The organism is Winogradskyella undariae, assembly GCF_013285155.1.
Classification (GTDB): domain Bacteria; phylum Bacteroidota; class Bacteroidia; order Flavobacteriales; family Flavobacteriaceae; genus Winogradskyella; species Winogradskyella undariae.
The window spans coordinates 115344-230686 of record NZ_JABTEL010000006.1 but is presented as its reverse complement, the minus strand read 5'-3'; the positions used below and the strand labels follow the sequence as shown (position 1 = coordinate 230686).

General features: G+C 32.3%; 104 protein-coding genes (2 of these 104 cut by a window edge). 29 read left to right on the top strand and 75 right to left on the bottom strand.

All coding sequences use genetic code 11. The features are described 5' to 3' along the window. The 4 genes from HSX10_RS10690 to lptB all read left to right on the top strand — a co-directional run. A protein-coding gene (locus HSX10_RS10690) for a KpsF/GutQ family sugar-phosphate isomerase (protein WP_173588208.1) crosses the window boundary here: on the top strand, positions 1 to 249 show its 3' end. 717 nt of this gene lie to the left of the window's left edge; 249 of the gene's 966 nt are visible here — the last part of the coding sequence; the start codon falls outside the window, past its left edge; its stop codon occupies positions 247 to 249. Then, a complete protein-coding gene (gene tatC / locus HSX10_RS10685) occupies positions 249 to 1079 on the top strand; it encodes a twin-arginine translocase subunit TatC (RefSeq protein WP_173588207.1) in 831 nt (276 codons plus the stop codon). Before HSX10_RS10690 ends, tatC begins: the two co-directional genes overlap by 1 nt. Positions 1080 to 1083: 4 nt before the next feature. Beyond that, positions 1084 to 1446: a carboxymuconolactone decarboxylase family protein gene (locus tag HSX10_RS10680; RefSeq protein WP_173588206.1), complete on the top strand. Its 363-nt coding sequence runs from the start codon at positions 1084 to 1086 to the stop codon at positions 1444 to 1446. A gap of 95 nt (positions 1447 to 1541) precedes the next feature. Then, positions 1542 to 2282, top strand: a complete 741-nt coding sequence (gene lptB, locus HSX10_RS10675; protein ID WP_173588205.1) for an LPS export ABC transporter ATP-binding protein — start codon at positions 1542 to 1544, stop codon at positions 2280 to 2282. Between the two features lie 342 nt (positions 2283 to 2624). Here lptB and HSX10_RS10670 read toward each other — a convergent pair whose 3' ends face one another. The 3 genes from HSX10_RS10670 to HSX10_RS10660 form a co-directional block, all read right to left on the bottom strand. Further along, positions 2625 to 3152, bottom strand: a complete 528-nt coding sequence (locus HSX10_RS10670; protein ID WP_173588204.1) for a transposase — start codon at positions 3150 to 3152, stop codon at positions 2625 to 2627. A 717-nt stretch (positions 3153 to 3869) separates the two neighbouring features. Next, positions 3870 to 4748, bottom strand: a complete 879-nt coding sequence (locus HSX10_RS10665; protein ID WP_173588203.1) for a DUF808 domain-containing protein — start codon at positions 4746 to 4748, stop codon at positions 3870 to 3872. A gap of 45 nt (positions 4749 to 4793) precedes the next feature. Beyond that, positions 4794 to 5552, bottom strand: coding sequence for a CDP-alcohol phosphatidyltransferase family protein (locus HSX10_RS10660; RefSeq protein ID WP_173588202.1), 759 nt, complete (start codon positions 5550 to 5552; stop codon positions 4794 to 4796). A gap of 265 nt (positions 5553 to 5817) precedes the next feature. Between HSX10_RS10660 and HSX10_RS10655 the strand changes: the two genes are divergently transcribed. Both HSX10_RS10655 and HSX10_RS10650 read left to right on the top strand, forming a co-directional pair. Continuing rightward, positions 5818 to 6885 (top strand): putative type IX sorting system protein PorV2, encoded by a 1068-nt coding sequence (locus HSX10_RS10655; RefSeq protein WP_173588201.1) that lies wholly within the window; start codon positions 5818 to 5820, stop codon positions 6883 to 6885. Further along, positions 6872 to 8074 carry a lipoprotein N-acyltransferase Lnb domain-containing protein gene (locus tag HSX10_RS10650; RefSeq protein WP_367651265.1) on the top strand — a complete coding sequence of 401 codons (1203 nt, stop codon included), beginning with the start codon at positions 6872 to 6874 and terminating at the stop codon, positions 8072 to 8074. Before HSX10_RS10655 ends, HSX10_RS10650 begins: the two co-directional genes overlap by 14 nt. A gap of 203 nt (positions 8075 to 8277) precedes the next feature. On the opposite strand, the gene HSX10_RS10645 is transcribed toward HSX10_RS10650, so the two are convergent. The 12 genes from HSX10_RS10645 to HSX10_RS10590 all read right to left on the bottom strand — a co-directional run bounded on the left by HSX10_RS10645 (position 8278) and on the right by HSX10_RS10590 (position 22551). After that, entirely contained in the window at positions 8278 to 9672 is a 1395-nt protein-coding gene (locus HSX10_RS10645; protein WP_173588200.1) for a sugar transferase, read from the bottom strand. Between the two features lie 133 nt (positions 9673 to 9805). Then, entirely contained in the window at positions 9806 to 10831 is a 1026-nt protein-coding gene (locus HSX10_RS10640) for a glycosyltransferase family 4 protein (protein ID WP_173588199.1), read from the bottom strand. Next, positions 10785 to 12179 (bottom strand): O-antigen ligase family protein, encoded by a 1395-nt coding sequence (locus tag HSX10_RS10635; RefSeq protein WP_173588198.1) that lies wholly within the window; start codon positions 12177 to 12179, stop codon positions 10785 to 10787. The genes HSX10_RS10640 and HSX10_RS10635 overlap by 47 nt, the downstream gene beginning before the upstream one ends. 15 nt (positions 12180 to 12194) lie before the next feature. After that, the gene (locus HSX10_RS10630) at positions 12195 to 13286 is read right to left on the bottom strand and encodes a glycosyltransferase (protein ID WP_254453228.1); all 1092 of its coding nucleotides are present in this window, start codon (positions 13284 to 13286) and stop codon (positions 12195 to 12197) included. A gap of 42 nt (positions 13287 to 13328) precedes the next feature. Continuing rightward, on the bottom strand, positions 13329 to 14459 hold the full coding sequence (locus tag HSX10_RS10625) for a glycosyltransferase family 4 protein (protein ID WP_173588197.1): 1131 nt from the start codon (positions 14457 to 14459) through the stop codon (positions 13329 to 13331). After that, positions 14456 to 15451 (bottom strand): glycosyltransferase family 2 protein, encoded by a 996-nt coding sequence (locus HSX10_RS10620; protein WP_173588196.1) that lies wholly within the window; start codon positions 15449 to 15451, stop codon positions 14456 to 14458. The genes HSX10_RS10625 and HSX10_RS10620 overlap by 4 nt, the downstream gene beginning before the upstream one ends. Further along, on the bottom strand, positions 15451 to 16485 hold the full coding sequence (locus tag HSX10_RS10615; protein WP_173588195.1) for an exostosin domain-containing protein: 1035 nt from the start codon (positions 16483 to 16485) through the stop codon (positions 15451 to 15453). Before HSX10_RS10615 ends, HSX10_RS10620 begins: the two co-directional genes overlap by 1 nt. Positions 16486 to 16745: 260 nt before the next feature. Then, a complete protein-coding gene (locus HSX10_RS10610) occupies positions 16746 to 17492 on the bottom strand; it encodes a sulfotransferase (protein ID WP_173588194.1) in 747 nt (248 codons plus the stop codon). 149 nt (positions 17493 to 17641) lie between these two features. Continuing rightward, positions 17642 to 18793, bottom strand: coding sequence for a glycosyltransferase family 4 protein (locus HSX10_RS10605; protein ID WP_173588193.1), 1152 nt, complete (start codon positions 18791 to 18793; stop codon positions 17642 to 17644). Between the two features lie 5 nt (positions 18794 to 18798). Then, on the bottom strand, positions 18799 to 20196 hold the full coding sequence (locus HSX10_RS10600; protein ID WP_173588192.1) for a UDP-glycosyltransferase: 1398 nt from the start codon (positions 20194 to 20196) through the stop codon (positions 18799 to 18801). Continuing rightward, positions 20193 to 21314 carry a UDP-N-acetylglucosamine 2-epimerase gene (gene neuC / locus HSX10_RS10595; protein ID WP_173588191.1) on the bottom strand — a complete coding sequence of 374 codons (1122 nt, stop codon included), beginning with the start codon at positions 21312 to 21314 and terminating at the stop codon, positions 20193 to 20195. Before neuC ends, HSX10_RS10600 begins: the two co-directional genes overlap by 4 nt. Before the next feature lie 196 nt (positions 21315 to 21510). Next, positions 21511 to 22551: an N-acetylneuraminate synthase family protein gene (locus HSX10_RS10590; protein WP_173588190.1), complete on the bottom strand. Its 1041-nt coding sequence runs from the start codon at positions 22549 to 22551 to the stop codon at positions 21511 to 21513. Between the two features lie 131 nt (positions 22552 to 22682). Here HSX10_RS10590 and HSX10_RS10585 point away from each other — a divergent pair, with 131 nt between their 5' ends. Together HSX10_RS10585 and HSX10_RS10580 are read left to right on the top strand one after the other, a co-directional pair. Further along, positions 22683 to 24131, top strand: coding sequence for an MBOAT family O-acyltransferase (locus HSX10_RS10585; protein ID WP_173588189.1), 1449 nt, complete (start codon positions 22683 to 22685; stop codon positions 24129 to 24131). Between the two features lie 3 nt (positions 24132 to 24134). After that, positions 24135 to 25169 carry an alginate O-acetyltransferase AlgX-related protein gene (locus HSX10_RS10580; RefSeq protein WP_173588188.1) on the top strand — a complete coding sequence of 345 codons (1035 nt, stop codon included), beginning with the start codon at positions 24135 to 24137 and terminating at the stop codon, positions 25167 to 25169. A 42-nt stretch (positions 25170 to 25211) separates the two neighbouring features. Here HSX10_RS10580 and HSX10_RS10575 read toward each other — a convergent pair whose 3' ends face one another. The 9 genes from HSX10_RS10575 to HSX10_RS10535 form a co-directional block, all read right to left on the bottom strand. Then, positions 25212 to 25871 carry an acylneuraminate cytidylyltransferase family protein gene (locus HSX10_RS10575; RefSeq protein ID WP_173588187.1) on the bottom strand — a complete coding sequence of 220 codons (660 nt, stop codon included), beginning with the start codon at positions 25869 to 25871 and terminating at the stop codon, positions 25212 to 25214. Between the two features lies 1 nt (position 25872). Beyond that, positions 25873 to 26895, bottom strand: a complete 1023-nt coding sequence (locus HSX10_RS10570) for a glycosyltransferase family A protein (RefSeq protein WP_173588186.1) — start codon at positions 26893 to 26895, stop codon at positions 25873 to 25875. A gap of 3 nt (positions 26896 to 26898) precedes the next feature. Beyond that, on the bottom strand, positions 26899 to 27741 hold the full coding sequence (locus tag HSX10_RS10565; RefSeq protein WP_173588185.1) for a glycosyltransferase family 2 protein: 843 nt from the start codon (positions 27739 to 27741) through the stop codon (positions 26899 to 26901). Between the two features lie 10 nt (positions 27742 to 27751). Beyond that, complete coding sequence (locus HSX10_RS10560) at positions 27752 to 28702, bottom strand: glycosyltransferase family 2 protein (RefSeq protein ID WP_173588184.1); 951 nt, start codon at positions 28700 to 28702, stop codon at positions 27752 to 27754. A gap of 29 nt (positions 28703 to 28731) precedes the next feature. Next, a complete protein-coding gene (locus HSX10_RS10555; protein WP_173588183.1) occupies positions 28732 to 29814 on the bottom strand; it encodes a glycosyltransferase in 1083 nt (360 codons plus the stop codon). A gap of 1 nt (position 29815) precedes the next feature. Further along, entirely contained in the window at positions 29816 to 30535 is a 720-nt protein-coding gene (locus tag HSX10_RS10550) for a sulfotransferase family protein (protein ID WP_173588182.1), read from the bottom strand. A gap of 106 nt (positions 30536 to 30641) precedes the next feature. Next, a complete protein-coding gene (locus HSX10_RS10545; protein WP_173588181.1) occupies positions 30642 to 31307 on the bottom strand; it encodes an accessory Sec system protein Asp2 in 666 nt (221 codons plus the stop codon). Positions 31308 to 31352: 45 nt separating this feature from the next. Continuing rightward, on the bottom strand, positions 31353 to 32648 hold the full coding sequence (locus HSX10_RS10540) for an ABC transporter ATP-binding protein (protein WP_173588180.1): 1296 nt from the start codon (positions 32646 to 32648) through the stop codon (positions 31353 to 31355). Positions 32649 to 32777: 129 nt separating this feature from the next. Then, on the bottom strand, positions 32778 to 33641 hold the full coding sequence (locus HSX10_RS10535; RefSeq protein ID WP_173588179.1) for an ABC transporter permease: 864 nt from the start codon (positions 33639 to 33641) through the stop codon (positions 32778 to 32780). A gap of 690 nt (positions 33642 to 34331) precedes the next feature. Here HSX10_RS10535 and HSX10_RS10530 point away from each other — a divergent pair. Further along, the gene (locus tag HSX10_RS10530; RefSeq protein ID WP_173588178.1) at positions 34332 to 34700 is read left to right on the top strand and encodes an endonuclease domain-containing protein; all 369 of its coding nucleotides are present in this window, start codon (positions 34332 to 34334) and stop codon (positions 34698 to 34700) included. A 311-nt stretch (positions 34701 to 35011) separates the two neighbouring features. Here HSX10_RS10530 and HSX10_RS10525 read toward each other — a convergent pair whose 3' ends face one another. From HSX10_RS10525 to HSX10_RS10500, 6 genes are all read right to left on the bottom strand, one after another. Continuing rightward, positions 35012 to 35935 (bottom strand): NAD-dependent epimerase/dehydratase family protein, encoded by a 924-nt coding sequence (locus HSX10_RS10525; protein ID WP_173588177.1) that lies wholly within the window; start codon positions 35933 to 35935, stop codon positions 35012 to 35014. A 69-nt stretch (positions 35936 to 36004) separates the two neighbouring features. Further along, the gene (locus HSX10_RS10520) at positions 36005 to 36982 is read right to left on the bottom strand and encodes an SDR family oxidoreductase (RefSeq protein ID WP_173588176.1); all 978 of its coding nucleotides are present in this window, start codon (positions 36980 to 36982) and stop codon (positions 36005 to 36007) included. Continuing rightward, entirely contained in the window at positions 36982 to 38277 is a 1296-nt protein-coding gene (locus HSX10_RS10515) for a nucleotide sugar dehydrogenase (protein WP_173588175.1), read from the bottom strand. Before HSX10_RS10515 ends, HSX10_RS10520 begins: the two co-directional genes overlap by 1 nt. Further along, complete coding sequence (locus HSX10_RS10510) at positions 38274 to 38864, bottom strand: sugar transferase (protein WP_173588174.1); 591 nt, start codon at positions 38862 to 38864, stop codon at positions 38274 to 38276. The genes HSX10_RS10515 and HSX10_RS10510 overlap by 4 nt, the downstream gene beginning before the upstream one ends. Positions 38865 to 39377: 513 nt before the next feature. Beyond that, positions 39378 to 41858, bottom strand: coding sequence for a polysaccharide biosynthesis tyrosine autokinase (locus HSX10_RS10505; RefSeq protein ID WP_173588173.1), 2481 nt, complete (start codon positions 41856 to 41858; stop codon positions 39378 to 39380). 6 nt (positions 41859 to 41864) lie between these two features. After that, positions 41865 to 42665 carry a polysaccharide biosynthesis/export family protein gene (locus HSX10_RS10500; protein ID WP_173588172.1) on the bottom strand — a complete coding sequence of 267 codons (801 nt, stop codon included), beginning with the start codon at positions 42663 to 42665 and terminating at the stop codon, positions 41865 to 41867. Between the two features lie 102 nt (positions 42666 to 42767). On the opposite strand from HSX10_RS10500, the gene HSX10_RS10495 reads away from it, so the two are divergent. The 7 genes from HSX10_RS10495 (at position 42768) to HSX10_RS10465 (ending at position 52874) form a co-directional block, all read left to right on the top strand. Further along, positions 42768 to 44630 (top strand): ABC-F family ATP-binding cassette domain-containing protein, encoded by a 1863-nt coding sequence (locus HSX10_RS10495; RefSeq protein ID WP_173588171.1) that lies wholly within the window; start codon positions 42768 to 42770, stop codon positions 44628 to 44630. Between the two features lie 288 nt (positions 44631 to 44918). Next, positions 44919 to 45689 carry an O-methyltransferase gene (locus HSX10_RS10490; RefSeq protein ID WP_173588170.1) on the top strand — a complete coding sequence of 257 codons (771 nt, stop codon included), beginning with the start codon at positions 44919 to 44921 and terminating at the stop codon, positions 45687 to 45689. 168 nt (positions 45690 to 45857) lie between these two features. Further along, positions 45858 to 46547 (top strand): ABC transporter ATP-binding protein, encoded by a 690-nt coding sequence (locus HSX10_RS10485; protein WP_173588169.1) that lies wholly within the window; start codon positions 45858 to 45860, stop codon positions 46545 to 46547. 600 nt (positions 46548 to 47147) lie between these two features. After that, positions 47148 to 47723 (top strand): cob(I)yrinic acid a,c-diamide adenosyltransferase, encoded by a 576-nt coding sequence (locus tag HSX10_RS10480; RefSeq protein WP_173588168.1) that lies wholly within the window; start codon positions 47148 to 47150, stop codon positions 47721 to 47723. 384 nt (positions 47724 to 48107) lie between these two features. Next, entirely contained in the window at positions 48108 to 48329 is a 222-nt protein-coding gene (locus HSX10_RS10475; RefSeq protein ID WP_008272287.1) for a DUF2795 domain-containing protein, read from the top strand. A 180-nt stretch (positions 48330 to 48509) separates the two neighbouring features. Continuing rightward, positions 48510 to 51866, top strand: coding sequence for a preprotein translocase subunit SecA (gene secA / locus HSX10_RS10470; protein ID WP_173588167.1), 3357 nt, complete (start codon positions 48510 to 48512; stop codon positions 51864 to 51866). Positions 51867 to 52442: 576 nt separating this feature from the next. Further along, positions 52443 to 52874 (top strand): hypothetical protein, encoded by a 432-nt coding sequence (locus tag HSX10_RS10465; RefSeq protein WP_173588166.1) that lies wholly within the window; start codon positions 52443 to 52445, stop codon positions 52872 to 52874. 259 nt (positions 52875 to 53133) lie between these two features. Here the strand turns inward: HSX10_RS10465 and HSX10_RS10460 are convergent, their stop codons facing one another. After that, positions 53134 to 53427, bottom strand: coding sequence for a GIY-YIG nuclease family protein (locus HSX10_RS10460; protein ID WP_173588165.1), 294 nt, complete (start codon positions 53425 to 53427; stop codon positions 53134 to 53136). 335 nt (positions 53428 to 53762) lie between these two features. On the opposite strand from HSX10_RS10460, the gene HSX10_RS10455 reads away from it, so the two are divergent. Next, a complete protein-coding gene (locus HSX10_RS10455) occupies positions 53763 to 55670 on the top strand; it encodes a S9 family peptidase (RefSeq protein WP_173588164.1) in 1908 nt (635 codons plus the stop codon). A gap of 42 nt (positions 55671 to 55712) precedes the next feature. Continuing rightward, complete coding sequence (locus HSX10_RS10450; protein ID WP_173588163.1) at positions 55713 to 56120, top strand: hypothetical protein; 408 nt, start codon at positions 55713 to 55715, stop codon at positions 56118 to 56120. Positions 56121 to 56436: 316 nt separating this feature from the next. On the opposite strand, the gene HSX10_RS10445 is transcribed toward HSX10_RS10450, so the two are convergent. The 4 genes from HSX10_RS10445 to HSX10_RS10430 all read right to left on the bottom strand — a co-directional run bounded on the left by HSX10_RS10445 (position 56437) and on the right by HSX10_RS10430 (position 59082). Further along, a complete protein-coding gene (locus HSX10_RS10445; RefSeq protein WP_173588162.1) occupies positions 56437 to 56730 on the bottom strand; it encodes a GIY-YIG nuclease family protein in 294 nt (97 codons plus the stop codon). Between the two features lie 174 nt (positions 56731 to 56904). After that, positions 56905 to 57198, bottom strand: a complete 294-nt coding sequence (locus tag HSX10_RS10440) for a GIY-YIG nuclease family protein (protein ID WP_173588161.1) — start codon at positions 57196 to 57198, stop codon at positions 56905 to 56907. 379 nt (positions 57199 to 57577) lie between these two features. After that, positions 57578 to 58534 (bottom strand): lipid A deacylase LpxR family protein, encoded by a 957-nt coding sequence (locus tag HSX10_RS10435; protein WP_173588160.1) that lies wholly within the window; start codon positions 58532 to 58534, stop codon positions 57578 to 57580. A 32-nt stretch (positions 58535 to 58566) separates the two neighbouring features. Continuing rightward, positions 58567 to 59082 carry a peptidoglycan DD-metalloendopeptidase family protein gene (locus tag HSX10_RS10430; protein ID WP_367651264.1) on the bottom strand — a complete coding sequence of 172 codons (516 nt, stop codon included), beginning with the start codon at positions 59080 to 59082 and terminating at the stop codon, positions 58567 to 58569. Positions 59083 to 59428: 346 nt separating this feature from the next. Between HSX10_RS10430 and HSX10_RS10425 the strand changes: the two genes are divergently transcribed. The 4 genes from HSX10_RS10425 to HSX10_RS10410 all read left to right on the top strand — a co-directional run bounded on the left by HSX10_RS10425 (position 59429) and on the right by HSX10_RS10410 (position 63228). After that, the gene (locus HSX10_RS10425; protein WP_173588159.1) at positions 59429 to 59983 is read left to right on the top strand and encodes a DUF2911 domain-containing protein; all 555 of its coding nucleotides are present in this window, start codon (positions 59429 to 59431) and stop codon (positions 59981 to 59983) included. Between the two features lie 291 nt (positions 59984 to 60274). Next, entirely contained in the window at positions 60275 to 61000 is a 726-nt protein-coding gene (locus HSX10_RS10420; protein WP_173588158.1) for a glycosyltransferase, read from the top strand. Between the two features lies 1 nt (position 61001). Further along, positions 61002 to 61625, top strand: coding sequence for a lipid-A-disaccharide synthase N-terminal domain-containing protein (locus HSX10_RS10415; RefSeq protein ID WP_173588157.1), 624 nt, complete (start codon positions 61002 to 61004; stop codon positions 61623 to 61625). Continuing rightward, positions 61618 to 63228 (top strand): ArnT family glycosyltransferase, encoded by a 1611-nt coding sequence (locus tag HSX10_RS10410; protein ID WP_173588156.1) that lies wholly within the window; start codon positions 61618 to 61620, stop codon positions 63226 to 63228. Before HSX10_RS10415 ends, HSX10_RS10410 begins: the two co-directional genes overlap by 8 nt. Before the next feature lie 30 nt (positions 63229 to 63258). Here the strand turns inward: HSX10_RS10410 and HSX10_RS10405 are convergent, their stop codons facing one another. From HSX10_RS10405 to bshC, 19 genes are all read right to left on the bottom strand, one after another. Then, entirely contained in the window at positions 63259 to 63825 is a 567-nt protein-coding gene (locus tag HSX10_RS10405; protein WP_173588155.1) for a phosphatase PAP2 family protein, read from the bottom strand. Positions 63826 to 63827: 2 nt separating this feature from the next. Next, positions 63828 to 64055 carry a DUF8828 family protein gene (locus HSX10_RS10400; RefSeq protein WP_173588154.1) on the bottom strand — a complete coding sequence of 76 codons (228 nt, stop codon included), beginning with the start codon at positions 64053 to 64055 and terminating at the stop codon, positions 63828 to 63830. 125 nt (positions 64056 to 64180) lie between these two features. Beyond that, positions 64181 to 65560 (bottom strand): MATE family efflux transporter, encoded by a 1380-nt coding sequence (locus HSX10_RS10395; RefSeq protein WP_173588153.1) that lies wholly within the window; start codon positions 65558 to 65560, stop codon positions 64181 to 64183. 109 nt (positions 65561 to 65669) lie between these two features. After that, positions 65670 to 66179, bottom strand: coding sequence for a DUF3124 domain-containing protein (locus HSX10_RS10390; RefSeq protein ID WP_173588152.1), 510 nt, complete (start codon positions 66177 to 66179; stop codon positions 65670 to 65672). A 156-nt stretch (positions 66180 to 66335) separates the two neighbouring features. Then, positions 66336 to 66809, bottom strand: coding sequence for a hypothetical protein (locus tag HSX10_RS10385; RefSeq protein WP_173588151.1), 474 nt, complete (start codon positions 66807 to 66809; stop codon positions 66336 to 66338). Between the two features lie 112 nt (positions 66810 to 66921). Beyond that, positions 66922 to 67296, bottom strand: a complete 375-nt coding sequence (locus HSX10_RS10380; protein ID WP_173588150.1) for a hypothetical protein — start codon at positions 67294 to 67296, stop codon at positions 66922 to 66924. A 1-nt stretch (position 67297) separates the two neighbouring features. Then, positions 67298 to 68770: a potassium/proton antiporter gene (locus tag HSX10_RS10375; RefSeq protein ID WP_173588149.1), complete on the bottom strand. Its 1473-nt coding sequence runs from the start codon at positions 68768 to 68770 to the stop codon at positions 67298 to 67300. Between the two features lie 188 nt (positions 68771 to 68958). Continuing rightward, positions 68959 to 69900: an NAD(P)H-dependent flavin oxidoreductase gene (locus tag HSX10_RS10370; protein ID WP_173588148.1), complete on the bottom strand. Its 942-nt coding sequence runs from the start codon at positions 69898 to 69900 to the stop codon at positions 68959 to 68961. Between the two features lies 1 nt (position 69901). Beyond that, positions 69902 to 71515 carry a S8 family serine peptidase gene (locus tag HSX10_RS10365; RefSeq protein ID WP_173588147.1) on the bottom strand — a complete coding sequence of 538 codons (1614 nt, stop codon included), beginning with the start codon at positions 71513 to 71515 and terminating at the stop codon, positions 69902 to 69904. A 110-nt stretch (positions 71516 to 71625) separates the two neighbouring features. Next, positions 71626 to 72813 (bottom strand): tRNA 2-thiouridine(34) synthase MnmA, encoded by a 1188-nt coding sequence (gene mnmA / locus HSX10_RS10360; protein WP_173588146.1) that lies wholly within the window; start codon positions 72811 to 72813, stop codon positions 71626 to 71628. Positions 72814 to 73070: 257 nt separating this feature from the next. Beyond that, entirely contained in the window at positions 73071 to 73781 is a 711-nt protein-coding gene (locus tag HSX10_RS10355) for a toxin-antitoxin system YwqK family antitoxin (RefSeq protein ID WP_173588145.1), read from the bottom strand. Between the two features lie 191 nt (positions 73782 to 73972). Beyond that, the gene (gene yidC / locus HSX10_RS10350) at positions 73973 to 75883 is read right to left on the bottom strand and encodes a membrane protein insertase YidC (RefSeq protein ID WP_173588144.1); all 1911 of its coding nucleotides are present in this window, start codon (positions 75881 to 75883) and stop codon (positions 73973 to 73975) included. 132 nt (positions 75884 to 76015) lie between these two features. Beyond that, positions 76016 to 77632 carry a CTP synthase gene (gene pyrG, locus HSX10_RS10345; RefSeq protein WP_173588143.1) on the bottom strand — a complete coding sequence of 539 codons (1617 nt, stop codon included), beginning with the start codon at positions 77630 to 77632 and terminating at the stop codon, positions 76016 to 76018. A gap of 296 nt (positions 77633 to 77928) precedes the next feature. Continuing rightward, complete coding sequence (locus HSX10_RS10340; RefSeq protein ID WP_173588142.1) at positions 77929 to 78162, bottom strand: DUF3820 family protein; 234 nt, start codon at positions 78160 to 78162, stop codon at positions 77929 to 77931. A gap of 75 nt (positions 78163 to 78237) precedes the next feature. Then, on the bottom strand, positions 78238 to 78777 hold the full coding sequence (locus HSX10_RS10335) for a DUF922 domain-containing protein (RefSeq protein ID WP_217363259.1): 540 nt from the start codon (positions 78775 to 78777) through the stop codon (positions 78238 to 78240). Positions 78778 to 78847: 70 nt separating this feature from the next. Continuing rightward, on the bottom strand, positions 78848 to 80758 hold the full coding sequence (locus tag HSX10_RS10330; RefSeq protein WP_173588141.1) for an amino acid ABC transporter substrate-binding protein: 1911 nt from the start codon (positions 80756 to 80758) through the stop codon (positions 78848 to 78850). 98 nt (positions 80759 to 80856) lie between these two features. Next, positions 80857 to 82392, bottom strand: a complete 1536-nt coding sequence (gene guaA / locus HSX10_RS10325; protein WP_173588140.1) for a glutamine-hydrolyzing GMP synthase — start codon at positions 82390 to 82392, stop codon at positions 80857 to 80859. 268 nt (positions 82393 to 82660) lie between these two features. Further along, positions 82661 to 84031, bottom strand: a complete 1371-nt coding sequence (locus HSX10_RS10320; protein WP_173588139.1) for a pyridoxal phosphate-dependent decarboxylase family protein — start codon at positions 84029 to 84031, stop codon at positions 82661 to 82663. Positions 84032 to 84034: 3 nt separating this feature from the next. Next, complete coding sequence (gene bshC / locus HSX10_RS10315) at positions 84035 to 85633, bottom strand: bacillithiol biosynthesis cysteine-adding enzyme BshC (protein WP_173588138.1); 1599 nt, start codon at positions 85631 to 85633, stop codon at positions 84035 to 84037. 114 nt (positions 85634 to 85747) lie between these two features. Here bshC and HSX10_RS10310 point away from each other — a divergent pair, with 114 nt between their 5' ends. Both HSX10_RS10310 and HSX10_RS10305 read left to right on the top strand, forming a co-directional pair. Further along, the gene (locus HSX10_RS10310; RefSeq protein WP_173588137.1) at positions 85748 to 88228 is read left to right on the top strand and encodes a M14 metallopeptidase family protein; all 2481 of its coding nucleotides are present in this window, start codon (positions 85748 to 85750) and stop codon (positions 88226 to 88228) included. A gap of 148 nt (positions 88229 to 88376) precedes the next feature. Further along, the gene (locus HSX10_RS10305) at positions 88377 to 91217 is read left to right on the top strand and encodes a M16 family metallopeptidase (RefSeq protein WP_173588136.1); all 2841 of its coding nucleotides are present in this window, start codon (positions 88377 to 88379) and stop codon (positions 91215 to 91217) included. A gap of 285 nt (positions 91218 to 91502) precedes the next feature. Here the strand turns inward: HSX10_RS10305 and rimO are convergent, their stop codons facing one another. Next, the gene (gene rimO / locus HSX10_RS10300; protein WP_173588135.1) at positions 91503 to 92807 is read right to left on the bottom strand and encodes a 30S ribosomal protein S12 methylthiotransferase RimO; all 1305 of its coding nucleotides are present in this window, start codon (positions 92805 to 92807) and stop codon (positions 91503 to 91505) included. Between the two features lie 117 nt (positions 92808 to 92924). Here rimO and HSX10_RS10295 point away from each other — a divergent pair, with 117 nt between their 5' ends. Both HSX10_RS10295 and HSX10_RS10290 read left to right on the top strand, forming a co-directional pair. After that, positions 92925 to 94004, top strand: a complete 1080-nt coding sequence (locus tag HSX10_RS10295) for a serine hydrolase domain-containing protein (RefSeq protein ID WP_173588134.1) — start codon at positions 92925 to 92927, stop codon at positions 94002 to 94004. 88 nt (positions 94005 to 94092) lie between these two features. Further along, a complete protein-coding gene (locus tag HSX10_RS10290; protein WP_173588133.1) occupies positions 94093 to 96276 on the top strand; it encodes a T9SS type B sorting domain-containing protein in 2184 nt (727 codons plus the stop codon). 39 nt (positions 96277 to 96315) lie between these two features. On the opposite strand, the gene ftsY is transcribed toward HSX10_RS10290, so the two are convergent. From ftsY to HSX10_RS10250, 8 genes are all read right to left on the bottom strand, one after another. Next, complete coding sequence (gene ftsY / locus HSX10_RS10285; protein WP_173588132.1) at positions 96316 to 97290, bottom strand: signal recognition particle-docking protein FtsY; 975 nt, start codon at positions 97288 to 97290, stop codon at positions 96316 to 96318. A gap of 194 nt (positions 97291 to 97484) precedes the next feature. Further along, a complete protein-coding gene (locus HSX10_RS10280) occupies positions 97485 to 97637 on the bottom strand; it encodes a DUF4295 domain-containing protein (protein WP_173588131.1) in 153 nt (50 codons plus the stop codon). 6 nt (positions 97638 to 97643) lie between these two features. Beyond that, a complete protein-coding gene (rpmG, locus tag HSX10_RS10275) occupies positions 97644 to 97826 on the bottom strand; it encodes a 50S ribosomal protein L33 (protein WP_020896723.1) in 183 nt (60 codons plus the stop codon). 30 nt (positions 97827 to 97856) lie between these two features. After that, positions 97857 to 98093 carry a 50S ribosomal protein L28 gene (rpmB, locus tag HSX10_RS10270; RefSeq protein ID WP_173588130.1) on the bottom strand — a complete coding sequence of 79 codons (237 nt, stop codon included), beginning with the start codon at positions 98091 to 98093 and terminating at the stop codon, positions 97857 to 97859. A 112-nt stretch (positions 98094 to 98205) separates the two neighbouring features. Further along, positions 98206 to 99453, bottom strand: coding sequence for a competence/damage-inducible protein A (locus HSX10_RS10265; RefSeq protein WP_173588129.1), 1248 nt, complete (start codon positions 99451 to 99453; stop codon positions 98206 to 98208). A gap of 3 nt (positions 99454 to 99456) precedes the next feature. Continuing rightward, entirely contained in the window at positions 99457 to 99798 is a 342-nt protein-coding gene (locus HSX10_RS10260; protein ID WP_173588128.1) for an Hpt domain-containing protein, read from the bottom strand. Next, positions 99799 to 100410, bottom strand: coding sequence for a fumarylacetoacetate hydrolase family protein (locus HSX10_RS10255; RefSeq protein ID WP_173588127.1), 612 nt, complete (start codon positions 100408 to 100410; stop codon positions 99799 to 99801). An 86-nt stretch (positions 100411 to 100496) separates the two neighbouring features. Then, the gene (locus HSX10_RS10250; protein WP_173588126.1) at positions 100497 to 101273 is read right to left on the bottom strand and encodes a 3'-5' exonuclease; all 777 of its coding nucleotides are present in this window, start codon (positions 101271 to 101273) and stop codon (positions 100497 to 100499) included. Positions 101274 to 101468: 195 nt separating this feature from the next. Between HSX10_RS10250 and HSX10_RS10245 the strand changes: the two genes are divergently transcribed. Further along, entirely contained in the window at positions 101469 to 103685 is a 2217-nt protein-coding gene (locus HSX10_RS10245; RefSeq protein WP_173588125.1) for a response regulator, read from the top strand. Between the two features lie 150 nt (positions 103686 to 103835). Here the strand turns inward: HSX10_RS10245 and HSX10_RS10240 are convergent, their stop codons facing one another. The 8 genes from HSX10_RS10240 to recR all read right to left on the bottom strand — a co-directional run bounded on the left by HSX10_RS10240 (position 103836) and on the right by recR (position 111517). After that, on the bottom strand, positions 103836 to 105908 hold the full coding sequence (locus HSX10_RS10240) for a hypothetical protein (RefSeq protein WP_173588124.1): 2073 nt from the start codon (positions 105906 to 105908) through the stop codon (positions 103836 to 103838). A 237-nt stretch (positions 105909 to 106145) separates the two neighbouring features. After that, entirely contained in the window at positions 106146 to 106550 is a 405-nt protein-coding gene (locus tag HSX10_RS10235) for an acyl-CoA thioesterase (protein ID WP_173588123.1), read from the bottom strand. After that, positions 106540 to 107175 (bottom strand): GTP cyclohydrolase II, encoded by a 636-nt coding sequence (gene ribA / locus HSX10_RS10230; protein WP_173588122.1) that lies wholly within the window; start codon positions 107173 to 107175, stop codon positions 106540 to 106542. The genes HSX10_RS10235 and ribA overlap by 11 nt, the downstream gene beginning before the upstream one ends. A 57-nt stretch (positions 107176 to 107232) precedes the next feature. Next, the gene (locus HSX10_RS10225; protein ID WP_173588121.1) at positions 107233 to 107619 is read right to left on the bottom strand and encodes a NifB/NifX family molybdenum-iron cluster-binding protein; all 387 of its coding nucleotides are present in this window, start codon (positions 107617 to 107619) and stop codon (positions 107233 to 107235) included. A 172-nt stretch (positions 107620 to 107791) separates the two neighbouring features. Continuing rightward, positions 107792 to 108199 carry a DUF134 domain-containing protein gene (locus HSX10_RS10220; protein ID WP_173588120.1) on the bottom strand — a complete coding sequence of 136 codons (408 nt, stop codon included), beginning with the start codon at positions 108197 to 108199 and terminating at the stop codon, positions 107792 to 107794. A gap of 173 nt (positions 108200 to 108372) precedes the next feature. After that, the gene (locus HSX10_RS10215) at positions 108373 to 109701 is read right to left on the bottom strand and encodes a dihydrolipoamide acetyltransferase family protein (RefSeq protein WP_173588119.1); all 1329 of its coding nucleotides are present in this window, start codon (positions 109699 to 109701) and stop codon (positions 108373 to 108375) included. A 90-nt stretch (positions 109702 to 109791) separates the two neighbouring features. Next, on the bottom strand, positions 109792 to 110892 hold the full coding sequence (locus HSX10_RS10210; protein WP_173588118.1) for a glycosyltransferase family 2 protein: 1101 nt from the start codon (positions 110890 to 110892) through the stop codon (positions 109792 to 109794). Between the two features lie 7 nt (positions 110893 to 110899). After that, a complete protein-coding gene (recR, locus tag HSX10_RS10205; RefSeq protein ID WP_173588117.1) occupies positions 110900 to 111517 on the bottom strand; it encodes a recombination mediator RecR in 618 nt (205 codons plus the stop codon). Positions 111518 to 111683: 166 nt separating this feature from the next. Between recR and HSX10_RS10200 the strand changes: the two genes are divergently transcribed. Continuing rightward, positions 111684 to 113129, top strand: a complete 1446-nt coding sequence (locus tag HSX10_RS10200) for a sodium:solute symporter (RefSeq protein ID WP_173588116.1) — start codon at positions 111684 to 111686, stop codon at positions 113127 to 113129. On the opposite strand, the gene HSX10_RS10195 is transcribed toward HSX10_RS10200, so the two are convergent. From HSX10_RS10195 to HSX10_RS10185, 3 genes are all read right to left on the bottom strand, one after another. Further along, on the bottom strand, positions 113126 to 113485 hold the full coding sequence (locus tag HSX10_RS10195; protein ID WP_173588115.1) for a CoA-binding protein: 360 nt from the start codon (positions 113483 to 113485) through the stop codon (positions 113126 to 113128). The genes HSX10_RS10200 and HSX10_RS10195 overlap by 4 nt on opposite strands. 281 nt (positions 113486 to 113766) lie before the next feature. Beyond that, positions 113767 to 114357: a CHAP domain-containing protein gene (locus HSX10_RS10190; protein WP_173588114.1), complete on the bottom strand. Its 591-nt coding sequence runs from the start codon at positions 114355 to 114357 to the stop codon at positions 113767 to 113769. A 23-nt stretch (positions 114358 to 114380) separates the two neighbouring features. Next, complete coding sequence (locus HSX10_RS10185; RefSeq protein ID WP_173588113.1) at positions 114381 to 114734, bottom strand: hypothetical protein; 354 nt, start codon at positions 114732 to 114734, stop codon at positions 114381 to 114383. A gap of 25 nt (positions 114735 to 114759) precedes the next feature. On the opposite strand from HSX10_RS10185, the gene HSX10_RS10180 reads away from it, so the two are divergent. After that, complete coding sequence (locus HSX10_RS10180; protein ID WP_173588112.1) at positions 114760 to 114897, top strand: hypothetical protein; 138 nt, start codon at positions 114760 to 114762, stop codon at positions 114895 to 114897. A gap of 2 nt (positions 114898 to 114899) precedes the next feature. On the opposite strand, the gene HSX10_RS10175 is transcribed toward HSX10_RS10180, so the two are convergent. Then, positions 114900 to 115343: the end of a mechanosensitive ion channel family protein gene (locus HSX10_RS10175; protein ID WP_173588111.1), read on the bottom strand. Its footprint extends 492 nt past the window's final position; 444 of the gene's 936 nt are visible here — the last part of the coding sequence; the start codon falls outside the window, past its right edge; the stop codon is at positions 114900 to 114902.

The window sequence follows — 115343 nt, the reverse complement described above, 5'->3', positions numbered from 1 at the left end:
GATCAAATTATAGGAATCATTACAGATGGAGATTTAAGACGTATGTTAAGTAAAAGTGACGATATTTCTGGTTTAAAAGCCAAAGATATTATGAGTAATAACCCAAGACGAATCCAAGAAGACGCAATGGCTGTTGACGCTAAAGAAGTTATGGAACAATTTGGTATTTCTCAATTATTAGTAGAACACGATGGTAAATATGCTGGTGTAGTTCATCTTCACGATTTAATAAAAGAAGGAATTATATAATGGCAAAAAAACATATAGACGAGATGTCTTTTTTAGATCATCTTGAAGAATTAAGATGGCATTTAGTTAGAGCTACAATTAGTATTGTAATTGCAGCAACAGCAGCTTTTATTTTTAAGAAATTTATTTTTGATGTCATCATTTTCGGGCCAACACACATGGATTTCCCAACCTATGAGTGGCTTTGTAAAATGTCTCAACTTATAGGAATGACAGACACCACATTTTGTGCTGAAAAATTCCCTTTTATTATTCAAAATAGAACTGTGGCAGGTCAGTTTTCGGCTCATATCTGGACTTCAATATACGCCGGTTTTATAGTTGCCTTCCCCTATGTACTTTACCAATTATGGAGTTTTATAAGTCCTGGGTTAAAAGCTAATGAACGTAAAAGCTCTAGAGGATTTATAATTGTAGCATCACTCCTATTCTTTTTAGGCGTACTTTTTGGCTATTATATCATCACCCCTTTATCAATTAACTTTTTAGCCAATTACAATATTAGTGATCAAATTTTAAACGAGTTTGATGTGAGTTCTGTAATTGCCATTGTTCGCTCTTCTGCTATAGCTTCAGGTTTTGTATTTGAGTTACCTATTATCATTTATTTTTTAACCAAAGTAGGTTTAGTGACACCTGAATTTTTAAAGAAATACAGAAAATTTGCTTTAGTTATTGTACTTATTATATCTGCTGTTATTACACCTCCAGATATTGCAAGTCAGGTTATAGTCGCAATTCCTATTCTAATATTGTACCAAGTAAGTATTTATATTTCGGCTGTTGTAGTTAGAAATCAAAACAGAAAAAAATCAAAAATTAAGTCATAAATAGATGTCTGATATTGTAAAAGAATTTAATGATTATCGTGCTAAAATGAACGATAAAATATTAGCCGATAATAATAAAGTAGTAAAGCGTATTTTTAATTTAGATACCAATGCTTTTAAAGAAGGGGCTTTAGATAAAAAGACAAAAGAGCTTTTAGGTCTGGTTGCATCTACTGTTTTACGTTGTGACGATTGTGTCAAATACCATTTAGAAGCCTCTTATAATGAAGGAATTTCTAAAGAAGAAATTAGTGAAGCTCTAGGGATTGCAACGTTAGTTGGTGGTACAATTGTAATACCACACTTAAGGCGTGCCCATGAATATTGGGATGCTATAGAGCAACATAATGCTGATTCTAATTCATAATTAGAAAGCATTACAAGGTTAAACTTTTAATAAATGACAACTAAAGCAAATAGAATCCACATGATTTTATTAATTTTAGCATTCTTAGACCATATATGAAGTTACGAGCAGAACATTTAATGAAGTCCTACGGCGGACGAAAAGTAGTAAAGGATGTCTCTTTAGAGGTTAACCAAGGAGAAATTGTAGGCTTATTAGGACCAAATGGTGCTGGTAAAACCACGTCTTTCTATATGATTGTTGGGATTATTAAACCCAATGGTGGTAATATCTTTTTAGATGATACTAACATTACAAAATACCCAATGTACAAACGTGCTCAAAACGGTATTGGTTACTTAGCTCAAGAAGCTTCTGTATTTAGAAAACTAAGCATCGAAGATAATATTTTAAGTGTGTTACAACTTACTAAATTAAGTAAGAAAGAGCAACTTGATAAAATGGAATCACTAATTGAAGAATTTGGTTTAGGACATATTAGAAAAAGTAGAGGTGATTTACTTTCTGGTGGTGAGCGACGCCGAACAGAAATTGCACGTGCCTTAGCCACAGATCCTAGTTTTATTCTTTTAGATGAACCTTTTGCAGGTGTAGATCCTGTTGCTGTAGAAGATATTCAACGTATTGTAGCAAAGCTAACAAAGAAAAACATTGGTATCCTTATTACAGATCACAACGTACAAGAAACTCTAGCGATCACTGACAGAACGTACTTAATGTTTGAAGGTAATATCCTTAAAGCAGGAAAACCAGAAGAATTAGCTAGTGATGAAATGGTTCGTAAAGTGTACTTAGGCCAGAATTTTGAATTACGTAAGAAGAAATTATTTTTTTAATTAATAAGTCTTCTATTTAATTTCTACAATGCCATTGTTCGTGTTTACCAACAACAATCACAACCTAAAATCTGAGATAAAACTAAACTCATCACTCCTTTCTTTATAAAACAGTCCAGATTTAGCAGGGTTTTCATGAATATAGTCCTAAATGCCATTGTTGGCGTTTCTCACCAACAATTACAACCTAAAATCTGAGACAAAAACAAATCCTTCACCTTTATCTCTATAAAATTTAGCCGATAAAAAACTATAATCTTCAGTTTTAAAGCAAAATACATATTTCACTGTATTTTCATGAGCATAGTCCCAAATGCCATTATTGGTGTTTTCCACCAACAATCACAACCTAAAATCTGAGATAAAACAAAATTCGTCACCCTTTTCTTTATAAAATTTAGCCGATGAAAACCTATAATCTTCAGGATTACAACACAGTCCCGCTTTAACAGGATTTTCATGAATATATTTTAACTTCTGCTCTATAATTTTATCAGAATAGAGATCCACACAAAGTGAATTTCTTTTCCAAAATTGGTATGATCGATCTTTAGATTCTACATAAAAACACTTTAAAACAGCTTTATGATGTAATTCTAAATCTTGTTTTATGTGTTGCGCAGTAAACTTCATAAAACTCAATTGTGTATGCTTTAATGAATACAAAAGCATAGGTTTCCAAATAATATGGATATGGTTATCCATTATAACATAACCATAAACTTCAACTCTTTTCTCTTCTACTAAAAATTGTAAAGATTCAATAATGATTAATTTATATTTTTCTGGCTTTAAAAGTTTTTTCCAATCTAAAATTGTAGCTGTATAAAATTGCGGACAATCTTCTATTTTTAAAGGTTTTAAAATCATCTTAAATTATGTATTGGAATTACATCTATAAAATATTGGTGAGAAACACCAATATTGGCGCAATGACATTAATAGCATTTATAATGTAAAAATAAACATCATAAACTTGCCATTGTTAGTGTTTCCCACCAACAATCAATTTAATATAAATCCTTACACACACACGAATAACAAAACCTAATGCTCCTTGCCATTGCTTGCCGTTGTTGGTGTTTTCCACCAACAATTAAACCTTGCCATTGTTGGTGTTTCTCACCAACAATCAATTTAGTATAAATCCCTACCTTAACAGGAATAACAAAACCCTAATGCCCACACTTTTTAGGAAGCAACAACTTGCCATTATTGGTGTTTCCCACCAACAATCAATTTAATATAAATTCCTAACTAAGCAGGAATAAAAAAACCTAATATCCTCTCTTTTCAGGAAGCAACAACTTGCCATTGTTGGTGTTTTCCACCAACAATCAATTTAGTATAAATCCTTACACACACACGAATAACAAAACCTAATGCTCCTTGCCATTGTTTGCCGTTGTTGATGTTTTCCACCAACAATCAAACTAAATAAATCACCTCCTTCAACTATAACCTAAGTTCTACTTGTTTTGTCTTAAAGTAAAAAAACGAGTAACCTTGAACGATCTATACCATTGTTGGTGTTCCCCTCCAAAAATCAATTTAGTATAATCCCTGCCTGCGCAGGAATGAAAAACCCTAATGCCCATTCTTTTTAGGAAGCAACATCTTAACACCATTGACAAGAAGTAAACAAACAACACCTGCAGCAAGACCCACAATAAAATCTCGTAAAACCGAAGGAATCTGTTCTAAGAAATGATGCATATAATCAATATTATGAACAAAAATACCACCCGCAACAAGCAACAAAGCAATAGTTCCTATAACAGACAAACTCTTTATAACCATTGGTAAGGCTTTCACTAAAAATGTTCCAATACCAAATAAAAAACCTTTACCATCGTCACTTTTACCAATCAGTTTTAAACCAAGATCATCCATCCTTACAATTAAGGCTACAATACCATAAACACCAATAGTCGCAATTAAAGCCACTATAGAAACCACAATAATCTGAGTCACTAAAGGTTCATTAACCACAGAACCTAAAGCGATAATTACAATCTCTACAGACAAAATAAAATCGGTAACAACGGCAGACTTAATCTTCGTTTTTTCTAAATCTAATAATTCTTGTTCTGTAAAATCCTTTTTAAGATCTACTTCAACTGCTTTCGGGTGAGGCACAATAAACTCATAGATTTTCTCAGCTCCTTCATAAGCCAAATACAGCCCTCCAAGAATTAAAATAATGATGATTGCACAAGGTACAAAAGCACTTAATAAAAAAGCCAAGGGTAATATAATCAACTTATTCAGTAAAGAACCTTTGGTTATAGCCCAAAGCACTGGGATTTCACGAGAAGATACAAAACCAGAAGCTTTCTCGGCATTTACAGCCAAATCATCACCCAATATCCCTGCTGTTTTTTTAGTCGTAATCTTAGTCATAACAGCAACATCATCCATTATCGCTGCGATATCATCAAGTAGTGCAAAAAATCCTGAGGCCATAAATTATAAGTATTTAAAAAAGTAAGAATGAATAAAACTTTAAGATTAATGAATCTTAGATTTCGTTAATAATGAAAGTAAAATATACAAACCAATAACTAAAGGAATAGCAGCAAAATGAAGTACTATAATTAAGACAACACTTAAGATTAGAAAAATATAACGTACGGCATTATCCTTAAAACCATAGTTTTTAAATTTTAAAGCGAATAACTTTATATTCGAATTTAAAAGGTAACAGCTCAACAAGGTTAAACCAATTAAAAACCATTTATTGATAATAATGTTATTAATAAGGTCATTATTCTGATACTCCAAAATAAGAGGTAGCGATAATAACACTAGAGTGTTAGCAGGCACAGGCAAACCTTTAAAATAACTTTGCTGATCTTCATCTAAATTAAACTTTGCCAAACGATAAGCTGATGCTAACGGAATAAACAAACCGATTAACGGTAATACAGACATTTTAAAACCTTGCCAATGAAAAACAGAATTCCAACTATCACTGTAAGCCGAATAATCTGGCGCATCAATAGTCAATCCAATAAGCTTAAACATAATAATCCCTGGCACTACACCACTGGTTACTAAATCTGCCAAAGAATCTAACTGAATTCCCATCGGACTCTGTACATTGAGTTTTCTAGCTAAAAGCCCATCAAAAAAGTCGAAAAATATCCCTAAAAAAACAAATATAGAGGCGGCAATAAAATTACCATTAACAGCAAATATTACAGCAATACAACCCGAAAACAAGTTGAGAAGTGTTACTAAATTCGGAATGTGTCTTTTAAAGCTCATAATCTTAATTTTTGTAAAAATAGAAAGTATTTAATTCTAATCTTATATTTTTTCTCAAATTATATCTTTTCAATTCTTAAAACAACATAAAATAAACCTCCATTTATATTAAAATAATACAACCTATATAGACAATAAGAGAATACATATTATGGAGCTTGGGTAAAATAAGTCATAAAATTATATTTAAAAACAATAAGAACGCCGTTATAGAGTTTAATAGATAGGAAAATATTATGCATCTTTGTAAAAAAAAATTGTGCTGTTGAAAAATTACTATGTAATTCTCTTAACGCTTGCTACTCTTACGGTTTCAGCTCAAACGAAGTATTCAAATGAATTTATGAATATTGGTGTAGATGCTGCTGCCTTAGGGATGAGTAATGCTGTGGTCTCCCAAACGGCTGATGTAAATTCAGGTTACTGGAATCCTGCAGGATTGGTACATGTTGAGGACACACAGCTCTCATTAATGCACTCCAGTTATTTTGCGAATATTGCAAATTATAACTACATCGCTTATGCCATGCCTATAGACAAATCAAGTGCTATGGGAATCTCTTTAATTCGTTTTGGTGTAGATGATATTTTAGATACCACACAATTAATTGACGATCAAGGAAACATTAATTACGATAGAATAAGTACATTTTCTACGGCAGATTACGGGCTTACCTTCTCTTATGCTAGAAAATTACCTTTAGATGGATTAAATTTTGGAGTGAATGCAAAAGTGATCCGACGAATTATTGGTGATTTTGCATCCTCTTGGGGATTTGGTTTCGATGCAGGAATTCAATTTGAAAGCCGACGAAATGATTGGAAATTTGGACTGATGGCTAGAGATATTACAACCACATTTAATGCCTGGTCTATAGACGAAGATAAATTTGAAGATATTAGCAGTGCCATTGATGGTGAAAACCAAGAATTGCCTGAGACCACAGAAATTACAATTCCAAAACTACAATTAGGAATGTCTAAAAAATGGATCTTTCATTATGACTATTCTTTATTAGCAGCAGCAAACTTAAATATGCGCTTTGCAGAAAATAACGATATTATATCCACATCTTTTGCCAGTATTAATCCTGCTTTAGGTTTCGAATTTGGGTATACAGATCTTGTTTTTCTAAGAGCAGGTGTTGGTAATTTTCAAAATGAATTACAAATCGACGATTCAGAGCAAGTAACTTTTCAACCTAATTTCGGAGTCGGATTTAAATACCGAGGCATACAAATAGATTATGCTTTTACAGACATAGGAGATCAAAGTGCTGCTTTATACTCAAATATCTTTTCTTTAAAAATAGACTTCAGTGTCTTTAGATAATTCAACAGTAATGAAACTAAAATTATCAGTTCTTGTTTTACTTTTCACTTGTATTTCTGGATTCTCACAACAATATCAACTCTCTGACAACGCAAAAATATCAGTTATAACCATTGGGCCAGGAGAATCTTTAAATGATGCTTTTGGACATAATGCTTTCAGGATAAAAGATAAAGCTTTAGGTATCGATGTGGTTTATGGCTATGGAGAATATGATTTTGATGCCCCTAATTTTTATTTAAAATTCGCTCAAGGAAAACTAAATTACCTCATTAGCAGGCATCCATTTCAAAATTTCTTTTATGCCTATAAAAGAGCTAATCGTACGATTGAAGAGCAAGTTTTAAATCTTTCTACTCAAGACAAACAGAAACTCTTTAACTACCTAGAAAATAATTACAAACCAGAAAACAGACGCTATTTATACGACTTTTTCTATGATAATTGCGCTACAAGAATTAGAGATGTTACCCAAAACACAACTTCAGAAACAATAGATTTTATATTACCTCAAAATTTCGAACCTAAAACATTCAGAGACCTCATCCATGAACACGTCGGCTTAAATACATGGGGCAGCTTTGGTATAGACATTGCTTTAGGTGCCGTAATAGATAAACAAGCTACAGCAGAAGAGTTTATGTTTTTACCGAAATATATTCATACTTTTTTTGAGACCGCAAAATTAAACACTTCTAAAAACTTGGTTAAAAGCGCAACGACGCTTTATCAAAAAAAAGAAACAAATACCAAATCTAATTTTATAGTAAGCCCATTAGTCATCATTGGTTTACTAGCCGCTTGTATCCTTTTTATAACCTATAAAGATTACAAAAACAAAGTAAGAAGCAAATGGTTAGACATCTCCCTTTTTGCACTTACAGGTCTTATTGGTATTGTATTATTACTATTATGGTTTGCAACAGACCACTCCGCAACAGCATTAAATTATAATGTATTATGGGCATTCCCACTAAATCTGTTTGTAATCGGACAATTAGCAAAACCAAAGGTTAAAATATGGTTTAAAAAGTACTTAAGATTCTTAATCATTATGCTTTGCTTAATTGCCTCACATTGGATTATAGGAGTTCAGGTCTTTGCCATAGGTTTAATTCCTCTGCTTATAGCACTAGTGGTCAGATATGTATATTTAGTAAAATGGTTTAATCTATCTGAAGAAGAGTGAAGAGTGAAAAGTAAAAAGTAAAAATTAAAAAGTGTGAAGTGTCTTATTTTTAATATGAAAAGCAACACATAAGCACTATTTTTAGTATCCGTTATTAAAGAAAGCATCACCATATCACAAAATCACCACCTCACCATCTCACCATATCACCATATCACCATATCACAAAATCACCACCTCACCAAATCACCACCTCACCAAACCTACTGCCCCCGATAATAAAGAATCGTACTCAAGGTCTTTATAAAAATATTAAGGTCTAAGAAAACACTACGATGCTTTATATAATACAAATCGTATTGCAATTTAGTAAGACTATCATCTACAGAAGCCCCATAACGTGTACTGACTTGTGCCCAACCTGTTAAACCCGGTTTTATAATATGTCTTGTTTCGTAAAACGGAATAATTCGTGCTAACTCATTTACAAAGAAAGGACGCTCTGGCCGTGGGCCAATAACACTCATATCCCCTTTAAGAACATTGTAAAACTGTGGAATCTCATCCATACGAGAACGTCTTAAAAACATCCCGAACTTCGTAATTCTAGTGTCATTTTTCTGAGCCCATTTAGCCTCTCCTTGCTCTGCATTAACCACCATGCTTCGTAGCTTAAGAATATTAAAAGGCTTACTATTTTTACCAACACGTTCTTGTCTATAAAACAAAGGCCCTTTATTACCTATAAGATTACCAATAAGCACAATAGGTAAGATGAATAAACCAAGGGTTAGACCTACAATTGAAAAAACAACATCGAAAGTACGTTGAAAAAAGATATAAAGCTTATTCTCATTACTACGACTAAAAGGAAAATACTTGTAGAAATCTTTACCCACAAACTGAATAGGCACCTTTTTTAATAACTCTTCATAAACTTGCGTATAATCTCTAATCTTAAAACCACGTTCTAAAAGCAATATTAAATCGTGATAGACCTCTACCATAATGGCTTCGGTATTAGAGCTGGCGACCAAAATTTCAGATATTTTTTCTGCTTCAATAGTCCTTAAAAAGTCTTCAGGTTTAAATTCTGGTAAACCTTTAAACTTTACCGATTCTAAAGTAGAAACTTCACTATTAATAAATCCAATGATTTTATAATTAGGGTCTGTAGTGTTCAAAGCATGGACTAAACCTTCAATATTAGAAATCTCACCAACTAAAAGCACCCGTTTATAAAAACGAGGAGATTCAATTAAATGGATATAGATGAAGCGCCATAAAAAAAGGGATATAATCAGTGTTAAATAAAGGTAAACAATCTGTAAACGTTCATCGGGTAAATAAGGAGAAAGCACAGGTGTTAAGAGATAAAATAAAACCACTGTAGAAGTTGTAATTACAATGTTTTTAAAGGTAGAATCAAGTTCACTCGCCTTTTGTAAATCATACAATTCAAAAATAGTCGCAAAAATAGAAAAATAAACCCCCAATAAAATTAAAGCAACACTATTAGCTGTACTAAATTCAATGTATTCAAAATCAAAATATAGACTTAATAAAAAAACGCCAAAAAACACCATGACCAAGTCAAAAATTCTAAGAAGAATTTTACGCTCAGAAACTTCAAAATGGATACTTTTTTTCTTCGACATTATAACATTGTACTAGACGGTAAATATAAGAAGTCTTATATATTTTTAATATTAATTTAGACTAAAGACAGAATACAAGGATAGCGCACTTCGTTTTGTTTTTTAATCAGATGAAAATATCTTAAAAATAAAACTAACATTTAGTGCCCTCTAAAACTTCAATCCAGTCTGCTTTTAAAAGCGCCCAATCAAAGGCTTCTACTTTTTTACGAGCTTTAGCTGCTAGTGATGCTGCGAGCACAGGGTCTGATTTTAATCTTACAATAGCCGCAACAAAGGCATTCAAATTTTGAGGCGGCACTAATAATCCATCAACCTCATCTTCAATAAGAAATGGCATTCCTCCAACATTCGTTGACACAATAGGCAAACCTAAGGCCATAGCTTCTATAACACTCACCGGCATATTATCAAAATTGGTGGTATTAATAAACACATTATAATCTTTAGCAAGCCTTATCCATTCGGCTTTAGTCAGTTTCCCTGGTGTCTCTACAGTAACCCCTAAAGCTTTTGCACGCGACTTCACCTTAGCTAAAGAACCATCCGTATCTGGGCCAGCCATGCATAATGTGGTTTTATAACCTAAATCTTGTAGCGCCTTTAAAATATCTACAGCCAAGCAGGGATTATAAATTTCTGAAAACGACCGTACCCATAATATATTAATAGTACCAATAGACCGCGATGCAAAAGGATAGTTTTGCAACTGTAAACTGTTAGGGATATATACGACATTAGTAAACCCCTGTTTGTTAAATGCTTCTTTTAGGTATATAGAAGGCGATACTAAGACTTTAGCGGGTTTAAATAGCCTACGGCTTAATTTAGGGTTCTGTTCTAAGCGTTGTGGCAAATTCCCCCCATGTAAAATAGGAATATAAGGTAAACGCAATAAACGACAGACTTGGCTCACCACAAAAGCGTAGTAAAAATTCTGAGTGCTATAGGTATCTATTAATACATTATCCATACGGTATCCATACACTATGGTACCTTTAACCATATCTAAAACACGTGCTATTTTATTTTGAAAAGCCGATTTACAAAAAACTAAAAACCCTTCCCCTTCTAAGGCCTGTGTTAAGCCTTTCATATAAGAAACGTTGGTCTTACTGTTTGTTAAGTTGTTTCCTAGATAGAGGACGTTTTTTTTCATGTGTAATATGTAATAAAGCCAAACCATAAATAAACCCTGGTGCGGCAATACGCATGGCGGAATGATTAATTGTGGCAAACCAAAAAATTAAAAAAGAATAAAATAACAAATTCCCTTTATGCTGGTTTCTATAGGCTAATGGCGTAAATATAAGTAATAACAAAATAATGAGGCCAAAAATACCATGCTCAGAAAACAAACGGCTGACCTCATTATGAGATGCAATAATTTTACCTTCCTCTTCTAAACGGACCTGCTTCATACCATTGGCACCCACACCAAAAAAAGGATGTTTTAAAAACCCTTGAAACTCACGTGTAAATAAATCAACCCGACCTGTAGAAAGGTCTGATTTTTCTCTTCCTGTGGCATCTTTATTTCCATACCGATTTTCTATTAAGCCATTGGTTTGATTTGCGGTAATAGACCAAATAATCACAACTCCAATACCAAGCAAAAACAGTGAACCTATAATTTGTTGGCGTCTTTTATATTTTGACGCTCCGTATAACATCACTAAAAAACCAATAATCATCATTATAGCCGTAATTATACCCCCGCGACTAAAGGTCACTAACCCTCTAAAAGACACCAAACCTAAAAATATTAAATTAAAGATCTTTAAAAATAGTGTTGGTGATTTTAAAAAAAAACGTACGGTTAAAGCCACCATCCCTAAACCGAATAAAGTAGAGACTTGATTAGGCCCATACCCCCCTGAGGCAGCAAAATTAGATCCAGTACCATCTAAGACTTCTTTTACACTCGGGTTATACAAAAAAACATACACCATCATCGCTAAGACAGGAAAAGTCATACAAGCTAAGATTTGTAACAATTGTTCTTGGGTTATTTTTTTATCATAACAATATAAGGCTGAAGCCCCTAAGCACACAGGGCCACTCAGTACAAAAGCGATGGACTTCCTAAAATTTAAATCATAACCTAAAGTTGTAGAGGCTACTAAGACAGAAGGCACTAATAAAACAAGGTAAATAAAATAAGGGTAACTTTTACCCGATACCCCAGTAAAAAACATCCCAATGAGCACTAATAAAATGATATAATATTTAGAAAATTCATAAAACAAACCACCTCCTGTCATACGAAAAAGCGATTCTGCTGCTGCTATATAAGCACAACCAAACAACACCCACATCGGTTTAGAGCGCTTTGCTGACAATAATACTTTACCTATAAAAAAGAAACAAACAACTGTAAAATACAGTTTAGAAAACTGAGGAATATAAAAAATACCTACACCTACAAATAAGTGTAATACCACTAAAGCGACATAGAGATCGTTAGTAAAATGATAGCGTTTTTTATGTAATTTTGTTCTGCTCATTCTTAAGGCACAAATTTAAGCATATAATGCTAATATGCGCTTTACACTCGCCGCTTCTGAAAAAGAATTTGCCACTACAGTCTTTAGAGCAGCTCCTGTTTCCTTTCTCCGTTGAAAATCCTCTATATAGCCTATTATAGATTCAGCTAAAGCAGTAATAGTGTTTGAAGAAACTAAACTTCCATAACAAGCATCACTAATCACAAGTTTACAATCCCCAACATCGGTGGCAACAACGGCTAATCCACCCTGTCCGTATTCTAATAAAGCCAAGGGTAAGCCCTCTGATTTAGAAGACAAGACTCCAATATCAGATTGTAAAATAATCTGTTCGGTATCTTCACAACTTCCATAAAAAAACACCGCTTCTTCCAATGTTAAATCTTGTACTAAAGTTTTAATTTGTGTGGCATAAGCATCTTTAAAATCCTTCCCGACACAATGCAGCGTCCAATCAGTAAATTGCTCATTAACGTGTTTATAGGCGTTTATTAAAGTGATATGATCTTTTTGTGGCCGTAAATTAGCCAAACATAATATCCGTTTGCCTTTTATTCCGTGCAATGTAGTTTGAGGTGCTGTTTTATAAGGCACTACAAAATTGGGTAAAAACACCACCTTACGACACCCTAAATGCTGCTCATCCCAGTCCGCTAATTGTGCATTCACCGTAATAATAGCTTTAAAAGTTTTAGTACAGCATTTTAAAATGGTTTTGGGGCGTTGCTCTAAAAACTCACTATTTCCATAATGGTCATGCCAAACGACATCTATTTTCGGATACACTAATTTTAATAAGGTGGCCATAAAATAAGAGCTCGCATGGGCATGAACTACGGTAATCTGTTCGTGATTTACAAAAGCTCGTAAACGTTTTAAAGCCGAAAAATCTAAAGTTCTTTTGCGTTTCAAAAACAGATAGCCAACGTCTTTATCTAAGCTTCCTTTTAAAAGCCCTTCCGCTCGTGTCGTACATAAATAAGATTTTTCCACTTCAGGACGCAAAGCATTGGCCAAATTAACCGCCATACGTTCCGCACCACCAGCCTCTAAGCTATCTATTAACTGTAAAACCCGCAATGGTCTCCTATTTTTCCTATCCCCCATCAATTTCAAAACTCTTAACTCTTAACTCTTAACTCTTAACTCTTAACTCTTCAAAGTTCCATTCAAAACGCTCTGAATATCTCTTTCCAAACGATCAAACGTATACTGTTGCGACCAATCCATTGCATTTTTAGCCATACGGTTTAAATCGTCTGTTTTAAACATACTGATAAACTCGGCAACAGAACTCTCTAAATCGGGTTCAACAATCAAACCTCTTTGCCCCTCTCCTAGCATCCAACGCACACAAGATACGGATGTTGTTACAGGGATACAACCATAAAACATCCCCTCAGCAACGGCTTTAGGCCAACCTTCGCTTTTCGATAATAAGATATTGAAATGCGCCGCTAATAAGGCGGCTTTTACCACCGTTTTATCTTGATTGCCATGCATAGTGATACATGACTCTAACTCTTGTTTTGAAATATAATCTTCTAATTGAGCTCGTAAAGGACCATCTCCAAACAATTCTAATCGGGCAGGAATCCCTTGTTGGTTTAATTCTTCAATAAACTGAACCGTTAACAAAGGCCGTTTCCCAGGTACTAACATCCCGGCAAACACAAATACCAACTCTTGTGTATAATCTTTAGGGTTAAATGAGACACGTTCTGCATCACGATAGGTCGCAGAAATAAACGAATATACATTAGTGGTTTCGCCAGGCCATTCCCCATATACCAACACCTTCATATTTCGGGTTAAAATTGTATTTCGAAGTATAGCTTGTTGTAAACGATACGTCCAAGGCTGATTGCTATTCGGATCCCAATTTCCTGCATACTTCGTTGACTTTGATTTTGACGGAAATAAAAGTTGCGCAAAACAAGCTACTAAACCGACATTAGACGGACAACGAATATGAATATGATCGGCTTGACGCATCACTTGCACACATTTCAAAAAGATATAAGGAAATAAAATTAGTGTTTTTAAAACATCTATAAATCCTAAAATATTAAAATTAGGAACAGCTACAAAACTTATATTATTATGTGTATATGCGGTATCTATAGCATCAACTTCATTATTTGGTTTATCTATGCCTAGCACAACCAATTCATCGGCATATTTTGCCCAAATATTCATTTCATTGACATAAGGAGCATACCCATAATACTTACCATCTTTAGTACTATGTTGTACTAAAGTAAATATTGCTAATTTCATTTTTTTATTTTTGGTTTATTATATATTAAACTCCACCAACCTACAAAACGCCCTAAAGCCTCTTGAAGTTCAAGGTTTTTATTCTTAAATTTCAATCCACCTAGAACACTTAACAACATCAATAAAAAGGCCGTTAAATGCCATTTTAATTTAGCTTTTAATTTAGGGTTACTATATTTCACACGCCAAATATACCATCCATTTCGAATAATCATTTTTCCATATTTATAGGCATTGGGTCTGCCGTGAACTTCGTGATGATGTTCGCAAACAGCAGCTGTATTGACATATAATTGTCCTAATTTAGATAAGCGTAAACAAAAATCAGCATCTTCATACAAACCATACCCTTCAAAATAAGTTGAAAATGATAAGGTGTTAAAAACAGACATCTTATAAGAAGCTACACCCCCCATGAATAATTCTACAGGATATACTTTACCTGAAGGAGGCAAAAAACTTATTGGTCTCATATGAGAAAAAGACGGCAAAACACCAGGCAAAACACCTGGTTGCAAACCAAATAGCTTTCGAATTTTAAATCGTAATGGCTCAAGTCTTCTCCAACCATCAAAATCATAATAATTTGAATTTGGTGTTGAATTATAGCGTTCCCAAATCACTTCGTTCGTAATATAGCCTCCTACACCTAATGCCTTTGGGAAAATATTATAAGTTCCTATTAGGTTTTCAAAATAAGACGTATCTAAAGTAATATCATCATCTAAAAAACAAACCACATTAATACGTTCTGAAACTTTAGATATTCCGAAATTTCGTTGCTTGGTTAATCCGCGTTGATGCTTTTTGACTTTATAATACTTAAGATTTTTAAAAGCATTGGCCTCAAGCATACGTGCTGTATCATCGTTCGTAGACCCATCTATAATTAGAATTTCATCAGGATATAAAACTTGTAAAGTTACTGTATTTAGTAATTTTTGTAACGCTACCGGGCGCATATAGGTACATACAACTAGAGAAAATGTCATTATTTATTTTGTTTTAAACCATCATGTATGTCCTTAAAAAAGGCATTCCTATTCATATATTTTTCCCATAAAGCTCTATTTTCAGACTGTATATTTATAAAATCTGTATCACTTAACTGCTCATGAAAATTAACAATACTAATCTCTATATCTTTTGGGTGACTACTTTTAACATGTACTAAGTGTTTAGACCAATTAATACTTCCACCTAAAGGTAACCTGCAATCTGTATCTATAAATACAGGTATTCTCCCCATCGCTAACGTCTCGTATAAGCGTACAGAAAAATTACCAACACCTCGCAAACAAAAGGTGTATGCAGAGTCTTCTATATTTTTAAAAAACTCTAAAGTGGTTCTTTTTGTTTCTGCTTCTGTTTTTACACCGCCTCTATACTGATCTCTAAATATAAAATTGGGTTTTAATAATTTACTTCTATTCAATCTTTTTAAAATACGAGCCCTTTTTATACTAGAAGGATAAAACGATTGATAATCTATCTGTTGTTTTTTTAAACCTCTTTTTAAAATATTAATTTTCAAATACGACATACACTCTTTCAATAACTTAAAAAAACTATCATCTGAATGTCCTACAAAACCAAGAGAAGGCAAAGCTTCTTTTTTTAAGGGATTAAATTCAGTTTTTAGGACAAACTCATAAGGATCTACTATAAAAGAAGGCATTATAAAGGTATTTGCATTTAGTTTTGAATGAAAACCTCCAAGCCTAAAATTATAAATTTCTTTGTCTTTAAATGAATAGCCAAAATCACCTCCTGTATAAATCCAAAGTGGTATATTATTTCGTTTTGATAATTCTAAATACTTAGACTTAATTTTTGGCTCTAAACCACAGATATAATTATACTCTAATGGTAATATTATAAGATCTGCTTCCTCTATAGTTTGTGAAATACAATAAAATTCACCAATTATTTTATCCTTTTTATAGTGTAAATCTAAAAGTAGAGGAAAAACACTACGCCTGTGCTCTGGCATTAAAAATGATCTTTCTGTATAAATTTTTAGCATAAATTATTTATTAACTATATATATTTAATAATATGCATATTTCCCCTCCTTAGCTTAGAACACAAATAACCACAAGTTTAAAAATTAATTATCTACTACACTATATCTTAATATTATTTTTAATATTAAGGAAGAGCCAGTTTCTTAAACTTTATCAATTACTTTATTTAAAAAAATTATTCTGATTTAAAAATTTGCTAAGTCTCAAAAAATAACATTATTAATAGAATTAGTAATGATTAGCTTTTTAAACAAAAAATTTATTTGTTTTTATTGGTTAAAAATTTGTTTTTAAAATCAACTCTATATTTTCTAAAGTATGCTCTGCTATACCTTATTTTACTTCTTAAAACTATATAATCTTCGTTACTAAGAAATCTAATCAAAATCCTTTTAACTAAAACATTTAAACCAAAGTACCCAAAAACAAATAATTTAATTTTTCTTTTTATTTTTTCCTTTTTATTTTTTGGAGTTTTGTTTACCCATGGAAATTTCTTGAATATAATTGGCAATTCAAGAAACTTTTGTAGTCTAATAGCATCTTCATCTCTCTTTATATCAACAGTAATAAAATTTGTTTTTCCATGAAAATAACTCATTACTCTTTCTTCATGTTTACGATATTTTTGTAGATAAATTTCAGGATACTCAAGAGTGTCTTCATGACCATAAAAATGTTTTCTTACTCGATTATTATATTGATTGGACTGATAAAAGTTTTGAACACTTAATAACCAAGATTTTTCTTCTCTCTTCAGATAAACGAATTTCACATTTAAACCCAGATTATCAATGTATTCAAAAATATCATACCAAGGATCATCCTGAAAAGCATCATAACTTTCAATATATTTATCAATATTTTCAAAATTATTATTTAATAGATCATAGTATAAATTCGTGTCAGGCCCTGTAACTAAGTAACCTAGTTTTTGTAATAATAGTGCAACACTAGTCGTTCCTGTTTTATGAAGACTTATGATACAAATTTTATGTTTTTTCATTTGAGTTGAAATAAAAGTCAATTTTATAATAAACAATCATATTGTTACCCTTATTTTATTTGTTTTTATGACAAATAGAAATTAAAAAAAATATAGTAGCGGGGAGGGGGGTATCATTTTAGGTTTAATTTCATTTTCACATAAAAATATTAAAGTGGTATTATTTTTTTATAAAACTCAATATTTTTAATAGCTTGTTTCTTTATATCAAAATGTTCCTCGACAAAGCTTCTTGCTGCTTTCCCCATACTTAAACACAAATTTTCATCTTGCAACAATTTACTAATCTTGTCTGCATATAATTTATGAGCTGCTGGAGATACTAAATATCCACTAACGGTATCTTCCATTAATTCTTGAGCCCAACCTATATTACTATTTACAACGGGCTTTTGTAATGCCATAGCCTCAACAGTTACCATACCAAAAGTTTCAGCGAATGTTGGGAACACACATACTTGAGAATTTTTAATATAAGTTTGTACTTTACTGTATGGAATTCTACCTAAATACTGCACGTCTTTCAATGCTGTCTTATTAAAACGTTGTTTCATTAATGCCCAAGTTGAAGCGCTTCTTGTTAACACGTCTGGAGCATCACTTCCTATTAATAATAACTTAGCATCAGGCACTCGATTTTTTACTAAATTAAATATTTCTGGCAATTCTAACATACCTTTTTTTCTAATTAATGTGCCAATATAAAGAATCGTTTTTGAGTCAAATAAAGAAGGATCTGTATTTTTAAAAGAATGTAAATCTAAACCATGATAAATTGTTTCAATTGATTTTTTATTAGAGATATTGAATAACCTTTTTGTTACATGTCCTGCAAATGCAGTAGGTGTAATATAAGCACTTGCTCCTCTTACGGCAAACTGCTCGAATACTTTATTTTTTAATTTCTGCTTGCGTCCTTCTAAATAACAAAAATAACAATCGCTACCATGAAAACGCATAACTATGGGTACTGTAAATTTCATAAATGCAGAAATACCTGTCCAGTCTGGGACTTCTATTAGTTGTAACTTTTCTTTTATTATAACTGCTTGTACAACACTTTGAATATGCTTTCGGTATCTAAACCATTTTCCAACCCCATAAGACACATCTCCTATTAAATAAAAATGAATACTATTTTCTACAAAATAATCGTCTTGTTCTTGCCCGTATATAAACAGGTAGATTGTATGACCTTGCTGACTTAAAGCTTCTACTAAATTACCAATACTAGTACCTAAACCAGCTGCTTGTTTAATTTTAGTATGAGGATATTCTGGAGCTATAAAACCTATTTTCATACTAATTAATTATTAACCAATCTACGAATTGCATTTAAAATACGATTTGAAGCCTCTGTTGCAGGTTGTTCATTTATTTTATTAAACCACTGTGTTCCATTTTTAACTGTTTCGTTTGTTGAATCTAGCATAGATAGCAAACGATCTTGTATACCATATGGGTGGTCTAACCAATGTACTGCATTTGTTGTGGGCATAGATCTAAAATGTACATAATCGTACACGTGTACGCCTTTTACTATAGCATCATCTATATCATAATGATAATTCATATACCCGCAAGGTTTGTTGTGTGCCACATAATCAAACACCATAGACGACCCTAAATTGATCACTCCTGCGGTATGTTCTGCCATATTCACTAATAATTTTGAATCTTCAGATGTTGGTAATTTAGCGTTCCATCCATCACCTAGAGCATTCCATAACGGCGCTATAGGAACTATAAAATGTTTAAAATCATCTAAAACAGCATCAAAACGGTCTGAAAAATCTACAGGACAGCGTCTAAAAATAATTCCTAATTGATGACCTTGCTCATTTAAACTCTTTATCGCTTTGGCAACATCTCTTAAATATAAAGGATCTTGAGGCGATGTTGTAATATCGTCTCCACTAAAACAGAAATAAGTTGTTGTAGGGTTTAAGTTATAGTGTTTGTAAAAATCTAGTTTACTATCAATAATGTCTGTGTAAAAATGAGGTTCAAATTGAGGTGTTCCTGTTACCGTTATTTGGGCATCTTTTACAAATGGATAATACGTTAACAATTCGTGTTTCATGTGTGTACTCCATACATGATAATAATCCGTCTCTACATCTAACATCGATTTTGGTAAATTATCCCATGAGAATACAAAGCCAATCGTTGGAATTCCTAAAGCTTTAGCCGCTTCAACCGGAGCAATAGACAATATAGCACGCTGACTTGCACTATACACTACATCCGGTGCTTCTTGTTTGATAATTGCAATACATTGTTTATAGTAATCGGTTTGTGTTTCTAAATAACGTATACGCTTACGTAAGGTTAAAAGGCCTTGTTCAGAATTATAACAGCTAATAAGCAACTTGGTAATACTATTTTTTATGCGACTTTTTAGCGCCGAATTCTTTAGCGGAAACAAATATTTTTGATATACAGTATCCTTAAATCGCTGAATATATTGATTGAGTTCTACACGTTTCTTTGCATTCTTAAAACTGTCGGTTAAAGAGTTTTGTTTTATGGTTTGGGGTATAATTTCTTTTAACCCTAGTTCTGACAATGGTAGTGGCGTAAGATTTAGAAACACGATATCTAAGTCCATGGCTTGCGCTTGTTTATAAAACGACGTATACACAAAGTTCCTTAAACTCACCCCATCAGGGATAATAAAGAGTATTTTCTTTTTGATTTTCATATATCCCGAAATTGTTTTTGATGATTCAGTTTCCAAAAGGCTGCTTCCTGTAAACGCTTTAGGAATAAAGCACCACTATTTCCGCCTCCAAACTGGGGTGTTAAAGGTGCTATTGTTAATTCTGATAGGTGTTGTAAAGCGTCTAAAATAGCCGCTTCAGTATAATCTACATTTATAATTTCAGAATGGGTCACACGGTTTTGTTGGCGCGTCCCAATGTTAATCACCGGAACACCATAATAAGGTGCTTCCCTTACTCCTGCACTACTATTTCCTATAATACATTGCGCCTGCTTTAGCAAGGTTAAAAAATATTCGAATCGCAAGGATGGAAAGATTTTAAAATTAGTATGATTTTCAATGCGCTTATAAGCCTTTAGGATGGCCTGACTCCCCAAGTCATTATTAGGATAAATAACAACATAATGCTTTTGACTTGCTACTAAAGCATTTACAAAAGCGTCTGCGTATGCCGCCATATCTTTCGCTTCAGTGGTCACGGGATGAAACATGACAATACTGTAGGTTTCAAAATCAATATTATAATAGGTTTTAACTGTATTTAAATCGGGTAATGTATTTGAGAACATAATATCTACATCTGGAGACCCAATTGTGTAAATTGCCTCTTCTAATTCCCCCATTTGTATTAAACGCGTTTTGGCTTGGTCATTAGATACAAAGTGTACATGGCTCATTTTACTGGTGGCATGACGTAAGAGTTCATCTATGGTTCCTGAAACTTCTCCGCCTTCTATATGTGCAACTAATACATTGTTTAAACTCCCTACAATAGCCCCTGCTAAAGCCTCTACACGATCGCCGTGCACTACAATTAAATCGGGGGCTATGGTTTTAACATACTCTGAAAATCCTGAAATGGTTTTCGCTAATGTTAAATCCATCGTCGTTTCATCTGTATGATTTTTAAAGGTATGAATATTTTTAAAGCCACTTTTCTGTACCTCAATTAAGGTATACCCATACAATTCTTGTAAGTGCATCCCTGTTACAAAAATGTGAGGTTCAAAACCTACGGCATCTTGAAGTACAGCAAGAAGTGATTTTAATTTCCCAAAATCTGCTCTTGTACCTGTTAGGAATACAATTTTTTTCATGACTAGAATTTATAAATTATGGGATGACTCAATGTTTTTTAGTGTTATAAGATCTGTGAGCAATTTTAGGGCTTTTATTTGAAACCCTAAAAGATTCTAAGTTGTTTTACGCTATAAATAGGTTAAACGTAAATTTTATAACAACCAACTGTAATCACAGTGCTTTAACACCTTATAATACCCCACGAAAATATCCTTATAAGATGTCTTGCAATTTTAACTGCACATCATCAGGCAAATCTACACTCGCCGTTTTACCTAAGATGTCATTAAATTGTTCCGCAAGTATCTCACCCGTTCCAGGACGTTTCACCCATAAATTCTGTTTCGTAAAAAGCTCTCCTTTTTTAATCGGCGCAATCGTACAAACGGTGGCAAAAGCGAAATCTATAGTCACTTGCTCTTCTTTAGCAGGCGCTTTAGTTCCTCCACGCATTAAAGCCATTTCCGCACTATTTATAATAAGATCTTTACACTCTTGTTCATCCATACTGCAAACAATATCAGGACCTGTACGTTGCATATGATCGGTAAAATGACGTTCTAAAATACTTGCTCCTAGAGCAACAGCACCTAAGCACGCATTATTATTGAGTGTATGATCGCTTAAACCAAACACTTTGTCAGGAAATGCTTCATGTAACTCTAACATCGCCCCAAAACGTACTAGATGAATAGGCGTAGGATATAAATTGGTGGTATGCAATAAGGCTACAGGAACCTGATGTGCATCGAAAATAGCGATGGCTTTTTTAACACTCTCAATTGTATTCATTCCTGTACTTAAAATAACAGGCTTCCTAAATTGTGCAATATGCTCTAACAAGGGATAATTATTACATTCGCCAGATCCTATTTTGTAAGCTGGAATATCGAAACGTTCTAAGCGTTCTGCCGCTGCTCTAGAAAACGGAGTCGATATAAAAATCATCCCTTTGGCTTCTACATAATTTTTTAAAGCCAATTCATCAGCCTCGTTTAGCGCACAACGCGCCATAATATCGTAAATTGAAACCTCAGCGTTACCAGGAATCACACTTTTAGCAGCCCCACTCATTTCGTCTTCTACGATATGGGTTTGGTGTTTCACCATTTTTGCACCAGCACGTGCTGCAGCATCAACCATTTCTTTAGCCACTTCTAAAGACCCTTCGTGATTAATACCTATTTCTGCAATGACTAGAGGAGGATAATCAGGACCTATTTTACGGCCTGAAATTTCTATATAAGGATTCATTGTATTTTATTTTAACAGGGGTAAACTTAACGAAGATTTTGAAAAAACCATAATAAAAATGCAATGTTAATTCACCTTCTTTATAATTCTTATAATATATTCGCTGCCTATATTATTATAACGCTACCTAAATGCTATTCAATTCCTTAGACTTTGCCATATTTCTACCTATTGTATTTCTACTTTATTGGTTTGTTTTTAATAAGTCTTTAAAACTCCAAAATGCCTTAATAGTAGTTGCAAGTTATACTTTCTATGGGTGGTGGGATTGGCGGTTTTTAGCCTTAATTTTATTCAGTACCATTGTAGATTATTCTATTGGAGTTGCCTTATCTAAAGGAAAAAATCAACTAAAGAGAAAGATTTTACTTTGGGTTAGCATTCTTATAAACCTAGGTTTTCTTGGTTTCTTTAAATACTACAATTTCTTTCTAGACAACTTTATTGAAGCGTTTTCTTTATTCGGAACAAAAATACAAGCCAATACTTTAAATATAATATTACCTGTAGGGATTAGCTTCTACACCTTTCAAACTTTAAGCTACACCATAGATGTCTATCGTCAAAACCTTAAACCTACAAAAGATTTTATAGCATTCAGCGCTTTTGTAAGTTTCTTTCCTCAACTTGTTGCGGGCCCGATAGAACGGGCTACAAATTTATTACCCCAATTTTACAAAAAGAGAGTCTTTAAATATAATAAGGCGGTTGACGGCATGCGGCAAATCCTTTGGGGATTATTTAAAAAGATTGTCATTGCTGATAATTGCGCCCAATATGCTAATATTATTTTTAATAATTCTGATGACTACTCTGGAAGTACTTTAGTACTTGGAGCGCTGTTTTTTACATTTCAAATTTATGGAGACTTCTCTGGTTATTCAGATATTGCCATAGGGACATCGCGATTATTTGGATTTGATTTAAAACAAAATTTCGCTTTTCCTTATTTCTCTAGAGACATCGCTGAATTTTGGAGACGGTGGCACATTTCATTATCAACTTGGTTTAGAGATTATTTATACATTCCGCTAGGTGGTTCTAGAGGACCTAAATGGAATCAAGTTAGAAATGTATTTATCATATTTATTGTTAGTGGGTTTTGGCATGGAGCCAATTGGACCTTTATTGTTTGGGGCGCTTTAAATGCTATCTATTTTTTACCGATATTACTTTCTGGGAAAAACAGAAATAACCTAGATGTTATTGCACAAGAAAAATACTTACCCAACCTCAAAGAACTTGGTTCAATGTTGGTTACTTTTAGTCTCACCGTTTTTGCTTGGATTTTTTTTAGAGCTGAGAACATGGAACATGCATTGAGTTATACTTTTAGAATTTTTTCAAAATCACTTTTGAATTATCCAGTATTTGAAAAAGATGATTCAGCTAAATTAATATTATTGTTAATAGTACTGTTTATTATTATAGAATGGTTAGGAAGAAGACATAAATATGCTATTGAACAACTAGGCTCGAATTGGAATTCTATGTTTAGGTATACTATGTATTTAATAATTATACTTTTGCTATTTTGGTTTGGAGGAAATGATCAACAATTTATATATTTTCAATTCTAAAATATGAAAAAATTTATTTTAAAAAGTGTTTTCTTTATTGCTCCATTTCTTTTAATGTATTTATTAAACGTAATTTACTATTATCCTATTGAAGGTGATCTAGCAAGGATTGGCTATCTATATAGTAAAAAAGGAGCTACAGAAGATGCGTTTAAAGATTTGTATATTGAAAAGAAATATACCACATTTTCTGAACTAAATTTAAATACAAAAAACAATTTCGATATACTAACTATCGGTGACTCATTCTCAGAACAAGAAGCTAAAGGTTATAACAATTTTCTTGCTAATAATTTTTCGGTATTACATATGGATAGGTTTTTATCCGAAAACCCAATACAAAAATTAATCGAGCTTATCAATGGTGATTTTTTCCATATGAATCAGTTTAATTACGTCATTTTACAATCAGCAGAGCGATTATTTGTACAACGAACTGAAAATATTGAATTATCTAAAATTACAGACATACAGACGTTAAAATATAGTATAGCAAATAGAACAAATAGCTTTTCTAAGCTAAGTTCATCTTTTTTTTCAGATGCGACTCTAAAGATACCTCTTACAAATTTACAATACCTAATCTATGATAAACCAACATTCTCTAAAACTTATAATGTAAAAACTAATGGTAATAATCTATTTACAGGTAAGAAAAACAACCTTTTATTCTTTGAAGATGATTTAAAATTTTTAGTCCATAAAAATGACTCATCAAGAATTTCAAAAAGCAATGTTTTAATTAATAGGATTAGCCAATTACTTGAAGAAAAAAACATTAAACTATTACTATTAATAAGCCCTGACAAATACGATCTTTATTATCCGTATATAAAAAATAAAGACAAATTTAAAACTCCTCTTTTTTTTAATTATTATAATGACCTATCAAAAGACTACTTGTATATTAATTCTATAGAAATATTGCGCAACGAATTGAATGTAAATAAAAATGTTTATTATTTTAATAGCACCCACTGGTCTCCTATAGGGGCTAAAGCCATTTCTTTAGAAATAAATTCTATTTTGATGAATTAAGGAACGTAATTAACCTTAATATTAAAACAATAGTAATCATCTTTATCTATTTCTGAATAAAAATTCCGCATAATCAAAATCCTCCTGAGTATCTATATCTACTTTAGCAAAGACGTGATTTACAATAAAAGGAAAAGCATCTTCTGTCATAACATATCCATCACGTATCGCATTTGCAGTTGTAATATATAACAAGCCATTTTCATAATATAGAGGTTCCAAATCTTGACTGCGTTGTCCTGTTGCATAATTAAAGGGGACAAATTTATGATTTACAATTTCACCTAATTTATCGTGATTACGACTCACCGTAAAAACACTAGAACTATTGTTAGATTTAAATTGAGCAAACACATCTTTAAATAGTGTTGGGGGACGTAATGGGTTAGTGGGTTGTAATAACACTATGGCCTCAATTTTATCATCATTTAATTGTTGTAACACATGCTGCAAGGTACTAATTGTAGGTTCTAAATCACCTGATAAAGCTTTAGGTCTATCAATCACCAAAGCACCATAGTCTAAAGCAATTTTCTTTATCTTTTCATCATCTGTACTTACGTAGACAACATCGATGTCTTGTTGGGCTAAGGCATATTTAATACTATGCGCTAATAAAGGTAAACCTCCTAATGGTAAGATATTTTTAAACGGCAAACGTTTAGACCCTCCACGGGCTGGTATAATGGCAACTATTTTCATATTAATATGATTCAGCTTCAAGTCTAGTAAGACCCTTTTTTCTTAAATATAATTTCCAAACCTTTTTTCTAAATAACAGCTTAGCGAATAAATTCTGTATTAAGATCGCAATAACATTCCCTCCTTTATAATCAAACAAGTTAAGATTCTCTATGTGTTCTTCTTTATTCTTTTTTTGTTCACTAAGCAATTGTTGCATCCAAGGCTCTGAAGTGTTACCCATATGATACGTATAGTTATCTCTAGTCGCTAATCTCCAAAATCCTTTTTTAGCAATCGGATGATCCAAATGTTTCTCAACAGCATTTCCTCCTAAAAAATACACATCTTTAGAATTATCTAAAGTTTTAAATAAGTCTCCTCTATAAGTTGCAACAAAATGACCTGAACCAACAACTGCGTTAACACCCGTACCAGAATTAACGGTCAGATATTTAGATAAATGAACATCTTTATACAAATTTTGATTCCCTATACTATCTGCGAACATTATCAGTGCTTTAGAGTCTCTTACTTTTGAAAATTTTAATGAACTTGAAAACAGCCTGTCAAAAAACAAAGCATTAGTATGGTACTTTACTAATTTTGGATTTGGTGTAGGAGTTACAACACCTGCCTTCGGAAAAGCATTAAACACTTTATAAGTCGCATTTTGCCAACCCTGAACAAATAAAACATCTGCATCAACTAGACTAACTAAATCAAATTTATGCCCAGCTATTCCTTTTACAATTGCATTTATTTTTCCAATACTAGTGGTATGTATCAATTCTTGTATTTCACCACCATTTTTTAACCCATCTAAAAATTGTACTACTTCATTACAGCTTCCATTATTTACTACAGTAATATAAGTATTATTATGAGTGGTTATAATTAAAGATTCTAAACAATATTTAAGAATTATTAGACTATCTATAAAATAGTCTTTCATATAAGGGATATGAACAGGTACCACGACTTGATGAAAAAAATCAAGTTTACCTAAAGACTTATCTTTATTGGGGTTAAATCCTATTCTCATGCCTTAATATTTTATTGATATTTTATATCCTTTTAAAGTGTTTTTTAACGGAGTAATACTCAAATTATAAATCAAACGTCTAAGTCCTATAAAAATACTAGTGTAATACTGTTGTTTTAACACATAATTAGAAAAATGCTTTCTTAAAAAATAATAATATAAAATTTCTTTTTCTAAAGCGACATTCAATTGTTTTTTCATATCGCGTTGCCCTCCTATTGGTGCATGTAAATGTTCTACTAAAATATTGGGTTGAAAATAGATGTTAGCTCCAGCTTGTAATAATCGCATGCCATAATCCCAATCGTCTCCCCAAATAGTAAAAGTCTCATCAAAATAAAAGCCAGCGTCTTTAAATGTTTGGGATTTTACAATATTTAAACCCGAGCAGACTTGTAATCTAAAACGCCCTTTAGAAAAATTATTTGGTTTTGCAATTGTGTCCAAAATACTAGTATACTTAACATCTTCTTGATACATTCCATCAAATGCAATTCCTGGTATTAATACATCTATAATGTTAGGGGCCAAATGTTCTATTATTTTTTGAAAGGCTTGCTCTGAAATTCTTAAATCATCATCTAAAAAGAACAACCATTCCTCATTTTCATAATAGTCTAAAGCTAAATTTCTTGAATGATTAACACTTTTAGACTTATCTCCTTTTACAACTTGGTAGGCATAATTTAAGGGTAATTGCTTTAAAGCGTCTTCAACACATGGTTCTGTCTGATCTACAATAACCACTTGAGAGATATAAGAACTAAATGCTTTTAAATCTGTTAATAAGTTTTTTAAACACTCTAAACGTTCTCTTGTAGGTATAACTAGAAAAAAATTATTCATTAAATAACACTTATTTTGCTGTTAATCTTTTCACAGTATTAAACAGATGTACTCTTTTTAGCACCTTTGCCACTCCTGTTTTAAAATTTCTAAATAAAAAATCAAATGTACCATAAATTCCTAATGCATTATAGTATAATTTATTGACTTTAATCCACCGCTTATAAGAAGGTATATTATAATAGGCCATTTCAAGCTTCTTTAGCAAGATCTGTTTTTGCCCTGTAGAAAACACATTAGAGTAATTATTAAAAAGATGTTCCATAAACTGAAAAGTCCCTTTATTTTTGGCTACATAATGTTGGGAATCTCCTGTTATATTTAATTTCGAAACTCTAACAGATACATAAGCTGTATTAATAGAATAAATAGATTTATTATTAGAAAATTCAAAGACCGCCATATCATCGGCATGCCATGCTAAATTAAAAGCCTGAAATCCTATCTCTAAAACATTGGTCTTTTTAAACACATATTCACTTAAAGAGCTACGTGTTTTTTTGCTGAATTTTCTTTCAAAAAAAGAAACCGCTGTTTCTAATTTCAGATGCATAAATTGTTCGGAAGTTCGATCTCCATTTTCATCAACTACATATGTAGACCATCTAATAACTTCACTACTATACCGCGTTATTGACGGTAAAGCATTGTAAAAAGACGCTACAAAATTACTAGACACCAAATCGTCATCCCCTAAAATTTGAATCCATTCCTCATTCTGTATTAAAGCTAGACAGCGCTCCCATTGTTGCACCAGAGATTTACCACCTAAATTATTACTAAACGATTTATAAACGATAGATAATTGGCCTTTAAACTCTTTTATAAGTGCTTCTGGATTCTCAGGACTGGCATCATTACCAATGTATACTGTAAAACGTTTATCAGTTTGATTTGCTAAAGACTGTAAGGTATCTTTAAAAAAGGTATGCTTATAATATGGGATGATAATGGCTAACATCTAATCTACTAAAAGGTTGAATTATATTTTCATTTTTTAAATAATAGTAATTTCTTAATAGCTCCCCAATTATATAATATTGGATATTGTCTAAAAAATGTACGTTTCCTTTCCGTCTTAGGAAGGTGTCTTAATAAAAGTAAAAATGCTATATGAGAACTAAGAAACCCTAATTTCTTTTTTATCGTAATTTTACAATTATTAAGATTATTATTAGCAGTAATATTCCATAATTCAAAATATTGATCAACACTATGAATTATATTAAAATTCTTTAAAGCTTCTTCTCTAAAGAATTCTCCATCCTCTTTTTTGTATTTTAAAAACTCTTTTTTTAAAGATTCCTTATCATATTTAATTTTAAAATACCTTCCTGAGCAATTGTTTAACAGGCTTAATTCTAATTTATCTTTAACATAACCATCTCCACACGATTCAAAATAGGTTCTATTATCGTAAATAACTACAGGTCTTCCACAAGCCATGGCTTCATACGCACTTCTACCTAATCCCACTACTAAATCTGCATTGTTTATAGAGTCTTCAATATTCCAAACGGCATTCTTAAATTTATAAGCCTGAAGATATTCGACATTTAAATCTTCACAAATGGATTTAATAAAATCGTTAGCTTCTTTAGAATGGCACAGACTAAGCACTTTCTTTAATTGTTTTTTTACAGGTTTTTTATCATAAAACCTATTCGTATTAATACCGTTATATATTATATTACTTTTAAATCCTAAATTATATAAGTGATTTTTGACCTCTTGGGATATGGCTACATGAGCATCAGCCAAAGCATAAGGTTGCTCTAGTATAGGGTAAATACCATGACAAGTTTGAATAAGAAATCCTTTTTTATATAATTCTTGTACACATGTATAATGGTTAGCTAAAATAAGATCATATTTTGGCAACGACATAAATTGAACAGATAGTTCTTGTTCTATGCGTTCTGACACCTTACCTTTTTCAAATGTGAAATACTCTACGTAAATATCCTCTCTACTTTTAAGCTCCTCAATAAGCGTATAAGCAAATGTTTCAGACCCCCCTAATCTATTTAATCTAGCATTAGCTACTAATATCTTTTTAATTCCTTTAGGCATATTAAAGGTGCTGATTAAATAAAGCTATTTCCTCTTTTAACCCTTCTGTTATTAATAATATTTGCCCTTTAGATAAGTCATTTTTAAAAGAATCGCTCTGTCCTTTTCTGTATGCCCCAGAGACACTCACTTTCGTTTTGTTTTTATTATCTGAAATTATGGCATCTACATTTTCAGCTGAAACATTTAAGTAGTTTAACACTTTGGTAAATTCAGTTTTAGTGTCTTTTAACAAGTTTTCGTAACTTATAACGTGAGCTGTCTTTGCATTAATTACACCGGACAATACCGAAAAATATTTTTTAACCTCTTCTATAGACTTATCGATATCATAATTTTCAAAAGCCATCATATTTGATGTGTACATTGAGTTAACAATTGCAACTGGATTTCTAAGAATAACAATATCCTTACTATTAGGAAAATCTTTCTTTATTACATTATACCTTAGCGTATGTAAGGGCGTTTTTTCTATAATAATTTTGCCCTTATTATTTTTGCAAAATGAGGACATAATTTTTTTAGCTTTTTTGGGTTGTTTTATATAAATCCCTGACTCACTAGTCGCATAATATCCTTCTGCGTCTTTTTCGATGCCATTTGTAAATGGTATAATATCTTGGTGAGACTCTAATAGTGACCATAACCAAGTTGTCCCACCTCTAGGGCATCCAAAAATAAATGATACTTCTTCTTTTTGCTTTTTAAATAGCTTTAGCATTTTTTAATTTATACGTTTAAATTTGTAATTGATAAGTATCAACAATTTCTAATGTGCCAAAATATAAGTTGCATTTTTTCTAACTTAGAATTTCAAAATTGAATTTTCAACTGTTTATACTTTTTCTAATTATATTAATTAATTCACCATCATCTCTCAATACCTTAATTAAATTATGATTCCCTTTTAGATAAGGAACTAATTTAATATTAAATTGATTTTTCAATCTTTCGGCATGCAAACTATCTAACTTATCATTTAAAGAATAAAAAATTTCTATTTTTGGATTAAAGATTTCTCTTTTTAAACTTTTTTTTAAATTATAATATTTTTTTTGTGAAAAATTATCTAAATAAACTTTTGATAATTCCTTTTTCCATCTATGATCCCTATACCAAAATCGATTAATTTTCCCTATAAAAGTTTGTGGAGAAAAAGCAATGACACTATCAACGTTTAACAAAGCCCCGAAAAGTATGGCTCCATATCCCCCCATAGAATTCCCTATAAAAATCACTTTTTCATATGCACCTTTTATAATTATTTTTTGAAGTAATTCTTTAAGCTTCTTTATATCATCTATCTCTCGATTAACACCTTTATGATACCATGCTTGGTTAACATCTTTTATATACACCTTATCACAGCCTATATCTTTAAACACGTTATAAAATTCATAAATAGGTATTCCCATACCTTGTTTAATCCCCCCAAAAGAAACTAACAATATTTTAGAATGACCAATATCTATATTTAGGTTTTCATAATTCAATATTACTTGTTTTAATCAAAGTTTGATAATACTATAATTTTTTCGTTAATCTAAATCTTCTTGCTCGAAAACTTTTTTAAAAGTATACTCAACCAAAACACCTTCTTTAGAAATTTGTTCTCTCCCACTTTTAAAAAAATCTCCTCCAACAACATTAAATTCTAATGCGTTCTCAATATCATCCTGAATACCATCCGTACTTACTCCCGTCAATTGAATTAAATAATTCCCTATAGGTAATGGAAATTTAGCAATCTGAAATTCAATATAATTTGAATCTGATTTTTCTAAATTAAGGATCTTTGTGTCAACAAAATAGCTATTGCATAAAAAACGAACGGCACCTTTATTATCTATAAATTGTATACGGATTTTTACATCCGTTTGCTTCACTATAGTTTTTAAACAAATCTTAATTTTGTAAAAATCACCAGAAAGTAGACTTGTTAGTGCTTCATTTCCTGTATTCAGTATTGAAATATCTTTAAATAAGAAATCACCATTTCCGGATCTGTCTTTACGCTCTTCGAGAGGTATGCTTTCTTGTTTTTTATTCTGACTTAAATAAAAATCCACAGCCTCATCCGTAGCCCCTTCAAAAACAGACGTTCCGTTTTCTAAAACAATAGCACGTGTACACAAGTTCTTTACCGCCGCCATATTATGGCTTACAAACAATACCGTTCTACCATCCCCTTTAGAGATGTCTTGCATTTTCCCAATAGCCTTTTTCTGAAATTCCGCATCACCAACAGCCAATACCTCATCAATAACTAAAATATCAGGTTCTAAAAAAGCGGCAACAGCAAAAGCCAAACGCACACGCATACCAGAAGAATACCGTTTTACGGGTGTATCTACATAGCGCTCACAACCTGAAAACTCAATAATCTCTTGCTCTTTTGCTTTTATTTCGGCTTTGGTCATCCCTAAAATCGCCCCATTAAGGTACATGTTTTCTCGCCCTGTTAATTCAGGATGAAACCCAGTACCCACCTCCAATAAAGATGCTATTCGACCTCTGGTCTTTATTTCTCCAGTGGTTGGTATGGTAACACGCGATAGTATTTTTAATAACGTTGATTTTCCAGCTCCATTTTTTCCAATTATACCAAGAACTTCTCCTTTTTGAACTTCAAAATTAATAGACTTTAAGGCCCAAACATAAGCACTATCGGCTTTGGTACTTCTATCATTTACAGCTCCAACTTTTAAATATGGATCTTCTTTACCACGTATACGCGCCCACCAACGGTTAAGGTCGTGACTTATAGTCCCTGTACCCACAACACCAAGTCGGTATTGTTTGCTTATATTTTCAGCTTTTAAAATGACACTCATTGTTGTTTGTTATTCGTGGTTCGTTGCTCGTGGTTTATGGTTCGTGATTTCTCTATCGTTTGCTTCTCACTTCTCATTTCTCATTTCTCACTATTCACTATTCACTATTCACTATTCACTATTCAAAAATTAAACGGTATCAATAAACGTTTTCTCCGTTCTATTGAAAATAATAATTCCAAAAAATAAAATTAGAAATGTAATTATAACCGTATAAGCAATTCCAAATCCATTTATGGTTCCTGTTCCTAACAGCATAAATCTTGAGGTCTCAATAATATAAGCCAATGGATTGTACTCAACAACCCATGCTATTTTGGGTAATTTATCACGCATAAGTGCTAACGGATACATTACAGCGGATACATACATTAATAGTTGCACCCCGAAACCTACTAAAAATTTTAAATCTCTATATTTTGTTACCAAGCTAGAGATAATCATTCCTATTCCTAATCCTAATAAGCCCATTAATAGTATAATAAAAGGAAAAAAGATGACGCTACTGTCTACGGCGATCGCAGCACCATTACTGTAGTAATAGATGTAAAAGGCTATGAATATGAGTAACTGAATTCCAAATTTCAATAAATTGGATAGTATAATCGATAGTGGAACAATGATTCGTGGAAAATAAACCTTTCCAAAAATGGCCTCATTACTTTTGAAAGTGTCACTGGTTGTGGTTAGGCAGGTACTAAAATAATTCCAGATAGAAATCCCTGCCAAGTTAAACAAAAATGGAGGTACGGTTCCGGTTTCGATATTTGCCACCTTATTAAAAATTAAAGTAAAGGTTAGTGCGGTAAATAAAGGTTGTATTAAATACCAAAGCGGACCTAAAATGGTTTGCTTATAAAGCGTTACTACATCGCGTTTTACAAAGAGTACTAACAAATCTCTGTAATGCCATATCTCTTTGAAATTAAAGTCTATAAGTTTCTTTTTTGAAGAAATAGTATATAGCCAAGATTCCTCGTTTAGCTTGCTCAATATTAGTCTTTTTTTTGATTGGGTAAATATAGTAATTCCATTAAGAATCTAAAACTCGCTCTAAACAAAAAGCCAAACCCTCCGTCCAAACTTTCTCCAGCAGTTTAGCCACCTCCCTTTTTCTAAAAGGAGGAGCTAATTTTGGATTAAAACATAAATGAACTATAAAAGAATAAGATGGTTTTAAAGGATTACTCTGCTGTAAAAAATAGCGTGCTAAAAAACTAAAAGCTCTTGTTATTAAAATAATTATAAAAAGACGCCTCTAAACAAAGCTCCCCTCTTTTTTTCAAAGAGGGGAATGAATTTTCTGAGGCACGAGGAAAAGAAAGGGGAGTTCAAAAAACACTAATCACACCTGAATTATATAACTTAAACCCTGCGGCTAAACCTTTTTCAAACCCTCCGGCTAAACCTCTTTGGCGGTTTAGCCACCTCCCTTTTCTAAAGGGAGGAGCTTTGATTTGGGACTAAATTATAAGTTATTAAAAAAAAGAATAATATGGTTTTAAAGGATTACTCTGCTGTAAAAAATAGCGTGCTAAAAAACTAAAATTTAGTGTAAACAAAATAATTACAAAAAAACGCCTCTAAACAAAGCTCCCCTCTTTTTTTCAAAGAGGGGAATGAATTTTCTGAGGCACGAAGGAAAAGAAAGGGGAGTTAAAAAATATTTCTTACTTTTAATACATGTCAAAACAAAAAGTACATACTAAAAAAGAACTACAAAATTACAGAAGCGCATTAAGAAAAAAACTAACACCTGCAGAAGCCTATTTATGGAAACATTTAAAATCAAAACAATTAGGTAATAGACGTTTTCAAAGGCAACACAGTATGGATTACTACATCGTAGATTTCTACTGTGCTTCAGAAAAATTGATTATTGAATTAGATGGAGAAGTTCATAATAATCCAAAGGCACAGGAATATGATAAAAAAAGAACCTTGCACTTAGAAAGTCTAGGCTATAAAGTTATCCGTTTTGAAAACAAGATGGTTTTTGATGCTCTTCCTTCTGTTTTAAAAGAAATACAGAATAATTTTAGTTCTAAATAGTATTGGTGTTAGACTAAAACCCTGCGGCTAAACCTTTTTGGAACCCTCCGTCTAAACCTCTTTGGCGGTTTAGCCACCTCCCTTTTTCTAAAGGGAGGAGCTTTGATTTGGGATTTAAATATAAATTATATAAAAAAGAATAATATTGATTTGAAGGATTACTCTGCTGAAAAAATAGCGTGTTTAAAAACTAAAATTTTGTGTAACCAAAACAATCACAATTACATCCTTGTAACACTGCTCCCCTCTTTCCTTCAAAGAGGGGAATGAATTTTCTGAGGCACGAGGAAAAGAAAGGGGAGTTAAAAAGTTTATCCTCTAAAATGCGCTATCATTTTTAGAATTCCTTCTTCTAAAGTCACTAAATCACGCCCTAATAAAGCTTTCATTTTAGTAATATCTGGACATCTTCTTGTCATATCGCCTTCTTTTAAAGAAGGTAGAAACACAATTTCAGATTTAGATTGTGTTAGTTCTATAATTTTTTCAGCTAAATATAAAATACTAATTTCATTTTCATTTCCTATGTTGAGAACATCATTTACATAAGCCTTTTCATCTAAAGTTTTAATACAAGTATCTATATTATCATCAACATAACAAAACGAACGTGTTTGTTCTCCTTTTCCATAAATAGGAATGGGCTCATTTGCTAACGCTAGTTTTATAAATCTCGGCATTACAAAATCATCACTTTGTTTTGGACCGTAAGTATTAAAGAAACGAAAAATGGTATAATCTAAATCATATTCTTGTTGGTAAGCCTTAAAAAAAGCTTCACCTACATTTTTAACAATAGCATAAGGTAATCTAGAATTTAAAGGTGTCGTTTGTTCATTCTGTGGAATCTCAAAAGGTTCTCCATAGACTTCAGATGAACTGGAATAAAAAATACGCTCTACACCAGAATTCTTTGATAATGATAACACATTTTTTAAACCTTCAATATCTTCTAAAACAGTAATAGGATGTTCTAATGTACGCTTAACACCAACAACAGCCGCCAAATGGAATACATACTTAAATTTATAAGTCGCAAAAATAGATATGATATCATCATAATTATTCACATCTGCTTTGATAAAAATAATATTATCGAGGTCTGGAAGCTTAGATTTATCACCTGTTGAAAGATTATCAATCACAACCACAGTAACATTAGGTTTCTTTGCCAATTTTAAAGCCATTGCACTCCCCAATTGTCCTGCACCACCGGTAACTAAAATGTTTGTCATTATTTTTATTTTAGATTATAGTCTTATTTTAGATTGTTGCTATAGGTTTTATAGAGATCAATAGAGCTGTTAATTAAAATAACTCCAAGTAATTTCTAACCCCTCTCGCACAGTATACTGTGGCTTATAATTTAATAATTTTTCGGCCTTAGAAATATCAGCTAAAGAATCTTTAACATCTCCCTGTCGGTTAGGCCCATAACGCACTTTTAATTCAGAATCAGCAGCAAGTCGCAAAGACTCCCATAAATAGTTAATACTAATACGCTCTCCGCATGCTACATTAAAAACTTCATTCTTGGCTTCTTTTGAAGCAAAGAACCCCTTTACATTGGCTTGAACTACATTATCTATAAACGTAAAATCTCGAGTCTGCTCTCCATCCCCATTAATTTTAGGAGACTCATAATCTTTTAACCCCTGCATAAACAAAGGAATAACGGCAGCGTAAGCCCCATCAGCACTCTGTTTAGGACCAAATACATTGAAATAGCGCAACCCAATAACGTCTGTATCGTAAGTTGTACCAAACACATCTGCATATAATTCATTAACATATTTAGTCACCGCATAAGGCGATAAAGGTTTTCCGATCTCACTTTCTTCTTTTGGTAAAGCTTTGCTATCCCCATAAGTGGAGCTAGACGCTGCATAAACCATACGTTTTACAGTAGAACTATCCTTTAAAGCAATCATCATGTTTAAAAACCCCGAAATATTAACCGCGTTGGTCGTTGCAGGATCTTCAATAGAACGTGGAACAGAACCCAGCGCCGCTTGGTGAGAGACGTAATCTATCCCTTCCATCGCTTTTTTACAAGTCTCTAAATCACGAATATCTCCTTCTACAAGTTCAAATGCTGGATGCTCTATAAACTCGGCCAAGTTTTCACGATGCCCATTAGAGAAGTTATCTAAAACACGTACTTTCTTGGCCTTATATTTTAATAAATATTCAACAAGATTAGAGCCAATAAAGCCTGCGCCCCCTGTTATTAAAAAACTAAATAATGATAAATCTGTATTATGATATGGGGTGTTATACATTATAATCTTCCGTCTATTGCTGTTATTGGTAGTAAGGATTTTACATCGAAAATAACACCTGTTTTTGATTTTAATTGAGTAATATCTATTTTTAAAAACTTATGATGAGATACCGCTAAAATTACGGCATCATAGTCTGAACTTAAAGCATCAAAATCATTTATTAAATCTAAATGATATTCATGTTTCACCTCTTCTTTTGAAGCCCAAGGATCATAAACATCAACATTAACGTCATAAGATTCAAGTTCTTTAATAATATCTATCACTCTAGAGTTTCTAATATCTGGACAATTTTCTTTAAACGTAATACCTAAAACAAGTGCTTTAGACCCTTTAATTGTCGCTCCTTTTTTAATCATCATTTTAACAGTTTCGGTGGCCACATAGCCTCCCATACTGTCATTCATTTTACGACCTGCTAAAATGATTTCAGGATTATATCCTGATTCAATCGCTTTTTGTGCCAAATAATAAGGATCAACACCAATACAGTGTCCTCCCACTAAACCAGGTGAAAACTTTAAGAAATTCCATTTCGTACCAGCAGCTTCTAAAACAGCTTTAGTGTCAATATCTAAAAGTCTAAAAATTTTAGACAATTCGTTAACAAAAGCAATATTGATATCGCGTTGTGAATTCTCGATGACTTTTGCAGCTTCAGCCACTTTTATAGTCGGTGCTAAATGTGTCCCCGCAGTAATCACTTTTTTATAAAGCGCATCAACTCTTAGCGCTATTTCTGGTGTAGAACCCGACGTTACTTTTAAAATCTTAGTTACTGTATGCTCTTTATCTCCCGGATTAATACGTTCTGGAGAATATCCGGCAAAAAAGTCTTCATTATATTTTAATCCCGAAAAGGCTGCCAAAATAGGCACACATATATCTTCTGTTGCACCAGGGTAAACCGTAGACTCATAAATAACAATGTCATTTTTAGATAATGCTTTACCTACCGCTTCACTCGCTTTTATAAGCGGTGTAAACACGGGTTTATTTAAAGCATCTGTAGGCGTAGGTACGGTGACAATATAAATATTAGTCGTTGCTAATGCTTCTACATTATCGGTAACATATAAACCTTTACTTGCGTTTAAGTCTGTGGTTAAAACAGATTTTAAATCCTCATTATCAACCTCTAAGGTTTTATCAACGCCTGCATTTAGTTCTTCTATTCGTTGTTTATTAATATCAAAACCAACAACAAAGAATTTTTTAGCAAACTCTACTGCTAAGGGCAGTCCTACATAGCCTAAGCCTATGATAGAAATTTTATCTTCTGAATGTGTCATATATTAAAAATAGATTTTACTATAAGAATCAAATCTAAGTAAAAACTGTAATTAAGTACATAATTTTTATTGATTTTAACCTTATCTGTCCAAATAACAGTTTTATTAAAATATTCGGCATCTTCTTGCTCTGCCAATAATTGTTCTTCATTCTTGTATTTTAAAGTTGCTGGACCTGTAACTCCTGGTTTCACCTTTAAAATAACACGATCACTTCCCTCTAAAAGATCCGCAAAACCTAACACATCTGGTCGAGGTCCCACAAAACTCATATCTCCTATTAAAACATTATACAATTGCGGCAATTCATTAAGTTTTGTTCGTCTTAAAAAAACACCAATAGGTGAAGCACCCCGCTCTAACTGACCAAGCTGATGCGCTCCATTATCTAAAGTTCTAATTTTATAAATCTTAAAAAGCTTACCATGCTGACCTACACGTTGCTGTGAATAAATCCCCCATTGTTTTGTATCTATAGTCGCTATAACAACAAGTATTAGAATGGGCAGAATGAAAAAAGGCAGAAAAAACAGAACGACAACGCTATCAAAAATACGCTTTATATAAAGTTGTCTTTTAGTTATCATTGCTTGGTGTTTTGATAGTGAGGTGGTCATATGGTGGGGTGGTCATGTGGTGAAATGGTGATGTGGTGAGATGGTGAAATGGTGATGTGGTGAGGTGGTCATGTGGTGAGGTGGTGATGTGGTGAGATGGTGAAATGGTGATGTGGTGAGGTGGTCATGTGGTGAGGTGGTGATGTGGTGATGTGGTGATGTGGTGAGGTGGTCATGTGGTGAGGTGGTGATGTGGTGATGTGGTGAGGTGGTGAATATAAATTTCTGCTTGACCATTTCTTTATTTAATCATCAAATTAACACGCCTAAAGCCCCCTATAGAGGACCATCCAATAATGAAATGTCTTTTTTATCTGTAAGATCCTTTTTTCCAAAGTTGTTAGTATTCCAAATTAAATTTAAACGACTTAATAAAACATCATTAATTTTTCAACTTTTCACTTTTCACTCTTAACTCTTAACTCTTAACTCTTAACTCTTAACTCCTAACTCTTAACTCTTCACGCTTCACTCTCAACAAGATTAAATCTTCTTAACAAAATTCTTTATCTTCTTAAAGATAGAATTATCATCTTTTTCATGATATGCATTACCATAAACGCCATAACCGTAGCCATAACCATAGCCGTAACCATAGCCATAACCGTAATTGCTATTGTTTTTATGTCTATAGAAGTTAAGAACAAAATTCACATTTTTAAGCTCTCCTGTACGTTGCTTCGCATTAACCAATTGCAACATCCCTTTTTTAGTATAATCTAGGCGTACCATAAAAATAGTAGCATCGGCATATTGTGTTAATTCTAAAGCATCCGTTACTAAACCTAAAGGAGGTGTATCTAGAATAATCACGTCATATTCTTGTTTTAGAGTCGTGATTAATTCTTTCATGTGATCACTCATTAACAATTCAGAGGGGTTTGGAGGAATAGGACCTGAAGTGATAATATCTAAATTTTCAATATGCGTATGTGTTGTAATTTCATCGAGTGTACCATCACCAATAAGATAATTTACAACCCCTTTCTCGTTTGTAATATTAAAATCATCAAATATTTTTGGCTTCCGTAAATCTAAACCTAATAAAATGGTCTTTTTACCCGAAAGCGCATAGACAGTAGCAACATTAATTGAGGTAAACGTCTTCCCTTCCCCACTGACAGAAGAAGTAACCATTAACGTATGTGCCAAACTCTCTTCTGTTCTCTGGTTTTTAAAAATAAACTGCAAACTCGATCGTATGGCTCTAAAAGATTCTGCTACTGCAGATTTAGGTTTCTCGTAAGCCACCAAGTTATTCTTGTAGCGGTACTTCCCGACCAAACCTAGTATCGGAATTTTAGACATCCGTGTAATCTCATCAGAACCATGAATGGTATTATCTAACAAATACACGATAAAAACTAAAAACATAGGAATGAAGAAACCGAGCATTAGGCCCATCATATAATTAAGACTCTTATTAGGGCCTATTAAACCACCTCCGATATCTTTAGCTTCATCTACAATACCAAGATCAGAAATATTAGCCGCTTTAACGATAGCTGCCTCACTACGTTTGGCCATATAAATATTATAAGCCTCTTGACTCATATCTAATTGCCTTTGAATCTTTAAAAATTGTTGTTCATCTTCTGGCAAACCACTTAACTTAGATTCTAAATTAGCCGCATTACGATTTAAAGTCCCTATACGTACACCTATAGTTCGTTTTGTTGCATTTATCGTTTCTAGCAATACATTTTTTTCAGAATCAATACGGCGATCTAACTCTTTAAAAAGCCCTGAGCCTTCTTTCGTTGTGTATTCTAAATTTTGACGTTCTGCTGCTAAAGTCACAATTTTAGAAACACCACTAAGTACATTCCCTTCTTCTATACCAACACTCGTCGGCGCGGCAATATTAGTATAATCGGTTTTTGTATTTAAATAAACCTCAAGATTCCCTAAATAATCGAGCTTAGATTCTTCATTTTGTTTTTCTAATTCTAATTGGCGTAATTCATCTGAAATCTGAGCGATTTCAGAACTGACATCAAAAACCTTATTTTCACTACGAAATGCATTCATCTCGTCTGTAAAATCTTTAAGATTTGTATTTACAGCCGCCAAACTACTGTCTATAAATTTAATAGTATTAGTAGCATACAAGTTTTTACGTTCCAATTCAGTCTCACTTAAAATTGTAGAAGTCGCATTTAAAAAATCTACAATTTTAGCTTTGTTATGCCCTGTTAATTGCAGTCTTAGAATATTAGAAGAGGACTCAGAATAAGTCCCAATAGTAATGGCTGATTTATAAGTATTAACAACACCATCAAAATTACTAAACTGAAGAAAATATTCAGCTTCTGGTTTTATATTCTGTAGGGGTTTAACGACTATGCGACCATTAAGAAATGGCAAAGTAATTAGCTCACCACTTTTATACCTTTTTTTAAACGCTCCACTTGGAACCGTAATACTAGACTTTGATTTATCGCCATAACTCTGAGCAGTGGCTCTTGTCTCTTCAAAAGCTGTAAAAACTTCAAACTCGTTTGCATTTATAAAACGAATTCCTACGGGATAATTAAGGACCTGTCCTTTAGATTTATCAATAACAAACTCAAAAGGAGCACTCTTATAAATATCTATTTTACGATACTTGCCTTCCTCTAAATAATCCATGTAATACTTAAGAGAATCGACTACTATTTCATTATGAGTCCGCGTTTTAATCGCGGTCATTATTTTACCAACTTTACCCGAAACACCACCCCAATTAAAGGAAATACTAGTATTGGCCGTAAAAAATGGATTCTGATCGTTATCTACAGAAATTAATGAATCTAAGCGGTACACATTTTGCTGTCTTGCATTAATAAAATAAGCGATTAGTATAGCAACTCCAATGCAAATCAATACAAATTTCCAAAGGTTTAAGACTTTAAAAAGAAAACCTCTAAAGTCAAAACTCATGCTTTGTGAGTCTTGGTCATCCATTTCGTCGTAATCTCTCATAGGTAATTATAATCTAGAATAAAGTAATACGGCTGTAGTAATTAAAGAAAGTATAGAGGCGATAGCAGTTATACTAGACAATGCTGTTTCCCCCGTCCCTATAGATTTTTGCTTTAATGGCTTCACATAAATTATATCATTAGGCTGTATATAATAATATGGAGACTGCATCACTTTTATATCTGTTAAATCTAAATGGTGTATTTTTTGTCCTTGAGGATATTGCCTGATAATTAAAACATCTTTTTTATTTCCTGTCACAGGGATTTCACCCACATTAGCGATAGCTTCAAATATATTAACACGTTCTGAAAATAACACATTACTTCCTGGCGACCCTACCTCTCCATTGGCGGTGTAACGTAAGCCTGCTAATTTTACAGTTACAAAAATATTAGCAGTTTCTTTAAATTGCTCATCAAGTAACTTGGCTTCAATAAGATTTTCAATTTCTTCTGTGGTAAACCCTAACACATTTAAATACCCTAAGGTTGGTATTCTAACATTCCCATGCACATCTACCGTAAAGCCATCAAAATAAGCACGCTCTGCACTACTTGCATTTAAATCGCCATCACCTGTTGGGTTTAATATTGATACCGTTTCTTGATCAAGCGCTTTCACTCTTATGTTCAAAATATCATTAACTTGAATACGGTAGGGTTTCTGAATTTCTGTAAGGTTATTTACAATACTATCATTGGAAGCATCTTCCTTTATTTGTAAGTAAACCGTATCTTTATGTGGAATACAAGAGGACACCACAATACAACATAATAAAATAATTAAAAGCTTAATAGGCTTCATAGTAACTATAGATCTTAGGAGGCAAATATAATCTATCAACACTAATATTAAAACTAATACGATTCTTTTTGGTTTATTTCCGTTCTTTGTAAAAAAACAACTTTGAATTACCTTAACGTAGAAAACATATCAAAGTCTTTTGGCGAGTTAGTACTCTTTAAAGATTTATCATTCAGTATTCATAAAGATCAAAAGATCGCTTTTGTCGCTAAAAATGGAAGTGGAAAAACATCGATCCTTAAAATGTTAGCTGGAAAAGACACGCCTGACGATGGGCAAATAGTCGTTAGAAAAGGATTACGATTGGCTTTTTTAGATCAAGAACCCGATTTAAACCCTGAATTAACCCTTGATGAAACCATCTTTGCTTCAGATATTCCGATTTTAAAAATCATTGAAGCCTACGAACATGCGTTACAAAACCCTGAAGATGCTGATGCCTATCAAAAAGCATTTGAAGGTATGGATCGTCATAATGCGTGGGAATTTGAAACCCAATACCAACAAACCTTATCGCAGTTAAAACTAGATGACCTTACCGTTAAAGTTAAAACGCTTTCTGGTGGACAGAAAAAACGTTTGGCTTTAGCACAAGCCTTGTTAAGCAAACCCGATATCCTTATCCTCGATGAACCTACTAACCACCTTGATCTTGAAATGATTGAATGGTTAGAAGACTATTTTGCCAAAACACAACAAACGCTTTTTATGGTAACGCACGACCGTTATTTCTTAGAACGTGTTTGTAATGAAATTATAGAACTCGATCATGGTCAGCTGCATACCTACAAAGGAAATTACTCATATTATTTAGAGAAGAAAGAAGCCCGAATAGAAAACCAAGCAACTGAAGTTGGTAAAGCCAAACAACTCTTTAAAAAAGAATTAGATTGGATGCGTCGCCAACCTAAAGCACGTACCACAAAATCTAAAAGTAGAATTGAAGATTTCCATGAAATAAAATCTAAAGCAAGCCAACGCCGTAACGACCACCAAGTGCAATTAGAAATCCATATGGAACGTTTAGGGAGTAAGATTATTGAATTCCATAAAGTTTCTAAAGCATTTAAAAACAAAACTATTTTAAAGGATTTTGAATACACCTTTAAGAAAGGCGAACGTATTGGTATTATTGGAAAAAACGGAACGGGAAAATCGACCTTTCTTAATTTACTGACTGAAACCCTTCAACCTGATGCCGGAAAAGTAGTCATTGGAGAAACCGTAAGAATTGGGTACTATACACAAGGCGGTATTAAAGCTAAGCCTAACCAAAAAGTTATTGATGTTATAAAAGAATTTGGTGATTATATCCCCTTAGCTAAAGGCCGACAAATTAGTGCTCAGCAATTATTAGAACGCTTTTTATTTGACAGAAAAAAGCAATGGGATTTTGTTGAAAAACTAAGTGGAGGTGAACAAAAACGTCTGTATTTATGTACTGTTTTAATTCAAAATCCAAATGTTTTAATTCTCGATGAACCTACAAACGACTTAGATATTGTAACCCTAAATGTCCTTGAAGATTTCTTAATGGATTTCCCTGGTGTGCTTTTAGTAGTCTCTCACGACCGTTACTTTATGGATAAAATTGTAGATCATATGTTTGTTTTTAGAGGCGAAGGTGTTGTTGATGGTTTCCCTGGTAACTATTCAGACTTTAGAGCTTATGACAGCAGTCAATCTAAACAAATTGAAGTTGTCGCAAAAACAGATAACACAAAATCGACTAAACAAAACGAAGTCAACAAACTAGATTATAACGAACAAAAAGAGCACAAAAACTTAGAGTCTAAAATACGATCTTTAGAGTTAGACAAAGCCGCTTTAGAAACTAAGTTTCTTAATCCGGAGTTATCGCAAGAGGAAATTACAAAACTATCAGATCAACTTCAGGTCATTATTGATACTATAGAAAAAAAGGAAACACGTTGGTTTGAATTGTCTGAAAAATTAGAGGGGTAGTTGAAAGGTGATTTGGTGATTTGGTGATGTGGTGATGTGGTGATTTGGTGATATGGTGATGTGGTGATGTGGTGATGTGGTGATGCGGTGATATGGTGATGTGGTGATGCGGTGATGCGGTGATGCGGTGATGCGGTGAAAAACTAATATTTTGACATTATAAAAGTAATAAATGAATCATTTTTAAAACTCCGCAACGCTGTCACTTTAAAACAATGAGAACCTGAAACTCTGAAACTCTGAAACTCTGAAACTCTGAAACTCTGCGAGAAAAATAAAACCAAAACATTGTACCAACTAAAATCTTACATAAAATTCTTAACAAAAGCCACCAACCAACACGGTGTCCACTCCCCTTTTGTATACAATTTTGTCACAAAATGTCTTTATGACAAGACATTTTACGAAGCCTACAATCCGTTAAAAACTTATAAAAAGGAATTAAAGAAATCAAATACACTTTTACAAGTTACAGACTTAGGAGAAGGTTCTAAAGCTCTAGATGCGCACCAAAGAAAAGTAAGCAAAATGGTCAGTACCTCTAGTAGTTCTATAAAAGATGTCAAACTACTTTACAGACTTTCAAAATATTTCAACTTTAAAAACAGCTTAGAATTAGGAACTTCGTTAGGCATGGGCACTTACGCTCTAGCCCTAGCAAATCCTAAAACTAAAATTACCACGATTGAGGGTTGCCCAAATACTTCAGCCTTTGCTAGCTCTCAATTAAAACAAAAAAACATTAACAATGTTGAATTTATAATTGATGATTTCAAAGAAACCATCCCCAATTTAAAAGATTCAAATTTCGATTTCATCTTCTTTGACGGTCATCATAATAAAGTAGCAACCATCAAATATTTCGAAGCCTTATTACCTAAAATTCATAACGACAGTATTTTTGTTTTCGATGATATTTATTGGTCTCAAGGCATGACGGAAGCTTGGAACTACATTAAAAATCACGATGCCATAACTGTAACTGTAGATACCTTTCATTTAGGTTTCGTTTTTTTTAGAAAAGAACAAAAGAAAGAACATTTTAAAATTAGACTGTAACAACCTAACTGTTTTAGCGTCTTATGATATAACAACTGCAAAAACCTTTTATCTTACAGGTAGATTCACAACTAATATCGTATGTGAGGTTGAGCGCAGTAAAAACCAAATAAAATTGTACTTTTAAGACCTTTCGACTGCGCTCAAGGTGACAAAAAATATAAAATTATGAGTGACAACGTCATTGAAATTAGAAATATCATTAGAGATTTTAAATTAGGACAAGAAATCGTTCATGTCTTAAAGGGTATCGATTTAGATATTAAACGTGGTGAATATGTGGCCATTATGGGACCTTCGGGTTCTGGTAAGTCGACATTAATGAATTTATTAGGTTGCCTAGATACTCCTACAGGAGGTTCTTATAATCTAAATGGAAAGGATGTCAGTAAAATGAGTGATGATGATCTTGCAGACATTAGAAACACAGAAATCGGATTCGTTTTTCAAACTTTCAACCTTTTACCAAGAACCACAGCTTTAGACAATGTAGCTTTACCGATGGTCTATGCCGGAATTTCTAAAAAAGCAAGAGAAGAACGTGCTACAGAAGTCTTAAATGATGTAGGCTTAGCTGACAGAATGGATCACAAACCGAACCAACTTTCTGGTGGACAAAGACAACGTGTTGCCGTAGGAAGAGCTTTAGTCAATAAACCCTCAATCATTCTTGCCGATGAACCAACAGGAAACTTAGATTCTAAAACAGGTGTGGAAATCATGAAACTCTTTGGAGATATTCATAAATCAGGAAACACAGTAATCATGGTAACGCACGAAGAAGATATTGCAGCCCATGCCAAGCGCGTTATTCGTTTACGAGATGGTGTCATTGAGAGTGATACTTTTAATTCATAAAAAAGGGATACGAGAATTTGGTGATTGTGGTGATTGTGGTGATGTGGTGATGTGGTGAGCCTACGAATTATGCTATTATTATAGCCTTTAATCTCTTCTTTAAAAAAAGTAATGTGGTGATGTAGTGATGTGGTGAACCTACCAATTATGCTATTATTATAGCCTTTAATCTCTTCTTTAAAAAAAGTAATGTAGTGATGTAGTAATGTGGTGATGTGGTGATGTGGTGATGTGGTGAACCTACCAATTATGCTATTATTATAGCCTTTAATCTCTTCTTTAAAAAAAGTAATGTGGTGATGTAGTGATGTGGTGATGTGGTGAGCCTACGAATTATGCTATTATTATAGCCTTTAATTTCTTCTTTAAAAAAAGTGATGTAGTAATGTGGTGATGTAGTGATGTAGTGAGTCTACGAATTATATTACCGTCTCACCATCTCACCATCTCACCAACTCACCAACTCACCAACTCACCAACTCACCAACTCACCAACTCACCATCTCACCAACTCACCATCTCACCAACTCACCATCTCACCCATAAAAAAAACATTTTCAAACACATAACATTTAACTCATAACTCTTAACTTTGTTTATATGAAGGTATACACAAAAACAGGAGACAAAGGCACAACTGCCCTTTTCGGTGGCACACGTGTCCCAAAGCACCATATAAGAATAGAAAGTTACGGTACCATTGACGAACTCAACTCTCATATTGGTTTAATCAGAGATCAAGAAATCAACCCAATGTATAAAAACACCTTGATGGATATTCAAGATCGTTTATTTACCGTTGGCGCCATATTAGCAACCGATCCTGAAAAGGCAACCTTAAAAAATGGTAAATCACGTTTAAATATCCCTAAAATACACACCAAGGATATTGAGAAGTTAGAGAAGGAAATAGACCTCATGGAAGACAGCCTACCACCTATGACGCACTTTGTGCTTCCTGGCGGCCATCAAACCGTGTCATTTTGTCACATAGCACGTACTGTGTGCCGTAGAGCTGAACGCTTAGCATCTCACCTTAATGACTTAGAACCGTTTCAACCCGAAACTTTAATGTATATCAATAGACTATCTGACTACCTTTTTGTGTTGGCACGGAAGTTGTCTTATGACTTACAAGCTGAAGAGATCAAATGGATTCCGAATAAAGAATCTTAAAATAATAATCGTCAGTTCAATTATTCTAGCCTTTTAGCCAGAATGTATTGAGAACAAAGTTTAATAATAATCGTCAGTTCGAGTATTCTGACCTTTTCGTCAGAATGTATCGAGAACCTAGATGATTAAACTAATATTATTTTAAACGCTTAAGACTAAAAAAGCAAAAAATTAGTCCGAAAGCAAAAGTTGAAGATTACACGTTCTTTTAATTAATGATGAAACATTTATAAGTGAAATTTGATCGAATTCAAAATGCACTAATATAAATGTTAAGCGAGACCAAAAAATTAAAATATTTATTTTAAGAGTTAATTAATTTGATTTTTTCTTGAATTATTCAACTAAAAAATTATTTTTGCAAAAATTAAATTACACGCAATTATGTATTGGACATTAGAATTAGCATCTTATTTAAGTGATGCACCTTGGCCGGCAACAAAAGATGAGCTTATTGACTATGCAATTAGAACAGGAGCACCATTAGAAGTTGTAGAAAATTTACAAGCGATAGAAGATGAAGGAGATTCTTACGACTCTATCGAAGAAATTTGGCCAGATTATCCTACTGACGAAGATTACCTCTGGAATGAGGATGAATATTAACATATAAAATTATCACAAAAAAGTCTCTTGCGTTATTATAACTGAGGGACTTTTTTTATTTTCGGATACATTTTAATCTGAAATAACCTATATGTTCTAAGATGTAAATGATATCTTAGAACAACTAACTGAAATTAATACTAAGATTGGCAAATGCCAATCCGTTACAAATGATTAACTATGACTTTTTTAGATAAAGTACTTAAGGTTTTTGTTGGAGATAAATCCAAACAAGATGTAAGTGCCATTAAACCTATTGTTGAAAAAATAAAAACTTTCGAGAAAGCTTTAGAGGCCTTATCACACGATGAACTTAGGGCAAAAACTGCCGAGTTTAAAGCTAAAATAGCAGAAGCCAGGCAACCCTTAAATACTAAAAAAGAAGACCTTTTAGAAAAAGCAAAAAATACTGAAGATATTGATGCTCGCGAAGATCTTTATCTTGAAGTTGATAAAATTGACGATGAGATTTACGAAATAACCGAAGGTGTTTTAAACGATATTCTTCCTGAAGCCTTCGCCGTCGTTAAAGAAACAGCAAAGCGTTTTGTTCATAACACACAAATACCGGTAACAGCAAATGCTTTTGACCGTGAGATTTCCGGAGAACACGATTATGTCAACCTAGAAGGCGATCAAGCTATTTGGGAAAACTCTTGGGATGCTGCAGGTAAACCAATTACTTGGGACATGATTCATTATGATGTTCAGTTAATTGGAGGTATTGCAATGCACCAAGGAAAAATTGCAGAGATGCAAACAGGTGAAGGTAAAACTTTAGTTGCAACACTTCCTGTATATTTAAATGCTCTAGCGGGTAAAGGCGTACATCTAGTAACTGTAAATGATTACTTGGCAAAACGTGATAGTGCTTGGATGGCACCAATATTTCAGTTTCATGGTATGAGTATCGATTGTATCGATTTCCACACACCAAACTCTGATGCACGTCGTAAAGCTTACAATGCAGATATTACTTACGGAACAAATAACGAATTTGGTTTCGATTATTTACGTGATAACATGGCCAATTCGCCAGAAGATTTAGTGCAACGTCCACATCATTATGCTATTGTAGATGAGGTCGATTCCGTTTTAGTCGATGATGCACGTACACCATTAATCATCTCTGGACCAGTACCTAAAGGAGATATACATGAATTTGATGCATTAAAACCTAAAGTAAATGCCATTGAAGAAGTACAACGTAAATATTTAATTGGTGTTTTAGCAGAAGCTAAAAAACTGATTGCTGCTGGCGATACTAAAGAAGGTGGTTTCTTATTATTAAGAGCTTACAGAGGGATCCCTAAAAATAAAGCATTGATTAAGTTTTTATCTGAAGAAGGGATCAAGCAATTACTTCAAAAAACAGAAAATCATTACATGCAAGACAATAATAGAGAAATGCCTATTGTAGATGCAGAACTCTATTATGTAATTGATGAAAAAAACAATCAAGTTGAATTATCTGATAAAGGTGTTGAATTCCTTTCAGGTGAGGATGATCCCGATTTCTTCGTGATGCCAGAAATAGGAATTGAAATCGCTAAGATTGAAAACAAGAATTTATCTTCTGAAGAAGAAGCTGATCTTAAAGAAGAATTATTTAAAGACTTCGGAATTAAATCGGAACGTATTCATACGCTTAATCAACTTCTAAAAGCTTACGCCTTATTCGAGAAAGACAACCATTACGTTGTTATGGAAAACAAGGTTATGATTGTTGATGAGCAAACAGGTCGTATTATGGATGGCCGTCGTTATTCAGACGGATTACACCAAGCGATTGAAGCTAAAGAAAGTGTAAAAATTGAAGCAGCTACACAAACATTTGCTACAGTAACCCTTCAAAATTACTTTAGAATGTACCGTAAACTATCTGGTATGACAGGTACAGCGGTTACAGAAGCGGGTGAACTTTGGGAAATCTACAAATTAGATGTGGTTGAAATTCCAACCAACAGACCCATCGCTAGAGATGACAGAGACGATTTAGTTTACAAAACAAAACGTGAAAAATACAATGCCGTAATTGATGAAGTTACTGCTTTAGCACAAGCTGGAAGACCTGTATTAATTGGTACAACTAACGTTGAGATTTCAGAACTATTAGGTAAAATGTTAAGCATTCGTAAAATAGACCATAATGTCTTAAATGCGAAACAACATAAGAAAGAAGCAGATATCGTAGCACAAGCAGGTAATGCGGGTCAAGTTACTATTGCAACCAACATGGCTGGTCGTGGTACCGATATTAAATTAAGTGATGAAGTTAAAAAAGCAGGAGGTTTAGCCATTGTAGGTACTGAGCGTCACGATTCGCGTCGTGTAGACAGACAGTTACGTGGTAGAGCTGGTCGTCAAGGAGATCCAGGAAGTTCACAATTCTATGTGTCTTTAGAGGATAACTTGATGCGTTTATTTGGTTCTGAGCGTATTGCTAAGATGATGGACAGAATGGGCTTAAAAGAAGGTGAAGTGATACAACACGGTATGATTTCTAAGTCTATTGAACGTGCACAGAAAAAAGTTGAAGAAAATAACTTTGGTGTTCGTAAACGTTTATTAGAGTATGATGATGTCATGAATGCACAACGTGAAGTGATTTACAAACGTCGTCGTAATGCCTTACATGGAGAACGTCTTAGAGTCGATTTAGCAAACATGATTTTTGATACCTCTGAAGGTATTGCAGAAAGCAATAAAAACGCTAATGATTTTAAAAACTTTGAATTTGAATTGATTCGTTATTTCTCAATGGCATCACCTATTTCTGAAGCTGAATTCGGGAAAAAGAATGCAACAGAAATTGCAGGAATCATTTACAAAGCCGCTTTTAAACATTATCGTGAAAAAATGCAACGTGCTGCAGATTTAGCATTTCCTGTCATTGAAAATGTATATGACACACAACGCGATCGTTTTAAAAGAATCGTGGTGCCTTTTACTGATGGTGTTAAAAACTTACAAGTTGTAACTGATTTAGAAAAAGCATACGAAACTAAAGGAACACAGTTAATTAATGATTTTGAAAAGAACATTACTTTAGCAATTGTTGATGATGCTTGGAAAGTACATTTGCGTAAAATGGACGAATTAAAGCAATCGGTTCAGTTAGCTGTACACGAGCAAAAAGATCCGTTGTTAATTTATAAATTTGAGTCTTTTGAATTGTTTAAAGCCATGATTGACCAAGTGAATAAAGATGTTATTTCATTCTTATTTAAAGGTGAAATTCCACAGGAAACAGCAAATACAATTCAAGAAGCAAAACAACGTAAGCAAGAAAAATTAGAAACTCAAAAAGATGAGATTCCTAATTTAGATGAGCGTTCTTCTCAAAATAGAGCTGCAGGTGCAGGAGCTTCACAACAACAGCAACAAGTTGTTGAAACGATTGTTAGAGATCAACCAAAAATTGGTCGTAATGATAAAATAACGATTAAGAACGTTATGAGCGGAGAAAGCAAAGACGTTAAATACAAACAAGCCATTCCTTTATTAGAAAAAGGAGAATGGGTATTAGTTGAATAATGTAATTTCTACGAAAGTAGAAACCGAATAAATAGAATTTAAAAATCCTGATGTAACCCATCAGGATTTTTTTGTTTTATACTTAAAGACGCATAGCGTCACTTCGAGTGAAATCCTCTCTTCTGGATTTTGTATCGAGAAGTATTCAAAGTAACACAAGTTCTCGATACATTTCTCGCTTACTCAAAACACTCGAACTGACGGGAAAAATATAAAACGAACCTCAACGTCACTTCGAGTAAAATCCTCTCTTCTGGATTTTGTATCGAGTAGTATTCGTAATAACACAAGTTCTCGATACATTTCTCGCTTACTCAAAACACTCGAACTGACGGGAAGAATATAAAACAAACCTCAACGTCACTTCGAGTGAAATTCTCTTTTTAGGAATTTTGTATCGAGAAGCAATTACTTCTCTCTAATAAATCTACACCTTTAATAAAACTTACCGCCCTATTATGGATCAATATTTAAGATTATCAATCAAAACTAAATTCTCCAAGAATATTTAAAAATACAGCTTACCTTATAACTTTTGTTTTTAATTTCGTTATGTTAATATAACGAACAAAAAATATGATGGATATTTCAAATCAGGACGTTTCAGATTTCGAATTTACACTTTCTTTAGAGATTGCTGGAAACATAGTAGATGAAAGACATGACCTTACCATAGGTGCTCTCACAATGATAAAAAAGAAAAAAACTTATGTTATAGACTTCAATCAATCTTATACAACTTACATTGAAGCCAGAGATATTACTGTAATTGAATGCCATTGCCCACAGCAACATTTTGAAATATTGGAAGATGGCACAAGGTATAATGAGGATTTTCCTGATTGCAAATTTGACCTTTCTACTACAGAAATGCCTAATGCTGATAATGTTTTATGGCTAGATGGCGAACTGGATGCTGAGATTAAGAGTATGACTTTGACTGGAAAACTTAATGAAACGTATTCATTTTCATCCAACGTTATTGAATGGAGTTCCTATGAGTCTTAAAAAGACCACTTAGTTCTCGATACGTTTCTCGCTTACTCGAAACACTCGAACTGACGGAATAATACAAAACGAACCTCATACGTCACTTCGAGTGAAATCCCTTTTTTGGGATTTTGTATCGAGAAGTATTCGTAATAACAAGAGTTCTCGATACGTTTCTCGCTCACTCAAAACACTCGAACTGACGGAAAAACATAAAACAAACCACATACGTCACTTCGAGTGAAATCCCTTTTTTGGGATTTTGTATCGAGAAGCTTCATTTATCAAAATTCTTCTTTGCGAGGTTAGGTAACTTTTCAAAGTCACCACTGATCAAAGCTTCTTTTTTTACCCTTGACCATTTCTTTATTTGTTTTTCAGTTTGAATAGCTAAATTTATATCCGTAAACTCAGCATAATAAACTAAACTTAGAGGTCTTCTTTTATAAGTATAACTATCCTTGTGTTTCCCTGTTTTATGCTCCTCTACTCTTTTAGTTAGATTAGAAGTTATACCTGTGTAATAAGAATTATCTGAACATTTTAATACGTAAACATAGGACTGTTTCATGGTTACAAGATAATAAATTGCATTTAAAACCTAATAGACAGATATTTGATTAACAAAAGTTCTCGATACATTTCTCGCGCACTCGAAACACTCGAACTGACGGAAGCATATAAATTGAAGCTCAACGTTACTTTGAGTGAAATCTTCTTTTTGGGATTTTGTATTGAGAAGTATTCGTAACAACCAACGTTCTCGATACGTTTCTCGCTTACTCAAAACACTCGAACTGACTGGTGTTTATCACAAAGAAAATTCTTAAATTTACACTTCTAAATTCACAATAAAAATCAACGTTTTATAACCCAATAAAACAGACTACAATTAATACATTCATTATGAAAAATATAGTCCTAATTATAACCCTTATGTTAAGCAGCTCTTTAGTTACCGCACAAAAAACAATGACACCCGAATTATTATGGAAAGTAGAACGCTTAAGCGTTATGGGTCTCAACGAAGATGCTTCAACAATTTTTTTCGCTATAAAAACACCAAATATTGAAACAAATGGTTATGATTCAAAATACTATAAGATGTCTGTTGCTGGTGGTGACGCTACTGAAATAACAAAAGAAGAGGTTACAGTAATTGATAAAAATATATCTCCTGACGGTACGTATCAATTATTCAACAAAGAAGTCGCTATTGAAGCCATTAAAGGGAAAGATGTTTATAAAGATTTAGAAGCTGCTGAAGTTTATATTTTTTCTGATTTAGACATTCGTCATTGGGATACTTGGCAAGATGGTCATTTTAATCATTTATTCTATAAAAAAGTCGGAAACGACAATGAAACAGGAATAGATCTGATGCCAAATGAACCTTTCCATACGCCACAACGTCCTTTTGGTGGTGATGAAGATTACATTTGGTCACCTGATAGTAAAGACATTTACTATGTTAGCAAAAAACTAAAGGGTAAAGCTTATGCTACCAGCACTGACACAAATATTTTTAAATACAATTTAGAAAACAAAACGACTGAGAACATTACAGAAGCTAATAAAGGCTATGATACAACTCCGGCTTTTTCTTCAAAAGGTGCTTTAGCCTGGTTACAAATGAAAACCGATGGTTACGAAAGTGATAAAAATGATATTATCGTTTTAAACAACGGAATCAAACAAAATTTAACAGCAAACTGGGACGATGCTGTACGAAGTTTTCTTTGGAGTAATGACGGAAAAGATATCTTTTTCACAGCTCCTGTAGATGGAACAATTCAACTTTTTAAAGTGAATTACCCTGGTAAAAAACGAATTGCTCCTGTTGTGGAACAGCTTTCTAACGGACAATTTGATATCACTTCTATTGTTGCACAAAAGGATAAAACACTTTTGGTTACAAGAACAGATATGAATCATGCTGCTGATATTTTTAGTTTCGACTTAAAAACTAAAAAATTCAATCAACTCACAAACATCAATAGTGACTTATACGCTAGTGTAGATTTACCAAGCGTCGAAAAACGTTACGTTACAACTACTGATGGTAAACAAATGTTAGTTTGGGTTATTTTACCTCCAAACTTTGATGCTACTAAAAAATACCCAACCTTATTATATGCTCAAGGTGGACCACAATCTCCATTATCTCAATTTTATTCTTACCGTTGGAATTTCCAATTAATGGCATCTCAAGGTTATATCGTAGTTGCTCCAAACCGTCGTGGTATGCCTGGCCATGGTGTAAAATGGAATGAAGATATTAGTAAAGATTGGGGAGGACAAGTCATGGATGATTATTTATCTGTTATAGATGACATTGCCAAAGAACCTTACGTAGATAACGATAGATTAGGTGCTATTGGAGCAAGTTTTGGTGGTTATTCTGTTTTCTATTTAGCGGGAATTCATAACAATCGTTTTAAATCTTTTATTGCACATGATGGAGTTTTTGATACCAGAAGTATGTACGGAACTACCGAAGAATTATTCTTTGTAAATCATGATTTTGGAGGACCATATTGGGACAAAACCAATGAAGCTGCACAAAAAACATATAACGAGTTTAACCCTATTACTAAAGTCTCTGAATGGAATACACCAATTTTAATTATTCAAGGCGGAAAAGATTACCGTGTACCTATTGAACAAGGTTTAGGGGCTTACCAAGCTGCTCAATTATTAGGATTGAAAAGTAAATTATTATATTTTCCTGAGGAAAATCACTGGGTTTTAAAACCTCAAAATGCTTTAGTTTGGCAACGTGAATTTTTTAAATGGTTAAAGGAAACGTTATAATATTCTAAGTTTAAATTTATAATCATTAATAATTCAACCTAAATGATAAGAAATATTTTAGCTACAATTTTTGGCTTTATAATAGCATCATTAACTGTTTATAGTATTGAAAACCTCATCGGTCATAATTTATTTCCTCTCCCAATTGGTGCAGATCCTTTAAATATGGAATGGTTGAGTAATAACATGAATTTAATTCCTACAGGGATGAAAACCTGTGTTGTGATAGCTCATTTCACGGGTGTTATTATTGGAATGTTTGTGGCTGCTAAAATTTCTAAGCAAAGTATGGTACCAAGTTATATTGTTGGCGCCTTAATGCTTACTGCTACATTTTTTAATATTGTTATGTTACCTAAAGAACTTTGGTTTACACTTTCTGATGGTGGTTTTGCTATTCTTGGTTTTATTATAGGGAAGATTTTATCTGAAAGACAAATAAAAAAGTAAGTTGATACGTCACTTCAAGTGAAATCCTCTTTTCAGGATTTTGTATCGAGAAGTATTCTTTGTAATAAAGGTTCTCGATACGTTTATCGCGCACTCAAAACACTCGAACTGACGGAATAACACAAATCCAACCTCAACGTTGCTTTGAGTGAAATCCTCTTTTTGGGATTTTGCATCGAGAAGTATTCAAAGTAACTAACGTTCTCGATACGTTTCTCGCTTACTCAAAACACTCGAACTGACGGAAAAACATAAAACAAACCACATACGTCACTTCGAGTGAAATCCCTTTTTTGGGATTTTGTATCGAGAAGCTTCATTTATCAAAATTCTTCTTTGCGAGGTTAGGTAACTTTTCAAAGTCACCGCTAATCAAGGCTTCTTTTTTCACTCTAGACCATTTCTTTATTTGTTTTTCAGTTTGAATAGCCAAATTTATATCCGTAAACTCAGCATAATAAACTAAACTTAAAGGCCTTCTATTATAAGTATAACTGTTATTATGTTTCCCTGTTTTATGCTCCTCTATTCTTTTAGTTAAATTAGAAGTTATCCCTGTGTAATAAGAATTATCTGAACATTTTAATATGTAAACATAGGACTGTTTCATCATTACAAGATAACAAATAAAACATAATAACCTAATATACAGTTATTTAATCAACAAAAGTTCTCGATACGTTTCTCGCATACTCGAAACACTCGAACTGACGGAATAACACAAATCCAACCTCAACGTTGCTTTGAGTGAAATCCTCTTTTTGGGATTTTGCATCGAGAAGCTTCATTTATCAAAATTCTTCTTTTCAAGATTAGGTAACTTTTCAAAGTCACCGCTAATCAAGGCTTCTTTTTTCACTCTAGACCATTTCTTTATTTGTTTTTCAGTTTGAATAGCCAAATTTATATCCGTAAACTCAGCATAATAAACTAAACTTAAAGGCCTTCTAGTATAAGTATAACTGTTATTATGTTTCCCTGTTTTATGCTCCTCTATTCTTTTAGTTAAATTAGAAGTTATCCCTGTGTAATAAGAATTATCTGAACATTTTAATATGTAAACATAGGACTGTTTCATCATTACAAGATAACAAATAAAACATAACAACCTAATATACAGTTATTTAATCAACAAAAGTTCTCGATACGTTTCTCGCATACTCGAAACACTCGAACTGACGGAATAACACAAATCCAACCTCAACGTTGCTTTGAGTGAAATCCTCTTTTTGGGATTTTGTATTGAGAAGTATTCGTAACAACCAACGTTCTCGATACGTTTCTCGCTGACTCAAAACACTCGAACTGACGGAATAATATAAAACAAACCTCAACGTCACTTCGAGTGAAATCCTCTTTTTGGGATTTTGTATTGAGAAGTATTCGTAACAACCAACGTTCTCGATACGTTTCTCGCTTACTCAAAACACTCGAACTGACGTTAGACGTTATGTGATCTAAAATGTGAATCCGATTCTAATGCCTCCCCATTTTGCTGAAACCCCAGACTTAAATTCGCGTGTAATTGCTGATCGGGTATATTCAAAATACATGTTTTTTGTTTTTATAACGATACCATAATTATATTGTGCTGTAAAACGTTCCACTCCTTTTGATGAAATTGTATACGGATTATCTCTATTAAATAAGCCGCCTTGCAAAGTAGCATCATAACCAACAACAGTAATAATCGGTTGCGCATAAGCATAAATTTGAAATTTGTTTTTAGGTTTATCAGCTGTAAATTCTGAATTTAGAATTCCAAAGGTCGTATTAAAACCTAAAGATGTATTTGTAAATAAAGTCCCTAATTGTACTGAAGATTGCGCTTGTAAAGCAAACAAATGATTGTATTGATAAATTTGCTTTTCATAATTTATCTGATAATTAATGACCACATCATTTTGAATTTGGTTATCCCAACCACCAGGAACTTTATTCCCTGTTGCTTCATGAATGCCAACTTGCATTTCTTTCCCGAAAGCTCCAGGACCAATTAATCCTAAACTTAAAGACTGTGATATTCTTGTTTTACGAATGGTATCTGTGGCAATTGTAAATGACTTCAACATTATAGCTGTAGAAAAAGGACGATCTCCAAATTGAATAGCTTCACTTACATAATCATTCGGTGTAAAACCAATATGTTCTAAGGATAAACCATATTTGGTATGCGATGCTTTAGGTTTAATGAATAGATAATTTATCGGATTTTTTTCTAAACTAGGAGAAACTAATTCCAAATTATAACCCTGTGTATAGTTTTCGTCTGTAGCAGCAAAATAATCATTATCGTAGTGAAATCTAAAATAGGTTTCACTCTCTATATTTCGGTACGAAACTGAATTATCTATTTTCTGAGCCAACAAACTTATTGGTAACAAAAACAAAATACTAATAACAAATACTCTCATACAACACATACGAGAATATTAAAGCTTAGGTTTTACTTGTTCAATTTCAATAATAAATTAGGATCAGGACAATTCAATTTATAAAATTCTAAATCTATTTGATTAGAAACTCCTGGGTAATCACCTTTATAATCTTCAATATCTTTTATAATTTGAAAATGTAAATGTGGAGGATAGTCACCGTTAACCTCTGCTGTCCCTAAATTTGCGATCTGTTCTCCTTGCTTCACCTCTGCTCCAACTTTCAGGTTTTCAATTGATGCTAAACTTAAATGCCCATAAAGTGTGTAAAACTCAAAGTCTTCAATTTTATGTTTTAAAACTATAGTTGGACCATAATCTCCATAATTGGTATTATTTTTAAAACTATGAATAGTCCCTTCTAAAGGTGAAAATATCGCTGTATTTGCTTCAATCCAAAGATCTATACCAATGTGAATATTACGTTCTGTTTCTTTATTTAGTTGATTAAAATAATCACTACGTTGATAAATACCACGCTGTTCTAAATAACCACCAAAAGCCACTTTAGCATTATTTTCTTTCATGTAATTCCAGATATACGCTTCCAAATCTTTAGAAGACGAAACATTAACTTGTTTTAATTCGGAATTCTTAACCGATAAATCTAAAGAAGCATAAGCATTTTTAGTTACTGAAATATCAATTAAAGGATGTGATTTTAATGTCTCTAAAAAATATTGAAAAGAAGAAATTATACATTAATAAGGTTGAAAATTGAACCGTTATAAAAATAATAATTTCCGTTTTATAAGAAAAACTTAAAATTCAACGTTAACCAATCATAAAGTTAGGGATTTGAATTATCTTTAAATCTTGAATACTTATGTTTGTGTTATTATTTCAAATTAAAATTTATTAAGATTTATAATCATGCTGAAACGCCTCCTTATCATTTTGTTTATTTTAGCTTTAGGCTTACTTTCATATTCTGTTTTTGTAGAAAACATTTTCTCTCCACGTTTAAGTCCAAAGGATTCTGCAAAGATTTCATTAAACGATTTGGATATCACTGTAGAATACAACAGACCTTCTAAACGCGATCGTGAGGTTTTTGGAGCACTTGTTCCTTTTGATGAAGTTTGGAGAACAGGAGCCAACGAAGCAACGACTTTTGAAACCAATAAATCATTGATGATTGATGGTATTGAATTGAGAAAAGGAAAATATACCATTTGGACTGTGCCAATGAAAGATTCTTGGAAAGTCATGTTTAACTCTAAACAATACGAATGGGGTGTTAATGAAAAGATGGAACCTATGTGGGATCCTAATTACGATGCTTTAGAAATTATTGTTCCTGCACAACAACTCGATATTACAGTTGAACGTTTTACAATTGCATTTGATAATAAAACAGGGCATTTAAAATTAACGATGGCTTGGGATAATACATTCATTGAAGTCCCTATTGATATTGTTGAATAATTAAGCTTTAAATAAACTGAAGTCTTTTTAGTTATAGCTATTAGATTCAATTTATAATTCTTTTGGAAATAAAAAAACAGAGAGTTTCTCTGAATATATTGATGAGGAAAAAGATGTGATTAAGTATTCCATGAACTTGAAATACGAGAGAAATCGAACAAAATAAGAGTTGAAATGGAGAATACTAATTAATGTCTAGATTAAACCTCTCCACAACTATACATTAAACTACAAGACTTATGCCGTGACACAAAAAAACGATATTTTTGTGCCCATTAAGTAACAAAACGAATGACGTACCAATTTACCATTATAGTTCCGGTTTATAATGAAGAAGAGAACCTAGAACGTGTAGAAAAGGAACTTTCTAACTATCTTAAGATTGCAACTGTATCTACCGCTATCTTATTTGTGAACGATGGTTCTAGTGATAATAGCCAAGCTTTAATTGAAACTATTTGTAAACGTAATGAAGCGTTTGAATATATTTTATTTAAAGAAAACAGAGGCTTAAGTGCGGCTATTAAGGCTGGGTTTGATGCTGTAGATACTGAATTGGTAGGTTATATAGATTCTGATTTACAAACTGCTCCTGAAGATTTTAATATCCTTTTAGAACACATTGGTCAACACGAACTGGTTACAGGTGTACGCTCTAACCGAAAAGATTCTTTTGTAAAGAACATGTCATCTAAAATTGCCAACGGCATAAGACGTGCATTTACGCATGATGGCATGGATGATACCGGTTGCCCGCTTAAGGTAATTAAAACGGATTACGCCAAACGCATCCCAATGTTTAGAGGATCACACCGTTTTTTACCCGCAATGATTATGTTGCAAAATGGACGTGTAACGCAAATCACAGTACAACATTTCCCTAGAATGGCAGGAACTGCTAAATTTGGACTGTGGAACCGACTACTCGGTCCTTTAATGGATTGTTTTGCTTATTTATGGATGAAGAAAAAATATATCAATTACGATATTTTAAAATCTAGTAAAGAAAACGTATAATTTGAAAGACTGGTTTATTTACAGCATTGGTTTCTTAGCTCAGATCTTATTTTCTTCTCGGCTAATTATACAATGGATCACCTCAGAAAAGCAACGTAAAGTTATCACTCCAAATACCTTTTGGACCTTAAGCTTAATTGCCTCTTTCTTATTATTTATTTACGGTTATTTACGCTTAGACTTTGCCATTATGCTTGGTCAAAGTTTAACATATTATATATATATCCGAAATTTACAACTGCAAGGGCAATGGCAAAAATTCCCAAAAGTGATACAATATTTACTTTTTGCTGTTCCTATTTTAATTGTGCTTTTCTATTATAACAATAATAAAATTGATGTCGATTTATTATTTCAAAATGATGCTATACCAACTTGGTTATTGGCTTTAGGGATTGTAGCACAAATTGTTTTTACACTACGTTTTGTTTATCAATGGATTCATTCTGAACGTCACAAAGCCTCTAGTTTACCTTTAGGATTTTGGGTATTGAGTTTAATTGGTGCAGGTTTAATCTTAACTTATGCTATTATTAGAAAAGATCCTGTATTATTTGTTGGCCACTTATTTGGCTTAGTAATTTATGCCCGTAACGCTTATTTAATTAGACAAACCAATGATTAAGTTCATCGAAAAATATCCTATTCCTAGCCTTTTACTATTTGTTATCGTCATGCTTGGCTTTACCATTGACGCTATTCCTGTGACGATTATGGAAGCTCGAAATTTTATTTCAGCTAGAGAAATGCTTACGGATAACAATTGGGTTTTAACCACAATGAATGGCGTTGCACGTTATGAGAAACCACCTTTACCAACTTGGATTACGGCTGCTTTTGGATATCTTTTTAGTATTACATCTGTGTTAGCTTTACGTTGGCCTGCCCTTCTTTTTGTTGCGAGTATCGGAATTTCAATCTATTTATTGTCAAAAAAATTAAACTTAACACCATCGCATAGTTTAATTAATGGTTTTATTGCGTTAACCTCTTTTTACATCTTAGGAATTACTATTGAAGCTCCTTGGGATATATACACCCATGGTTTTATGCTTATGGCCTTATATCAGCTGTTTCTTATGTTTCAAACTAGTAAAACTGCTATTTTAAGAAGTTTACTTTTTGTACTATTCTTAGCTTGCTCTGTATTATCTAAAGGTCCCGTTTCATTATACGTTCTATTTTTACCTTTTATAATTGCTTACGGTATTGCATTTAAATTTAAAGGAGGAATTCTTCATTTTTTAAAACTTTTTAGTCTTTTAATTTTCGGATTGGTTTTAGGCGCTTGGTGGTATCTTCATGTTAGAATCGCAGATCCAGAAACTTTTAATGCCATTGCAGAGCGCGAAACTTCTAATTGGCACAGTTATAATGTAAGACCTTTTTACTATTACTGGAGCTTCTTTATACAAACAGGTTTATGGACTATCCCTGCTTTTATTAGTTTATTATATCCTTATTTAAAATCTAGAGTTAGTAATCTTAAAGCTTATAGATTTAGTTTCTTTTGGACCATTTTAGCTGTTATTTTACTCTCTGTTATTCCTGAAAAGAAATCCAGATACTTAATGCCTGTTCTTATTCCACTAGCTTTTAATATTGGATTTTATATTGAATATTTAGTCCGTGAATTCAAAAATTTGAAGTCGAAGAAAGAGACCTTCCCTGTTTATTTTCAGTTTGGGTTAATTGGTACTATAGCTATCCTATTCTGGGTTATTGGTTTTTCAATAAGTTCTTTTTTAACAGGAATTGTTCTTGTAAGGTTTATAATCTGTAGTCTCGTTTTGGCGCTTATTGGATTTTATCTTTTTAAAAGCTTAAAGGCTAAGAACATTAAATCGGCTTTCTATCTTGTAATAAGTTTTATGCTTTGCATTGGCTTTTTAGCTTTACCGCTAGCCAAGTTACAAGCACAACCCGATTACAAAACACTTTCGGAATTACCATCAGATGCCATTCCGCTTTACAGATTAGATGGTGTGTCACCTGAAGCGATCTATAATTATGGAGCTAAGATTCCGAGTATAAAAACGGATGAAGGTATCTTAATTCCTGAAGAAAAACAATTCAGACTCTTAACTACAACGGCTCAACCTGAAGACATAGAAGAACTTTCTAAACTTTATACTATTGAATTTAAAGCGACTTATGACTTTAATTTTTCTAGTGCAAATGAAAGATCTCGATTAGTGAATCAACTCTATTTATTGACCAGAAAATAAAAAGGTTTCAAAAAGCTTTTTCTAAAAAACTTAAGCTACATATCTTTTAAAAAGATAATTATAAAGTTTATAAAATCCAAACCCTGTAATCGTTCCAAAAGTTAGACCACAAAGGATATCTAAAGGATAGTGCACACCTACATAAATGCGACTGTAAGCCACAATTAAACTCCAAATAACAAGTAGATAGATTAAGTTTTTAAAGTAAGGTTTTAAAAGTAAACCTGTAAAAATAGCCACGGCCATAGAGTTAGAGGCATGACCAGAGAAAAAACCATATTTTCCACAACGAGGAGCAACAAAACGTGTTAAATCCATAATACCTTCTGCCCTACAAGGACGTGCTCTTTGAAAAGTATCTTTAAAAACATTGGTAATTTGATCTGTAAATGTAATCATTGCAGCAACAACAAAAACCAATAATAAAATCCCTTTCCAGCCATATTTCTTATAAATCAAGAAGAGTAATACAGCATATAACGGAATAGAACACAGTTTATTAGTAATCACTAACCATAATCCATCCCAAGATTCAGACCCCAAATTATTGAGATATAAAAACAGGCTTTTATCTAATTCTATAAGTTGCTCTAACATTATTAATCGTCGTATCTCGCTATTTCTCTATCGTAAAAATCAGTAGCTTCTTGAATATAATTTTCAGTTTCACTCTCTAATTCCTTTTCGTCGTGCTGATCAAATTCTTCAAACCATTCTACTTCATCATCTTCAAGATTAATGATAAAGCGCGGGAATTCTGTATGAATAATAAAAATTGCATTCGGATAATCTGTGTTATCACCTAATATGAATTTTGGTAGTTCCATGTAATAAATATAATATTTGAAGCCTGAGACTTGGTGTAAAATTTAACTTAAGTTGCAAATATATCGATTTTGCTTGAGCTGTTCGATTAATATTGAAATATCGAATAGGCTTATAAAATCAGAATTTAATTTGATGTTTTTACAATTAACTTTTTAGTCAGCAAATGAAATCTTATAAATAACATAATAGCCGCGACACTTAAACCTACAATAAGTCCAATCCATATACCAAGGCTGCCATAAGCCTCTTCTTTCCCTAAATAATAGGATATAGGAAAACCTATCACCCAATAAGATATAAAAGTAATTACAGTCGGTATTTTAACATCTTGTAGTCCTCTTAACGCTCCAAGTGCTATAACCTGAAGACTGTCTGTTATTTGAAAAACCGCTGCGGCTAGCAACAATGTCGCTGCAACTGTTACCACTTCTGTAGTATCTACGATATTAATAGGATCATCTAAATCTACATACATCGTTGGTAAGAACTTATGAAAAACAACAAATAATAATGCAAAAAGAACAGCAAAAATAAACCCAACCATAAATATCGATTCGGCAATACGTTTTAATGCCGAATAATCTTTTAATCCTTTTTGATTTCCAACTCTAATCATCGCTGCAACACTTAATCCTGTAGCAACCATAAAGGTCATTGAAGACAAGTTTAATGCAATTTGATTAGCGGCTTGTGCATTGGCTCCTAAAGTACCACTTAACCAAACGGCAGCTGTAAAAATACCAACTTCAAAAAACATCTGTAATGCACTAGGCAATCCCAAGTTGGTTAATTTTTTTATAGGTGCTTTACTTAAGTTGAAGAATTTTAGGTTGGTAACATACGCTTTAGATTTTTCTCGTTTTGCAAGTAACCACCATAAATAAGCAACCATAACAAAACGAGACACTAAAGTTCCAACGGCTGCACCAACAATCCCCATCTCAGGGAAACCAAACTTCCCAAAAATTAAAACATAGTTAATTGCTACATTAAGTAAATTGGCAACAATAGTAGCATACATAGGGTATTTGGTTAATGACAAACCATCACTAAATTGTTTAAATGCCTGAAAAACAATTAAAGGCACGAGAGAAAAAGCCACTAAGTCTAAATAAGGAATCGCCAGGTCGACAACCTCTTTTGGCTGATCCATAATGTACATTAAGGGCTTTGCAAATAGTAAGATTACAAACAATATTAATCCCAAAACGGTACATAAAAAAAGACCATGTTTAAATACAGATTTCCCCTTATCAAAATCATTTTCTGTATCAGCTTCAGCAACTAATGGCGTAATGGCAGTAGAAAAACCAATACCCAAAGACATCGCAATAAATATAAAACTATTCCCTAAGGATACTGCTGCTAATTCCGCAGCTCCCAACTGACCAACCATAACGTTGTCTACAAAACTCACAAAAGTATGACCAAGCATCCCTAACATTACAGGCGATGCAAGTCGTAAATTGTATCTAAATTCTTTAGTGTAATGACTTAAAACCATGACGCAAAAGTAATACTTCCTTTTAGTTTTAAGAATGAATTATTTCTTAAATAATTTGAATTTTAAGAATCTAAAAAACACTTAAAAAGTGACTAGAAATCAGCTTTAATTAATCGATTCTTTTTCCTTCCGTAAGAAATGATAAACCTTGTTGACCAGATGTAGACGTCATAATACCTTCAAAAATAGGTTCAGAACAATCTTTAGGTATTTGCCAATCGAAAATAAAATTACCCCCGGTACCACCTGCAATATCTATTTCATTGATTACAATATCTAAAGTTTCCATCGGTAATACATAAACAGGATTTTCAAAATACGTTTTTAACAAAACACCGTGCGTATCGTAATATTTAATATTTGATAAATAAATACTGTCTTTTTCACTTGTATTTCTAATACTAATCATTGCTGTAAGATTATACGTTTTATGCTGCGTATAACTATATATTTGAGAATAAACAGACAAATAGGATTTCCCTGACTCTAGAGAATCCGTGGGATTAATTGTAGTAATACGAGCTTTCCAATTAATTTTTTCATATTCCTCATTACTAGAAACTTCTTTACAAGAATAGAAACCACAAAGTACTAATACTAAAACTATTATTTTTTTCATAATAAAATAAGTTGATTTACGGTTCTTTACAAAAATAACAGATTAGAGTTAGTTTTAGAGATAAATTTCACAATCTTAAATAATAATTAAGTGCATAAGTAATGTCGCTATAACTGCCCACCCCTTATGCACTTTTTTAATATGAATTTTCTAATTTTAGTTCAATAAATCATGAATCAATTGATTCCATTTTTCTATGGATTGTATTTCACCACTAAATTGATAATTAACTTTTGCATTGTAAAATTCTAAGAAAACGTCTGGCTCTTGTTTCACATCAGAACTAAGTTTTAAGCTAAGACGGTCAATAACTTCACCTTTATTCGCAGATATTCTATTAACTCTACTAATCTCACAACTTTTAATAGTAGAAAGATCTACATACTGAGAAATAATCTCTTCTTTATTTTTTGACACAAAAGAAACTGCCTTTTTTGATTCATCTATACCTATGGCGTAAGCACCACAAATTTCGTGCTTTGTAATTTTAGCCTGATGTTTTTCTGCAACATTTTTAAGTACTTTTAATATTTCTTTTCCTTTTTTATTTCTGCTAATATTTGTTAATATAAAAGGTAATGTACAACATGCAACACCTATAACTCCAATAATAGTTATTCCTAAATTCATTTTTATGTTTTTTTAAATTTTTGATATAATGATTTGTTTATGAAGTGGAACACCACAACATATTAATAAGTTAATTTTGACTACTTAAACTGTAGTTTAAAAAAAACAAGGATTACCAAAAATTATGAAAAGGAAAAATAAGATCAGACTTCCGATGCCTAATCAAAAGGTTTTTGAAGTGATTTTCGTACTGTTTAAACTTAGCATTAAACAGTAATTTATTTAAAAATAAAACGATAATAAAATCGTCTAAAGACAAATCATCGTTAGATACAGAGCTTTCTAAAAAGTTAGATACTGAAATCTCAGATTGATCTGTATGAATAAAATGCGTTTTAGATGCTGTTGAAAAAGAATCTTCTTGTCCATTGTTTTGTACAAAAACCTGTGTATTAGAATTTGTTGCTGTTAATGCAGAAACACCAATACCAAAACAATAAATTGAAATGAATAATAATACCCTTAAGGTTTGCTCACCTTTTTTCATTCTAAACTATTTTATTTTGAGCAAGAGCTGCATTGACTTCATCTAAACTATCCTCTTTATCTAAAAGCAGTACAAGCGTATCATTTGCTTCAATAACTGTAGAACCACCTGGACGTACAAATTTATCCCCTCTTTTAATCATAACTATAAATACGGAAATAGGAAAATGTAAATCAATAATTCGTTTATCTACAGCAAAACTATTGGGCAAAATTGAAACTTCTTCCATAGCTGATTTAGGAAGGTTAAGAATATACCTTTCATTTTCTGCAATAGGTTTTACTTTTTCAGGCAAAGCCACTTTTAACCATTTGGCAAAAAGAGACAATGTAGTCCCTTGAATTAAAATTGACGTTACCGAGATAAAAAATACAATATTAAAAATCATATTCGCTTTATCAATCCCCGCTAATAACGGATAGGTTGCAAACACAATAGGAACTGCACCACGTAAACCCACCCATGAAATATAAAAACGTCTTTTTAATTTCATTTTGAAAAACATCAAACTTATAAGAACACTAACAGGTCGAGCCACAAGGATTAAAAACACAGAAATAAGTAACCCGATACCCATGTAAGGAATAATTTCGGATGGAAAAACAAGTAGACCGAGTGTGAGGAAAAGAACAATTTGCATTAACCAAGCCATACCATCAAACATCTTTAAAATGGTTGATTTATGTATTAAATCTTGATTACCTAAATAAACTGCACAAATATAAATTGCTAAAAATCCATTTCCACCTACTGCATCAGTCGCAGAGAACGTTATAAACATTAAGGCTATAACCAAAACAGGATAAAGTCCTTCAAAGTCTAACCTAATTCTATTAATAATAATTTTACTTAATTTACCAAAAGCAAATCCGGCAATACCACCTAAAATCATTTGTTGAAAGAACATAAAAATCATAGATAAAATACTTTCATCTTGATTAATGACTAAAGTTAAACAAGCTAATGTTAAGACATAAGCCATAGGGTCATTACTCCCGCTTTCAAGCTCTAATGTTGGTCTTAAATTTGTTTTTAATGCTAAATTCTTAGAACGTAAAATAGAGAATACGGCTGCTGCATCTGTAGAAGATACAATAGAACCTAAAAGCATACTTTCGTAGATTGTAAAATCGGTAACAAACCAAACAAAACCTCCCAATGTAGCTGCTGTAAGAAAAACGCCTAAGGTAGAAAGTACCAATCCTTCTTTTAAAATTGGTTTTATGGATTTAAAATTGGTATCAAGACCTCCAGAAAATAAAATAAAATTAAGAGAAACAATTCCTATAAACTGTGCTAGTTTAGGATCATCAAAACGAATACCACCAATACCATCAGAACCGGCTAACATACCGATTCCTAAGAATAAAATCAATGTAGGAACACCAAATTTATAAGATGTCTTACCTACTACAATACTTATAAAAAGTAATATAGAGCCGACTAATACTATGTTTTCTATGGTTAAATTCATTGTTTATTAGCTGAATTTTAGCTGAAGCAAATTTAGCTTTTTTATTAATTGAAGACGATAAATTGAATCGTTTAAAAAATACTTATAGGATGAATTGTCAACTTATAAAAAAAGTACTCATAAATACGAATTCTCACCAATATACAAACACTCTAACTACCACACTAAAAACACTTCACAAGCTTTAATTATAATGAATTTATAGACTGTTTTGCCTCTTCAAATTCAGCTACCATTACTTTTACAATTTCCGCAACAGGTTTCACATCATGGATTAAGCCTGCAATTTGTCCAATTTCAAGTTCTCCATCTTCTAAATCACCTTCAAACATTCCTCTTTTAGATCTTGCTCTGCCCAATAATTCTTTAAGTTGCTCTAGTGTAGGACTCGTTTTATAAAGTTCTTGAACCTCGTTATAGAATTTATTCTTAATTAATCTAACAGGCGCTAATTCTTTCAGCGTTAATTGTGTATCTCCTTCTTTAGCATCCACAACAACTTGTTTAAAGGCTTGATGTGCTGATGATTCTTTACTAGCGACAAATCGGCTTCCCACTTGTACGCCATCTGCACCTAAAACCATACAAGCTAACATGGCTTTTCCTGTAGCTATACCTCCAGCTGCTATTAATGGAATTTCAAGTTGTTCTTTTACCATTGGAATTAAAGTTAGCGTCGTTGTTTCATCCCTTCCGTTATGCCCACCTGCTTCAAAACCTTCTGCAACAATAGCATCCACTCCTGCAGCTTGAGCTTTTAATGCGAATTTCACACTACTCACAACATGTACTACCGTAATTCCTTTGTCTTGTAACCATTTGGTCCAAGTTTTAGGGTTTCCGGCAGATGTAAATACAATTTTCACATCTTCTTCAACAATAATGTCCATAATTTCTTGAACATTTGGATATAGCATTGGTACGTTAACACCAAAAGGTTGATCAGTTGCTGCCTTACATTTTTTAACATGTTCCCTAAAAACATCAGGATACATAGACCCTGCTCCTATTAAACCTAATATTCCTGAATTACTTGCCGCAGAAGCTAATTTCCAACCACTATTCCAAATCATTCCTGCTTGAATAATTGGGTGTTTTATATTGAAAAGTGAAGTGATTCTATTTGCCATATTATTGTTTTATAAATTTGACTGTTGTTGAATTATTACTCGTTAAAAGCTTCATTAAATAGATACCTGAAGCTAAACTTGAAACATTAAATCCATTTGCATTTTTAGTGATAAACTTAGTTAATACAACTTGCCCTAATTGATTATAAACTACAATTTCAACATCATCTATATTTGAAGGGAAGACAATATTTAATTGAGATTCTACAGGATTAGGATAAAATTTAAAATCTTCTGTGTGAACATTTTCAACAGATAAAAACATACTTCTTGCTAAATTTAAATCAGGAATGCCATAGCCTAAAAAATTATCTGGTGTATTATATTGTGATGCAGATTGTCTTACATAACTTTTAACTTCGCTTGGAGAAGCATCAGGGATTGCTTGCCATAATGAAGCAATACCACCACAAACAATAGGCCCACTAAATGATGTTCCGTTATTTTGAACAACACTATTAAATTCATTAATAACAAAAGCATTTCCTGCCCGTGCTACTACATCTGGTTTTTGATACCCAACCTGTGCGTCACTTCCTTGCGAACTAAATGACACATAAACACCATCTTCATCTACTCCTCCTATAGATAATACATCTGGAGAATCTCCAGGCGAACCTACAGTTTGCCAATCTGTAGCTCCAGAATTACCAGCACTTACAACCACTAAAATTCCTTTTTCTGCAGCAATTGATGCCCCTTTAGAAATGTAAGCCGTTTGGCCGTCCATGTCTAATGGTGAATAGCTGTAATTAGCATTATCATAAGTGGTGTATCCTAATGATGTGTTTATCATATCGACGCCTAAACTATCTGCACGTTCTGCAGCTTCTACCCAATAACTTTCTTCTACAGGGTTTTCGCTAGAAGCATCTTCTGTTCTAAATAAATAATAGGAAGCATCTGGTGCTGTACCAACAAAATTATCTTGAACAAAACCAGCCATCGTACTTAACACTTGTGTGCCATGATTACTTGATGTATACTCATAAATTTCTGAAGTTCTATCTACAAAATCATAACCATTAAGCAAACCTCCATTCTCTCTTAAACGTTCAAAAGCTCCCATTGTATTGACATTTGGGAATCCAGAATCCATAACTGCAATTGTAATTCCTTCGCCTGTAAAATCATCTAGATGCAATTGATCTACCGCGATCATTTCTACTTGATTTTGAGTATTTCCGTAAGTAAAAGCTATCGTTTCATCTTCAATATTTATCACTTCTTGCTGATTAGAAGCTCTTGAATCTAAGTCTAAATTATTATCTGCAAAATCTATATAATCTACAAAAGTTAAATTATTTAGAGCATTAACATCAGCTTCAAGTCCCCTAATATGTACCGCATTAAACCATTTAGATTTTGCTAAAACAGTTATTCCTGTTTGAAGTTTTAAATCTGAAATATAAGCTTCATTTACAGGAACATCGCGTTCATCGATTGCTATGTTATGATTCTGTTTTCTGTCGATTGCTTTTTGTGAAAGGATACTAATAGGGTTTGCAATTGAAGCTGAAACATTTGGCTTATCTGTAAAGTAAACCCATGCATCTTCTTGTGCATACGTGCTTGAGACAAAAATTAAAAGTAGTATTGTAAAAATATTTTTCATAGAACTATAAATCTAACAAGTTCTCGATACAATTTTCAACTAAAAAAGTTAAAAATCACTCGAACTGATAATTTCGGTTTAATTCATCAGAAAAATTAATTAAAAGCGAATTAAGAAATAACCCCTGAACCTACCAACTCATCTCCAAGATACCAGGCTACAAACTGCCCTTCTGTAATTGCAGATTGGTTGTTTTCAAACTCTACGTATAATCCTGAAGCCACTTTATGCAAGGTTGCTTTATCTAAAGTTTGTCTATAGCGTATTCTTGCTAATACAGACATTGTTTCACCTTCTTTTAAAGCTAAATCTGTACGCACCCAATGTAATTCTTCATTAGAAACAAATAATACATTTCTATACAAACCTGGATGTTGTTTTCCTTGACCTGTATAAATAACATTCTCGTTAACATCCGTATCAATTACAAACAACGGCTCTACAGTACCACCAACTCCTAAACCTTTACGTTGACCTTTTGTAAAATAATGAGCACCTTGATGTTTACCTACTATTTTTCCGTCTGAAACTGAATATTCTGGTTTTTTAGACAAGAATTCTAATTCTTTTTCTTTAGAATCAAATGTAGGCTTGGGTTGATTATAAATTTTAAATTCAGAATCAATTTCAATAATATTACCTTCTTTCGGTTTTAATTGTTGTTGTAAAAACTCTGGCAATCTTACTTTACCAATAAAACATAAACCTTGAGAATCTTTCTTATCTGCTGTAATTAAATCTTGAGCTTTGGCAATTTCTCTAACCTCTGGTTTTATTAATTCGCCAATAGGGAACAATGCTTTAGCCAACTGCTTTTGTGACAACTGACATAAGAAATAAGATTGATCTTTATTTCCATCTGCTCCTGCCAAAAGTTGATGAATTTCTTCACCATCTTTTTCAATTGTACTTTTTCTGCAATAATGACCTGTCGCAACATAATCTGCCCCTAACTCTAAAGCGATATCCATAAAGACATCAAACTTTATTTCTCTGTTACAAAGTACATCTGGGTTTGGGGTACGTCCTTTTTCGTATTCATCAAACATATAATCTACAATACGCTCCTTGTATTGTTCGCTTAAATCTACCGTTTGAAAAGGAATACCTAGTTTATCGGCCACTAACATAGCGTCGTTACTATCTTCTAACCAAGGACATTCGTCTGAAATAGTCACAGTATCATCATGCCAATTCTTCATAAAAAGACCTATAACTTCATAGCCTTGCTCCTTTAAAAGATAGGCTGCAACGCTAGAATCTACTCCTCCTGAAAGTCCTACAATGACTCTTTTCATATTATTTATACACTTTTTATCTAAACGTTAGTTCGATTGATTTCGATTATTTCTATCGGAATTGTATCGAGAACATTCTTAACTTAAATTACTTCTCGATACAAAATTCATAAAAATGAATTTCACTCGAAGTGACATAACTCTACTAAAGAGAAATGCCGTTCTTAGTTCGAAAAACTTCCGCAAAATTACAAAATAAAAAAGGCAATCCTATTAAGATTGCCATTCTGAAATACTATGAAAGACATAGCTATAATCTATTCTTTTTCTGAAATCACGGTTTGAGTTGTATGATCAATCTCTTTTGTGACTTTTCCATCTGTATAATACTTCCAAATTCCTTTCTTCTGGTTTTTAATATAACTCCCTTCAGAAGTTAAATTACCATCTGCATCATAATATGATGTTTTACCATCTAATTTATCATCTTTATAATAGGTATGTCTCAGCAAATTATTTTGCTCTGAAAACCATTTGGCTTCACCATCTAATTTTCCATTTTTATAATGTGCACTTTCTGCTAAACCACCATTAAGGTAATACACAAAGCGTTCACCTGAAAGTAAACCTTCGTCATTATAATTTTCAACAATCATTTTAGCTGAAGAATTTTTATGATAAAATACCCATTCACCAACAAAACGTTTACCATTCATTTGGCCCTTACTAATTACTTTTTTATTTGAAGCCAAAAATGTGACATTAGCAATACTATCCTTTTCATTAAAAACTTTTACAGCACTCAATACACTTTTACCTGCAGATAAGGTGTAAAACTTAAACGAATCTATTTCCTTACCATGTTTAAAAACTCCTTCATAGCGTTTTTGGTCTGTTTGGTGATAATCTTTAGACCATAAGCCGTGACGCTCACCATTATTATCAATCTGATTTACAGGTATTTGAGCATATACAGATATTGAACATAATATAAAAGTGCAAAGTGTAAAAACGATTGATTTAGTCATTTTATAATTTATTAATTAAGCAAACCTACAAAGGTTTGTTTAATTAACAATCTTAAAACAATTAAAAATATTAAAAATAACTTCAAATTACGTAATGAGTTCTATAAAACAATTAAGCCTCAACACAAAGTGCTAAGGCTTAATTAATATGTTTCAAGATTATTGAAACTTGTAGGTATTAAAAGAAAGAATTATTTTTTCTTTCCTTTTTGTTGTGCCTGTTTTTGTTGCTCAGCTTGCTCCATCATCTCAGCCATTTTTTTCTGAAACTTGTTTTGTTTCTTTGGCTTTGTTTTACTGACTTCAATCTTAGCTAAAACTTTATCTTCATCAATAATGTAATTTTTAATTACTAACATAATTCCGATACTAATTGAGTTCGATATAAAGTAATATAAACTTAAACCAGAAGCATAATTATTAAAGAATACTAACATCATTAATGGTGAGAAGTAAATCATGTACTTCATCATTTTTGCCATATCTGGCATCCCTTCTTGTGTTGGCTGGTTTGCCACTTGCTGACCTGTAGTCATTTTCATGTAAAAGAAAATTGCAACAGCTGCTAATATTGGAAATAAACTAACGTGATCTCCGTATAAAGGAATATGGAATGGTAAATCTAAAACGGAATCGAAAGAACTTAAATCGTCTGCCCAAAGAAAACTTTTTTGTCTTAAATCGAATGCTGTCGGGAAAAACTGAAACAAAGCATAGAATACAGGAATCTGCATTAAACCAGGCAAACAACCACTTAATGGACTCGCTCCAGCTTTACTCTGTATAGCCATTGTTTCTTGTTGAGCTTTTAACTTATTGTCTTTATACTTTTCTCTTACAGCATCTAATTCTGGTTTTAAGATTTTCATCTTAGCCTGAGATAAGAACTGCTTGTACTGTACAAATGATAATAAAATTTTAACCATTATAGTCATCACAATAATAGCAATACCATAAGGTAAATAGCTACTTAAGAATCCAAATAATGGGATAAAAAGCATTTTATTAATCCATCCAAAAATACCCCAACCAAAAGGAATACTTTCTTCTAAATCTTTATCATAGTCTTTTAATATTGTATTTGAAGTTGGACCGTAATACAAACCAAAGTTTTTATTAAGCTCACCTCCACTATATGCCAATGGCATTTTAGTAGTATATAATTTGGTATGTGTTGTATCTATTTCTTCATCTTTAACTAAGTCTAAAGATGTTATAGCAACATCATTAAAACGACTATCGTTAGCCACTAAAATAGTACTAAAGAAATGCTGTCTATAAGACAACCAATCTACATCACTAATTAGGTCATCATCATCTTTGGCTTGTGATAATTTATCAACCTTACCATCATCATGCATGTAAGTTAAACGCGTATAACGATTCTCGTAAGTAATACTTTTAGAATGACGGATACTTTTTTGTTTCCAATCTAAAGTTATAGGCTGAGAGGTATTAAACACACCACTTAAACCTTGAGATCGGATTGAAAAATCAATCATATAATCGTCAGGTTTCAACTCATAACGATATTCTAAGAATGAAGATTCTGATACTTTAAGTTTCATAGAAACTATAGTATTCTCACCATTTTTAGTTACAGTAGGTTCAAAAGGAAAATCTTGAGTATTTAAAGTTCTATTATCAGAAGTTCCAAAAGTAATGTTGAAAGCACTATTTTGATCTTTTACCATATAAACAGGTACAGAATCATAGTCTACAAAATTTCTTAATTTAACCTCAGCAAGATGACCACCTTTATTGTTAAATTTTAATTCGAATACATCTGTAGATACCGTTGTTTGTTTTTCTGAATCAGAAGGTAAACTTAAAGCATATGCAAAAGCACCTACTTTATTTTGGAGTGCTGCTTTTTGAGTAGAATCTAAAGCTTGTGTATTAGAATAATCACTTGAAGTGGTGATTAAGGTTTCTTTTTGGTTACTTTGATTGTTTTCAGCCTCTACTTTTTCTTGCTCTGCTTTTTCTTGTGCTGCAAGTTCTTCAGGAGTGGGTTGATTTTGATACATTATAAATAACAATATACCAAAGATGAGTACAAAACCTATAATAGATTTAACGTCGAATTTCTTTTCTTCCATGTATTTTCAATTTTCGACCTGGCAGTTATTTGTAATAAATTAAATCAGATTATAACTAAACAAGTCTTATAAGGTAACAATTTGGATAACTCAAATAGTTATCCAAATTTTAGTTTGCGACAAAGTGGCACATTATTTTTTCTTACTGTATTTTAAGGCTGCACCTACAAATGCGACAAATAAAGGGTGTGGACTTTTTACCGTACTCTTATATTCTGGATGATACTGTACACCAACAAACCAATCGTTAGCAGGGATTTCTACAATTTCTACTAAACCTGTTTCAGGATTGAAACCTGTAGCTTTCATCCCAGTTTCTTCTAATTTTGCTTTATAATCGTTATTAAGCTCAAAACGGTGTCTGTGCCTTTCTGTAATTAATTCAGAATTATAAACTTTATAAGCTATACTTTCTGTATCTAATTTACAATCCCATGTTCCTAAACGCATGGTTCCTCCTTTATTAACAACACCTTTTTGAGATGCCATTAAATTAATAACAGGATCTGGAGTTTGCTCATCCATTTCTACTGAATTAGCTTTAGGAAGATTTAATACATTTCTAGAATATTCAATAACTGCCATTTGCATTCCTAAGCAAATCCCTAAGAACGGGATGTTATGTTCTCTTACATAACGAACAGCATCAATCTTACCTTCAATTCCACGTTCGCCAAATCCTGGAGCAACTAATACACCATCTAAATGACCTAGCTTAAATTCTATATTACTTTCTGATAAATATTCAGAGTGAATAGGCTCTACATTAACCTTAACTTCGTTTTCAGCACCTGCATGAATAAAAGCCTCTAATATTGATTTATAAGAATCTTGAAGTTCTACATATTTACCAATTAATCCAATAGTAACTTCACTTTTTGGATTTTTATGACGCTTTAAAAATTCATTCCATCTCGTTAAATCTGGAACAGAACTTTTAAGGTTTAATTGATTTAGAACTACTTTATCTAAACCTTCTTCTAACATTAGGTTTGGAACATCATATATAGTAGATGCATCAATAGATTCTATAACAGCTTCTTTTTTCACATTACAAAAACGCGCTAGTTTAGTTTTTAAACTATCGTTAAGTTTATGCTCTGTTCTACAGACCAAAATATCGGCTTGCACACCACTCTCCATCAAAGTTTTAACACTGTGTTGGGTTGGTTTGGTTTTTAATTCACCTGCAGCAGAAAGATAAGGCACTAATGTTAAGTGAATTACACAGGTATTATGTTCTCCTAAATCCCATTCTAATTGTCTAACGGCTTCGATATATGGTAAAGATTCAATATCACCAACGGTTCCTCCGATTTCAGTAATAACAATATCGTAATCACCAGAATTTCCTAAAATTTGGATTCTACGCTTAATTTCATCTGTGATATGAGGAATAACCTGAACTGTTTTTCCTAAAAACTCACCACGTCTTTCTTTATCAATAACGCTTTGGTAAATTCTACCAGTAGTAACGTTGTTGGCTTGAGATGTTGGTACGTTTAAGAAACGTTCGTAATGTCCAAGATCTAAATCAGTTTCGGCTCCATCATCCGTTACGTAGCATTCACCATGCTCGTAGGGATTTAAAGTACCGGGATCGATGTTAATGTATGGATCTAATTTTTGGATGGTTGCTCTGTAACCTTGTGATTGTAGGAGTTTAGCTAGTGATGCAGCTATAATACCTTTTCCTAAGGAAGAAGATACGCCTCCGGTTACAAAAATATACTTCGGGTTTGTGGTCATGATACGTTATTAAACGCAGGCAAAATTACGAAATTTAATGAGTTATTCTCTATTTGTTTATGGTTTGTTGATATGTTATTATTTACATCTATTAACATCGCTAAAAAACCGGCTTAAACAATAGCTTTCAAATGTTTAAGAATAAAAACAAATATTCTTTTAGTGCTTCTAAACAAGACTCTTTTACTTTAATACCTAAATGATATTACAACTTGTATTTATTTGAAGGAATATATACCGTAATTTGAATTAAAAAAACAACTCAAAAAAAATTAATAAGTAGAAAAAAGAGCGTGTTAGGATTGCTTTTTAAAATCTCTACGAATCGTATAAATTAATTCTTCTAATCCATTAATTTTAATTTCGCACATCTGTGCCATCATACGTCCTAGTTTACCTTCTGGAAATCCTTTTTGTTGATACCAAATATAATAAGGTTCAGGAATATCTATTAAATATTGATTTTTGTATTTACCAAAAGGCATTTTGTAGTGTGCCAGTTCAATTAAAACTGTTCCGTCTAATTCCATTTTAATTGAAATTTAGTTTAGATAAAAAAGGTTAAGGTGTTGTGTATTGATAATAACAATAAGTCGTTTAATCTCTTAAATTGATTTAAACGCCTCTAATTTATCAAGTTCTTTTTGAATGTTTGTATTCCATTCTTTTTGCATTTTAACATTCAATGAGTGATTGGTTTGCATATCGTATCGTTGTTGAGTTTCATTCAACTCTTCATTAATAGCTGCATGCAATCTTTTCATCTGTGCTTTTACATTCTTATTAACTTCTAATTTTGCTAATTTTTGCCTAAACTGACGTGCATAGAGTTCTGTAATATCAAAATGTAATTGCTCATGATTTAAAATGTAAGTATTACTCTTATCTTTTAAATACCATGATTTATTTGGATAAAAATGGGTAAAAACTGTTGTAGAAAAATCTACAATTTTTTTCTCTGAAGTTTTAACCGAAAAACCAAAAGTTATACCTGAAGCTGTTAATGCAACGGCATCAGATTCTGAATCTGGAGTTCCTTTAAAGTCTGCCCAAGTTAATTTAACATCTTCATTCCATGTTAAAGATTCTTCACTTGTAGCACTTCCTATAAAAAGAAAGCTTAATAAAAAGATAAGTGTTTTCAATTTTTGTTTTTCAATAGTAGAACTAATACAAATGGACTAAAAACGTTATAAAACGCATAAATATTCCTTATTATTTTGCTTCTACAATTCTAAGGTTATCATACTTTACAATATAAACAGCTTGATTTATATAACCTCCAAATAAGGTTTTAGTATATCTAAATTTATTCTCTACATATTCTGTTTCAACAGTATCTGAAGATGCTTCATATAAATTTTCTGCAGATGCTAAACGCATTAATAAATCTAAAGTAATATCAAAACCACGTGCTACATATTTACTAGGCGACACTCCATATTCTTTTCTATATTTCTCTACAAAACCATTAGATTTAGTTTCGTCAAAATCTTTATGTATTGAAGCATAATGAAACTTAAGGTTAGATAAATTATTATTATCAACATCCTTACCTTCAAAAGCTTTCCCTTTATTTAGCGTTGTAAGTACAATTTCTGTTTGCTTATTTACAAATCCATTAAGCATACTAATTACACTTGTAGAAAAAGAATAATTATCGGTTTCTAGAAAAACAATTGTTTTTCCTGGGGAGAAAACAGGTTCTAATTCTGCATGATAAACAAAAAATCCATCTTTAGATTTATGTTTTTTATCATATCTAGAAAAAATAAGTTTAGAGTTAGGAAACATTTTTTGTAAAGATTCACTACTCTCTCTGTGCTCATGATCTGAAATAATAACCACCTTAGTTTTTAAACTATCTGCTTTTACAAAATCGATCATTGCTTTACGCAACAGTTTATCTTCCGGCAAAGTTTGAAACACATTACTTAAAATATCTTTAGGCTTAATCATCGATGCAATAACAGGAACATTATCTCCTTTTAATGCCATTGCTACACGACTAAAACTCTCATCTTGCATTGGTCCGATAATAGCATCGTAATCTGAAAAATCATTTTCGGCTAATATATTTCCTGTTTCTGCAATATGATAACGTGTATCAAAAACCTTTAAATCTGTAGAAATCCCTAATTGTTTAGCAGAATCTAAAGCCATCATTACACCAACATGAAAATCTAAAACAGTAGATAATAATCTATTGTCTTTCATCATATTTTTTGTTTCTGCTACAGCATCTACATCAATTCTATCAAGACGATAAGGCATCATTAACGCAATTTTTTTAGTTTTAAAATTGCTTAAAATCCCTTTTAAATTTGTAGTTTCTACAGTATCTAATGCACTTAGTGTATCTACAGCTTCTGGCACTTTTAACACCATACCTGCTTTTAAACCTGTTTCTTTTAATTCTGGGTTTAATGTTTCTAGCTGTTCTTGAGTTAGATTCAACTTCACCTTTAATCTATAAAACCCTTCTTTAGGTAATACTTCATAATACCCAAATGTTGATTCTATTTCCTTTTCTTCTTGATCGTGAATATTAGGAACATTTAACTCATCACCAGGTTGAATAGTTTCATTCATAGAGGGATTTAAAGCCTCTAAATCTGCAACAGAAATACCAAACTTATAAGCTATTCTCCATTTTCCTTCTTTAGCTTGAACTGTATATTTTTTTACAGTATTATTTAAAGTTTGCTTAGATGCAACCGTTTTATAACGAGGAATTCTAAGTTTATCTCCTTTTTTAAGATTTTCAGAATATAAAAAACGATTTGCTTTTTTTATTTCATCTTCAGAAATACTATATTGCTTAGACAAGCCATATAATGTTTCTTTTCTTTTGACTTTATGCGTTTTATAACCTGTTAACTCCTTACTATCTTCCATAATAGCATCATTCTTAATTTTAGAATTAGGAATAATTAATACAGAATTAGGTTGAAACTTACGTTGCGCATCTGGATTTAAAGCATAAATATCGAAAGGCGTTACTAAATAGGCCTTAGCGATACTTTCTATAGTTTCTCCTGGCTTTACAGTATGCTCAATATATTTTTGTTGCGCACTGAGGCCAATTGAAAATGCAATTAATAGGATGGCTAAAATATTTTTCATAAAATCTTATTTATACCTACAAGGTTTTATAAAACCTCGTAGGATTTTTTTATGTTAAGTCTAATATTAATGACTGTGACTAAACACTATTACTCTTTTTATTCCCACTCAATAGTAGCAGGTGGCTTAGAACTGATATCGTATACTACTCTATTGACACCTTTTACTTTATTGATAATTTCATTTGATGTTTTCTGTAAAAACTCATAAGGTAAATTTACCCAATCAGCCGTCATTCCATCCGTACTTTCTACAGCTCTTAGAGCAACACATTTTTCGTAAGTACGCTCATCTCCCATTACACCAACACTATTAACGGGTAATAACATTGCTCCTGCTTGCCACACCTTGTCATATAAATTCCAAGTGCGTAGGTTATTAATAAAAATAGCATCTACTTCTTGTAATATACGCACCTTTTCTTCTGTTAGATCTCCAAGAATACGAATCGCTAACCCTGGTCCCGGAAAAGGATGACGGCCAAGTAAATGTTTATCCATATTCATAGAAGCACCAACACGTCTCACTTCATCTTTAAATAAAGCTTTAAGCGGCTCTACCACTTTTAATTTCATAAAATCTGGCAATCCACCAACATTATGGTGACTCTTTATCGTTGCACTTGGCCCACCTGTTGCCGAAACACTTTCTATAACATCAGGGTAAATTGTTCCTTGCGCTAACCATTTTACATCTTGAATTAAATGCGCTTCATCATCAAAAACTTCAATGAACACACGACCAATAGCTTTTCTTTTTAGCTCTGGATCGCTTAATCCCTTTAAGGCATCCAAAAAGCGTGCCGAAGCATCTACGCCTTTAACATTAAGTCCCATACCTTCGTATTGTTTTAATACATCTACGAATTCATTTTTTCTTAATAAACCATTGTTTACAAAAACACAATAAAGGTTTTTACCAATTGCTTTATGTAATAACATAGCTGCTACTGAAGAATCTACACCTCCAGATAAACCAAGGACAACTTTATCATTTCCTAATTGTTCCTTTAATCCATCAACGGTTTCTTCGACAAAAGATTGTGGTGTCCAGTCTTGTTCAACTTTTGCAATCTTAACTAAAAAGTTATTTAAAAGTTGATAACCATCTGTAGAATGGTAAACTTCTGGGTGAAACTGAATAGCATAGGTGTCTTCACCTTCAATTCTGTATGCTGCATTTTTTACATCACCAGTACTAGCCAATAAAACACCACCTGTTGGTAACTGCTTTATGGTATCACTATGGCTCATCCAAACTTGGCTGCCTTCATGTATATTTTCAAAGAAAGCTTCATCAGTTTTAATAAAACTTAAGTTCGCTCTTCCGTATTCACGCGTATTAGATTCTGCAACTTCTCCACCAGAGAAATGTGCTAAATATTGCGCTCCATAACAAACGGCAAGCATTGGTTTTTTTCCTCTAATGTTTTCTAATTCTGGATGAAGCACAGCTTCTCCTCTTACGGAATTAGGGCTACCAGATAAAATAACAGCTTTAAAACTATCTGAATCTGAAGGAATTTTATTGAATGGGTGAATTTCGCAATAGATGTTTAATTCTCTAACGCGACGCGCAATAAGCTGTGTGTATTGCGATCCGAAATCTAGTATAAGTACTTTGTTGTGTTGCATGCGCAAAAATAAGGATTGATTTTGAAATTTTCGATTTAGGAATTATATAAATTTTAAAAAATATTAAATCATTAAAAAACAATGTTTTAAATAATTTATTTTGAAACAAAACGACAAATATTTAACTTCATAAATACTATTACTAATAAAGATACATGAAGATTTATCCTTCAAGTATTCTAACTTCTGTTATATTCTTAAAAACACTAAAACGGTTATTAGTCTTTTTGCACCAATAACCGCTTTAGAAAATAGAATCTTAAATGTCCTATTCCATAGTTCCTAAGATCATTTCTATATCTTTTTCTGTAGTATCTGGATTGATAAAACAAAAACGAGAACAAGTTTCATAAGTATCACCATTTTTCCACTTGGTTGGTGTAACTAAAGCGAATCCTTTTTCATGGTTTTCGTAAGTCCAATGTGTATAATCTTCCGGCTCCCATCCTATTCTACGATATAAAACACAAGACAAACTTGGTTCTCTTACCAATTCTAAATCAGGATGTGCTTCTATTAAGCGTCCTGCAATTTGCGCCAATTCTAAACCACGTTCTACCGCTTCTTTATAACGATCTGTTCCGTGTGTTGCTAAAGAAAACCATAAAGGCAACCCTCTAACACGTCTGGTTAATTGAATTTGATAATCTGTTGGATTAAATCCGTGAGCACCTTCATCTTTAAAAATATCTAAATATGAGCCTTGTTGAGAATGCGCATTTTTAGCTAACTCCATATTTTTATAAAGTACAGCACCACAATCGTAAGGAGAAAACATCCATTTATGTGGATCTATTGTAATACTATCTGCTCTTTCTATGCCTTTAAATAAATGACGAACAGAGTCGGCTACTAAAGCTCCTCCTCCATAAGCTGCATCGATATGAAACCATAAATTATGCTCTTCACAAACATCTGCAATACCAGATAAATCATCAATAACACCTGCATTTGTTGTTCCACCAGTACCTACAACGGCAAATAAACATTTACGTTGGTGATCTGTTAAACTTGCTATTTTTTCTTTTAATGCCTCGCCTGTTAAATGCTCTTCAGAATCTACTAAAAGAATATCTACATCTGCAACTTTTGCCATTGCTTTTACAGAAGAATGCGCTCCCATAGACGTAATAATTAATCCTTTTTCACGATTAAATTCTGGGTTTTCTCTCCAATGCTCTCTTGCTGTAACAATAGCAGATAAATTAGCTGCTGTTCCTCCACTTGTAAACACTCCAAAAGCGCCTTCTGGCATTCCTGTTAAAGAAACAATCCAGCTCATAGCTTCATTCTCACAAAAAATACCACCTGCACCTTCCATCCAATATGCGCCATGAATACTTGATGCCGCCGTAATTAAATCGAACATAATGGCTGCTTTTGTAGGAGCTGCTGGCACAAATGCTAAATTACGAGGATGATCTACCGGTACATTTGCCTTTGATAAATGCTCTTTCCATAAATTAAAAGCATATTCTCCTCCAACACCTTTTTCAGTTACCGTATCTCCAACTAAAGCTTTTAAATCTTCATACTTTTTAGGTTTTCCTATTTGATGTTCTGTAGCTGAAACTCTTCCGATGACATATTTCATGACATCTAAAGTCATTTCAATAAGATCAATATCAATGTGATGCATTAATTATTTTAAATTTAATATTAAAAATTCGCCTTTAAGTGGCTCTAAGGTTTTGGTTAATTCTGTAATTAATTGGTCGCCATACTCTAAATACAATTCTGAAAAATTAGTATTTCGTTCTTGTAAACTTTGACCAGGAAATAATTGGTCTTGCAAATCTGTACAGCGTTCTATCTGATCTGCAAGCTTTCTTTTCTGGGCTTTTAACAAACGTTTTTCTAAATGTTTTAAACCCTTTATTTGTTTTACTTCTTGAGATTTTACAGCACCAACAAAAGATGCATCGGTTTGTTCTGCTAAATCGAAAAGATGCTTAAACTGTGTTTCTAAATGTTTAATTTGCTCTGTAAAGTCAATATCTATATTAGAAATCTTTCGGACTTTCTTATTAATAAAAGAGTGACGGTCTAAAAACAAATCGTGATTAGAGATCTTTAAATTCTCTAATTTAATGGATTGTTTTTCTGATTTTACTAAAGCTGAATTTCTTAGTAGTAACATTGGAAACGTTACATTTTGAACTTCAAAATTAGCTTTTAATTGCAACCAATAAATCATCTCTCCACCACCACCAATGTAACAAAGGTTCGGTAAAATAACCTCTTGATATAACGGTCGCATAATTACATTTGGCGAGAAACGCTCTGGAAATTCATCAAGATGATTTAACAGTTCGCTTTGACTCCATGATATTTCTGATTCTAAAACAGAAAAGACACCGTCTTTTTCTACAATGCGTTCTCTTAATCCGTCTTTAATATAGAACAGATTAATTTCTCTTGGATTCACTTGAATTGTCAATTCTAAATCTTCCAATTTTTTATTCGTCTCGGAAACGTTCTTAAAAGCCGTTTGCTCTAATAATTCCGACTTCATCTGTGGAATAAACAAACGTTTTAAATCTTTATCATCAGCATCTAAAATTACCAATCCTTGGTCGCTAAATAATTCGTTTGCTAAATACCGTGTCGCATCTGCTAAATTATCGTGATTAAGATACGCTTCTTTAAACCATGTTTTTAATTGCTCTGCGTTTTTTCCTGCTCCAAATTCTGAAGAAATGACATCAAAAACATCTTCTAAACCTTTTGTATTAAAATGACCAACAGCTCCGGTTTGCCCAGAGTTCCATTGTATTTTTTTACCTTTAAAGTTGAAGTAATTGATTTCTTCAAAATCGTGATCTTCAGAAGCCATCCAATATATAGGTACAAAATTATATTTTGGGTAGGTTGCTTTTAATTCCTTTGTAAGGTTGATTGTTGAAATTATCTTGTACAGAAAATAAAGTGGTCCTGTAAATAAATTTAACTGATGTCCTGTAGTAATTGTAAAGGTATTTTCAGCTGTTAAGCTTTCAATATTTTCAGCCGTTAATTCTGATGTTTGAATATTCTTATATTGCTTTTTTAAGCTTTCAACTAAAACAGTTCTTGACTGCGCTTTAACTGACAATTGTTTTTCTTCAATTTGAGCTTCAAAATTCTCTAGTTTTGGAAAGCGATGATAAAAGTCTTTTAATTCAGGTTTCTGATCTAAATAATCACATATAAAGTCTGAAAAATAATGGGTTTCCCTAAACGGAATACAGTCGGTTGGCATACAAATTATTTATTAGGGCATAAATATACTGCTCTTCTATTTTTTAACTGCTAATTTTTAGTTAATTCAGCTGAGCAATGTATATTTACTAGCTTCTAATTAAATATATGTTCAATGCAAAAATTTGTTACTACACTTATTGTAATTTTTAGCTTACAAGCCACACTAATAGCACAAACCCTTGAATCCCCAAGTGAATTTTTAGGTTATGCTATTGGCACACAATTCAGTCGAAATCATCAAGTTATTGATTATTTTAAATCCGTTGCCAAAGCACTTCCAAATGAAGTAAAACTAGGACAATATGGTTTAACAAATGAACGAAGAGGTTTGTATTTAGCTTATGTTTCTAGTGAAGAAAACATTAAAAACTTAGAAACTATCCGTGAAAATAATTTAAAAAACACGGGTTTATTAGTCGGAACACCAACAGAAACAGATATTGCTATCGTTTGGTTAAGTTATAATGTACACGGTAATGAAGCTTCGAGTTCTGAAGCGGCAATGCAAACCTTATACACGTTACTCTCTGAGCATAAAGATTTATTAAAAAATACGGTTGTTATTATTGATCCTTCGGTCAACCCTGATGGTCGTGATCGTTATGTAAATTGGTATAACGAAACAGCCAATCAGCCTTACAATATTGATGCACAAGGAAGCGAGCATAACGAACCTTGGCCTGGCGGACGACCAAATCACTACCTTTTTGATTTAAATAGAGACTGGGTTTGGGCTACACAAGTAGAAACACAACAACGTTTAGAGGTTTATAATAGATGGATGCCGCATGTACATGTCGATTTTCATGAACAAGGTATTAATGAACCTTATTACTTTGCACCTGCAGCAGAACCTTTTCATGAAATTATTACCGATTGGCAACGTGATTTCCAAACTGAAATAGGACAAAATCATGCTAAATATTTTGATAAAGAAGGTTGGTTATTTTTCACAAGAGAACGTTTCGATTTATTTTACCCTAGCTACGGTGACACTTACCCAACTTATATGGGAGCGATGGGAATGACTTATGAACAAGGGGGACATGGACGCGCTGGATTAGGAATTTTGAATGATGAAGGTCACGTTTTAACTTTAATAGAACGTTTAACTCACCATACTACTACAGGGATTTCAACAATTGAAATGGCTTCAAAAAATGCTAAAAAATTAAATACTGAATTTGGAAAATTCTTTAATAATTCTGATTTAAAATATAAGAGTTACGTTGTTAAAGGAAATGCAGACAAATTAAATAGCCTAAAAGCACTTTTAGTTAAGCATCAAATTAATTTCGAAAACCCTACCGTTTCTAAAGTATCGGGATATGATTACAGCACAGGGAAACAAGGAAAAATGAATGTGAACGCTGCTGCTTTAGTAGTACACAGTGATCAACCCAAAGGTAAAATGGTAAAGGTATTGTTTGAACCAAATGCCAAACTTTCAGATTCTTTAACCTATGATATCACAGCTTGGTCATTACCTTATGCCTATGGATTAGATGCTATTGCAAGCACTTCTAAAATTCAAAGTGGGATAATTTCATCTCGAAAAGCACTTCAAGTCTTAAATGATGCTTATGGTTATGTTAGTAAATGGGATTCTATGGATGATGCTCAGTTTTTAGCTGAATTATTAAAAAATGATTTTAAAGTTCGGTTTACAGAAAAACCATTTACTTCAAAGGACACAAAATTTGAGAGTGGTTCATTAATCATCACAAAAGGAGACAATAAGCATATTAAAAACTTCGTTGAAAAATTAAATACTATTGCGCAAGCACAAGTACAACCATTAACGGAAATCAACTCTGGGTTTTCTCAAACAACACCAGATATTGGATCGCCAGATATTAAGTTAATCAATAAGCAAAAAGTTGCTGTACTTTCCGGTGAAGGCACATCGTCTTTAAATTACGGTGCTATATGGCATTTCTTTGAGCAACAACTACACTATCCATTAACTTCTATAAACACAGACGATTTAGGTAAAACTAATTTAGATAAATACAATGTATTAATCATTCCGAATGGAAATTACAGACAAGTTATCGATGAGAAGATCATGGAAAAACTAAAAGACTGGGTACATTCTGGCGGAAAAGTTATTGCCATTGATGGTGCTTTACGAAGTTTTGCAGGTAAAGATGGTTTCAGCTTAAATTATAAAGATTCAGAAACCGACGAAAAGAAAGCTAACTTAACCTCTTATGCCGATCGTGAACGTGAATACAGTAATCATTTAATTACAGGCGCTATTTTTAATACAAAAATAGACAACACACATCCTATGGGATTTGGTTATCCTGATCATTATTTTACGTTAAAACAAGGACGTAGCACCTATAGCTTATTAGAAAATGGTTATAATGTCGCTTACCTAAATGATACCAAAGTATACTCTGGTTTTGCAGGTCAAAATGCTTTGAAAAACTTAGATCAAACGCTTATTTTTGGTGAAGAACCTATAGGAAGCGGTAGTTTTATTTACATGGTAGATGACACACTATTTAGAAGTTTTTGGGAAAATGGAAAACTGTTTTTTGTGAATTCTATTTTTATGGTGAATAACAATGCTTATGAATTATAAATACAGTAATTCTAATAAAATTAAAATATTTAAAAGTTCTCGATACGATTTTCAGAAAAAGAAAATCACTCGAACTGACAGTTAAAAACAAGTATCCAATACCATAGAACTTAACACAATATAAAACAACACTTTAAACACATTATATATGAAACATGCTAAATCAACACTTCTAATTTTATTAATACTTTTCACCGTTTGGTCTTGTAAAGAAAACGAGGAAAAAACAGAACCACAAGTAGAACAGGAAGCACAAGAATTTAAAGTCGATTATGAAAAATTCACTTTAGATAATGGCCTACAAGTCATTCTTCATGTTGACAAATCAGATCCTGTAGCCGCTGTAGCCTTAACAGCACATGTAGGTTCTGCACGTGAAAAAGCAGGAAGAACAGGTTTTGCTCATTTATTTGAACATTTACTATTCTTAGAATCTGAAAATCTTGGCAAAGGTGGTTTAGACCAAATGAGTGCTCGTATTGGTGGCTCTGGTGCTAACGGATCTACAAGTAGAGATCGCACCAATTATTTTCAAACCGTACCCAAAGATGCCTTAGAAAAAATGATTTGGGCAGAAGCAGATAAATTGGGTTACTTTATTAATACTGTAACAGACCCTGTTTTAGCAAAAGAAAAACAAGTGGTTAAAAACGAAAAACGTCAGCGTGTAGACAATCAACCTTATGGTTTTAATTCTAGTGTTATAAATAGTAATTTATACCCTGAAGGTCACCCTTACAGTTGGGAAGTTATTGGATCTTTAGAAGATTTACAAAATGCCACTTTAGAAGATGTTAAGGAGTTTTACAAACGTTGGTATGTACCAAATAACGTCACTTTAACCATTGCAGGAGATATTGATATTGCACAAACGAAAACTTGGGTAAAAAAGTATTTTGATGAAATCCCAAAAGGTGAAGACATCCTTGAGGTAAAAAAACAACCTGTAACTTTAACAGCGACAAAACAATTATACTACGAAGATAATTTTGCACGCTTACCAAGGTTAACAATGGCTTGGCCAGGGGTACCGGAATACGATAAGGATTCTTATGCCCTAAGTGTCCTGACAGATTATTTATCTAATGGAAAAAAAGCACCATTAAATAAAGTCTTAGTTGAAAAAGAAAAGCTTACCGATAATATACAATTTTATCAAAACAATGCTGAAATTGCTGGACAATTAATGCTGAGCGTTACTGCTTTTAATGCTACTCATTTAGATACTGTAGCTGCAGCGATAAAAGAAGGTTTAAAAGATTTTGAAACTCATGGTATTTCTGAAGCTGACTTAAATAGAATTAAAGCAGGACAAGAAACTGATTTTTACAGAGGACTCTCTAGTGTTTTAGGCAAAGGATTTCAGTTAGCTCAATATGAAATTTTTGCAGGTGATCCTGGTTTTATTAATCAAGATGTGCAACACATTTTAGCTGTAACCCCTGAAGATGTAATGCGTGTTTATAACACTTACATTAAAGGAAAGAATTTTATAGCAACGAGTATTGTACCTAAAGGACAAGGTAACCTAATTTTAGAAAATTCTGAATTAGCAAATATCGTTGAAGAAGAAATTATAGAAGGTGCTGAAGCTACTTTTGATGCTAGTATTGCGGCAGATTATGAAAAAACACCAAGTAGTTTTGATCGCTCTATAGAACCTGATTATGGAGAAAGTCCGGATTTAATAATTCCTAAAGTTTGGAAACAAGATTTAGCTTCTGGAATTAAAGTTTTCGGTATCGAAAATACAGAAGTTCCTTTAGTAGAATTTGAACTTGAAATAAAAGGAGGTTTACTGTTAGAACACATCGAAAAGGTTGGGGTTTCTAATCTTATGGCTAGATTGATGAGCAAGGGTACAAAAAACAAAACACCCGAAGCTTTAGAAAATGCTATTGAAAGTTTAGGTGCTCAAGTTTATAGTTACGCTACTGAAAATAGTGTTACTATCGCTGGGACTACTTTAGCCAAACATTTTGATGCCACTATGGACTTAGTAACGGAAATGTTATTAGAACCACGTTGGGATGAGGACGAATTTAATTTATTAAAACAAAGTACGATTAGTAGTATTCAACGTCAAAAAGCAAATCCTAATAGTATTGTATCTCATGAATTTGCTAAACAATTATATGGCAAAGACAATATTTTAGCTTACAATAATAATGGTACAGAAACATCTGTAAACTCTATTACCATAGCAGATTTACAAAACTTCTACTCCGAAAAGTTAACGCCTCAATTGACAAACTTTCATGTGGTAGGTTCTATTTCAGAAACAGAAGTTGTTAATGCGTTACAAGCCATTAATAAAAATTGGGAATCAAAAGTTGTAACGATTCCAAAATTGCCTGAAGCAAAGTTTCCAGAAACTTCTAAAGTTTATTTTTATGATGTTCCTGGTGCTAAACAATCCGTTATAAAATTTGGTTACCCTTCACTAAAAGCTACTGACGCAGATTATTATGCTGCTTCTGTTATGAATTACCGCTTAGGAGGTGGTAGTTTTGCATCGCAATTAACACAAGAATTACGAGAAGGAAAAGGTTACACCTATGGTATTCGTTCTAGATTTGATGGCGATGCTTATAAAGGAGAATTCTCTATTAATAGTGGCGTACGTACAAACGTAACTTATGAATCTGCTGCTTTAGTAAAAGAAATTTTAGCAAATTATGGGACTAATTATACTGAAGATGATTTAGAAATCACAAAAGGATACACTCTAAAAAGTAGTGCTCGTGCTTTTGAAACGTTAGATGCTAAATTAAGTATGCTAAGTAATATTAGCAATTTGGGTTATGCTGATGATTATGCTAAACAACGTGAAACTATTGTAAAAGACTTAAGCGTTGCTGATGTGCAAGCCTTGGTTAAAAAGTACATTACACCAAATAAAATGATTTATATAATTGTTGGTGATGCCAAAACACAATTAAGCAAGTTAAAGGCTTTAGGTTTTGGTGATGCTATATTACTTAATTAAGGAAGCTGAAATAAAACAAAAAATAGCATAGATAAAAGCATGTTAGCTCTATTGGTATATAGAATTAACATGCTTTTTTATTTTTATAAATTGACTCTCAATGAAAATTCATTTTAAGAACAATAAATCAGTTACATACAAAATAAAAGCTGATATACTAAACAAGCTATAACAAGACAAGCGAATAGCATTAATACTCTTATTTGATTTCTTTTAATAGTACTCATAATAACAATCAATTTGATATTAATAAGACACTAATATTAATGTAAAGTCACATCATTATTAACTTAAAACTTCACCATATAGATCAAAGTCCTCAGCTTCAATGACTTTAATCGTTGCAAATTCACCTGTTTTTAAATACGTACTTGTTGCATCAATTAAAACTTCATTATCTACATCTGGAGAATCATATTCCGTTCTTCCAACAAAGTAATTTCCTTCTTTTCTATCGATAACCACTTTAAACTCTTTTCCTATTTTTGCTTGGTTCAATTCCCAAGAAATCTGAGATTGAATTTCCATAATTTCATTAACACGTTCCATTTTCACTTCTTCAGGAACATCATCTTCTAAATTAAAAGCATGTGTGTTTTCTTCATGAGAATACGTAAAACAACCTAAACGCTCAAAACGCATTTCCTTTACCCAATCTCTAAGCAATTCGAAATCGGCTTGCGTTTCACCAGGATAACCAACAATTAATGTGGTTCTAATAGTCATTTCAGGAACTTTAGCTCTAAAATCCTTTAATAACTTGGTTGTTTTAGCTTCTGTAGTTCCACGACGCATACTCTTTAAAATAGCATCTGAAATATGTTGCAATGGGATATCTAAATAATTACAAACCTTTGGCTCACGCTTCATCACATCTAACACATCCATTGGGAACCCTGTAGGAAATGCATAATGTAAACGAATCCACTCAATACCTTCAACTTTAACCAAGTTTTCAAGTAATTCTGCAAGATTTCTTTTCTTATAGATATCTAAGCCATAATATGTTAAATCTTGAGCAATAAGAATCAGTTCTTTAACACCATTTGCGGCTAACTTTTCTGCTTCAATCACTAAGTTTTCAATAGGCGTACTTTTATGCTTACCTCTCATTAACGGAATAGCACAAAAACTACAAGGTCTATCACAACCTTCTGCAATTTTTAAGTAAGCATAATTTTTTGGTGTCGTTGTTAAACGTTCTCCAATTAATTCATGCTTATAATCTGCACCAAGAGCTTTAAGTAAGCCAGGCAATTCTGTAGTACCAAAATACTGATCTACATTAGGGATTTCTTTCTCCAAGTCTGGCTTATAACGTTCACTTAAACAACCGGTTACAAAAACCTTATCTACTTCTCCATCTTCTTTTTTCTGCATGTACTCCAAAATGGTGTTCACACTTTCCTCCTTAGCATTATTTATAAATCCACAAGTATTTATAACAACAACATTACCCTCTTCTTCATGTACAACGTCTTTACCGCTTGCTTTTAATTGTCCCATCAACACTTCGCTGTCGTAAACATTTTTACTACAACCTAATGTTATAACGTTGATTTTGTTCTTTTTAATGGTTTTTGTTCTCATGCTTTTTATAAATCAGTTGGCAAAGATACGTAATGATTTACGATAATCTATTTTTGATTGCTTTACTATTAGCTTAAACTTTTTATTATTTTGTAAGTCTAAAATAAAACATTAATTATGAAACATAAATTACTGATTGCATACTTATTCATTTTCTCACTATATTTCTCATGTACTTCTAACAATGATTCTAGCACAGAAGAACCACAAAATGAAGAAGTCAGATACTTTCCTCCTATAAATTCAGAGATATGGGAAACCAAAACTACGGCTGAATTAAATTGGAACGAAGACCAATTATCACCTCTTTTAGATTTCTTAGAAGAAAAAAACACTAAAAGTTTTATAATACTTCATAATGGTAAAATAGTAATTGAAGCATATATGAATGGACACACTGATACTACACCTTGGTATTGGGCAAGTGCAGGTAAAACTTTAACTGCTGCTGTTACAGGTATTGCACAAGAAGAAGGTTTAATTGACATTAATAATAAGGTTTCTGATTATCTAGGTACAGGCTGGACAAGTGCTCCTTTAGAAAAAGAAAACTTAATCACTTCTAAAAATTTATTAGAAATGACTTCTGGGTTAGATGATAATTTGGGAGATGATGTTTCATCTTCTAATTTACAATATTTAGAAGATGTTGATCAACGTTGGGCTTACCATAATGCATATGTAAAACTTCAAGATGTTGTTTCTGCTGCTAGCCAAGACAGTTGGACTAATTATTTTAATACAAATTTAAAAACTAAAATTGGAATGTCTGGTGCTTGGATACAAACCGGTAGTTATAGCCTTTATTGGAGTACTACAAGAAGCATGGCTAGATTTGGCTTATTATCTCTAGCTAACGGAAAATGGGAAACAGAGCAAATCATTCCCGAACTTTATATGCACGAAGCAACTAACACATCTCAATCTATAAATGAAGCCTATGGCTATTTATGGTGGTTAAATGGTAAATCTTCATACCACTTACCACAAAGCCAATTTGAATTTCAAGGTGAATTAATCCCTAATGCACCTAGTGATACATTTGCTGCTTTAGGCAAAAATGATCAGAAAATCTATATCGTTCCTAGTAAAGATCTAGTTATAATTAGAATGGGAGAAGCTGCTGATGATGAAAATTTTGCTTTATCTAGTTTCGATAATAACTTATGGGAAAAAATTAATGCATTTATCGATTAATTAAGATCAAGTATAACGCAAGTTTTATGTAAAGAACACATCTAAAAGGTAACAACTAACCTAATAGATTGCTTTAAAACATATTGCTTTGCATAAAAAATATCAACTCCTCTTTTTTATAATTTTTTCTTATTCAATTCAATCTTACGCACAATTATGCGAAGGTAGTTTAGGTGATCCTGTTGTTGAAATAGATTTTGGATATGGATCAGCACGAGGTGATGCCTTAGATTCAAATATTACTGCATTTACTTACAGTAATTCAGGTGAATTAGACGAAGGCGAATACACTATTTCTAATACAACCAATGGGTTAAAATCAAATGCATGGCATGTAACAAGTGATCATACAGGAAATTCAAATGGTTATATGATGGTAATTAATAGTGCTGTTATAGCTAATGAAGGTGTTTTTTACACTAAATCAATCACAGGACTTTGCTCTAATACAACCTACGAATTCTCAGCTTATGTAATGAATATTATGAATCCTTCTGTCGGTACAGATGAATACCATCCGGATGTTACATTTAGAATTAGTGATACTGCTGGTAATATATTAGGATCCTACAACACCGGTGATATTGCACAAACGACATCAGGAGTTTGGGTACAGTATGGATTCTTTTTTACATTAGATAATGATGAAGAGGTTATTATCACTATGCTAAACTCTGCACCAAGTGCAAATCCTGGAAATGATATTGCTTTAGATGATATTGCTTTTAGACCTTGCGGACCTACAATTACCAATTCTATAGATGATGAAATCAATAGCTCTATTACCCTCTGTCAGAATGAATTAGTTAATTACACATTTCAATCAGAAGTTTCTTCTGGCTATTCAGATCCACAATACCAATGGCAATATTCCAATGACCTAGGAGAGAGTTGGATTGATATTACCGGAGAAATAACAACCGAATATACATTTACGGAAACCAGTAATTCTGGCACTTTTCTATATCGTTTAACCGTTGCTAATGGAACAAACATAAATTCAACTTCATGTAGAATTACTTCTGAAGATTATAATATTACAATTCTCGAAACACCTGAAGCTCTAACAGGAGCCTCAGAACAAACATTTTGTACAACACAACAACCAACGGTAAATACTATTGAAGTCAACGGAGCAGCTATTTGGTATGATGAAGCTATTGATGGAAATATAATTCCTAACACAACGTATTTAATTGATGGAATAACTTATTACGGCGCTCAAGAAACCAATAATGGATGTGAAAGTGATCTAAGGTTTCCTGTATTAATCACTATACTATCACCTAGTTTAGTTGTAAACAATATTGAAACTCCTATTTGTGACACGGATAATGATTATGAAGAAAATGTAGATTTCACACTTTACGAAACTAATATTGTAAATTGTGAAGATTGTATTTTTAGTTATTTTGAAAATTTATCGGATGCTGAAAACTACAATGACGAAAGTAGAATACTAGATCCTGAAAATTACAATTGGAATGAAGATACTCTTTTAATATATGCCAGAATAGACTCACCTGATCAATGCTATCAAATAGCTGAAATTATTTTATACTTAGAAGAAACACCACTCATAGAAATACAAGATTCAGTAGGTATTTGTGCTGGTTATAATACAATAAGTATAGATGCCGGCTATGGTTTTAATAGCTATTTATGGTCTACCGGAGAAACTTCACAATCCATTATTATTTCCGAAGAAAACTTAGGACAATATTCTGTTACAGTTACAGAAGATCACCTTGATTATACTTGTGCTTCCACTAAGGAATTTGAAGTAATTTTGTCTAATACAGCAGTTATATCTCAAATTGATATTGATGATTGGTCAGATAATAACAACAGTATTACAGTTCACCTATCTGATGTAAGTTTAGGGGACTATGAATATTCTATAGATGGTATAATTTATCAAATCAGTAATAATTTCACAGGCTTAACACCTGGTGAATACACTGTTTATATTAGAGATAAAAGAGGTTGTGGTGTTATTGAAGAGGTCATTTATTTATTAAGCTACCCCAAATATTTCACCCCAAATGGTGATGGAAATCACGACACATGGTTCATAGAAAATTCAATTTCAGAACCATCATTAAACATAAAAATTTATAATAGATATGGAAAAATTCTAAAGATTTTAGATTCTAATTCTGTTTGGGATGGTAACTATAATGGAAACCCAATGCCAACTTCAGATTATTGGTTTGTAGCTACTAGGGAAAATGGCAGAAGCTATACTGGCCACTTTAGTTTAAAACGATAAAATAAAAAAGCCAATCTAAATTTAGATTGGCTTTTTTTATTATTTAAAGAAAGAGTCGACAAATTCATATTTATTAAAGACTTGTAAATCTTCAATACCTTCACCTACTCCAATATATTTTACAGGGATTTGAAATTGATCACTAATCCCAATTACAACACCACCTTTTGCTGTTCCGTCTAATTTTGTTACCGCTAATGACGTTACTTCAGTTGCAGCTGTAAATTGCTTAGCTTGCTCAAAAGCATTTTGTCCTGTAGAACCATCTAATACTAATAACACATCGTGTGGTGAGTTAGGAACAACTTTTTGCATTACACGTTTTACTTTGGTTAACTCATTCATTAAGTTAATCTTATTATGTAAACGTCCTGCAGTATCAATAATAATAACATCGGCTTGTTGGTTAACACCAGATTGTAAAGCATCAAAAGCAACAGAAGCAGGATCTGATCCCATTTCTTGTCTTACCATTGGTACATCTACACGATCTGCCCAAACTTGTAACTGATCTATGGCTGCAGCTCTAAAAGTATCAGCTGCACCAAGTACAACTTTTAAACCTTTCTTTTTAAACTGATAGGCTAACTTACCAATAGTTGTTGTTTTGCCAACACCATTAACACCAACCACCATAAGAACGTAAGGTGTTTTAGAACCATCTGCTTGTTTAGGTAATTCAGGAATTGTGTATTCTGTTTCTTCACCAGATTTAGTTTCTGATAATAAAGCAGCAATCTCTTCTCTTAAAATTTTATTAAGCTCAGAAGTCCCTAAATATTTATCTTGTGCTACACGTTCTTCAATACGTGTAATCACTTTTAATGTGGTCTCTACACCAACATCGCTAGTTACCAAAATTTCTTCAAGATTATCTAAGACATCATCATCTACTTTAGATTTTCCTGCAACAGCCTTGTTCAGTTTAGTAAAAAAAGAAGTTTTAGATTTCTCTAAACCTTTGTCTAAGGTTTCTTTCTTTTCGGAAGAGAATATTTTTTTAAAAAAACTCATTGTATGATTCTATTTAAACAAGACTTAAACAGAGATTGTTGTATTCTCTAAATAGTATTGTTATTCAATTTTATAACAAACAATAATCTTGCCTATAACAATTTACTGCTAAGTTGTCAGACCTTTTCAAATATAAGCATAAAAAAACTGCTTTCTAATGAAAGCAGTTTTATAAATCTATATGTAAATAAAGATTATTTTTTGTTTAAAAAGTCACTGACAAATTCTGGTGCCATTACTGATTCTACAAACATGTAAGCTCCAGTTTTTGGTGATTTTACCATTTTTATCGCTTTTGTCAAACGCTTTGATCCTGTCTGTAAAGACGCTACTGATTTCTTTGCCATGGTTTCTTATTTTATCTCTTTATGAACTGTCATACGCTTAAGGATAGGATTAAATTTCTTAATCTCCATACGATCTGGCGTATTCTTTTTATTTTTCGTTGTAATGTATCTAGATGTTCCTGGTTGTCCAGAAGTTTTGTGCTCTGTGCACTCTAAGATCACTTGTATTCTATTTCCTCTTTTTGCCATTGTAAATCGACTTAAGCGTAAAAAACGCTATTATTTATAAAATCCTTTTGCTCTAGCTTCTTTCAACATCGCTTCGATACCAATTTTATTGATAGTCTTTAACGCTGATGTAGAAACTTTTAATGTTACCCACTTATCTTCTTCAGGAATATAAAAACGTTTCTTAATCAAGTTTGCATCAAACTTGCGTTTAGTTTTATTCATTGCGTGAGAAACATTGTTTCCAACCATCGCTTTCTTCCCAGTAAGTTCACAAACTCTTGACATTGTATTCTTTCTTTAGGTGTATTATTATTTATGTTTATCTAAACATCCTCACATAGGATATTTTAAACAAGGGTGCAAATTTAATAAAACTTTACGTTTCAGCAAACTTAAATCACTTCTTTTTTAAAATTTCTTTTTGAAGCATGCTAAAAGCCTTATTTGTAGCACGTCCAATCACGTTTTCACGGTGCTTTCCAAAGTTAAAAACTTCAGAGATTACTTTATCTTTAGTTGCTACAGCAATCCAAACGGTACCAACTTCGGCATCTGAATCTCCTTTTGATGGACCTGCATTACCTGTTGTACTTATTGCATAATCACTATCAAATAATGCTCTTACATTTGTAGCCATAGCTTCTGCTACCGCTTTACTCACTACTGAATGTTCATTTATAATCGCTTCAGAAATCCCTAAAATTTTCACTTTAGATTCCGTCGCATAAGGCACTAAACCTCCTTTAAAAAAAGCTGAAGCACCTGCATTTGCTGTAAATGATTGCGTTATTAGACCACCAGTACAACTTTCGGCAACGGCTAATGTTTTTCCCATTTCGGAAAGACGTCTCCCAATTAAAGCTTCAAGAGATTGATCTTCTTCATACCCAACAAAAACATCTTCAATCTGAGGCAATAACAAATTAACTTGTCTTTGAACCTCGTCACCCACAATAATTTGATCTGTTCCTTTTGCGGATAAACGCAAACGCACACGTCCTAAACTTGGCAAATAAGCTAGTTTTATAAAGCTAGGTAAATTATCTTCCCACTCCTCAATACGTTCTGCTAATGCACTTTCACCAAGACCATAAGTCAATATCGTTTTGTGCATTATATATGGAAAACTGAATTGCGCTCGTAATTTAGGAATAACTTGCTCTGTAATTAACGCTTTCATCTCTAAAGGTACTCCCGGTAGTGAAACAAATACTTTTCCGTTTTTCTCTAACCACATTCCTGGAGCTGTTCCGTTATGATTCATCAATACCTTAGATTTAGAGGGCACTAATGCTTGATGCTTATTAACGGTTAATAAGGGGGATTTATGATTTGAAAATATGCGTTCCACATTCTCTAGAACGGCTTTATCTTCAACTAAAACATCATTAAAGTATTCGCAAATGGTATGCTTGGTGATATCATCTTTCGTTGGCCCTAATCCACCAGTTACAATAATGATATCTGCATTACCTTCAGCTTCTTTTAAAGCTTTAAGGATATGATTTTTATCATCTTGTACCGATGTAATCTGGTAGATTGAAACTCCTATTTTATTAAATTCTTTTCCTAAAAATGCTGAATTTGTATCAACAATTTGTCCAATTAGAATTTCATCTCCAATTGTAATTATTTCTGCTTGCATTAATTATAATCCGAAATCGGCTTTAATTTCATTAGTAGCATTCTCTACAGCTTTAAGTACAATTTGAAGTTCTGCTGTTACATCTTTATCACCTTGCTCAAACTTTCCCCAATCTTGTACTTCGATTAGTGTGTCTAAAACACCTAACTCAAACATATCTATCGTAGGCTTCATTTTATGAGCGGCTTGATAGACATCTTTAAAATCTTTATTAGGAACGCCTACTTTTAAACGTTCTGCATCTTCTGGGACTTCTTCTATAAACGCGGCCGCTATTGCTGAAACAAAATCTTCATCATCTTCAGCCAATTCTCGTACACGATCTAATTTATAATGTTGTGACATTTATTTGATTTTTATTGAAAACATTTCTTCGTCTTCTAGATATCCTTTTAATTGATCTTCTGCAAAAACTTTACCAACACCTGCTGGTGTGCCCGTAAATATAATATCTCCAATTTTTAAAGTGAAATATTTTGACACATATTCGATGAGTTCGTCAACTTTCCAAAGCATAAGCTCTGTATTTCCTTGCTGAACTAACTCATTATTTTTCTTTAAACTAAAACTAACATTATCTACGCTATGAAACTTACTCTTAGGCAACCACTTACCTATTACCGCAGCACCATCAAAAGCTTTTGCTTTTTCCCAAGGCAAACCTTTAGCTTTTAATTTTGACTGAAGATCACGTGCTGTAAAGTCTATTCCTAACCCAATTTCATCATAATATTTATGAGCGAATTTTTTATCAATATGTTTACCAACTTTATTAATTTTTATCAATAATTCGACTTCATGATGCACTTCATCGGAAAAATCAGGTATAAAGAAAGGTTGTTTCTTTAATAAGATCGCTGTATCTGGTTTTAAAAAGATTACAGGGTCTGTTGGTTTTTCGTTTTCTAGTTCTTTTATGTGATCGGTATAATTACGACCTATACAAATTAGCTTCATGTCTCTATTATTCCTGCAAAAGCAGTAAACTTATTAATTTGACGTTTATTTTACATTATGGATTTCTGCCTTCGCAGAAACGACAACTAACTTAATTTATTATTAAACTGTCTTAATTTAATAGCCGTTAAAACCTTTTTAGTATAAAGTGGAAAATCTGCATTGAGCAACCATCCAAAATAACCAGGTTCTTTATCTAAAACATCTAAAACACGTTTTCCTTTATGCTTACCGAACGAAAAACACTCTTCATCTTCTTTATTAAAAATTAAAAAACCTGCGAAATCTGCAAATTTCTTACGCGAACTAAATTCGGCTAAAAATTTAGTATCATTCTCTAATTCTTCATAACGATCTAATTGCGCTTTTAAAACTTCGTAAGTTGCTTTTGTATCTGCCTCTGCACTGTGTGCATCTTCTAAACTTTTATCGCAATAAAATTTATAAGCAGCAACCAATGTACGTTGCTCCATTTTATGAAATATAGTTTGTACATCTACAGATTGCGTATTTTTCATATCAAAATCAACATCTGCCCTCAACATTTCTTCTGCTAATAAAGGGATATCGAATCGATTAGAATTAAAACCACCTAAATCAGAATCTTTAATTAAATTATAGATTTCCTTAGATAATTCTTTAAAAGTTGGTTTACCAACTACATCTGCATCTGAAATACCATGAATCTCAGTAACTTCTGCAGGAATTGGCATTTCTGGATTTACAACCCAAGTTTTAGCTTCTTCCTTACCATCTGGATGAACTTTAAGGATTGAGATTTCAACAATACGGTCTTTTGAAATATTGATACCCGTAGTTTCTAAATCGAAAAAACAGATTGGTTTTGATAGGTTAAGTTGCATTTGTTATTGAATTTATGCAAAGGTAGTTAGATTCTTTGAAAAAGACATATTAGGTTTTAAAAACATAAAAATCTAGGTTATTTATTAAACTTGGTTATTTTTGAAAAAATAGCATAAAATCTAAAAAAAGCAGATACTAAACAACTTTCATAACAATATTATTTAGTAATTTAACATTTACATTAACAATCCTGAATGCGAGTATACTTAACCATATTAATACCCTTTATCTTTTTTAATAGTATTTTTGCTCAAAAGCAGAATGATTCAATTGAAAATTTGGCTAATAAACCAGTATCGACAGTCAAAACTCACCTTGATTCCCTCACAGAATCTATGATCTCTGACTATTATAAGGAAGATTACAGTACCGCTATTTTAAAAGGAAATGAAATTTTAAAACTTGCAAAAGAGAATGAACTTCCTAATGAGATTTTTCAGATTAATAGTTATCTCGCAAATTCTTATCACTATTTAAAGGATTCAATAAAATCATTTGAATATGCAAGAGAAAATACAGAATTAGCTAAAAAACTAAAAACTCCTAATTCTATTATAAGTGCTCAGATAGATTTAGGAAATATCTATTTTGCTTTTAAAGAATATGACAAAGCTCTCAATGCTTTTAACAAAGCTATTCCGCTAGCTGAGAAACAAGAGAGCAAACGTACTCTTTTTATACTTAACTATAACATCTCTGAAACCATCCTAGTTCAATTCAAAGATTACAAAAAAGCCAAACCTTATTTAGATGCTGCCGAAAAAAATATTCCGAAAGGTTTTAAAATAGGATTTACAGGAATTAATTTATTTAAGGCAAATTATGCTTTTATGGATGAAGACTACGACCTTGCCTTAAAATTATATATAGAAACTGTAGAATTAGCTAAACAAACAAACTTTAATGAAATCTTAAAAAAGGCATACGAAGGATATATAAATTGTTTAGTAAAAAAAGGGGATTACAAAACGGCTTATAAGATTAGCAAAATTACAGATAGTATATCGCAGAGTGAACAACAAAAAGATATAGAAAAATCGGCTAAAATTTTAACTGTTAGCTTAAAAAAATCACAAATGCAAGAGGCTCTAGAAAATCAAGCCTTAAGAAGTGAATTAATTATAGAAAAAGCGGATAAACAAAATAAATTTTTAATTGCTAGCGTCATTGTTTCATTATTACTTTTAGCTCTAGTTATTAACCTCCTCAAGGTAATTAAACATAGAAAAAAGTTAAATGCTTTATTAAAAAAGAAAAATCAAGATTATCTTGAAGCTAAGCTAGAATCTGAGAAACTAGCTAAATCTAAATCTCGCTTTCTATCTACTATGAGTCACGAACTGCGTACCCCTCTCTATGGAATAATCGGCTTAAGTACGATACTTAATAATGACAAAAGTCTTAAATCTCACAAAACAGAATTACAATCTTTAAAATTTTCAGCAGATTATTTACTTAATCTTGTAAACGACGTCCTCACTTTAAATAAAATGGATTCTAATGAGAAAAATGAAATAGAGTCCAAATCATTTCATCTCAAAGATTTTTTATATAACATTAAAGAATCTCTAGAATACATAACAGGTCAGACCGACAACAACCTAATTATAACTCTAGATTCAAAAATTCCTCATTGGATAAAAGGTGATCAAACTAAAATATCTCAAGTCTTAATTAATCTATTAGGAAATGCTTTAAAATTCACTAATCAAGGTGAAGTAAAACTTATTGTTAATTTAATTGAAAGCACTAAAGATCATTTAAAAATTTTATTTGAGGTAAAAGATAATGGAGAAGGAATTTCTGAAAATGACCAGAAAAAGATCTTTGAAGAATTTGGACAACTTAATCATCAAAGCCTTTTTCAAGGTTCTGGCCTAGGACTTACCATCGTTCAAAAGTTACTAATTGAAATGAAATCGAGCATACAACTAAAAAGTACTATTGGAAAAGGCTCGAATTTCTTTTTTGAAATGACTTTTGGAATAGCTACTGAAGAACATATTAACCAAGATAAAGAAGATATTTCTACGATAGACATCCTTCGTGGTAAGAAAATTTTAGTTGTAGATGATAATACTATTAATCTTTTAGTTACCAAGAAAACCTTAGAAAGCCACGGCATACAAGCAGACATAGCTAGCAACGGACAAGAAGGAATTGATAAAATTATAGAATCTGACTATGACATGGTGTTAATGGATGTTTTTATGCCTCAAATGGATGGTATTGAAGCCACTAAAAGAATCCGAAGATTAGGTAAAACTGTAACTATCATTGCGTTGACAGCTGTGACACAGAATGAACAAGATGATCATTTTAAATCTGCACAATTTGACGATTCTATTGTAAAGCCTTATAAAATTAACACCTTCTTAAAGACTATTGCAGCTAATATTATTAAAGAATAATATAAAGAACATAGTGATTAAAAAAAATAGAAGCTCTAAAGTATTTTAATTATAAATTCTAATTTCAAAAGTTAACTAGATAGAAAAAAAGGCACAGTTTACAAACTGTGCCTTTTTTTATTCTATATAAACCTTAAATAGTAATCCTAATTATTTCAACAATTCAGGGTGATTAAGAATCAATTCAATTTTTCTTATAATAACCGTAACTTGATTCATTTGCGCTTCTATATTTATAAAAAACAAGCTAATATCTCTATTTACCCAACTTTCAGAAATAACTCTTGCTCCCAAACTAATTCTTAATACAGCACTTTGTAAGTCATTTGTATATTTTACATTAACAGCTTGTCCTATATGGCATTTTTGCGCCGCAAGCCTTATGGTATCTAATGGAGAACCTTCAAACTGATCTGATAAATCGGAATTTAATAATGCATATAATTTTTTCACATTATCAACTGACAATGCTTCATTATTTTTAAGAATGAAAAAAGGAAAAATAGTACGAATATTTCTTATTCCAAATTCCTTGCTATTATTACTACTAGGTTTAACTTCATCACCATAAAGAGGTTTTAAGAATGTGGCATCTTTTATAGAGTCTTCTACAAAATTACAAAACATCTCAATTCCCATGTTTCTATATAAAATTGGTGTTTTAAAGTATCTATCCATTTCAACAATGGCAGCATTCCAACGCATATAAGAACCATAATTAAATCCTTCAGATAAATCTTTTGAACAGAACCATGATATAGGCCAATCTGAATGATTATAATACTGTGTTAGACCTGCTGGCAACACATTTTTTGAAGATTTAATAACTTCACTTACACTTTCTGGTAAAATTAACGCTCCTGCATAAGGAGGTCCTGTAAAATATTTACTTCCGGTAGTAGAAACAATGTAATCTTTTTCTAAATAAGACCTTATATCTGATGGATCTAAACGAAGCTGAGCTGCATCTACAATAACTTGCATAGACACATCTTGTAAATCATCTAATTTCTGCATCATTTCTTCACTAGGCGACTGATACCCTAATTTAGAATGATCCATAACATGCAAGACAATATGTCTCCCTAATTTTTGAGTTTCTGAAACAGCTGTAAACACTTCAGAATCTAATTGAGATTCTGATTTTAATTTTCCGTTTTCATCTCTAAATGTAATTTTTATCAATTCAACATTTCTAAACCCTTCTATTTTGTCTCCTTTTTTAATTGGATAATTAAGAGCTGTTGTGTTTTCGAAATGACAACCTTTTAATGCTGCAGGAACTCCACTTCCTGTTTCGTCTGAAGCAACTAAAACATGTGTAATATCTTTATCTGTTATAATTTGAGTTATCGCTGCAATTTGAAGAGACGCATCTGTACCTGAAGGAGAAAAAATAATTTCGCAGGCTTCATTTAATTTAAAGATATTCTTAACATTGGTTTTTAATAATTCTGAAAACTCATTAGTTGTCTTTTTAAAACCGTTTTTTAAGCTATTTTTAATTAATATACTTCTTACTTTATCTGTTTTATCAAAAGCAAAATTAGAAACACTTGTCGCTGTTGATGATGCAAAAGTAAATGCCTCAGGTCTTGGAAATGGTCTACAACCGTACTTATTTAATAAAGCAACTTCGTCTATATTTAACCTAAGATCTCCACCAGCCATTAACAAATACTCTGTTGGTTTCGCTAAATTTTCTACAATAGGTAACCAAGACTCTTCAAATTGCTTATCCGCATTATCTAAATCATGAAAAGCCTGTAATTCTTTATGTTTTAATAAATCTTCAATACTTAAGTCTTCGTCTTTTTTAAATAATTCGATTAAAAAATAATCAAGAGATTTTAACTTTTCCTTGTCTTCTTTTGGTAATAATTTGTAGAATATTCTAGTTACTTCAAAAGCAGCAATATCACACAAAGCAGAATCTTCATTTTTACTACTTAATGCTTTATACCAGAGTTGCCACTCAATTCCGTATCGTAAATAAACTAAAGCTAAAACTGGATTTTTTAAATATGAAGCACCAATTATAATTGATTCATTTGGTACAATTTTAAATACATCTGGTACCGTACTAGAAGTAATAATATTTATATTGTTAAGCTTAGGTACTGTATTAAACCTTTTTAAAACGTGTACGAGATAATTAACATTATCTTTTTCAAACAAACTTGTTCTTTTATATTGATTTTCAATAATTATATTATTTGTCATAAATGCTTCATTTTTAAAACGTTCAGAAGAACGAAATTCTCTAACCAGAGTATTTAGAGTATCAATTAACTAGTATATTTTGTGTTCTTTTTATGAACTTCTTTAAAAATTTTGATAAAAATAGGTTTATTTTAAAAATTTAACCCTCATTCCTGTTTCTATTTATTCGATTTCATAATTTCTAAAAACAGCAAAAGTAAAAAACTAGCTACAATATACTAGATGTATGTAATTTTATTAAAATTCCTTTTTGAATATATTTTGAATAAACTCAGGGATCTTTTTAGGTAAACGCGATTCAACATCTACAAAAACAACTGTTGACTTCGCTTTAATTAAAAGGATGTTTTGTTCATTTCTAATTTCAAATTCAAAATTAAAACGCACTTTAGGCATTTCTCTTATTATAGTTTTTACCGTAATAAGCTCATCAAAATATGCAGGTTTTTTATAGCTAATATCAAATGAAATAACGGGTAATATGATATTATTCCTTTCAAGAACAACCTCATCTAAGTTTAGTTTTCTTAACAACTCATTACGTGCTTGGTGACAATATGTAAGATAATTTGCATGATATACATATCGCATTTGATCAACCTCGCCGTAATGTGGTCTTAATTGAAATGTATCAGTGATCACAGCATTTATCTTCTAATTTACTTTCAGTGAGTTGATGTCCCATTTGATTTTCTTTGGTCGCTAAATAACTCTTATTAAATGGGTTTGATGGTATTATTATAGGAACGCGTTTTACAACCTTAATTCCGCTTTTCTCTAATCCTGAAATTTTATCAGGATTATTAGTTAACAGGTTCACTTGTTTTACCCCAACAGCATTAAGAATTTCTACGCCTACGTTATAATCTCTTTCATCGGAAGCAAAGCCCAATTTTAAATTAGCCTCAATGGTATCGAATCCTTCTTCTTGAAGTTTATAAGCTTTCATCTTATTCATTAGACCTATACCTCTACCCTCTTGTTGCAAGTAGACAATAACGCCTGTTCCGTTTTTCTCAATCATCTTCATGGCTTCAATTAATTGATCACCACAATCGCATTTTAAGGACCCGAATAAGTCTCCGGTAGCACAAGCTGAATGTATACGTGTTAAGACAGTATCTTTTGAGGTTAAATCTCCTTTAATAAGAGCCATGTGCTCAAAACCATTTACTTTTTCTTTAAAAGGGATTAATTCAAAATGACCAAACTTAGTAGGTAACTTAACCCTTACTCCTTCTATAATAGCTGAATCTTTAATAGACATTAATATAATTTTTATTTTTTGTGAATAGAAATCAATTAAGCATTCCTATTTTTTTTATTAGCAGTGACATTTATAGTCTTTTAACTGCTTATTCTTTTTTTTATGAAGTGAACAACTTGTTCCACTATCTATAATTTCATTTTCAACAAACTGTAAAATAACATCAGCAGAATCACCCGAACATCCTCTTATCACCTTAATCCCTGCTTTATTTAATCTATTGAAAGCCTTATTTCCTATATGATCTGATAACATAAAGGTAACTTCTGCATTTGCCAATACGTTTACAACATTAGAACAGCCATAACTTTTGTCTAACTCTAACAATTGCACATCTAAAATATCATTAGTTTTAGAGAAAATATAAATTTCATAAAACTTAGAATCTCCAAAACAGCTTTCAATTTTGTTATTTTGAGTTATGGGAACAGCAATTTTCTTCATGATATAATCTTTCTAACCAGTTACAATGTGATTTTTTTATCCTTCCTTTTCTACATTGCCTAATTTCAGAATCCTCAACAGTATCAGATTTAGTCTTTCTACATTTCCCTAATTTCATTCCTGTTTTTGGACCTAAATTATCTGGACCTCTATGGTTTAAATTTGACATAATTTATTCATTTAAATTTACCAATTCATTTGTATCTCCCGAAGAACAATCATCACACTTTAAATTATTTTCAACACCGGCTATTAGTTTGAAGCAGGTTTTACACTTATACCAATCTTTCTCAAATTCAAAATCCCCACCTTTAATAAGAATCGATTTTCCTTCTACAAAGGCTTGTCCAATTTTTTTTAAAGCACTATTATAAATCCGGGTAAGCGTAGGCCTAGAAACCTCCATTTTATCCGCAGCATCTCCTTGCGAAAGGTCATCGTATATAACTAGTTTCACGGTTTCGTATTCTTCGTATTGCATAATAATATGCTCTGTTTCGCAGAACCGAATACCAAATGGCTTAAAACCAAGCATCTTAGGTGGGAAATCAACTTTTCTCTTCTTTTTTGGGCGTGGCATTTGTCTTAATTTTACATAAAGGTAATGAACTTACGTTCATAACAAAACTTAATAATGATAATTTTTTGTTATAAATAGAAGAAATTTGATGGTGAGATTATTATAGATTTAAAAACAAAAAAGCACAGTCGTAAAACTGTGCTTTTGTTGATTAATTCTTATATAAAATAGACTTAAATCTCGCGATCTAAATCCCAAGCTTCTAAATAATCTTTTACTGCTTTTACAAATTGTCCACCAAGTGCACCATTAACAACTCTATGGTCATAAGAGTGCGATAAAAACATTCTGTAACGGATACCAATATAATCGCCTTCTGAAGTTTCAATAACAGCAGGTACTTTTCTAATGGCACCTAAAGCTAATATTCCCACTTGTGGTTGATTGATAATTGGTGTTCCCATAATGCTACCAAATGTACCAACATTAGTTACTGTATAAGTTCCTCCTTGTATATCATCTGGATTTAATTTACCCAAACGCGCTCTATTTGCTAAATCGTTAACATGTTTTACCATTCCTAATAAACTTAATTGATCTGCATTTTTAATTACAGGAACAATTAAATTACCATCTGGTAATGCTGCTGCCATACCAACATTAATAGCTTTCTTTTTTATAATTTTATCGCCTTCAACAGAAATATTCATCATAGGAAAATCTCTTAGAGCCTTTGTTATAGCTTCCATAAAGATTGGTGTAAAGGTTAAGTTCTCACCTTCACGTTTCATAAAACCACTCTTCACCTTCTTTCTCCAATTCCAAATATTAGTTACATCTGCTTCAATAAACGATTGTACGTGAGCTGAAGTTTGAATAGAATCTACCATGTACTTAGAAATAAGTTTCCCCATTCTAGACATTTCAATAATTTCATCATCACCAGAAGTTACAACAGGTGTCTGTGTAACAGGCTTACTTTGAGTTTTAGATGTATTGCTCACTACAGAATCTGCTTTAGGAGCTGCTACAGGAGCAGAACTACGAGACTCTAAATATGTTTTAATATCATTTTTAGTAACACGGTTATCTTTACCAGTACCTTGAATTGTATCTAATTCAGATTGTGCTATACCCTCTTTTTTTGCTATATTTTTTACTAAAGGAGAATAAAAACGATCCTCTGTAGAAATTACTGGTTCTACAGATTCTTTAGCTGCAACAACAGTTTTAGCAACTTCAGCCACTGCTTTAGGAGCTTCTGTTTCTGCAACAGGTTCTGGTTGCGCTTCAGTAGCTTTTACTTCTATTGTATCGCCACCTTCTGTTTTTATAACCGCAATAACTTGTCCTACTTGTACTACATCATCAACATCAAACAATTTTTCAACTAAAACACCATCTACTTCACTTGGTACTTCACTATCAACTTTATCTGTTGCAATTTCTAAAACAGCTTCATCTGCTTCAATTGTATCTCCAACATCTTTAAGCCATGAGGTTATTGTTGCTTCTGCAACACTTTCTCCCATTTTAGGTAACTTAAGTTCAAAATTTGCCATATCTATAATTTGTGGGTCGTTATTTGCTAATCGCGTGCAAAATTACTGAAAAAATACGTGTTTTACTGAATTTAATTCAATAAATATAGTTTAGAAGTGTAGAACCTCTCCTCTATTATTAGCACTATCGCTTCCGAGGATAAATTTACAGTTTTTTGAAAGAAATCTAAAGACAATATGATCTTGTTTCGATTTTTGCTTCATATCTGCAATTACACTACTCGCGTTCAGTAATTTAAAATCGTAAACAATCATACTATTATTTTCAACATCTCGTCTTATATCTTCATCAACTTGAGTTGGCTTTGGTAATTTCTCAACCAAATTAGTATTTAAATCGGCAGTATATAAATAAGATCTATTTGAATTCACGACAACATCAATTGGAGTTTTTCGCATTAAAAAGGCCATTTTAATCCCTAACCAAACTACTGCATTGAATAATAAACTCTGTTTAAAATGTTTTTTATAGAAAATCTGCATCGCTCCGTAAAAACGTTTTGCATATTTAGAATCTTTTAAGGTACTCTCTCCTTTAAAATGAATGATTGTAGTGTTTCCGAAATAGAAATTATCATATCCTGCTTTTACTACTTTATATGATAAATCGATATCTTCACCATACATAAAATAGGCTTCATCGAATCCGCCAACAGCATTATAGACTTCTTTTTTGAGCCACATAAAAGCACCTACTAAAATATCTACTTTACCAGTTTCCTCTATATTAATATGATTTGCATAATAATCATTAGTGCTGCCCAATATTTTTTTTAAAGCTACTTTTGGAGTTGGAATGTTACGTTTACTTTCTGGAAGAAATCTCCCCTTTCCATCTATTAGCTGACAACCAACAATTCCTAGATTATTTTTAGAATCTGTAAAATTAATGAGTTTAGTAAAAGTATCCTCTGCAACAACCGTATCTGGATTAAGAATACAAAGGTATTCTCCTTTTGCCTGAGCTACACCAATATTATTTCCTTTTGAAAATCCAGGATTATCTTTATTCTCAATGAGCTTTACCGAAGGGAATAATTGCTTCACCATAGCACAACTATCATCTTGAGAGTTATTATCTACTACGATAATTTCTGCATCAATAGTTGCAATAGCCGCTTGAACACTTTTAAGGCAGAGCTCTAAAAAATAGCGGACATTATAATTTAAAATGATGACTGAAAGTTTCAAAATAATATTACGATTTTAATGAAGCTTCAAATGGGACACGATCTATAATACTTCGACCTAAAGTAATTTCGTCTGTATATTCTAATTCGTTTCCGGCAGCAACACCTCTTGCAATAGTAGAGGTTGTGACTTTATAATCTTGTAATTGTCTAAATATATAAAAGTTTGTTGTGTCTCCTTCCATCGTAGGGCTCATGGCAAAGATTAATTCTTTCACTTTTCCTTCCTTTACCTTTTCTACTAAAGAGGTAATATTTAAATCTTGAGGACCAATACCATCCATTGGAGATATCTTTCCTCCTAAAACATGATACAAACCTTTAAAAGAGCTTGTGTTTTCTACAGCCATTACATCTCTAATATCCTCTACAACACAGATTAGTTCGCTATTACGATTTGGGTTTGCACATATTTCACACAATACCGTATCACTAATATTATGACACGATTTACAAAAATTAATTTCTCCTCTCACCTTTGTTAATGCATTGGCTAATTGAAAGGTTTGATTTTCGGGTTGTCGTAACATGTGCAACACTAAACGCAAAGCTGTACGCTTACCAATACCAGGTAATTGAGACATCTCGTTAACAGCGTTTTCTAAGAGTTTTGATGAAAATTCCATAGCCGCGAAGATACTGATTTTTGCCTATAAAAAAGGAGCAACTTAAAACTCTATTTTAGAGTAAATTATACATACGCTTATATTTTTTTCGTAATTAATTCTATTTTAAAGCTGTCCTTTTTTTCAAATACATTACTTTCATAAATTATACTAAAATGTCAATTTCATGTCGCCAACATCAATACTTATCTTAATTGTATGCTACTTTGGTTTACTTATATTAATCTCTTATTTCACAGGAAAAGAAGATTCTAATGCTGCTTTTTTTAAGGCAAACAAATCTGCTCCTTGGTATTTGGTGGCTTTTGGAATGATAGGTGCTTCTTTGTCTGGCGTTACATTTATTTCGGTTCCTGGTGCTATTGAAGCAAAACAATTTGGTTATTTACAAGTTGTTTTCGGATATTTCTTTGGGTATTTAATTATCGCTTTTGTGTTATTACCGCTTTATTACAAGCTTAATCTTACTTCTATTTACACCTATTTAAAAGATCGTTTTGGTATTGTAAGTTATAAAACTGGCTCTGTTGCTTTTTTAATTTCAAGAACGGTTGGTGCTGCTTTTCGTTTATTCCTTGTTGCTAAAGTTTTACAACTTTTAGTGTTTGACTTATTTGATATTCCTTTTGCCATTACTGTAATTATCACCATTGTATTAATTTGGCTTTACACCTTTAAAGGTGGAATAAAAACAATCATTTTTACCGATACACTTCAGACTTTATTTATGTTAATATCTGTAGTTGTTGCCATTGTATTTTTAGCATCTGCTTTAGATTTAAATAGCATTAGCGAAGTGATTACTTACACCAGAGAAAGTAACCTAACGAAGGTGTTCTTTTTTGAAAATGGAAATGATCCGCAATATTTTTGGAAGAGCTTTTTATCTGGGATTTTTATTACCATTACCATGACAGGTTTAGATCAAGATATGATGCAAAAAAACCTGACTTGCCGTAATTTGAAAGATGCGCAGAAAAATATGATAACCTTTAGTATTGTATTAATTTTTGTAAATCTACTCTTCTTAGTTCTTGGACTGATGTTAACACAATATGCCGCTGCGCATGGTATCTCAGCGTCTAAAGATGATTTATTTCCAACGATTGCTATGTTACCAGAAATAGGCATTGTTACCTCAGCGTTCTTTTTACTTGGTTTAATTGCTGCTGCTTATTCTAGTGCAGATTCTGCTTTAACATCCCTAACAACATCTTTTTGTTTTGATATTTTAAATATTGAAAACAGGCCTGAGGCTAAAAGAAAAAACTTAAGAAAACGTGTTCATATTGGATTTAGTGCCGTACTTGTTCTAGTGATTTTATTATTCGATTTTATATTTAAAGATGTTTCCGTTATTTGGGAACTCTTTAAAGCTGCAGGTTACACTTACGGACCATTATTAGGTTTGTTTGCCTTTGGTCTATTTACTAAATTTCAAATTAAAGACAAGTTAGTTTGGATTGTAGCAATTGTAGCTCCATTAATTTCATACCTCTTAAACTTATATTCTAAAGAATTATTTAATGGTCACGAAATAGGATTTGAAATACTAATCTACAACGGCCTATTCATGTTTTTAGGTTTACTGCTTCTCAAAAAGAAAGCTTAATATTGTCCTGTACTCAATAACACTAAAGTACAAGCGACTTCAAATTCAATATTATTCTGTTCTAAAATATTATAAAATTCAGTGTTTTCTGTTCCTGGATTAAAAATGACGCGTTTAGGGTTAAGACCTATTATGTAATTATAATACGGTTTTTGGCGTTGTGGATTAAGATATAGTGTTACGGTATCAATATCTTTATACGGCATTAACTCGGTATCAATAGAAACATCTTCAACCTTACCTAGTTTTAAACCAAAAGCTTTCACATCGTGTTTAAAATGGCGTAATTTTTTGATTGCAATATTTGAATAACGTTCTGGTTTTAACGAGGCTCCTATAACTAATGTTGTTTTCATATTTTAAATATAAACTAAAATTTATAAGATTCTAAAATTTTTCAAATCATAATTTATGAGTATTTAAGAGGTATTACAATAAGTGTTAAATGCAAGTTAAACACCAAAAGCTATGAAATAATATTGAACTTATTGCGTCTATGGTAGTATAGTTTTTTTAAGTAATAATTGTTATAAATTAATTTTTATAATAGTGTTAGTTAAGGTTGGTTAATAGCGAAAAAGCCTAGACAAATTTTGTTTAGGCTTTTTTTATTGATAAAACAGATCCTTAAAATTCTTTATTTTTTCCGTAACCATCCTAATATTTGATGATTATTAATTTTCCACTTACCATTCTCTTTAATTAAATGATATCGTTTACGTGAATCACCAAAAGGCCCCGGATTTTGCTGTATAATTTCGATATCCTTATCTGTAACTTGAGAAATAATTGAAACGTGACCATATTTATTTAGTACAGTCCCTGAATACACCACCAAATCATGTAACCTAGGTTTAGAAAGACTTGGATTTGTATATTGAATTAAATTTCTTGCTTTATTAATTTTACCATTGCTAACCTTATTATCAAAAAAATCTTTAGCATGTCCGTAGCTATTAGGCATTTTATGATTTAAAGCTTCGTAGTAGTATCGCTTTACAAACTCTACACATTGATACTTTAATCCAAGATTATAACCATCAGCTGTCAATTCTCGTCCATTAACATGACCTACGCTTCCATTATAATAAACAGCGACTCCATTAAATTGATCAATTTGTTTCCCTACTTTATATTCTGGATTAATATTAATTGTTTTTAATATAAAAAATCCAAAAGCACCTACAGATAATAGGATTATAAGGATTACAACTTTCTTTTTCAACATTTAATGTGTTACGCTTATTAGTATTAGCGGTACTTAAAACCGTATACTTCTTGAATTTTATGATTCATAATATGATCTGAAGGAAAAACAGTTAGTTCTATTTTTTCATTTTTAGATTTTAACCATTTAACAAATTCAATATAGCTATCAGATTGCGCTATGGATAAAAACCTTAGAGACTCAACTTTATCATCTTTCATAAACTTTATTCTATTTCTATCTGGTGATTTATGAACCGAAATAAATTCTACTGCAATTAATTCATTATAAAGAATCTGTATGCTTTTATCCAGATAAATGTAGTCTACTGAAATAACAGCTTCTAAGAACTTAATAGTAAATACTTTTTTTCTTAGATAGAGTATTATAAATATCAAAACTACTACTAAAAATATAATCGTGATGACTTTGATCCAAATTGATTCTACAGAAGTGAAAATTCCTATAGAGATAACAATAAGCATTAATGAAGCCATGACGGCATCAAAATTTAAAAACCTTGATGATGACGAATATTTTATCATTGAAAAACGCTTATAAATTTAATCTTTTGACACTTTATTATCCGTTAAATAAACACGTGTTCTAGGAAGGCTTTCAGGGTAATTTTCTTGAATAAATTTAATCATTTTTTCACGAACATGAACACGTAAGTCCCAAGCGGTAGGCGAATTTTTAGCACTTACTAAAATACGAATTTCAACAGAGTTTTCTTTAGAGTCTGTGACTTGCAAAACATTAACTTGTTTATCCCAAAGCGATGTGCTTTCTAAGATTTTAGTTAATTCGGTACGTAAATCATCAAATGAAACACGATAATCGGTATGCAAAAACACGGAACCTATAATATCCGCAGAATTTCTTGTCCAGTTTTGAAACGGATTTTCTAAAAAGTAAGTAGAAGGCAAAACTAATCGTCTTTTATCCCAAAGTCTAATCACCACATAAGTAAGGTTAATTTCTTCAATCCAACCCCATTCATTTTC

Excerpts from the sequence above, each read along its gene's own strand:
- HSX10_RS10585 (WP_173588189.1), top strand. The coding sequence starts at position 22,683 with ATGCTATTCAATTCCTTAGACTTTGCCATATTTCTACCTATTGTATTT.
- rpmB (WP_173588130.1), bottom strand. The coding sequence starts at position 98,093 with ATGTCAAGAGTTTGTGAACTTACTGGGAAGAAAGCGATGGTTGGAAAC.
- HSX10_RS10550 (WP_173588182.1), bottom strand. The coding sequence starts at position 30,535 with ATGCTAAAGCTATTTAAAAAGCAAAAAGAAGAAGTATCATTTATTTTT.
- HSX10_RS10265 (WP_173588129.1), bottom strand. The coding sequence starts at position 99,453 with ATGCAAGCAGAAATAATTACAATTGGAGATGAAATTCTAATTGGACAA.
- HSX10_RS10445 (WP_173588162.1), bottom strand. The coding sequence starts at position 56,730 with ATGAAACAGTCCTATGTTTACATATTAAAATGTTCAGATAATTCTTAT.
- HSX10_RS10320 (WP_173588139.1), bottom strand. The coding sequence starts at position 84,031 with ATGCATCACATTGATATTGATCTTATTGAAATGACTTTAGATGTCATG.
- tatC (WP_173588207.1), top strand. The coding sequence starts at position 249 with ATGGCAAAAAAACATATAGACGAGATGTCTTTTTTAGATCATCTTGAA.
- yidC (WP_173588144.1), bottom strand. The coding sequence starts at position 75,883 with ATGGAAGAAAAGAAATTCGACGTTAAATCTATTATAGGTTTTGTACTC.
- HSX10_RS10635 (WP_173588198.1), bottom strand. The coding sequence starts at position 12,179 with ATGAGCAGAACAAAATTACATAAAAAACGCTATCATTTTACTAACGAT.
- HSX10_RS10340 (WP_173588142.1), bottom strand. The coding sequence starts at position 78,162 with ATGGAATTAGACGGAACAGTTTTAATTGAACTGGCACACTACAAAATG.
- HSX10_RS10455 (WP_173588164.1), top strand. The coding sequence starts at position 53,763 with ATGAAAAATATAGTCCTAATTATAACCCTTATGTTAAGCAGCTCTTTA.
- HSX10_RS10385 (WP_173588151.1), bottom strand. The coding sequence starts at position 66,809 with ATGAATTTAGGAATAACTATTATTGGAGTTATAGGTGTTGCATGTTGT.
- HSX10_RS10660 (WP_173588202.1), bottom strand. The coding sequence starts at position 5,552 with ATGAGCTTTAAAAGACACATTCCGAATTTAGTAACACTTCTCAACTTG.
- HSX10_RS10180 (WP_173588112.1), top strand. The coding sequence starts at position 114,760 with ATGACTTTGATCCAAATTGATTCTACAGAAGTGAAAATTCCTATAGAG.
- HSX10_RS10525 (WP_173588177.1), bottom strand. The coding sequence starts at position 35,935 with ATGACAAACATTTTAGTTACCGGTGGTGCAGGACAATTGGGGAGTGCA.
- HSX10_RS10425 (WP_173588159.1), top strand. The coding sequence starts at position 59,429 with ATGCTGAAACGCCTCCTTATCATTTTGTTTATTTTAGCTTTAGGCTTA.
- HSX10_RS10430 (WP_367651264.1), bottom strand. The coding sequence starts at position 59,082 with ATGAAAGAAAATAATGCTAAAGTGGCTTTTGGTGGTTATTTAGAACAG.
- HSX10_RS10225 (WP_173588121.1), bottom strand. The coding sequence starts at position 107,619 with ATGAAGAAAATTGCTGTTCCCATAACTCAAAATAACAAAATTGAAAGC.
- HSX10_RS10380 (WP_173588150.1), bottom strand. The coding sequence starts at position 67,296 with ATGAAAAAAGGTGAGCAAACCTTAAGGGTATTATTATTCATTTCAATT.
- HSX10_RS10530 (WP_173588178.1), top strand. The coding sequence starts at position 34,332 with ATGTCAAAACAAAAAGTACATACTAAAAAAGAACTACAAAATTACAGA.
- HSX10_RS10435 (WP_173588160.1), bottom strand. The coding sequence starts at position 58,534 with ATGAGAGTATTTGTTATTAGTATTTTGTTTTTGTTACCAATAAGTTTG.
- ftsY (WP_173588132.1), bottom strand. The coding sequence starts at position 97,290 with ATGAGTTTTTTTAAAAAAATATTCTCTTCCGAAAAGAAAGAAACCTTA.
- lptB (WP_173588205.1), top strand. The coding sequence starts at position 1,542 with ATGAAGTTACGAGCAGAACATTTAATGAAGTCCTACGGCGGACGAAAA.
- HSX10_RS10480 (WP_173588168.1), top strand. The coding sequence starts at position 47,148 with ATGAAGGTATACACAAAAACAGGAGACAAAGGCACAACTGCCCTTTTC.
- HSX10_RS10330 (WP_173588141.1), bottom strand. The coding sequence starts at position 80,758 with ATGAAAAATATTTTAGCCATCCTATTAATTGCATTTTCAATTGGCCTC.
- HSX10_RS10580 (WP_173588188.1), top strand. The coding sequence starts at position 24,135 with ATGAAAAAATTTATTTTAAAAAGTGTTTTCTTTATTGCTCCATTTCTT.
- HSX10_RS10615 (WP_173588195.1), bottom strand. The coding sequence starts at position 16,485 with ATGCTAAAAATTTATACAGAAAGATCATTTTTAATGCCAGAGCACAGG.
- HSX10_RS10195 (WP_173588115.1), bottom strand. The coding sequence starts at position 113,485 with ATGAAAACAACATTAGTTATAGGAGCCTCGTTAAAACCAGAACGTTAT.
- ribA (WP_173588122.1), bottom strand. The coding sequence starts at position 107,175 with ATGTCTATTAAAGATTCAGCTATTATAGAAGGAGTAAGGGTTAAGTTA.
- HSX10_RS10450 (WP_173588163.1), top strand. The coding sequence starts at position 55,713 with ATGATAAGAAATATTTTAGCTACAATTTTTGGCTTTATAATAGCATCA.
- HSX10_RS10565 (WP_173588185.1), bottom strand. The coding sequence starts at position 27,741 with ATGAATAATTTTTTTCTAGTTATACCTACAAGAGAACGTTTAGAGTGT.
- HSX10_RS10280 (WP_173588131.1), bottom strand. The coding sequence starts at position 97,637 with ATGGCAAAGAAATCAGTAGCGTCTTTACAGACAGGATCAAAGCGTTTG.
- HSX10_RS10420 (WP_173588158.1), top strand. The coding sequence starts at position 60,275 with ATGACGTACCAATTTACCATTATAGTTCCGGTTTATAATGAAGAAGAG.
- HSX10_RS10555 (WP_173588183.1), bottom strand. The coding sequence starts at position 29,814 with ATGCCTAAAGGAATTAAAAAGATATTAGTAGCTAATGCTAGATTAAAT.
- HSX10_RS10375 (WP_173588149.1), bottom strand. The coding sequence starts at position 68,770 with ATGAATTTAACCATAGAAAACATAGTATTAGTCGGCTCTATATTACTT.
- HSX10_RS10295 (WP_173588134.1), top strand. The coding sequence starts at position 92,925 with ATGAAACATAAATTACTGATTGCATACTTATTCATTTTCTCACTATAT.
- HSX10_RS10570 (WP_173588186.1), bottom strand. The coding sequence starts at position 26,895 with ATGAGAATAGGATTTAACCCCAATAAAGATAAGTCTTTAGGTAAACTT.
- HSX10_RS10680 (WP_173588206.1), top strand. The coding sequence starts at position 1,084 with ATGTCTGATATTGTAAAAGAATTTAATGATTATCGTGCTAAAATGAAC.
- HSX10_RS10200 (WP_173588116.1), top strand. The coding sequence starts at position 111,684 with ATGTCGCCAACATCAATACTTATCTTAATTGTATGCTACTTTGGTTTA.
- HSX10_RS10240 (WP_173588124.1), bottom strand. The coding sequence starts at position 105,908 with ATGACAAATAATATAATTATTGAAAATCAATATAAAAGAACAAGTTTG.
- HSX10_RS10505 (WP_173588173.1), bottom strand. The coding sequence starts at position 41,858 with ATGAGAGATTACGACGAAATGGATGACCAAGACTCACAAAGCATGAGT.
- HSX10_RS10510 (WP_173588174.1), bottom strand. The coding sequence starts at position 38,864 with ATGATAACTAAAAGACAACTTTATATAAAGCGTATTTTTGATAGCGTT.
- HSX10_RS10605 (WP_173588193.1), bottom strand. The coding sequence starts at position 18,793 with ATGAAAATAGGTTTTATAGCTCCAGAATATCCTCATACTAAAATTAAA.
- mnmA (WP_173588146.1), bottom strand. The coding sequence starts at position 72,813 with ATGAAAAGAGTCATTGTAGGACTTTCAGGAGGAGTAGATTCTAGCGTT.
- secA (WP_173588167.1), top strand. The coding sequence starts at position 48,510 with ATGACTTTTTTAGATAAAGTACTTAAGGTTTTTGTTGGAGATAAATCC.
- recR (WP_173588117.1), bottom strand. The coding sequence starts at position 111,517 with ATGGAATTTTCATCAAAACTCTTAGAAAACGCTGTTAACGAGATGTCT.
- HSX10_RS10365 (WP_173588147.1), bottom strand. The coding sequence starts at position 71,515 with ATGAAAAATATTTTTACAATACTACTTTTAATTTTTGTCTCAAGCACG.
- HSX10_RS10485 (WP_173588169.1), top strand. The coding sequence starts at position 45,858 with ATGAGTGACAACGTCATTGAAATTAGAAATATCATTAGAGATTTTAAA.
- rimO (WP_173588135.1), bottom strand. The coding sequence starts at position 92,807 with ATGAGAACAAAAACCATTAAAAAGAACAAAATCAACGTTATAACATTA.
- HSX10_RS10645 (WP_173588200.1), bottom strand. The coding sequence starts at position 9,672 with ATGTCGAAGAAAAAAAGTATCCATTTTGAAGTTTCTGAGCGTAAAATT.
- HSX10_RS10355 (WP_173588145.1), bottom strand. The coding sequence starts at position 73,781 with ATGACTAAATCAATCGTTTTTACACTTTGCACTTTTATATTATGTTCA.
- HSX10_RS10370 (WP_173588148.1), bottom strand. The coding sequence starts at position 69,900 with ATGGCAAATAGAATCACTTCACTTTTCAATATAAAACACCCAATTATT.
- HSX10_RS10390 (WP_173588152.1), bottom strand. The coding sequence starts at position 66,179 with ATGAAAAAAATAATAGTTTTAGTATTAGTACTTTGTGGTTTCTATTCT.
- HSX10_RS10590 (WP_173588190.1), bottom strand. The coding sequence starts at position 22,551 with ATGAATCCTTATATAGAAATTTCAGGCCGTAAAATAGGTCCTGATTAT.
- neuC (WP_173588191.1), bottom strand. The coding sequence starts at position 21,314 with ATGAAAAAAATTGTATTCCTAACAGGTACAAGAGCAGATTTTGGGAAA.
- HSX10_RS10575 (WP_173588187.1), bottom strand. The coding sequence starts at position 25,871 with ATGAAAATAGTTGCCATTATACCAGCCCGTGGAGGGTCTAAACGTTTG.
- HSX10_RS10520 (WP_173588176.1), bottom strand. The coding sequence starts at position 36,982 with ATGTATAACACCCCATATCATAATACAGATTTATCATTATTTAGTTTT.
- HSX10_RS10460 (WP_173588165.1), bottom strand. The coding sequence starts at position 53,427 with ATGAAACAGTCCTATGTTTACGTATTAAAATGTTCAGATAATTCTTAT.
- HSX10_RS10410 (WP_173588156.1), top strand. The coding sequence starts at position 61,618 with ATGATTAAGTTCATCGAAAAATATCCTATTCCTAGCCTTTTACTATTT.
- HSX10_RS10250 (WP_173588126.1), bottom strand. The coding sequence starts at position 101,273 with ATGCAACTTAACCTATCAAAACCAATCTGTTTTTTCGATTTAGAAACT.
- HSX10_RS10630 (WP_254453228.1), bottom strand. The coding sequence starts at position 13,286 with ATGGGGGATAGGAAAAATAGGAGACCATTGCGGGTTTTACAGTTAATA.
- HSX10_RS10245 (WP_173588125.1), top strand. The coding sequence starts at position 101,469 with ATGCGAGTATACTTAACCATATTAATACCCTTTATCTTTTTTAATAGT.
- HSX10_RS10540 (WP_173588180.1), bottom strand. The coding sequence starts at position 32,648 with ATGAGTGTCATTTTAAAAGCTGAAAATATAAGCAAACAATACCGACTT.
- HSX10_RS10665 (WP_173588203.1), bottom strand. The coding sequence starts at position 4,748 with ATGGCCTCAGGATTTTTTGCACTACTTGATGATATCGCAGCGATAATG.
- HSX10_RS10620 (WP_173588196.1), bottom strand. The coding sequence starts at position 15,451 with ATGACATTTTCTCTAGTTGTATGTACCTATATGCGCCCGGTAGCGTTA.
- HSX10_RS10500 (WP_173588172.1), bottom strand. The coding sequence starts at position 42,665 with ATGAAGCCTATTAAGCTTTTAATTATTTTATTATGTTGTATTGTGGTG.
- HSX10_RS10305 (WP_173588136.1), top strand. The coding sequence starts at position 88,377 with ATGAAACATGCTAAATCAACACTTCTAATTTTATTAATACTTTTCACC.
- guaA (WP_173588140.1), bottom strand. The coding sequence starts at position 82,392 with ATGCAACACAACAAAGTACTTATACTAGATTTCGGATCGCAATACACA.
- HSX10_RS10400 (WP_173588154.1), bottom strand. The coding sequence starts at position 64,055 with ATGGAACTACCAAAATTCATATTAGGTGATAACACAGATTATCCGAAT.
- HSX10_RS10220 (WP_173588120.1), bottom strand. The coding sequence starts at position 108,199 with ATGCCACGCCCAAAAAAGAAGAGAAAAGTTGATTTCCCACCTAAGATG.
- HSX10_RS10515 (WP_173588175.1), bottom strand. The coding sequence starts at position 38,277 with ATGACACATTCAGAAGATAAAATTTCTATCATAGGCTTAGGCTATGTA.
- HSX10_RS10405 (WP_173588155.1), bottom strand. The coding sequence starts at position 63,825 with ATGTTAGAGCAACTTATAGAATTAGATAAAAGCCTGTTTTTATATCTC.
- HSX10_RS10255 (WP_173588127.1), bottom strand. The coding sequence starts at position 100,410 with ATGAAGCTAATTTGTATAGGTCGTAATTATACCGATCACATAAAAGAA.
- HSX10_RS10560 (WP_173588184.1), bottom strand. The coding sequence starts at position 28,702 with ATGTTAGCCATTATCATCCCATATTATAAGCATACCTTTTTTAAAGAT.
- HSX10_RS10260 (WP_173588128.1), bottom strand. The coding sequence starts at position 99,798 with ATGTCACAACATTATAAATTAGATCGTGTACGAGAATTGGCTGAAGAT.
- HSX10_RS10465 (WP_173588166.1), top strand. The coding sequence starts at position 52,443 with ATGATGGATATTTCAAATCAGGACGTTTCAGATTTCGAATTTACACTT.
- pyrG (WP_173588143.1), bottom strand. The coding sequence starts at position 77,632 with ATGACCACAAACCCGAAGTATATTTTTGTAACCGGAGGCGTATCTTCT.
- HSX10_RS10310 (WP_173588137.1), top strand. The coding sequence starts at position 85,748 with ATGCAAAAATTTGTTACTACACTTATTGTAATTTTTAGCTTACAAGCC.
- HSX10_RS10215 (WP_173588119.1), bottom strand. The coding sequence starts at position 109,701 with ATGGCAAATTTTGAACTTAAGTTACCTAAAATGGGAGAAAGTGTTGCA.
- HSX10_RS10395 (WP_173588153.1), bottom strand. The coding sequence starts at position 65,560 with ATGGTTTTAAGTCATTACACTAAAGAATTTAGATACAATTTACGACTT.
- HSX10_RS10190 (WP_173588114.1), bottom strand. The coding sequence starts at position 114,357 with ATGTTGAAAAAGAAAGTTGTAATCCTTATAATCCTATTATCTGTAGGT.
- HSX10_RS10610 (WP_173588194.1), bottom strand. The coding sequence starts at position 17,492 with ATGAAAAAACATAAAATTTGTATCATAAGTCTTCATAAAACAGGAACG.
- HSX10_RS10475 (WP_008272287.1), top strand. The coding sequence starts at position 48,108 with ATGTATTGGACATTAGAATTAGCATCTTATTTAAGTGATGCACCTTGG.
- HSX10_RS10440 (WP_173588161.1), bottom strand. The coding sequence starts at position 57,198 with ATGAAACAGTCCTATGTTTACATATTAAAATGTTCAGATAATTCTTAT.
- HSX10_RS10600 (WP_173588192.1), bottom strand. The coding sequence starts at position 20,196 with ATGAAAATCAAAAAGAAAATACTCTTTATTATCCCTGATGGGGTGAGT.
- HSX10_RS10670 (WP_173588204.1), bottom strand. The coding sequence starts at position 3,152 with ATGATTTTAAAACCTTTAAAAATAGAAGATTGTCCGCAATTTTATACA.
- bshC (WP_173588138.1), bottom strand. The coding sequence starts at position 85,633 with ATGCCAACCGACTGTATTCCGTTTAGGGAAACCCATTATTTTTCAGAC.
- rpmG (WP_020896723.1), bottom strand. The coding sequence starts at position 97,826 with ATGGCAAAAAGAGGAAATAGAATACAAGTGATCTTAGAGTGCACAGAG.
- HSX10_RS10625 (WP_173588197.1), bottom strand. The coding sequence starts at position 14,459 with ATGAAATTAGCAATATTTACTTTAGTACAACATAGTACTAAAGATGGT.
- HSX10_RS10640 (WP_173588199.1), bottom strand. The coding sequence starts at position 10,831 with ATGAAAAAAAACGTCCTCTATCTAGGAAACAACTTAACAAACAGTAAG.